At 61.4% G+C, this 112,397-nt stretch carries 107 protein-coding genes, 1 other RNA gene, 1 pseudogene and 1 riboswitch; of the genes and pseudogenes, 56 read left to right on the forward strand and 53 right to left on the reverse strand.

The genetic code is table 11. The features are described 5' to 3' along the window. Positions 1–231 precede the first annotated feature (231 nt). A complete protein-coding gene (xdhB, locus tag CQ041_RS13730; protein WP_105523006.1) occupies positions 232–2,631 on the reverse strand; it encodes a xanthine dehydrogenase molybdopterin binding subunit in 2,400 nt (799 codons plus the stop codon). Further along, positions 2,624–4,072, reverse strand: coding sequence for a xanthine dehydrogenase small subunit (xdhA, locus tag CQ041_RS13735; protein WP_105523007.1), 1,449 nt, complete (start codon positions 4,070–4,072; stop codon positions 2,624–2,626). Before xdhA ends, xdhB begins: the two co-directional genes overlap by 8 nt. Positions 4,073–4,352: 280 nt before the next feature. On the opposite strand from xdhA, the gene CQ041_RS13740 reads away from it, so the two are divergent. The 8 genes from CQ041_RS13740 to CQ041_RS13775 all read left to right on the forward strand — a co-directional run bounded on the left by CQ041_RS13740 (position 4,353) and on the right by CQ041_RS13775 (position 16,148). Continuing rightward, positions 4,353–5,012, forward strand: coding sequence for a GntR family transcriptional regulator (locus CQ041_RS13740; protein WP_105523008.1), 660 nt, complete (start codon positions 4,353–4,355; stop codon positions 5,010–5,012). 2 nt (positions 5,013–5,014) lie between these two features. Beyond that, entirely contained in the window at positions 5,015–8,503 is a 3,489-nt protein-coding gene (gene smc / locus CQ041_RS13745) for a chromosome segregation protein SMC (RefSeq protein WP_105523009.1), read from the forward strand. 259 nt (positions 8,504–8,762) lie between these two features. Next, positions 8,763–9,623, forward strand: coding sequence for a cell division protein ZipA (gene zipA / locus CQ041_RS13750; protein WP_105523010.1), 861 nt, complete (start codon positions 8,763–8,765; stop codon positions 9,621–9,623). Positions 9,624–9,687: 64 nt separating this feature from the next. Then, entirely contained in the window at positions 9,688–12,045 is a 2,358-nt protein-coding gene (gene ligA / locus CQ041_RS13755) for an NAD-dependent DNA ligase LigA (RefSeq protein ID WP_105523011.1), read from the forward strand. A 66-nt stretch (positions 12,046–12,111) separates the two neighbouring features. Then, entirely contained in the window at positions 12,112–13,278 is a 1,167-nt protein-coding gene (locus tag CQ041_RS13760; RefSeq protein ID WP_105523012.1) for a putative zinc-binding metallopeptidase, read from the forward strand. A 237-nt stretch (positions 13,279–13,515) separates the two neighbouring features. Further along, positions 13,516–13,612, forward strand: an RNA gene (gene ffs / locus CQ041_RS13765) — signal recognition particle sRNA small type. A 128-nt stretch (positions 13,613–13,740) separates the two neighbouring features. Next, complete coding sequence (locus CQ041_RS13770) at positions 13,741–14,160, forward strand: hypothetical protein (protein ID WP_105523013.1); 420 nt, start codon at positions 13,741–13,743, stop codon at positions 14,158–14,160. Between the two features lie 38 nt (positions 14,161–14,198). Next, on the forward strand, positions 14,199–16,148 hold the full coding sequence (locus CQ041_RS13775; protein ID WP_105523014.1) for a hypothetical protein: 1,950 nt from the start codon (positions 14,199–14,201) through the stop codon (positions 16,146–16,148). On the opposite strand, the gene CQ041_RS13780 is transcribed toward CQ041_RS13775, so the two are convergent. Further along, the gene (locus CQ041_RS13780) at positions 16,142–16,906 is read right to left on the reverse strand and encodes an ABC transporter substrate-binding protein (RefSeq protein ID WP_105523015.1); all 765 of its coding nucleotides are present in this window, start codon (positions 16,904–16,906) and stop codon (positions 16,142–16,144) included. The two genes, CQ041_RS13775 and CQ041_RS13780, sit on opposite strands and share 7 nt — an antisense overlap. A 133-nt stretch (positions 16,907–17,039) precedes the next feature. Here CQ041_RS13780 and dnaX point away from each other — a divergent pair, with 133 nt between their 5' ends. The 4 genes from dnaX to recR all read left to right on the forward strand — a co-directional run bounded on the left by dnaX (position 17,040) and on the right by recR (position 21,361). Then, the gene (gene dnaX / locus CQ041_RS13785; protein WP_105523016.1) at positions 17,040–19,085 is read left to right on the forward strand and encodes a DNA polymerase III subunit gamma/tau; all 2,046 of its coding nucleotides are present in this window, start codon (positions 17,040–17,042) and stop codon (positions 19,083–19,085) included. A 43-nt stretch (positions 19,086–19,128) separates the two neighbouring features. Further along, complete coding sequence (locus tag CQ041_RS13790; RefSeq protein WP_003175481.1) at positions 19,129–19,467, forward strand: YbaB/EbfC family nucleoid-associated protein; 339 nt, start codon at positions 19,129–19,131, stop codon at positions 19,465–19,467. A gap of 190 nt (positions 19,468–19,657) precedes the next feature. Next, positions 19,658–20,692, forward strand: coding sequence for an NADP-dependent oxidoreductase (locus tag CQ041_RS13795; RefSeq protein WP_105523017.1), 1,035 nt, complete (start codon positions 19,658–19,660; stop codon positions 20,690–20,692). Between the two features lie 66 nt (positions 20,693–20,758). Next, positions 20,759–21,361, forward strand: a complete 603-nt coding sequence (recR, locus tag CQ041_RS13800) for a recombination mediator RecR (RefSeq protein WP_065873846.1) — start codon at positions 20,759–20,761, stop codon at positions 21,359–21,361. A gap of 126 nt (positions 21,362–21,487) precedes the next feature. Here recR and CQ041_RS13805 read toward each other — a convergent pair whose 3' ends face one another. Both CQ041_RS13805 and fnr read right to left on the reverse strand, forming a co-directional pair. Continuing rightward, entirely contained in the window at positions 21,488–22,036 is a 549-nt protein-coding gene (locus tag CQ041_RS13805; protein WP_105523018.1) for an adenine phosphoribosyltransferase, read from the reverse strand. 80 nt (positions 22,037–22,116) lie between these two features. After that, positions 22,117–22,851 carry a fumarate/nitrate reduction transcriptional regulator Fnr gene (gene fnr, locus CQ041_RS13810; RefSeq protein ID WP_105523019.1) on the reverse strand — a complete coding sequence of 245 codons (735 nt, stop codon included), beginning with the start codon at positions 22,849–22,851 and terminating at the stop codon, positions 22,117–22,119. 154 nt (positions 22,852–23,005) lie between these two features. Here fnr and CQ041_RS13815 point away from each other — a divergent pair, with 154 nt between their 5' ends. Beyond that, positions 23,006–23,185: a hypothetical protein gene (locus CQ041_RS13815; protein WP_146116061.1), complete on the forward strand. Its 180-nt coding sequence runs from the start codon at positions 23,006–23,008 to the stop codon at positions 23,183–23,185. A gap of 6 nt (positions 23,186–23,191) precedes the next feature. Here CQ041_RS13815 and hemN read toward each other — a convergent pair whose 3' ends face one another. The 16 genes from hemN to ccoN (CQ041_RS13895) form a co-directional block, all read right to left on the reverse strand. After that, positions 23,192–24,574, reverse strand: coding sequence for an oxygen-independent coproporphyrinogen III oxidase (hemN, locus tag CQ041_RS13820; protein ID WP_105523021.1), 1,383 nt, complete (start codon positions 24,572–24,574; stop codon positions 23,192–23,194). A 103-nt stretch (positions 24,575–24,677) separates the two neighbouring features. Next, complete coding sequence (locus tag CQ041_RS13825) at positions 24,678–25,361, reverse strand: sulfite exporter TauE/SafE family protein (RefSeq protein WP_105523022.1); 684 nt, start codon at positions 25,359–25,361, stop codon at positions 24,678–24,680. Next, positions 25,354–25,566 (reverse strand): cbb3-type cytochrome oxidase assembly protein CcoS, encoded by a 213-nt coding sequence (ccoS, locus tag CQ041_RS13830; RefSeq protein WP_105523023.1) that lies wholly within the window; start codon positions 25,564–25,566, stop codon positions 25,354–25,356. Before ccoS ends, CQ041_RS13825 begins: the two co-directional genes overlap by 8 nt. A gap of 16 nt (positions 25,567–25,582) precedes the next feature. Then, positions 25,583–28,027, reverse strand: a complete 2,445-nt coding sequence (locus CQ041_RS13835; protein ID WP_105523024.1) for a heavy metal translocating P-type ATPase — start codon at positions 28,025–28,027, stop codon at positions 25,583–25,585. Positions 28,028–28,142: 115 nt separating this feature from the next. Beyond that, positions 28,143–28,682 carry a FixH family protein gene (locus CQ041_RS13840; protein ID WP_105523025.1) on the reverse strand — a complete coding sequence of 180 codons (540 nt, stop codon included), beginning with the start codon at positions 28,680–28,682 and terminating at the stop codon, positions 28,143–28,145. Positions 28,683–28,698: 16 nt separating this feature from the next. Then, entirely contained in the window at positions 28,699–30,102 is a 1,404-nt protein-coding gene (ccoG, locus tag CQ041_RS13845) for a cytochrome c oxidase accessory protein CcoG (protein WP_105523026.1), read from the reverse strand. A 257-nt stretch (positions 30,103–30,359) separates the two neighbouring features. After that, a complete protein-coding gene (gene ccoP, locus CQ041_RS13850; RefSeq protein ID WP_105523027.1) occupies positions 30,360–31,337 on the reverse strand; it encodes a cytochrome-c oxidase, cbb3-type subunit III in 978 nt (325 codons plus the stop codon). After that, the gene (locus tag CQ041_RS13855; protein WP_105523028.1) at positions 31,334–31,519 is read right to left on the reverse strand and encodes a cbb3-type cytochrome c oxidase subunit 3; all 186 of its coding nucleotides are present in this window, start codon (positions 31,517–31,519) and stop codon (positions 31,334–31,336) included. Before CQ041_RS13855 ends, ccoP (CQ041_RS13850) begins: the two co-directional genes overlap by 4 nt. Before the next feature lie 5 nt (positions 31,520–31,524). Beyond that, complete coding sequence (gene ccoO / locus CQ041_RS13860; RefSeq protein ID WP_105523029.1) at positions 31,525–32,133, reverse strand: cytochrome-c oxidase, cbb3-type subunit II; 609 nt, start codon at positions 32,131–32,133, stop codon at positions 31,525–31,527. Further along, positions 32,133–33,575, reverse strand: a complete 1,443-nt coding sequence (gene ccoN, locus CQ041_RS13865) for a cytochrome-c oxidase, cbb3-type subunit I (RefSeq protein WP_105523030.1) — start codon at positions 33,573–33,575, stop codon at positions 32,133–32,135. The genes ccoO (CQ041_RS13860) and ccoN (CQ041_RS13865) overlap by 1 nt, the downstream gene beginning before the upstream one ends. A gap of 328 nt (positions 33,576–33,903) precedes the next feature. Continuing rightward, a complete protein-coding gene (locus tag CQ041_RS13870) occupies positions 33,904–34,314 on the reverse strand; it encodes a type II toxin-antitoxin system VapC family toxin (protein WP_105523031.1) in 411 nt (136 codons plus the stop codon). Continuing rightward, positions 34,315–34,569 (reverse strand): type II toxin-antitoxin system Phd/YefM family antitoxin, encoded by a 255-nt coding sequence (locus tag CQ041_RS13875; RefSeq protein ID WP_105523032.1) that lies wholly within the window; start codon positions 34,567–34,569, stop codon positions 34,315–34,317. A 129-nt stretch (positions 34,570–34,698) separates the two neighbouring features. Further along, positions 34,699–35,631, reverse strand: coding sequence for a cytochrome-c oxidase, cbb3-type subunit III (gene ccoP / locus CQ041_RS13880; RefSeq protein ID WP_105523033.1), 933 nt, complete (start codon positions 35,629–35,631; stop codon positions 34,699–34,701). After that, on the reverse strand, positions 35,628–35,828 hold the full coding sequence (locus tag CQ041_RS13885; protein WP_105523034.1) for a cbb3-type cytochrome c oxidase subunit 3: 201 nt from the start codon (positions 35,826–35,828) through the stop codon (positions 35,628–35,630). The genes ccoP (CQ041_RS13880) and CQ041_RS13885 overlap by 4 nt, the downstream gene beginning before the upstream one ends. Positions 35,829–35,831: 3 nt before the next feature. Then, a complete protein-coding gene (ccoO, locus tag CQ041_RS13890) occupies positions 35,832–36,440 on the reverse strand; it encodes a cytochrome-c oxidase, cbb3-type subunit II (RefSeq protein ID WP_105523035.1) in 609 nt (202 codons plus the stop codon). A gap of 10 nt (positions 36,441–36,450) precedes the next feature. Next, positions 36,451–37,875 carry a cytochrome-c oxidase, cbb3-type subunit I gene (ccoN, locus tag CQ041_RS13895; RefSeq protein WP_105523036.1) on the reverse strand — a complete coding sequence of 475 codons (1,425 nt, stop codon included), beginning with the start codon at positions 37,873–37,875 and terminating at the stop codon, positions 36,451–36,453. A 79-nt stretch (positions 37,876–37,954) separates the two neighbouring features. Here ccoN (CQ041_RS13895) and CQ041_RS13900 point away from each other — a divergent pair, with 79 nt between their 5' ends. Continuing rightward, positions 37,955–38,641 (forward strand): alpha/beta family hydrolase, encoded by a 687-nt coding sequence (locus CQ041_RS13900; protein ID WP_105523037.1) that lies wholly within the window; start codon positions 37,955–37,957, stop codon positions 38,639–38,641. A gap of 112 nt (positions 38,642–38,753) precedes the next feature. On the opposite strand, the gene CQ041_RS13905 is transcribed toward CQ041_RS13900, so the two are convergent. From CQ041_RS13905 to CQ041_RS13915, 3 genes are all read right to left on the reverse strand, one after another. Further along, positions 38,754–40,319, reverse strand: coding sequence for a PAS domain-containing methyl-accepting chemotaxis protein (locus CQ041_RS13905; RefSeq protein WP_105523038.1), 1,566 nt, complete (start codon positions 40,317–40,319; stop codon positions 38,754–38,756). A 110-nt stretch (positions 40,320–40,429) separates the two neighbouring features. Next, the gene (locus tag CQ041_RS13910; RefSeq protein ID WP_105523039.1) at positions 40,430–41,221 is read right to left on the reverse strand and encodes a type II CAAX prenyl endopeptidase Rce1 family protein; all 792 of its coding nucleotides are present in this window, start codon (positions 41,219–41,221) and stop codon (positions 40,430–40,432) included. Positions 41,222–41,295: 74 nt separating this feature from the next. Beyond that, a complete protein-coding gene (locus CQ041_RS13915) occupies positions 41,296–42,180 on the reverse strand; it encodes a DMT family transporter (protein ID WP_105523040.1) in 885 nt (294 codons plus the stop codon). 139 nt (positions 42,181–42,319) lie between these two features. Here CQ041_RS13915 and aceK point away from each other — a divergent pair, with 139 nt between their 5' ends. Further along, positions 42,320–44,035: a bifunctional isocitrate dehydrogenase kinase/phosphatase gene (gene aceK, locus CQ041_RS13920; protein WP_105523041.1), complete on the forward strand. Its 1,716-nt coding sequence runs from the start codon at positions 42,320–42,322 to the stop codon at positions 44,033–44,035. A gap of 65 nt (positions 44,036–44,100) precedes the next feature. Here the strand turns inward: aceK and CQ041_RS13925 are convergent, their stop codons facing one another. Continuing rightward, on the reverse strand, positions 44,101–44,700 hold the full coding sequence (locus CQ041_RS13925) for a hypothetical protein (protein WP_105523042.1): 600 nt from the start codon (positions 44,698–44,700) through the stop codon (positions 44,101–44,103). A gap of 48 nt (positions 44,701–44,748) precedes the next feature. After that, the gene (locus tag CQ041_RS26185; RefSeq protein ID WP_146116062.1) at positions 44,749–45,012 is read right to left on the reverse strand and encodes a hypothetical protein; all 264 of its coding nucleotides are present in this window, start codon (positions 45,010–45,012) and stop codon (positions 44,749–44,751) included. A gap of 281 nt (positions 45,013–45,293) precedes the next feature. Here CQ041_RS26185 and hrpA point away from each other — a divergent pair, with 281 nt between their 5' ends. The 4 genes from hrpA (at position 45,294) to CQ041_RS13945 (ending at position 51,592) form a co-directional block, all read left to right on the forward strand. After that, positions 45,294–49,205 (forward strand): ATP-dependent RNA helicase HrpA, encoded by a 3,912-nt coding sequence (gene hrpA / locus CQ041_RS13930; RefSeq protein ID WP_105523241.1) that lies wholly within the window; start codon positions 45,294–45,296, stop codon positions 49,203–49,205. Between the two features lie 326 nt (positions 49,206–49,531). After that, positions 49,532–50,653 (forward strand): beta-ketoacyl-ACP synthase III, encoded by a 1,122-nt coding sequence (locus tag CQ041_RS13935; protein ID WP_105523043.1) that lies wholly within the window; start codon positions 49,532–49,534, stop codon positions 50,651–50,653. An 85-nt stretch (positions 50,654–50,738) separates the two neighbouring features. Next, positions 50,739–51,353, forward strand: a complete 615-nt coding sequence (locus CQ041_RS13940; RefSeq protein ID WP_105523044.1) for an RNA polymerase sigma factor — start codon at positions 50,739–50,741, stop codon at positions 51,351–51,353. Continuing rightward, positions 51,347–51,592 (forward strand): anti-sigma factor, encoded by a 246-nt coding sequence (locus CQ041_RS13945; RefSeq protein ID WP_105523045.1) that lies wholly within the window; start codon positions 51,347–51,349, stop codon positions 51,590–51,592. The genes CQ041_RS13940 and CQ041_RS13945 overlap by 7 nt, the downstream gene beginning before the upstream one ends. 106 nt (positions 51,593–51,698) lie before the next feature. Here the strand turns inward: CQ041_RS13945 and CQ041_RS13950 are convergent, their stop codons facing one another. After that, positions 51,699–53,030, reverse strand: coding sequence for a putative porin (locus tag CQ041_RS13950; protein WP_105523046.1), 1,332 nt, complete (start codon positions 53,028–53,030; stop codon positions 51,699–51,701). A gap of 283 nt (positions 53,031–53,313) precedes the next feature. Between CQ041_RS13950 and CQ041_RS13955 the strand changes: the two genes are divergently transcribed. Beyond that, positions 53,314–54,438, forward strand: a complete 1,125-nt coding sequence (locus CQ041_RS13955) for a GNAT family N-acetyltransferase (RefSeq protein WP_105523047.1) — start codon at positions 53,314–53,316, stop codon at positions 54,436–54,438. Positions 54,439–54,450: 12 nt separating this feature from the next. On the opposite strand, the gene aqpZ is transcribed toward CQ041_RS13955, so the two are convergent. From aqpZ to CQ041_RS13980, 5 genes are all read right to left on the reverse strand, one after another. Next, positions 54,451–55,152, reverse strand: coding sequence for an aquaporin Z (gene aqpZ / locus CQ041_RS13960; RefSeq protein WP_105523048.1), 702 nt, complete (start codon positions 55,150–55,152; stop codon positions 54,451–54,453). Between the two features lie 221 nt (positions 55,153–55,373). After that, positions 55,374–57,206 carry an ABC transporter ATP-binding protein gene (locus CQ041_RS13965; RefSeq protein WP_105523049.1) on the reverse strand — a complete coding sequence of 611 codons (1,833 nt, stop codon included), beginning with the start codon at positions 57,204–57,206 and terminating at the stop codon, positions 55,374–55,376. An 80-nt stretch (positions 57,207–57,286) separates the two neighbouring features. After that, complete coding sequence (locus tag CQ041_RS13970) at positions 57,287–57,850, reverse strand: peptidylprolyl isomerase (protein WP_105523050.1); 564 nt, start codon at positions 57,848–57,850, stop codon at positions 57,287–57,289. A gap of 3 nt (positions 57,851–57,853) precedes the next feature. Further along, a complete protein-coding gene (locus CQ041_RS13975; RefSeq protein ID WP_105523051.1) occupies positions 57,854–58,657 on the reverse strand; it encodes an alpha/beta fold hydrolase in 804 nt (267 codons plus the stop codon). 14 nt (positions 58,658–58,671) lie between these two features. Continuing rightward, a complete protein-coding gene (locus CQ041_RS13980) occupies positions 58,672–59,595 on the reverse strand; it encodes a LysR family transcriptional regulator (protein ID WP_105523052.1) in 924 nt (307 codons plus the stop codon). 49 nt (positions 59,596–59,644) lie between these two features. Between CQ041_RS13980 and CQ041_RS13985 the strand changes: the two genes are divergently transcribed. The 4 genes from CQ041_RS13985 to CQ041_RS14000 all read left to right on the forward strand — a co-directional run bounded on the left by CQ041_RS13985 (position 59,645) and on the right by CQ041_RS14000 (position 62,248). Continuing rightward, positions 59,645–59,959, forward strand: a complete 315-nt coding sequence (locus CQ041_RS13985) for a 3-phosphoglycerate kinase (RefSeq protein ID WP_105523053.1) — start codon at positions 59,645–59,647, stop codon at positions 59,957–59,959. 139 nt (positions 59,960–60,098) lie between these two features. Then, entirely contained in the window at positions 60,099–60,698 is a 600-nt protein-coding gene (locus CQ041_RS13990; RefSeq protein WP_105523054.1) for an FMN-dependent NADH-azoreductase, read from the forward strand. A gap of 202 nt (positions 60,699–60,900) precedes the next feature. Then, on the forward strand, positions 60,901–61,776 hold the full coding sequence (locus CQ041_RS13995) for a carboxylate/amino acid/amine transporter (RefSeq protein WP_105523055.1): 876 nt from the start codon (positions 60,901–60,903) through the stop codon (positions 61,774–61,776). A 55-nt stretch (positions 61,777–61,831) separates the two neighbouring features. Then, the gene (locus CQ041_RS14000; RefSeq protein ID WP_105523056.1) at positions 61,832–62,248 is read left to right on the forward strand and encodes an Lrp/AsnC family transcriptional regulator; all 417 of its coding nucleotides are present in this window, start codon (positions 61,832–61,834) and stop codon (positions 62,246–62,248) included. On the opposite strand, the gene CQ041_RS14005 is transcribed toward CQ041_RS14000, so the two are convergent. From CQ041_RS14005 to CQ041_RS14025, 5 genes are all read right to left on the reverse strand, one after another. Next, complete coding sequence (locus CQ041_RS14005; protein WP_105523242.1) at positions 62,232–63,461, reverse strand: ATP-grasp domain-containing protein; 1,230 nt, start codon at positions 63,459–63,461, stop codon at positions 62,232–62,234. The genes CQ041_RS14000 and CQ041_RS14005 overlap by 17 nt on opposite strands. Before the next feature lie 10 nt (positions 63,462–63,471). Further along, positions 63,472–64,653: a hypothetical protein gene (locus tag CQ041_RS14010; RefSeq protein WP_105523057.1), complete on the reverse strand. Its 1,182-nt coding sequence runs from the start codon at positions 64,651–64,653 to the stop codon at positions 63,472–63,474. Then, entirely contained in the window at positions 64,650–64,976 is a 327-nt protein-coding gene (locus CQ041_RS14015; RefSeq protein WP_105523058.1) for a Rieske 2Fe-2S domain-containing protein, read from the reverse strand. The genes CQ041_RS14010 and CQ041_RS14015 overlap by 4 nt, the downstream gene beginning before the upstream one ends. Positions 64,977–64,988: 12 nt before the next feature. After that, entirely contained in the window at positions 64,989–66,371 is a 1,383-nt protein-coding gene (locus CQ041_RS14020) for an iron-containing redox enzyme family protein (RefSeq protein WP_105523059.1), read from the reverse strand. Positions 66,372–66,602: 231 nt separating this feature from the next. After that, the gene (locus CQ041_RS14025; protein ID WP_105523060.1) at positions 66,603–67,499 is read right to left on the reverse strand and encodes a LysR family transcriptional regulator; all 897 of its coding nucleotides are present in this window, start codon (positions 67,497–67,499) and stop codon (positions 66,603–66,605) included. Positions 67,500–67,641: 142 nt separating this feature from the next. On the opposite strand from CQ041_RS14025, the gene CQ041_RS14030 reads away from it, so the two are divergent. Both CQ041_RS14030 and CQ041_RS14035 read left to right on the forward strand, forming a co-directional pair. Next, positions 67,642–68,286, forward strand: a complete 645-nt coding sequence (locus CQ041_RS14030; RefSeq protein WP_105523061.1) for a hydrolase — start codon at positions 67,642–67,644, stop codon at positions 68,284–68,286. Positions 68,287–68,352: 66 nt separating this feature from the next. Next, positions 68,353–69,933: an MFS transporter gene (locus tag CQ041_RS14035; protein WP_105523062.1), complete on the forward strand. Its 1,581-nt coding sequence runs from the start codon at positions 68,353–68,355 to the stop codon at positions 69,931–69,933. Here the strand turns inward: CQ041_RS14035 and CQ041_RS14040 are convergent. Next, a complete protein-coding gene (locus CQ041_RS14040; RefSeq protein ID WP_105523063.1) occupies positions 69,930–71,180 on the reverse strand; it encodes an OprD family porin in 1,251 nt (416 codons plus the stop codon). The two genes, CQ041_RS14035 and CQ041_RS14040, sit on opposite strands and share 4 nt — an antisense overlap. 83 nt (positions 71,181–71,263) lie before the next feature. Further along, positions 71,264–72,562: a mechanosensitive ion channel family protein gene (locus CQ041_RS14045; RefSeq protein WP_105523064.1), complete on the reverse strand. Its 1,299-nt coding sequence runs from the start codon at positions 72,560–72,562 to the stop codon at positions 71,264–71,266. Between the two features lie 193 nt (positions 72,563–72,755). On the opposite strand from CQ041_RS14045, the gene CQ041_RS14050 reads away from it, so the two are divergent. Then, on the forward strand, positions 72,756–74,102 hold the full coding sequence (locus CQ041_RS14050; protein ID WP_016979359.1) for a DEAD/DEAH box helicase: 1,347 nt from the start codon (positions 72,756–72,758) through the stop codon (positions 74,100–74,102). 49 nt (positions 74,103–74,151) lie between these two features. Here CQ041_RS14050 and CQ041_RS14055 read toward each other — a convergent pair whose 3' ends face one another. Beyond that, on the reverse strand, positions 74,152–74,427 hold the full coding sequence (locus CQ041_RS14055) for a hypothetical protein (protein WP_105523065.1): 276 nt from the start codon (positions 74,425–74,427) through the stop codon (positions 74,152–74,154). Positions 74,428–74,582: 155 nt separating this feature from the next. On the opposite strand from CQ041_RS14055, the gene CQ041_RS14060 reads away from it, so the two are divergent. Further along, a complete protein-coding gene (locus tag CQ041_RS14060; protein WP_105523066.1) occupies positions 74,583–74,972 on the forward strand; it encodes a transcriptional regulator in 390 nt (129 codons plus the stop codon). A 34-nt stretch (positions 74,973–75,006) separates the two neighbouring features. Here the strand turns inward: CQ041_RS14060 and CQ041_RS14065 are convergent, their stop codons facing one another. The 3 genes from CQ041_RS14065 to CQ041_RS14075 all read right to left on the reverse strand — a co-directional run bounded on the left by CQ041_RS14065 (position 75,007) and on the right by CQ041_RS14075 (position 77,048). Beyond that, positions 75,007–75,873: a DUF6279 family lipoprotein gene (locus CQ041_RS14065; RefSeq protein WP_105523067.1), complete on the reverse strand. Its 867-nt coding sequence runs from the start codon at positions 75,871–75,873 to the stop codon at positions 75,007–75,009. Positions 75,874–75,939: 66 nt separating this feature from the next. Continuing rightward, a complete protein-coding gene (locus CQ041_RS14070) occupies positions 75,940–76,662 on the reverse strand; it encodes a TorF family putative porin (RefSeq protein WP_105523068.1) in 723 nt (240 codons plus the stop codon). Positions 76,663–76,868: 206 nt separating this feature from the next. Continuing rightward, entirely contained in the window at positions 76,869–77,048 is a 180-nt protein-coding gene (locus CQ041_RS14075; RefSeq protein WP_003193095.1) for a hypothetical protein, read from the reverse strand. A gap of 322 nt (positions 77,049–77,370) precedes the next feature. Here CQ041_RS14075 and CQ041_RS14080 point away from each other — a divergent pair, with 322 nt between their 5' ends. Next, positions 77,371–78,207: a S1 RNA-binding domain-containing protein gene (locus tag CQ041_RS14080; protein WP_017845295.1), complete on the forward strand. Its 837-nt coding sequence runs from the start codon at positions 77,371–77,373 to the stop codon at positions 78,205–78,207. Positions 78,208–78,321: 114 nt separating this feature from the next. Beyond that, entirely contained in the window at positions 78,322–78,720 is a 399-nt protein-coding gene (locus CQ041_RS14085) for a DUF2177 family protein (RefSeq protein WP_105523069.1), read from the forward strand. An 85-nt stretch (positions 78,721–78,805) separates the two neighbouring features. On the opposite strand, the pseudogene CQ041_RS14090 reads toward CQ041_RS14085, so the two are convergent. Continuing rightward, a pseudogene (locus CQ041_RS14090) lies at positions 78,806–79,039 on the reverse strand (YbfB/YjiJ family MFS transporter); the annotation flags it as partial. 103 nt (positions 79,040–79,142) lie between these two features. Between CQ041_RS14090 and CQ041_RS14095 the strand changes: the two are divergent. Further along, entirely contained in the window at positions 79,143–80,036 is an 894-nt protein-coding gene (locus CQ041_RS14095; RefSeq protein ID WP_105523070.1) for a LysR family transcriptional regulator, read from the forward strand. 143 nt (positions 80,037–80,179) lie between these two features. Continuing rightward, a complete protein-coding gene (locus CQ041_RS26585; protein WP_256586791.1) occupies positions 80,180–80,302 on the forward strand; it encodes a PA1414 family protein in 123 nt (40 codons plus the stop codon). Between the two features lie 59 nt (positions 80,303–80,361). On the opposite strand, the gene CQ041_RS26190 is transcribed toward CQ041_RS26585, so the two are convergent. Genes CQ041_RS26190 through speB form a run of 5 tightly spaced genes read right to left on the reverse strand, consistent with a single transcriptional unit; the run spans position 80,362 to position 85,185 of the window. After that, a complete protein-coding gene (locus tag CQ041_RS26190) occupies positions 80,362–80,853 on the reverse strand; it encodes a hypothetical protein (protein ID WP_146116063.1) in 492 nt (163 codons plus the stop codon). A gap of 14 nt (positions 80,854–80,867) precedes the next feature. Next, complete coding sequence (locus CQ041_RS14100; protein WP_105523071.1) at positions 80,868–82,250, reverse strand: sodium:solute symporter; 1,383 nt, start codon at positions 82,248–82,250, stop codon at positions 80,868–80,870. Between the two features lie 23 nt (positions 82,251–82,273). Continuing rightward, a complete protein-coding gene (locus tag CQ041_RS14105; RefSeq protein WP_105523072.1) occupies positions 82,274–83,791 on the reverse strand; it encodes a cytosine permease in 1,518 nt (505 codons plus the stop codon). Between the two features lie 21 nt (positions 83,792–83,812). Next, entirely contained in the window at positions 83,813–84,235 is a 423-nt protein-coding gene (locus tag CQ041_RS14110; protein WP_105523073.1) for a nuclear transport factor 2 family protein, read from the reverse strand. Further along, positions 84,235–85,185, reverse strand: a complete 951-nt coding sequence (gene speB, locus CQ041_RS14115; RefSeq protein WP_105523074.1) for an agmatinase — start codon at positions 85,183–85,185, stop codon at positions 84,235–84,237. The genes CQ041_RS14110 and speB overlap by 1 nt, the downstream gene beginning before the upstream one ends. A gap of 190 nt (positions 85,186–85,375) precedes the next feature. On the opposite strand from speB, the gene CQ041_RS14120 reads away from it, so the two are divergent. From CQ041_RS14120 to CQ041_RS14150, 7 genes are all read left to right on the forward strand, one after another. Then, positions 85,376–86,269, forward strand: a complete 894-nt coding sequence (locus CQ041_RS14120) for a LysR family transcriptional regulator (RefSeq protein WP_017134867.1) — start codon at positions 85,376–85,378, stop codon at positions 86,267–86,269. An 8-nt stretch (positions 86,270–86,277) separates the two neighbouring features. Then, entirely contained in the window at positions 86,278–86,868 is a 591-nt protein-coding gene (locus CQ041_RS14125) for a tRNA-uridine aminocarboxypropyltransferase (protein WP_105523075.1), read from the forward strand. A 200-nt stretch (positions 86,869–87,068) separates the two neighbouring features. Continuing rightward, positions 87,069–87,971 (forward strand): cysteine synthase CysM, encoded by a 903-nt coding sequence (gene cysM / locus CQ041_RS14130; RefSeq protein WP_105523076.1) that lies wholly within the window; start codon positions 87,069–87,071, stop codon positions 87,969–87,971. Next, on the forward strand, positions 87,971–89,323 hold the full coding sequence (gene rlmD / locus CQ041_RS14135) for a 23S rRNA (uracil(1939)-C(5))-methyltransferase RlmD (protein WP_105523077.1): 1,353 nt from the start codon (positions 87,971–87,973) through the stop codon (positions 89,321–89,323). Before cysM ends, rlmD begins: the two co-directional genes overlap by 1 nt. Positions 89,324–89,445: 122 nt before the next feature. Beyond that, entirely contained in the window at positions 89,446–91,689 is a 2,244-nt protein-coding gene (relA, locus tag CQ041_RS14140) for a GTP diphosphokinase (RefSeq protein ID WP_105523078.1), read from the forward strand. Between the two features lie 78 nt (positions 91,690–91,767). After that, positions 91,768–92,601: a nucleoside triphosphate pyrophosphohydrolase gene (gene mazG, locus CQ041_RS14145; RefSeq protein ID WP_105523079.1), complete on the forward strand. Its 834-nt coding sequence runs from the start codon at positions 91,768–91,770 to the stop codon at positions 92,599–92,601. 25 nt (positions 92,602–92,626) lie between these two features. Continuing rightward, positions 92,627–93,172 carry a DUF2058 domain-containing protein gene (locus CQ041_RS14150; protein ID WP_105523080.1) on the forward strand — a complete coding sequence of 182 codons (546 nt, stop codon included), beginning with the start codon at positions 92,627–92,629 and terminating at the stop codon, positions 93,170–93,172. A 98-nt stretch (positions 93,173–93,270) separates the two neighbouring features. On the opposite strand, the gene CQ041_RS14155 is transcribed toward CQ041_RS14150, so the two are convergent. From CQ041_RS14155 to purM, 4 genes are all read right to left on the reverse strand, one after another. After that, positions 93,271–93,459, reverse strand: coding sequence for a hypothetical protein (locus tag CQ041_RS14155; RefSeq protein WP_010208657.1), 189 nt, complete (start codon positions 93,457–93,459; stop codon positions 93,271–93,273). A gap of 355 nt (positions 93,460–93,814) precedes the next feature. Beyond that, the gene (locus CQ041_RS14160) at positions 93,815–94,528 is read right to left on the reverse strand and encodes a DUF3108 domain-containing protein (RefSeq protein WP_105523081.1); all 714 of its coding nucleotides are present in this window, start codon (positions 94,526–94,528) and stop codon (positions 93,815–93,817) included. A gap of 8 nt (positions 94,529–94,536) precedes the next feature. Then, the gene (gene purN / locus CQ041_RS14165; RefSeq protein ID WP_105523082.1) at positions 94,537–95,187 is read right to left on the reverse strand and encodes a phosphoribosylglycinamide formyltransferase; all 651 of its coding nucleotides are present in this window, start codon (positions 95,185–95,187) and stop codon (positions 94,537–94,539) included. Then, positions 95,187–96,245 (reverse strand): phosphoribosylformylglycinamidine cyclo-ligase, encoded by a 1,059-nt coding sequence (purM, locus tag CQ041_RS14170; RefSeq protein WP_105523083.1) that lies wholly within the window; start codon positions 96,243–96,245, stop codon positions 95,187–95,189. The genes purN and purM overlap by 1 nt, the downstream gene beginning before the upstream one ends. A gap of 355 nt (positions 96,246–96,600) precedes the next feature. On the opposite strand from purM, the gene CQ041_RS14175 reads away from it, so the two are divergent. The 17 genes from CQ041_RS14175 (at position 96,601) to CQ041_RS14255 (ending at position 112,279) form a co-directional block, all read left to right on the forward strand. Next, positions 96,601–97,632, forward strand: a complete 1,032-nt coding sequence (locus CQ041_RS14175; RefSeq protein WP_105523084.1) for a DUF2066 domain-containing protein — start codon at positions 96,601–96,603, stop codon at positions 97,630–97,632. Between the two features lie 32 nt (positions 97,633–97,664). Continuing rightward, positions 97,665–98,738: an AI-2E family transporter gene (locus tag CQ041_RS14180; RefSeq protein ID WP_105523085.1), complete on the forward strand. Its 1,074-nt coding sequence runs from the start codon at positions 97,665–97,667 to the stop codon at positions 98,736–98,738. 203 nt (positions 98,739–98,941) lie between these two features. Beyond that, entirely contained in the window at positions 98,942–99,646 is a 705-nt protein-coding gene (gene hda, locus CQ041_RS14185) for a DnaA regulatory inactivator Hda (protein ID WP_058422138.1), read from the forward strand. A gap of 213 nt (positions 99,647–99,859) precedes the next feature. Further along, complete coding sequence (locus CQ041_RS14190) at positions 99,860–100,489, forward strand: C40 family peptidase (protein WP_105523086.1); 630 nt, start codon at positions 99,860–99,862, stop codon at positions 100,487–100,489. Positions 100,490–100,634: 145 nt separating this feature from the next. Continuing rightward, positions 100,635–101,174 (forward strand): C40 family peptidase, encoded by a 540-nt coding sequence (locus CQ041_RS14195; protein ID WP_105523087.1) that lies wholly within the window; start codon positions 100,635–100,637, stop codon positions 101,172–101,174. A gap of 115 nt (positions 101,175–101,289) precedes the next feature. Further along, positions 101,290–101,542: riboswitch (cobalamin riboswitch) on the forward strand. A 78-nt stretch (positions 101,543–101,620) separates the two neighbouring features. Further along, complete coding sequence (gene cobO, locus CQ041_RS14200; protein ID WP_105523088.1) at positions 101,621–102,232, forward strand: cob(I)yrinic acid a,c-diamide adenosyltransferase; 612 nt, start codon at positions 101,621–101,623, stop codon at positions 102,230–102,232. After that, on the forward strand, positions 102,229–103,638 hold the full coding sequence (locus tag CQ041_RS14205) for a cobyrinate a,c-diamide synthase (protein ID WP_105523089.1): 1,410 nt from the start codon (positions 102,229–102,231) through the stop codon (positions 103,636–103,638). Before cobO ends, CQ041_RS14205 begins: the two co-directional genes overlap by 4 nt. Further along, positions 103,635–104,285 carry a 5,6-dimethylbenzimidazole synthase gene (bluB, locus tag CQ041_RS14210; protein WP_105523090.1) on the forward strand — a complete coding sequence of 217 codons (651 nt, stop codon included), beginning with the start codon at positions 103,635–103,637 and terminating at the stop codon, positions 104,283–104,285. Before CQ041_RS14205 ends, bluB begins: the two co-directional genes overlap by 4 nt. Then, positions 104,282–105,190, forward strand: coding sequence for an adenosylcobinamide-phosphate synthase CbiB (cbiB, locus tag CQ041_RS14215; protein WP_105523091.1), 909 nt, complete (start codon positions 104,282–104,284; stop codon positions 105,188–105,190). Before bluB ends, cbiB begins: the two co-directional genes overlap by 4 nt. After that, entirely contained in the window at positions 105,183–106,172 is a 990-nt protein-coding gene (gene cobD / locus CQ041_RS14220; protein ID WP_105523092.1) for a threonine-phosphate decarboxylase CobD, read from the forward strand. Before cbiB ends, cobD begins: the two co-directional genes overlap by 8 nt. Beyond that, positions 106,169–107,620 (forward strand): cobyric acid synthase, encoded by a 1,452-nt coding sequence (locus CQ041_RS14225; protein WP_105523093.1) that lies wholly within the window; start codon positions 106,169–106,171, stop codon positions 107,618–107,620. Before cobD ends, CQ041_RS14225 begins: the two co-directional genes overlap by 4 nt. Positions 107,621–107,692: 72 nt before the next feature. Further along, positions 107,693–108,214, forward strand: coding sequence for a bifunctional adenosylcobinamide kinase/adenosylcobinamide-phosphate guanylyltransferase (gene cobU / locus CQ041_RS14230; protein ID WP_105523094.1), 522 nt, complete (start codon positions 107,693–107,695; stop codon positions 108,212–108,214). After that, a complete protein-coding gene (gene cobT / locus CQ041_RS14235; RefSeq protein WP_105523095.1) occupies positions 108,211–109,266 on the forward strand; it encodes a nicotinate-nucleotide--dimethylbenzimidazole phosphoribosyltransferase in 1,056 nt (351 codons plus the stop codon). Before cobU ends, cobT begins: the two co-directional genes overlap by 4 nt. Beyond that, positions 109,263–109,838, forward strand: coding sequence for an alpha-ribazole phosphatase family protein (gene cobC / locus CQ041_RS14240; RefSeq protein ID WP_105523096.1), 576 nt, complete (start codon positions 109,263–109,265; stop codon positions 109,836–109,838). Before cobT ends, cobC begins: the two co-directional genes overlap by 4 nt. 2 nt (positions 109,839–109,840) lie before the next feature. After that, positions 109,841–110,569, forward strand: coding sequence for an adenosylcobinamide-GDP ribazoletransferase (locus CQ041_RS14245; protein ID WP_105523243.1), 729 nt, complete (start codon positions 109,841–109,843; stop codon positions 110,567–110,569). A gap of 42 nt (positions 110,570–110,611) precedes the next feature. After that, positions 110,612–111,016 carry a MarR family winged helix-turn-helix transcriptional regulator gene (locus CQ041_RS14250; protein WP_105523097.1) on the forward strand — a complete coding sequence of 135 codons (405 nt, stop codon included), beginning with the start codon at positions 110,612–110,614 and terminating at the stop codon, positions 111,014–111,016. A gap of 54 nt (positions 111,017–111,070) precedes the next feature. Further along, entirely contained in the window at positions 111,071–112,279 is a 1,209-nt protein-coding gene (locus CQ041_RS14255; RefSeq protein ID WP_105523098.1) for an MFS transporter, read from the forward strand. Positions 112,280–112,397: the final 118 nt, after the last annotated feature.

Consider the following 112,397-nt stretch of genomic DNA (forward strand, 5'->3'; position numbering starts at 1 on the left):
GGCAGCGCCTCGGTCTAAAGCGAAGCCATCTCGGTTTCCCACATTTGAATGTATTCACAGATAGAAATATGTGAACCCAATCCAGTGTGGCAGGGGGCTTGCCCCCGATGGCAGCGCCTCGGTCTAAAGCGAAGCCATCTCGGTTTCCCACATTTGAATGTATTCACAGATAGAAATATGTGAACCCATCCAGTGTGGGAGGGGGCTTGCCCCCGATGGCAGCGCCTCGGTCTAAAGCGGAGCCATCTCGGTTTCAGTTTCCACGGGCGAAGCCGCCGTCAACTGCCGCATCTGCTCACACCCCCACAACACCCGCTCCGGCGTCGCCGGCGCGTCAATGTGGGGTTGATGGCGATAATCACCCAGGCTTGCCACCGCATCCTTGATCGCGCACCACGACGCAATCCCGAGCATGAACGGCGGCTCACCCACGGCCTTGGAATGGAACACCGTGTCCTCCGGGTTCTTGCGGTTTTCCACCAGCTTCACCCGCAGGTCCAGTGGCATGTCTGCCACCGCCGGAATCTTGTAGCTGGCCGGGCCGTTGGTCATCAGCTTGCCCTTGTTGTTCCACACCAACTCTTCCATGGTCAGCCAGCCCATGCCTTGGATAAACCCGCCTTCCACCTGGCCGATATCGATGGCCGGGTTCAGCGAGGCACCCACGTCGTGGAGGATGTCGGTGCGCAGCATCTTGTATTCGCCGGTGAGGGTGTCGACGATCACCTCACAGCAGGCCGCACCGAAGGCGAAGTAGTAGAACGGCCGACCTCGGGACTGGCTGCGGTCGTAGAAGATTTTCGGGGTCTTGTAGAAGCCCGTGCTGGAAAGCGAAACCTGGGCAAAATACGCCTGCTGGATCAACGCCTCGAACGTCAGGATCTGATCGCGCACGCGCACATGGCCGTTGTGGAATTCCACGTCCGCTTCACTCACGTCGTACTTGCGCGCGGCGAATTCCACCAGGCGCTGCTTGATGGTTTCGGCCGCATTCTGCGCGGCCTTGCCGTTCAAGTCCGCACCGCTGGAGGCAGCGGTGGGCGAGGTGTTGGGGACCTTGTCGGTGTTGGTGGCGGTGATCTGCACGCGGTCGATGTCCACCTGGAACACCTCGGCCACCACCTGCGCGACCTTGGTGTTCAGGCCCTGGCCCATCTCGGTGCCACCGTGGTTGAGGTGGATGCTGCCGTCGGTGTAGATGTGGATCAGCGCACCGGCCTGGTTGAGGAAACTCGCGGTGAACGAAATGCCGAACTTCACCGGGGTCAGCGCCAGGCCTTTCTTCAGGATCGGGCTGTGGGCGTTGTACAGGCGGATCGCTTCGCGGCGCTCGGCGTATTGGCTGCTGGCCTCCAGCTCGGCGGTCATCTCTTCGAGCATGTTGTGCTCGACGGTCTGGTAGTAGTGGGTGACGTTGCGCTCGGTCTTGCCGTAGTAGTTGGCCTTGCGCACCGCCAGCGGGTCGAGGGCCAGGTGGCGGGCGATGGCGTCCATCACTTCCTCGATGGCGACCATGCCTTGCGGGCCGCCGAAGCCGCGGTAAGCGGTGTTGGACGCGGTGTTGGTCTTGCAGCGATGGCCGTTGACCGTGGCATCGCCCAGGTAGTACGAGTTGTCAGCGTGGAACATCGCACGGTCGACGATCGAGTTCGACAAGTCCGGTGAGCAACCACAGTTCCCCGCCAATTCCAGGTTGATCCCGTGCAGGCGGCCACTGTCGTCAAAGCCCACGTCGTATTCGATATAGAAGGGGTGGCGCTTGCCGGTCATCAACATGTCTTCGACGCGCGGCAGGCGCATCTTGGTCGGCTGGCCGGTAAGGCGCGCGACCACCGCGCACAGGCACGCCGGGCTGGCGGCCTGGGTTTCCTTGCCGCCGAAACCACCGCCCATGCGACGCATGTCGACGACGATTTTGTTCATCGACACGTCCAGCACTTCGGCCACCAGTTTCTGCACCTCAGTGGGGTTCTGGGTGGAGCAGTAGACGATCATGCCGCCGTCTTCGGTGGGCATCACCGAGGAGATTTGCGTCTCCAGGTAAAAGTGTTCCTGGCCGCCGATGTGCAAGGTGCCCTGGATGCGGTTTTTCGCCGACGCCAGCGCAGTTGCCGAATCACCGCGCTGGTGAGTGTGACTGTCGAGCACGAAGTGTTTTTTGCGGAAGGCTTCGACCACGTCCAGAACGGGCTCGAGGTCTTCGTATTCAATCACCGCCGCCATCGCCGCCTTGCGCGCGGTATCCAGATCCCGCGCTGCCACTGCCAGCACGACTTGGCCAACGAACTGCACCGTGTCGATGGCCAGCAACGGGTCGCCGGGCATTAACGGGCCAATGTCCTTCAGACCCGGCACGTCTTCGTGGGTGATGGCGATGCGCACGCCTTCGAAGGCGTAGCATGGCGCGGTGTCGATGCTGATTATCCGGGCGTGGGCGCGGTCGGACATGCGCGCATACAGGTGCAACTGGTTGGGGAATTCCAGGCGGTCATCGATGTACTGCGCTTCGCCGCTGACGTGCTTGGCAGCGCTGTCATGCTTGACGCTGCGGCCCACACCGGAGGTGAGGTCCTGGGCGAACAGGTCGGCGAGTTCGGCCTGGGTTTTAACGACGGCGTGATGGTTAGACATAAGCGGTCACCCGAGTCTCGATGTGCGGCGTCTGCAGCTCGATGAAGTATTTGCGCAGCAGGTTCTGGGCGCTGAGCAGGCGGTATTCCTTGCTGGCACGGAAGTCCGACAGCGGGGTGAAATCCTCCGCCAGGGCGGCGCAGGCCTTCTCGACGGTGGCGGCATTCCAGGTGGCGCCGATCAGCACGGTCTCACAGTGTTGCGCGCGTTTTGGCGTAGCGGCCATGCCGCCGAAGGCCACGCGGGCTTCGCGGACCACACCGTTGTCGAGCGTGAGGTTGAACGCGGCGCAGACCGCGGAAATATCATCGTCGAGGCGCTTGGACACCTTGTACGCGCGGAACAGTGCGTGGCCCTTGGGTACGATGATTTTTTCGATGAATTCGCTGTCCTGGCGCGCGGTGACGCGGTAGTCGATGAAATAATCTTCCAGCGCCAGGGTGCGCCGGGTTTCGCCCTTGCACAGCACGATCTGCGCGCCGAGGGCGATCAGCAGCGGCGGCGAATCACCAATGGGCGAGGCGTTGCCGATGTTGCCGCCCAAGGTGCCCTGGTTGCGGATCTGCAGGGAGGCGAAGCGGTGCAGCAGGTCGCCGAAATCCGGGTATTCAGTGTGCAGCGCGGTGTAGCAGTCGGAGAGGGCGGTGGCGGCGCCGATTTCCAGGCGGTCGTCGAAGTCGTCGATGCGCTTCATCTCGGCGATGTTGCCCACGTAGATCATCACCGGCAGCGTGCGGTGGAACTGGGTGACTTCCAGCGCGAGGTCAGTGCCGCCGGCCAGCAGCCGCGCTTGGGGGTAGGCGTCGTAGAGGTCGGCCAGGTCGGCGACGGTGAGCGGCACCAGGCAGCGTTTGTCGCCGCTGTTGAGCTCGCCGGTCTGGGTCGGTGCGATGGCCTTGAGGCGCGCGATGGTCTGGGCTTCACGGCTGTCGAATTGATCCTGGGGTTTGTTGCAGCAGGCCTGCTCGGCGGCGGTGAGGATCGGACGATAACCGGTGCAGCGGCACAGATTGCCGGCCAGGGCTTCGTGGGCTTTCTGGCTGTCGGGCGCGTCGCTGTTCTTTTGCAGGGCGAACAGCGACATCACAAACCCGGGGGTGCAGAAACCGCACTGGGAACCGTGGCACTCGACCATGGCTTTCTGCACGCTGTGCAGGTGGCCCTGGTGCTTGAGGTCTTCGACACTGATCAATTGTTTGCCGTGCAATGACGACACAAAGGTCAGGCACGAATTGAGGCTGCGGTAACGAATCTGCTCGACGCCCTGCTCATCGCTGTGCAGCTCGCCAACCACCACGGTGCACGCACCGCAATCGCCGCTGGCGCAGCCTTCCTTGGTACCGGATTTGCCCAAATGCTCACGCAGGTAGTTGAGCACGGTGAGGTTGGGGTCCAGGGCGTGCTCGCTACGGAGTTCCTGGTTGAGTAAAAACTGGATCACGGAAGGCCTCGCAGATTCATTATTGTTGTTAACCGCTTTGCGCCGAATCTAGTCATGTCTGACTTTTCGGTCAACGATTTTCTGACCAGAAGGTCAAGAAAGTGTGGTCGCAACACTTTCAATTATGGTCCAGTCTTCCGAGACTGGCGTTTTTGCGGGCTTGTGCACTTCAATCGCTGCTTATTCCGTGCCAAATTCGCCACGGTGGGCGTAGCGCCATCAGCGGGCCAATGCGCTACACTGCCGCGCTTGTATCGATAGAAGATTTTGAAGGGAAAACATGACGTTCAAGGCGCCGGACAGTCTCGCCGAGCAAATCGCTCACCACCTCGCCGAACGCATCATCCGTGGCGAACTCAAGCCTGGGGAGCGGATCCAGGAGCAAAAGGTCACGCTGGCGCTCAATGTCAGCCGTGGTTCCGTGCGCGAAGCCTTGTTGATCCTTGAACGCCGCCACCTGATCGCGATCCTGCCGCGCCGGGGCGCCCACGTCACCGAACTCACCGCGCACAAGGTGCAGAGCCTGTGCACCCTGATGGGCGAGCTGTACATCCTGCTTGGCAATGCGGTTGCGCAGGGCTGGCAGACCCAGGCCGACATGGCGCCGTTCGTGCAGATCCAGCAGCGCCTGGTGAGCAATTTCGAGCGTCAGGACATCCGCGCCTTCGTCGAAGAAAGCTTCAATGTGATGCGCGCCGCGTACCCCTTCGCCAACAACCCCTATTTGCAAGAGACCGTCGAAAACCTGCAGCCGGCGATGAACCGCGCGTATTACCTGGCCCTGGACCAGCGCAAGGCGTCCATGAGTGAGTACCTGGCGCTGTTCGAGCAGTTGCTTGCCGCCGTGCTTGCCCGTGACCTGCCGCAAATTCGCCAGGTGCTGTCGGCCTATGGCGAGCGCAGCTGCTCGCTGGTCATCGCTGCGTTGGCGGACGCCTAAACGTGCGGCTCAAGTGCATCAAGTTGGCGGGGTTCAAATCCTTCGTCGACCCGACCACGGTGAACTTCCCCAGTAACATGGCGGCGGTGGTCGGGCCCAATGGTTGCGGCAAGTCGAACATCATCGACGCCGTCCGTTGGGTGATGGGCGAGAGCTCGGCCAAAAACCTGCGCGGCGAGTCGATGACCGACGTCATCTTCAACGGCTCCACCAGCCGCAAGCCGGTGAGCCAGGCCAGCATCGAGCTGGTGTTCGACAACTCCGATGGCACCTTGATCGGCGAGTACGCGGCCTACGCGGAAATTTCCATTCGCCGCAAAGTCACGCGCGACAGCCAGAACAGCTACTTCCTCAACGGCACCAAGTGCCGGCGTCGGGACATCACCGATATCTTCCTCGGCACCGGCCTGGGCCCGCGCAGCTACTCGATCATCGAGCAGGGCATGATCTCCAAGCTGATCGAAGCCAAGCCTGAAGACCTGCGTAACTTCATCGAGGAAGCGGCCGGCATCTCCAAGTACAAGGAACGCCGCCGCGAGACCGAAAACCGCATCCGCCGCACCCACGAAAACCTCGCCCGCCTGACTGACCTGCGCGAAGAGCTGGAGCGCCAGTTGGAGCGCCTGCACCGCCAGGCCCAGGCGGCCGAGAAGTATCAGGAATACAAGGGCGAAGAACGCCAGCTCAAGGCCCAACTGTCGGCCCTGCGCTGGCAGGCGCTGAACGAGCAGGTCGGCCAGCGCGAAGCGATCATCGGCACTCAGGAGATCAGTTTCGAAGCCCTGGTGGCCGAGCAGCGCAATGCCGACGCCAGTATCGAGCGCCTGCGCGACGGGCACCATGACCTGTCCGAACGCTTCAATCTGGTGCAGGGTCGCTTCTACTCGGTGGGGGGCGACATTGCCCGTGTCGAGCAGAGCATCCAGCACGGCCAGCAGCGCTTGCGCCAGTTGCAGGATGATTTGAAAGAAGCCGAACGCGCGCGCCTGGAGACTGAATCCCACCTGGGCCACGACCGCACCTTGCTGCTGACCCTCGGCGAAGAGCTGGACATGCTCACCCCCGAGCAGGAAATCACCAGCGCCGCTGCCGAAGAGGCCGCCGCCGCCCTCGAAGAATCCGAAACCACCATGCACGGCTGGCAGGAGCAGTGGGACACGTTCAACCTGCAATCCGCCGAACCGCGTCGTCAGGCGGAGGTGCAGCAATCGCGCATCCAGCAACTGGAAACCAGCATGGAGCGCCTGGCCGAGCGCCAGCGCCGGATGCAGGAGGAGCGTGCGTTGCTGGCCGCCGATCCGGAAGACGCGGCGATCATGGAACTCAGCGAGCAACTGGCCGAGAGCGAAATGACCCTGGAAGAGCTGGAGGCCAGCGAAGAACAACAAGTGGAGCGCCTGGAACAATTGCGTCAGCAGCTGCAACAGGCGACCCAGGCGCAGCAACAGGCTCAGGGTGATTTGCAGCGGCTCAACGGTCGTCTCGCATCTTTGGAGGCTTTGCAACAAGCCGCGTTGGATCCGGGCACCGGCACCGCTGAATGGCTGCGTGATCAGCATCTGGCCGAACGCCCGCGACTGGCCGAAGGCCTGAAAGTGGAGGCAGGCTGGGAGTTGGCGGTAGAGACCGTTTTAGGCGCCGACCTGCAAGCCGTATTGGTCGATGATTTTGGCGGCTTGGACCTGGCCGGGTTTGCCCAGGGCGATTTGCGTTTGCTCAGTCCGGCCGCCGACGGCCTGCGGGTGCCGGGCAGTCTGCTGGATAAAGTAGAGGCGGCGATTGATCTGTCGCCCTGGCTGGGCCAGGTCAAACCGGTTGAATCCCTTGAGCAGGCCTTGGCCCAGCGCGGCCTGCTCGGCGCCGGTGAAAGCCTGATCAGCCGTGATGGCTACTGGGTCGGGCGGCACTTCCTGCGGGTTCGTCGCGCCAGTGAAGCGGAAAGCGGCGTATTGGCCCGTGGCCAGGAAATCGTCAACCTGAGCGCCGAGCGTGAAGAGCGCGAAGCCACCTTGGAACGCCTGGAAACCGAACTGCAAACCCTGCGCGCCACCCAGCGCCAGCAAGAGACCGGCCGCGAACACTTGCGCCGGTTGTTGCAGGACGAAGCGCGCCAGCAAGGCGAACTGAAAGCCCAGCTCTCGGCGAGCAAGGCCAAGGTCGAGCAACTGAGCCTGCGCCGCACTCGCCTTGACGAAGAAGTTGCCGAGATGGGCGAGCAGCGGGCCCTGGAGCATGAACAGATCGGCGAAGCGCGCCTGCACTTGCAGGAAGCCCTCGACAGCATGGCCCTCGACACCGAGCAGCGTGAATTGCTGCTGGCCCAACGCGACAGCTTGCGCGAACGCCTCGACCGCGTGCGCCAAGAAGCCCGACAGCACAAGGATCACGCCCACCAGCTGGCCGTGCGCCTGGGTTCGCTCAAGGCCCAGCACGCGTCCACCGCCCAGGCCCTTGAGCGCCTGGAGATGCAGTCCGAGCGCCTGACTGAAAAGCGCGAGCAATTGAGCCTCAACCTGGAGGAGGGCGAAGCGCCGCTGGAAGAGCTTCGCCTCAAGCTCGAAGAATTGCTCGACAAGCGCATGACCGTCGACGAAGAACTCAAGACCGCACAGATCGCCCTGGAAGACGCCGACCGCGAATTGCGCGATGCGGAAAAACGCCGGACCCAGGCCGAGCAGCAGTCCCAATTGATCCGCAGCCAGCTCGAACAACAACGCATGGAATGGCAAGCCCTGACCGTGCGCCGCAAGACCCTGCAGGATCAATTGCTGGAAGACGGCTACGACTTGCATGGCGTGCTCAGTACCCTGACCGCCCAGGCCAACGAAAAAGACGCCGAAGAAGAACTCGAGCGCATTGCTGCACGTATCCAACGCCTTGGCGCGATCAACCTCGCGGCCATCGACGAATACCAGCAGCAGTCCGAGCGTAAACGGTACCTGGATGCTCAGGATGCCGACTTGGTCGAAGCCCTGGACACCCTGGAAAACGTGATCCGCAAGATCGACAAGGAAACCCGCAACCGCTTCAAAGATACCTTTGATCAGATTAATGGCGGATTACAGGCGTTATTCCCGAAAGTTTTCGGTGGTGGCAGCGCTTACTTGGAACTGACGGGCGAAGATCTACTCGATACAGGGGTAACGATCATGGCGCGGCCTCCGGGCAAGAAGAACAGCACCATCCATTTGTTGTCCGGTGGCGAAAAAGCGCTGACCGCATTGGCCTTGGTATTTGCCATCTTCAAATTGAACCCGGCACCGTTCTGCATGCTCGACGAAGTTGACGCCCCGCTGGATGACGCTAACGTTGGACGATACGCCCGACTGGTCAAGGAGATGTCCCAGACGGTGCAGTTCATCTACATCACCCACAACAAGATCGCCATGGAAATGGCCGATCAGCTGATGGGTGTGACGATGCATGAGCCGGGTTGTTCGCGACTGGTAGCGGTGGACGTGGAAGAAGCGATGGCGATGGTGGAATCCTGATCGGGCCTTGGAAAGAGAATTCTCGGCAGGACGTAAGGTGATTTACCCGGTCGGCAAACATGGCAAATGGACATATTTGTTCAAGGCATTTTGACAGACGGTGTAAAGTTATCTTTGGTCGTGCTAGTTTAATGTCAAATTTTCGTGTGCGTGGGCAAAACGTCAGTCAGAACATAGAGTTGGCGCCACGTTTTAAAGCGGTTTGCACAGTGCTAAACCCCTTATTTTTCAGCATTTTTTATTAGAGGCACGGGATTACATGGAAATCGGTCTGCGCGAGTGGCTGATCGTCATCGGCATTATTGTCATTGCCGGTATTCTTTTTGATGGCTGGCGCCGGATGCGCGGCGGCAAGGGCAAGCTCAAGTTCCGTCTGGACCGCAACCTGTCCAACTTGCCCGACGACGACGGCAGCGCCGAGCTGTTGGGGCCTCCCCGTGTGCTGGACACCCACAAAGAACCTCAGTTGGACGAGCACGATCTGCCGTCGATGAGCGCCCCCCTGCGTGAAGCCCGTGAGCCTTCGTCCAAGCGTGGCAAGCGTGCCGCCGCCGTGGCCGAGCCGCACCAGGGCGACCTCAACCTCGACGTCGACGATGGCCCGAGCTTCAGCAGCCGTGACGATGATTTCCCGGATGAAAACGTCGGCAAGAATGCACCGCGCCAGTCGGTTGCCGATCAGCCCGCAGCGGAAGAAGTGCTGGTGATCAGCGTGATCTGCCGCGACGCCGCCGGTTTTAAAGGCCCGGCATTGTTGCAAAATATTCTGGAAAGCGGCCTGCGGTTTGGCGAGATGGACATTTTCCACCGTCACGAAAGCATGGCCGGCAATGGCGAAGTGCTGTTCTCCATGGCCAACGCGGTCAAGCCCGGCACCTTCGACCTGGACGATATCGACCTGTTCAGCACCCCGGCGGTGAGCTTCTTCCTCGGCCTGCCAGGCCCGCGTCACCCCAAACAAGCGTTCGACGTGATGGTGGCCGCAGCCCGCAAGTTGTCCCAGGAGCTCAATGGCGAACTGAAGGACGACCAACGCAGTGTCCTGACCGCTCAGACCATCGAACACTACCGTCAGCGCATCGTCGAGTTCGAGCGTCGCGCCCTGACACAGAAACGCTAAGTAGAATAAGCGCACCAACATTTGAGCAGCTTCGGCTGCTCTTTTGCTTTATGAGAGAACACCCATGACCGCCGCCCACACCCGCATCCTCGAACTGCGCGCTGAACTGGATCAGCACAACTACCGTTACCACGTCCTCGACGAGCCGAGCATTCCGGACGCCGAGTACGACCGGTTGTTCCACGAGCTCAAGGCTCTGGAGGCCGAGCATCCGGACCTGGTGACGCGGGATTCGCCGACGCAGCGGGTCGGCAGTGCGGCGTTGTCGGCGTTTACCCAGGTCAAGCACGCGATTCCGATGCTCAGCCTCGGCAACGCGTTCGATGAAACCACCATGCTCGAGTTTGATCGCCGCGTGACCGAAGGCCTCGACCTGCCGGCGGGCGATCTGTTTGGCGGTGGCGCAGAAGTGGAATACAGCTGCGAACCCAAGCTCGACGGCCTGGCGGTCAGCCTCTTGTATCAGGACGGCGAACTGGTACGCGGCGCCACCCGTGGCGACGGGACTACCGGCGAAGACATCAGCGTCAACGTGCGCACCGTGCGCAATATCCCGCTGAAGCTGCAAGGCAGCGGCTGGCCGGCGACGCTCGAAGTGCGCGGCGAAGTGTTCATGTCCAAGGCCGGTTTCGAGCGCTTGAACGCCTCGCAGCTGGAAGTCGGCGGCAAGACCTTTGCCAATCCGCGCAACGCCGCCGCCGGCAGCCTGCGCCAGTTGGACTCGAAGATCACCGCCAGCCGCCCGCTGGAATTCTGCTGCTACGGCGTGACCACCGATATCAGCGACACCCACATCGGCAACCTGCAACAGCTGCAGAAGTGGGGCATGCCCATCAGCCACGAGCTGAAGTTGGCCAAGGGTATCCAGGATTGCCTGGACTACTACCGTGATATCGGCGAGCGGCGCAACAGCCTGCCGTACGAAATCGATGGCGTGGTGTTCAAGGTCAACAGCATTGCCTATCAACGCGAACTGGGCTTCCGCGCCCGCGAGCCGCGCTGGGCCATTGCGCATAAATTCCCGGCCCTGGAAGAACTGACCGAACTGCTCGACGTGGAGTTCCAGGTCGGCCGCACCGGCGCCGTCACCCCGGTGGCACGCCTGAAGCCGGTCAAGGTCGCGGGTGTGACCGTGTCCAACGCCACCTTGCATAACATGGACGAAGTGGCACGCCTGGGCGTGATGATCGGCGACACGGTGATCATCCGCCGCGCTGGGGATGTGATTCCGCAGGTCGTCTCGGTGGTGCTTGAGCGCCGACCGGAAGACGCTCGTGCGGTGCCGATTCCCGAGAGCTGTCCGGTGTGCGGCTCCCATGTAGAGCGCACCCAGCTGGTCAAGCGCAGCAAGGGCAAGGAGACCGTCAGCGAAGGCGCCGTGTACCGTTGCGTCGGGCGCCTGGCCTGCGGTGCGCAGCTCAAGCAGGCGATCATCCATTTCGTCTCGCGCCGTGCCATGGACATCGACGGTTTGGGTGACAAGACCATCGAGCAACTGGTGGACGAGAAGCTCATCGGCTCGCCAGCCGACCTCTACAAACTCAAGTACGAGCAGATCATCGACCTGGAAGGCTTTGCCGATATCTCCAGCAAGAAGCTGATCGCCGCCATCGAAAACAGCAAGACGCCGACCCTGGCACGCTTCATCTACGCCCTTGGCATTCCCGATGTGGGCGAGGAGACCGCCAAGGTACTGGCACGCTCGCTGGCCTCCCTTGAGCGCGTGCAAAAAGCCTTGCCGGAAGTGCTCACGTACCTGCCGGACGTGGGCCTGGAAGTGGCGCACGAGATTCACAGCTTCTTCGAGGACAGCCATAACCAGCAGGTGATTGGCGCGCTGTTGTCGCCGGACGAATGCGGCCTGCAGTTGCAGGATCAGGGCGAGCTGAGTGCCGAGTTCGCCGCCAGCGCCACCCTGGGCGGTTTGCTCGACAAGCTGCACGTGCCGAGTGTCGGCCCCGGCGCGGCGCAGAAACTGGCGGACAAGTTCGCCAGCCTGGACGGCGTGATCAAGGCCGATTGGCTGGACATGCGCCAGGCGCTGCCCGAGAAGCAGGCCAAGGCCGTGCGCGAGTTTTTCGACAATGCCGACAACGCCAGCCGTGCCTTGGCCATCGAGCAGCAGCTCAAGGATTTCGGCATGCATTGGGAGAGCGAGAAGAAGGTCGTCGAAGGCTTGCCCGAAGCCGGCCACACCTGGGTACTCACCGGCTCTCTGGAACTGATGAGCCGCGATGTGGCCAAGGACAAGCTCGAGAGCCTCGGTGCCAAAGTGGCGGGCTCCGTTTCGGCGAAGACTCACTGCGTAGTGGCTGGGCCTGGCGCGGGCTCCAAGCTGGCTAAAGCCAGCGAACTGGGCCTTGAAGTGTTGGATGAACAAGCCTTCATCGCCTTCCTGGCCAAGCACAACATCACCGTGTAGGCGGTTGCGTTGAACGATCTCTCATGGGAAATGATCTAGTCTCAGTCACCCCAGGGAGAGATCGCCATGTTCCGTTATTTCGAGCAACTCAGTTCGCGTATCGCCGCACCGTTCATGGCCGAAACCTCGCGTAACAGCAAGGTATGGCAGTGCCGTTGCGGCCAGTCGCTGTTTTTTCGCAACAGCCAATGCCTGGCCTGCCAGGCGCTGTTGGGCTATCAACCCCAACAAAGTCGACTTGCTTCCCTGCAACCCGGCCCCGTCGAAGGCACCTGGCTGCAAGACGGCAACCTCGACGCCGGCGCTTTCCGTCGCTGTGCCAACCTCGACACCCCGGCTGCCTGCAACTGGCTGATCCCAGCCCACAGCACCGCGCCGCTGTGCGTGGCGTGCAGCCTCAACCGCACCATCCCCGACCTGTCGATTGCAGAAAACCACGAACGCTGGCGCAAGGTGGAAACCGCCAAGCGCCGCCTGGTGGCGCAACTCATCAGCCTCGGCCTGCAAGTGGTGCCCAAGACGGTCGACGAGGACACCGGGCTGGCCTTCGATTTCGTCGGCATCGACCTGGAAGGCAACGCCCCCATGACCGGTCACGCCAACGGCCTGATCACCCTCGACATCAAGGAAGCCGACGACGCCCACCGCGAGAAAGTCCGCGTACAGATGCGTGAACCCTATCGCACCTTGCTCGGCCACTTTCGCCACGAGGTCGGCCATTACTACTGGGATCGCCTGGTCACATATACCCACTGGATCGAACCGTTTCGCGGCCTGTTCGGCGACGAACGCGCCAGCTACGCCGACGCCCTCGACCAGCACTACCAGAACGGCCCGCGCCCCGATTGGCAGCAAACCTGCGTCAGCGCCTACGCCACCATGCACCCTTGGGAAGACTGGGCCGAGACCTGGGCCCATTACCTGCACATGATGGACGCCGTCGACACCGCCCTGGGCTTCGGCATGAGCGCCCGCGAGATGGACCTGGACTACCAGCCGTTCCCCCTTACCACGCTCTACGATCCCGAACACCCCGGCGGCCCGGCGTTTCTGTCATTCGTCAACGCCTGGATCGAGCTGGCCGGCATGCTCAACGAGCTGTCACGCAGTATGGGCCAGCCGGATTTCTACCCCTTCGTACTGCCCCCGGCGGTGATTGCCAAACTGCACTTCGTCCACCTGGTCATTCAGGAGGAGGGCGGCAGGGCGGATGAGGTGGTACAGGCGCAGTAATCCGCCTTGGGTGGGAACTGACTTGCCTGCGATGGCATCACCTCGATAGCTCAGGCAGACCGAGTTGCCGGCATCGCGGGCAAGCGCGTCTCCCACAGGGTTCTATGGCGCTCCCACAGGCGCGGACAAGTGCTTGAGCCCCTTCATATTTTTTATCCGGCCCCAACGGTTGTAACTTCCGATGAGATCGGTACAATGGCCCCGCTTGCCGAGAGGCAGGCGTCGTTATGGTGACCCCATCGGTCCCCCCGCAACGATTACCCGTGAACCTGGTCAGAGCCGGAAGGCAGCAGCCACAGCGGGAACATTGTGTGCCGGGGTGTGGCTGGTGGGGTTGCCTCCATAACGCTATTCCTTGCAACACCTCTTCTCAAAATCAATTCAAAAAATGCTTTCAAGCCATCTGCCATCGGGCAGTCCATGGCGGCATACTCCAGTGCCTGGCATTCGGAGACAGTACACGTGGAAAAAGTCGACGACCTCACTCGCGAAAAGCTGCGGGAGTGGCAAATGCGCCGCCTGGAGATCAAGGACCGCATTCAATCGCACCCGGAACAGACCCTGGAGTTGGCGAGGGTGCTGGACCTGATGGACGACGAGCACGCAGAAATCCTCAGCCAGGCAGAAATGATCCGCGCCCAGGCCCCGGCCGCGCCTGTCGAACCGACGCCGGCCGCGCTGACCGGCGCGTACGCACTGCAGCTGCAGGTGGCCGCGCAGAGCATCGATGACTTGCGCCGTCTGTTCGACATGGCGGTCTTCGAGCTTCAGCAGCAAATCAACGCAGCGGCAAGCTCGGCTGAGCCACGCCGCTACCCCGGCGGCATGTCGGGTTCATTGGGTGAATATCGCTTTGAAGTGGGTGTCCATGGCGACGCCTGACGCCAACGACCCCGGCCAACCCCTGGCTGCGAGGACTTATGCAACCGGAACATTTTGACCTGGCCAGCCCGGTTTTCCTGCCGGTCACCGAAGACACCTGCACGGCGCTGCTGACTGCCGACGGCGCCCAGGCTCTGGCCGGCCTGACGGACCCCGAGCTGGCGGCGGTGCTGGTCATCCAGCACCTGGCCCAGGCTGCCGAACAGGACCTGACCTGCACGGCCGCCGAGCGCATCCTGGTCAAGCTGATCGGTTGGGCGGTCGACTCTCCCGCGGCGTTGCTGCCGGAAGCGCAGAGGCTGTTCGACCCACGCAAGTTGTACTTCGGCTTCAATGCGCTCAAGACCGTCAACCTGCGCCTGCTACGGGCTGAAGAAGTCGCGGCGCGGGATTACCTGCTGCCCACCGGCAAATGGGATATCGGCTACAAGGTTCGCCACCTGCGCAGCAACGACCCGTTCAGCCAGCAGATGATCACCCCACGGCACCGCGAGCGCTGGCTCAGCCCGGCGCAAGACAAGCTGCTGCGCACCTTTCGCGCCAACCTCAACGAAGACTTGCACGTCCAGGGCTATGCGGGCATTGGCAAGAGCCACTTGCTCGGCGCGCTGATGGAGTGCCTGCGCCCCGAAAAGACCTTGGTGCTCGCACGCACCGGCGCCAAGTTGGCAACGCTGCGCGAGCGCATGGGCCTGGCCCGGGATGGCAAGGCCGGTTCGACGTTCGCCGCATTCGCCAAGGCGTTGTTGCAGGGCCCCCGGCCACCGGTTGCGAACACCGCCGCGCGGTTGCCGGGCAAGCAGGCGGTGGCGCAGACCCTGGATATCCACGGTTGGCGCGGCCACGATGGCCCGGCGGCGCTGGAGGTGTGCCTCAAGGTGCTCGAACGTTATTGCCACTCCAGTCATACCAGCCTGTCTTCCCGGCATTTGCCGCATTTCAAGCAGGCCTTGTCGAGCCTGGATGCTCAGGTGTTACTGGAGTATTCAAGCCGGCTATGGACCTACCTCGAGCGCAACCCCCAATGGGCCGCGCAGACCGGCTTTGCCACGCTCTGGCTGATCAAGCAGGCGAGCCTTGCCGGATGTGTGGTGCCGCCCCGTTATACCCATGTGCTGATCGACGAAAGCCAGGATATTCCGGCCTCGCTGCTGCAGATCATTGAGCGCGGTCGCCAGGTGCTGATCACCCTGGGCGATGAGTACCAATTGGCCACGGGTGAAATGGTCAGGCGCAAGCGCGAAGTCCGGCAAAGCGATATCAGTTATTCAGTACGGTCCGGGCGCAATGTCGAGCGCCTGGTCAACCCGCTGATCAGCGTGCACTCGGAAAAGAGCAAGATCCCATTCGAAGGGGCGCGGGACGCCGACGTCGGCATTGAGCATTACCCACAAGGCTTCGTGCCGCCGGAAGGCTGCGTGGTGTTGACCGCGTCCCATTGGGACACCATGAAATGGGCCATCCAGTTGCAACAGGCCCATTGCCCGTTTGGCTTGGCGGATGCCGCTGCGCAGCAGGACCTGCAACGCTTCATGACCAGCGTGATCGCGCTGTTCAAGCCCGACTTCTACAGCAACGAGCACAACGACACAGGCCCGCACGCGTACTTCCGCGATTTGGACGACTGGCGGCAAGTACAAGAGGCCTGCCAGTTCGATGAATCGTTCTTGTGGGTAGAGAGTCAGCTGGAAAACGGCTTCAACGTCGCCGATATCACCCGTTTGAACCGCCTCAGCGGCGTGCCCGGCAAGCGCTGCGTGTTGATGCTGGCCGAAGAGGCGGGCGGCATGGAGTTCGATCGGGTGCTGTTGACCCCCGAATTGCTGAGCAACGTGCCGTTCAAAGACGCCTACGCCTTCGATCAGCGATTGTGTGCCGTGTACATCGCGATATCGCGGGCCACATTGCAGCTGTACCTGCCTTACGACGTGGTGGAGTGGATCGATTACCACACGTCCCGGGCATTCCGGGAATCCCATGGCTACTGATCGGCTTGCTCCACGACCCTAGACGCCTCGCCGGTGTACAACTGAATGAGGTCGTCGATTTCCCCGGACATTTTCATCCTCAGCAGCGTGCGCAGAATGCGCTGCACCGGCACATTCGGGTCGTTGCGTACGGTGCAGCCCAGGTTTTGCTCTTCGATGACGGCGACTTTATGCAGGCGCCGTCCGGGGGGCAGGTGGTGGTTGAAGCGGTCGAGGGTCCACTCATTGGTCACCGCATACTTGAAGCGCCCGGCCACGAGCTTTTGCAGCACCTGTTCTTCGCTGCGGGCATCGTCACGGGTCAGTTGGCCGCTGGCGAACAAGGGGTCGAGGGTGGCATAGCGATAATTGAGCACTGTGCCGATCGACTGGGGGGCGAGGGTGGTCACCTGGATCGCCTGCACCGGCACATGGGTGCTGACCAGCAGGTTGCGCTGCACCAGCAGCGGCACGCTCCAGGTGTAGTCGCCGGACAGGTTGTCGACCCAGGCCTGGGCGACATAACAGCGCACATCAATGTCGCCGTGTTCCATGGCCGCTGAGATACGGGCCCGGGCCAGTACATGAAATTCGGCGGGTAAGCCGACCTGGGTGGCCAGGCTTAACATCAAGTCATACAAAATGCCCTGAGTGGGACGACCGTCCTGCAGGTGCATCATGGGCATCGCCCAACTGTCGGAAACCGAGAAGCGCAGCGGTGCGGGCGCTGCGAGGCTTGCCGTGGTGATCATCCATAAAGCGCCCAGGACTACGCGCATATGCTCTCCGGGTTCAGGCCTTTTTGGGGCCAATCACAAGAGCTTAGTCAGATTAGGCGAGCATGCCGGATGCAATTTCCCCCTTGCTCCGCTAGCATTACCGGCTTCCGCTTCCCAGTTGCGACGGTTTTCGATGAGTTATCAGGTTCTTGCACGTAAATGGCGTCCGCGCTCGTTCCGCGAAATGGTCGGCCAGACCCATGTGCTCAAGGCTCTGATCAATGCCTTGGACAGCCAGCGGCTGCACCACGCCTACCTGTTCACCGGTACCCGTGGGGTGGGCAAGACCACCATTGCGCGCATCATCGCCAAATGCCTGAACTGTGAAACCGGTATCACTTCGACGCCCTGCGGCACCTGCTCGGTGTGCAAGGAAATCGACGAAGGGCGTTTCGTCGACCTGATCGAGATCGACGCCGCGAGCCGCACCAAGGTCGAAGACACCCGCGAGTTGCTGGACAACGTGCAGTACGCGCCGAGCCGTGGCCGCTTCAAGGTCTACCTGATCGACGAAGTGCACATGCTTTCCAGTCATTCCTTCAACGCACTGTTGAAAACCCTGGAAGAGCCGCCGCCCTACGTCAAATTCATCCTGGCCACCACCGACCCGCAGAAACTGCCTGCGACCATTCTGTCGCGATGCCTGCAGTTTTCCCTGAAAAACATGACCCCTGAGCGCGTGGTCGAGCATTTGACCCACGTGCTGGGCGTCGAGAACGTACCGTTCGAAGATGACGCGCTGTGGCTGCTCGGCCGCGCCGCCGATGGTTCGATGCGTGATGCCATGAGCCTCACCGACCAGGCCATCGCCTTCGGTGAAGGCAAGGTACTGGCTGCGGATGTGCGCGCCATGCTCGGCACCCTCGACCACGGCCAGGTGTTCGATGTGCTGCACGCGCTGATCGAAGGCGACGCCAAGGCGTTGCTCGAAGCCGTACGCCATCTGTCGGAGCAAGGGCCGGACTGGAACGGCGTGCTCTCGGAAATCCTCAATGTGCTGCACCGCGTTGCCATCGCCCAGGCCTTGCCGGAAGGCGTCGACAACGGCCATGGCGACCGCGACCGCGTGTTGGCCCTGGCCCAGGCACTGCCGGCCGAAGACGTGCAGTTCTATTACCAGATGGGTCTGATCGGTCGCCGCGACCTGCCACTGGCGCCGGACCCGCGTGGTGGCTTCGAAATGGTGCTGCTGCGGATGCTGGCGTTCCGGCCCGCCGATACGGCCGACGCGCCGAGACAGCCGCTAAAGCCAGTGGGGATCAGCCAGGCCACAGTTGATTCCGCCAAACCAGTGGCTGGCGCGACGGTCGTCGTGCCAGTGGTTGCTGCGCCTGCGCCGATTGCGCCGGTGCCCGAGCCTGTTGTCGCTGCACCCGTGGTCGAGCCGGAACCTGTTGTCGCGCCTGAGCCGGTCGTCGACCTGCCTTGGAATGATCCGGTAGAGGTTGAAGTCGACGCTGAGCAGGCGCCCGCCGTTGAGCCCGTGCTGGAAACCCTCGGTGAGCAACCCGAACTGACGCCCATGCCTACGCCGACGCCGGACAGCGTGGTACCGGATGCGCCCGAGTGGGTCTCGGCGCCGGTGCCTGAGCCGACCGTCGCCCAGGTGGAAGCAGCTGTTCCGGGTATCGATGACGATGAACCGCCGCTGGACGAAGACTACATCGAGCCGGACATGGATTCGGCTTACAGCTACCTGGACGACCTGGCCAGCGAACACGCTGCCGAGCCGGCCCCCGAGCCCGAGCCGGAACCCGCCGCAGCGCCGGCCACCGGCCTGGCCCTGCAGTGGCTGGAATTGTTCCCGAAACTGCCGATCTCCGGCATGACCGGCAGCATCGCCGCCAACTGCACGCTTATTTCCGTCGACGGCGACCACTGGCTGTTGCACCTGGACCCGGCCCACAGCGCCCTGTTCAACGCGACCCAGCAACGTCGCCTGAATGACGCACTGAACCAGTATCATGAGCGCACGCTGACCATCACCATCGAGCTGGTCAAGCCAGAGCAGGAAACCCCGGCCCAGGCCGCGACCCGCCGGCGTATCAACCGCCAGCGCGAGGCGGAGGATTCGATCCACGCCGATCCGCTCATCCAGCAAATGATGCAACAGTTCGGTGCGGTCGTCCGCCACGATACAATTGAACCTGTCGAAGCCCCGGTGCCCCAGGCGTCCTGACACCGGGCTACTCACTTGATCCACGTACTTTGAGGGAATTCCCATGATGAAAGGTGGCATGGCCGGCCTGATGAAGCAGGCACAGCAGATGCAGGAAAAGATGGCCAAGATGCAGGAAGAACTGGCCAACGCCGAAGTCACCGGTAAAGCCGGTGGCGATATGGTCAGCGTGGTGATGACCGGTCGTCACGACATCAAGCGCGTGAGCATCGACCCAAGCGTGCTGCCAGGCGTGGGTGAAGATGACCTGGAAATGCTCGAAGCGTTGTTCGCCGCCGCCGTCAACGACGCCGTGCGCAAGATCGAAGCCAACAGCCAGGAAAAAATGGGCGGCGTGACCGCTGGCATGCAATTGCCGCCGGGCATGAAGCTGCCGTTCTGATCGGCGAGCGTTAGCTAGACTCGAATGCCAGGCCTCAGTGCCTGGCATTTTTTTTGCGCGCGCCGCGACCCAAGTAGGATCTGGCTTGCCTGCGAGGCATTCACTTCGGTGCTGTCGATAAAACATCGAACCCCAACCGTTCTATCATGGTCTGCACCCTATACCGATGGATTTGTAAAAGGAGCCCCTGATGCCTCAAGAACCGATTCTCAACCAGCGCATTGTCCTGGTCTCACGCCCACAGGGTGCGCCCACCCCGGAAAACTTCCGCCTGGAGCGGGTAAACCTGCCAGAGCTGGCGGACGGCCAGGTGTTGCTGAAAACGTTGTACCTGTCCCTCGACCCCTACATGCGCGGGCGCATGAGCGACGCACCTTCCTACGCCGCACCCGTCGAAATCGACGAAGTGATGACCGGCGGGGCGGTCAGCCGTATCGAACAATCGCGTAATCCAAAGTACGCCGTGGGTGACCTGGTGGTCGGTGCCACCGGCTGGCAGAGCCACAGCATTTCCGATGGCACCAACCTGATCCCGGTGCCTAAAGGTCTGGCCAGCCCTTCCATGGCCCTGGGCGTGCTGGGCATGCCCGGCATGACGGCCTACATGGGCCTGATGGACATCGGCCAGCCGAAGGCCGGCGAAACGTTGGTAGTCGCGGCGGCATCCGGTGCCGTGGGCTCGGTGGTGGGGCAGGTGGCCAAGCTCAAGGGCCTGCGTGTGGTAGGCATCGCCGGCGGCGCGGACAAGTGTCGCTACGTGGTGGAGGAGCTGGGCTTCGACGCCTGTGTCGACCACAAGAGCGCCGATTTCGCCAATGAACTGGCCCTGGCCTGCTTCAAGGGCGTCGACATCTACTTCGAGAACGTCGGCGGCAAAGTGTTCGACGCGGTGGTACCGCTGCTCAACCCCAGGGCGCGCATTCCCTTGTGTGGGCTGATTGCCGGTTATAACGCCCATGAGGCGCCCAGTGGTCCTGACCGCCTGCCAGCGCTGCAACGTACCCTGCTGACCAAGCGCGTACGCATCCAGGGCTTTATCGTGTTCGACGACTACGGTGACCGCCAGCCTGAGTTCATCAGCGCCATGGCGCCGTGGGTGCGCGAGGGCAAGGTCAAATTCCGCGAAGACGTCGTGGATGGCCTGGAGCAGGCGCCCGAAGCGTTTATCGGTTTGCTCGAAGGGCGCAACTTCGGCAAGTTGGTGGTGCGCGTCGCACAGGATTGAGCATTTGACGCTTATCCGGGGCGCGGGTATAAACCGCGTCTCGTTGTTTTGTCGGACCCTTCGCCCATGAGCTTCAGCCCCCTGATTCGCCAACTGATCGACGCCCTGCGCACTTTGCCGGGCGTCGGCCAGAAAACCGCCCAGCGCATGGCGCTGCAATTGCTGGAGCGTGATCGCAGCGGCGGCACCCGATTGGCCCAGGCCCTGAGCCAGGCCATGACCGGTGTGGGCCACTGCCGCCAGTGCCGCACGCTGACCGAAGAAGAACTGTGCCCCCAATGCGCCGACCCACGCCGCGACGATACGCTGCTGTGCGTAGTGGAAGGGCCGATGGACGTGTACGCGGTGGAGCAGACCGGCTATCGCGGCCGCTATTTCGTGCTCAAGGGCCACCTGTCACCGCTCGACGGCCTAGGCCCGGAGGCCATTGGCATTCCGCAGTTGGTGGCACGTATTGAAGAGCAGGGCACGTTTACCGAAGTGATCCTGGCCACCAACCCGACAGTTGAAGGCGAGGCGACTGCCCATTACATCGCCCAACTGCTGAGCAACAAAGGCCTGATCACCTCACGCATCGCCCACGGCGTGCCGCTGGGTGGCGAGCTGGAATTGGTGGATGGCGGGACGCTGGCGCATTCCTTCGCGGGTCGCAAGCCCATCGCGTTGTAAAGTCAAAAGATTCAGTGGCTGACCCACCGCCATCGGGGGCAAGCTCCCTCCCACATTCCAAAAGATGTATTCGGTCAAGTGTGGGAGGGGGCTTGCCCCCGATGAGGCCAGTACAGGCAACAAAAATTATTGCTCAGTCAAACCAAATTGCGTCAGGCAGAAGGTGGGAATCCCCATATCTTCCAACCGCTGCGACCCACCCAACTCCGGCAAATCAATAATCGCCGCCGCTTCAAAGATCTTCGCGCCCATGCGTCGCACCAGGTTCGCCGCTGCGATCAACGTACCGCCGGTGGCGATCAGGTCATCGAACATCAGCACCGAGTCGCCTTCGCACAGGCTGTCGGCGTGCACTTCCAGGAAGGCTTCGCCGTACTCGGTCTGGTAACCCTCGGCCAGCACGTCAGCGGGCAGTTTGCCCTGTTTGCGGAACAGGATCAGCGGCTTGTTCAACTGATAGGCGATGATCGAACCAATCAGGAAGCCTCGCGCATCCATCGCGCCGATATGGCTGAAGTCAGCCTCGACATAGCGCTGGGCAAAGCTGTCGGCGACCAGGCGCAGGGCGCGGGGCGATTGGAACAGCGGTGTGATGTCGCGAAAGATGACCCCCGGCTTGGGGAAGTCGATGACGGGACGGATCAGGGATTTGATGTCGAACGAATCGAAGGTCATCGTCGAGGAGTCCTGGATTGGAAAACGGACTCGAAGTATACCTGCGACCTCGCCGATTGGCGCGGCCGCAGGTGTCTGGATCAGCTCTCCAGGGAGCCACCGGCCAGCGCGCACAGCTGGATGGGGTCGAGGATGTGCACTTCCTTGCCTTCGGCGGCGATCAGCTCGTTCTGCTGGAAACGGGTAAATACGCGGGACACGGTTTCCACCGCCAGGCCCAGGTAGTTGCCGATTTCATTGCGCGACATGCTCAGGCGGAACTGGTTGGCCGAGAAGCCCCGTGCGCGGAAGCGCGCCGACAGGTTGACCAGGAACGTGGCGATGCGCTCGTCGGCGGTCTTTTTCGAGAGCAGCAGCATCATCTGCTGGTCGTCACGAATTTCGCGGCTCATCACGCGCATCAATTGGCGGCGCAGTTGGGGCAGTTGCAGGGCCAGTTCGTCCAGGCGCTCGAAAGGAATTTCGCACACGGACGTCGTCTCCAGCGCCTGTGCCGACACCGGATGAATCTCGGTGTCCATGCCCGACAGCCCCACCAACTCGCTGGGCAGGTGGAACCCAGTGATCTGTTCTTCGCCACCATCGCTCAGGCTGAAGGTCTTCAACGCTCCCGAACGCACGGCGTAGACGGAGTCGAACTGGTCGCCCTGGCGAAACAGGAACTCACCTTTCTTCAGCGGCCGGCCGCGTTTAACGATGTCGTCCAGCGCATCCATGTCTTCCAGATTCAGCGAAAGTGGCAGGCAGAGGGGGGCCAGGCTGCAATCCTTGCAGTGAGCCTGGCTGTGAGCGCGCAGTTTGACTGGCTCGGACATTTCTTAAATCCTTGTGGGAAAACACACATAAGACGTAAGGGTAACGCACCGGGGGGTTGTGAGGCCAGCCTGTACAAAAAACCGGCAACGTATAAAGAATCCGCACTGTGAGCCGGTGGCCTGCTATCAACCCCAGAACCGGGACGTTCACAAGATGGCTTCCATTACCCTCGACCTGGCGTTACGCACCCAGATCCCTGCAACGCCCGAATCGCAAAAAAACACAGCCCAGGCGGTGCTTACCGACGCGCCCATTGCCGATGAAGCCACGCCTGCCGTTTCTGTTGTGATCTCTGGCGCGGCAATGAAGACGGCCAGCCTGGCGATGAAGTAACGACGCTCAGATCACCCGCGAGAAGCGCTGCCGGTTCTGATGTTCCAGGTAGGCGTCAAACACCATGCACACCGAACGCACCAGCAAGCGTCCGGCGGGCAACACGCGGATGCCCTGGGCATCAAGTTCGATCAGGCCATCAGCCGCCATGACGTCGAGCTGCGGCCAGATCTCGTCGAAATAGCCACGAAAATCAATGTTGAACGCCTGTTCGATCGGCGCATAGGCCAGGTTGAACGTGCAGATCAACTGCTGAATCACTTCGCGCCGCAACCGATCGTCCGTGGTGCACACCAGGCCACGGCTGGTGGCCAGCTGCGCGCTGGCGAGGGTGTTCTGGTAGGCGCCGAGGTCACTGCTGTTCTGGCAGTACAGGTCGCCAATCTGGCTGATGGCGGACACGCCCAGGCCGATCAGGTCGCAGTGGCCGTGGGTGGTATAGCCCTGGAAGTTGCGTTGCAGGGTGCCATCCTCCTGAGCGATGGCCAGTTCGTCATCGGGCAGGGCAAAGTGGTCCATGCCGATGTAGCGGTAGCCGGCCTGGGTCAGTTGCTCGATGGTGGTGTGCAGCATCAGCAGTTTTTCCGCCGGCGACGGCAGCTCGTCGCCGTTGATGCGCCGCTGCGGCATGAAGCGCTCCGGCAGGTGGGCGTAGTTGAACACTGACAGGCGGTCGGGCTGCAGGCGGATCACTTCTTCCACGGTGCGCGCGAAATTGATCGGGGTCTGCTTGGGCAGGCCATAGATCAGGTCGATATTGATCGAGCGAAACTGCAGGGTGCGCGCGGCATCAATCACGGCGCGGGTTTCTTCCAGGCTTTGCAGGCGGTTGACGGCGCGCTGCACCTCGGGGTCGAGGTCCTGCACGCCGATGCTCACGCGATTGAAGCCCAGCTCGCGCAACAGGCCCATGGTGGCCCAGTCGGCTTCGCGCGGGTCGATCTCGATGCCGTAGTCGCCGGAGTCGTCCTCCAGCAAGTTGAAGTGCTGGCGCAGGCGGCCCATGACCTGGCGCAACTCGTCGTGGCTGAGAAAGGTCGGGGTGCCGCCGCCGAAATGCAGCTGTTCCACCGGTTGTTTCGGGTCCAGGTGGCAAGCCACCAGCTGGATCTCCTGCTCCAGGCGTTGCAGGTAGGCGTGGGCGCGGCCACGGTCCTTGGTAATGACTTTGTTGCACGCGCAGTAATAGCAAATGTTGGCGCAGAACGGCACGTGCACATAGAGCGACAGTGGCCGCACGGCCTTACGGCTGTCGCGCAGGGCGTGGAGCAGGTCGAAGGTGCCGACCTGGCTGTCGAATTGCACGGCGGTGGGGTAGGACGTGTAGCGTGGTCCCGCCAGGTCGTAGCGGTGAATCAGGTCGGTGTCCCAACGAATGGCGTCGAGCATGCGGGCGGTCCCCCGGATAGGCTAGTGGGCCGAGTCTAGAGGCGTGGCAGGGGTGACATGTTGATTTGTATCAACGGGGAGCGGCGCTATGCCACATCCCCTATCAATGGCCCATCAGCCAGTGCTGGTGCGGGCCGGGCAAGGTCCAGATGCCGAACAGCATCACCAGCAAGCCACCCGCCATGCGCACGCTGCGTTTGCGCAACAGCGCGGTGATGCGCTCGGCCGCCAGCCCAGTAGCCAGCAACACCGGCCAGGTGCCCAGGCCGAACGCCAGCATCAGTAGACCACTGTCCAGCGCATTGCCCTGGCTCGCCGCCCACAACAAGGTGCTGTAGACCAACCCGCAGGGCAGCCAGCCCCACAGCGCGCCCAGCAGCAGGGCGCGCGGCAGGCTAGACACCGGCAGCAAACGGCTGGCAATCGGCTGGATATGCCGCCACAGGCCGCGTCCCAGGGCTTCGATACGGGTGAGGCCGCTCCACCAGCCGGCGAGGTAAAGCCCCATGCTGATCAACAGCAACCCGGCCACTGCCCGCATGAACATCGCCGCCGGACTGTTGGCCACGGCCCAGCCCGCGAGGCCGATCAACACGCCGGCGGTGGCGTAGCTGAGGATGCGCCCCAGGTTGTACGCCAGCAGCAGGCGAAAACGCCGGCTGCGTTGCTCCGCTGGAATGGCCAGCGTCAGCGCGCCCATCAGCCCGCCGCACATGCCCAGGCAATGGCCACCGCCGAGCAGGCCGAGGATCAGCGCGGAGACCAGCAGCGGCGCCAGATCAAGCATGGGGCGGGTCTTTGGGCGGTGGTTCGGGAGGGTTGGCTTCTTCGACGCCGGCCAGGTGGTTGGGGTCCTGATCGTCGAACAGCACGCTGTGGGCGGGGCCGTCGAGGTCGTCGTACTGGCCGCTGTCCACAGCCCAGAAGAACACGTAGATAGCCACGCCCACCAACAACAGCGCTGCGGGGATCATCACGTATAAAGCTGGCATTGGAACTCCAAAGGGATCAGGCCGGCAGCGGGCGGGTTGATGGGAGGGTATCGGCCAGCTGCGCACTCGGCAGGCGAGTCAGGCGCAGGGCGTTGAGTACCACGGTCAATGAGCTGAGGGACATGCCCACGGCGGCCCAGATCGGGGTCACCCAACCCAGCGCCGCAAACGGCAGCATAAGGCCATTGTACAGCCCGGCCCACAACAGGTTTTCGATGATGACCCGGCGCGTGCGGCGCGCGAGGGTAAAGGCCTGCACCAAGGCGTCGAGGCGATTGGACAGCAGCACGGCGTCCGCGCTGGTCTTGGCCAGGTCGGTGGCCGAGCCCATGGCCACGCTGATATCCGCTGCGGCGAGTACCGGCACATCATTGACCCCATCGCCGAGCATCAGCACCCTGCGGCCTTCCTGATGCAACTGTTGCAACACGAGCAGCTTGTCGTCCGGACGCAGGCCGCCTCGGGCGTCATCGATACCCAACTCGGCGGCCACACTGGCAACCATCGGCGAGCTGTCCCCGGACAACAGCAGCGTGCGCCAACCGCGTGCCTTGCACGCCGCCAGCAGGGCAGGCGCGTCGCTGCGCAGGCGGTCGTCCAGCACGAACCAGGCGAGGGCGCCGTCGCGGTCGCCCAGCAGCAGCCATTGGCCGGCTTCGTCGGGGGGCGCGGGCGTCGGGCAACCGCTGAGCGCACACACATAGCCCGGCTGGCCGATACGCAGCTGGCGCTCGCCGACACGGCCTTCCAGGCCGAGGCCGGGGGTGCTCAGTACTTCATCGGCGGCCAGGGGGGCACGGCCAAAGGCGCGGGCAATCGGGTGCTCGGAGCGGTTTTCGAGGGCGGCGGCGAGGCCCAGGCATTCATCGCTGCCCAGCGCGCCCAAGGGGCGAATCGCGCGCAGCGCCAGGCGGCCTTCGGTCAGGGTGCCGGTCTTGTCGAAAATCACCGTGTCGATCTGGTTCAAGCCTTCCAGCACATGGCCGCGGGTCAGCAACAGCCCGAGTTTGTGCAGGCTGCCGGTGGCGGCCGTGAGGGCGGTCGGTGTGGCCAGCGAAAGGGCGCACGGGCAGGTCGCGACCAGCATCGCCAGCACAATCCAGAACGCCCGCGCGGAATCCAGCTCCCACCACACCAGTCCGATCACGGCGGCGGCGATCAGGGAACACAACAGGAACCACTGGGCGGCGCGGTCGGCGATGCGGGCCAGTCGGGGTTTATCGGCCTGGGCCCGCTCCAGCAGGCGCACGATGGCGGACAAGCGGGTGTCGTGGCCCAAGGCGCGGACTTCGACGGTCAGTGCACTTTCGACGTTGAGGGTGCCGGCGGTGACCGCATCGCCGGCGTGGCGCGGTTGCGGCAGGTATTCGCCCGTGAGCAGGGACTCGTCGATGCTGGATTGGCCGTCGACAATCACCCCGTCCGCCGGCAACACCGCGCCCGGATGCACCAGCACACGGTCGCCCAGGGCGAGTTCGCTGAGCAAGATGCGTTCGCTCTGGCCTTCAGCATTCAAGCGCAGGCACGAGGCCGGCAGCAGGTTGACCAACTGCGCAGTGGCCGCTGCCGTACGCTCGCGGGCGCGGCGTTCCAGGTAACGCCCGGCCAGCAGGAACAACGCGAACATGCCGACGGCGTCGAAGTACAACTCACCCACGCCCGTGATCGCGGTCCAGATGCCGGCCAGGTACGCGCCGCCAATCGCCAGGGACACCGACACGTCCATGGTCAGGTGCCGCGTGCGCAGGTCACGCAGCGCGCCTTTGAAAAACGGCGCGCAGCTGTAGAACACGATGGGGGTGGTAAGAAACATCGCCACCCAGCGCAGGATCACATGCAGTTCCGGGCTGAGGTCGATATTGAACTCTGGCCAGGTGGCCATGGTTGCCATCATCGCCTGGAACCACAGCAGCCCGGCCACGCCGAGTTGGCGCAAGGCCCGGCGGTTTTCCGTGGCCAGTTGTTCGGCGGCGCGATCGGCCTGATAGGGGTGAGCCGCGTAACCGATATGGCGCAACTCGCTGAGCACGTGGCTAAGGGGCAACTGCGCGTCAGCCCAGCGCACGTGCAGGCGATGATTGGACAGGTTCAGCCGCGCCTCGGCCACCGCCGGCAGGCCGCGCAGGTGTTTTTCAATCAGCCAGCCGCAGGCCGCGCAACTGATGCCCTCCATCAGCAGGGTGGTTTCAGCGAGGTCGCCGTCGTGGCGCACGAAGGGCTTTTGCACGTCGGCGCGGTCGTAGAGCGCCAGTTCGTCCACCCATTGCACCGGCAGCGCCTCGGGGTTGGCGGAGGCTTCGCTGCGGTGTTGGTAATAGCTTTCCAGGCCACCGGCCACAATGGCTTCGGCCACGGCCTGGCAGCCGGGGCAGCAGAGCTCGCGGCGCTCACCGAGGATGACCGTGGTGAAGCGGCTGCCGGCGGGGACAGGGAGGGCGCAGTGGTAGCAGGCGGTGGTCATGGGTTGGAATCTGTAGTGGCTGGGAGGACCTCATCGGGGGCAAGCCCCCTCCCACATGGACACCGCGATCCTCTGTGGGAGGGGGCTTGCCCCCGATGCGCGAAGCGCAGGCTGTTTACTTTTTCAGGTCTTCAGCACCCTGCAGAGCCTCATCACCCAGCAGCAAATCCTTGTCATGGCTGACCTGTTCTTCCTCGAACAGGCGCCAGGTGCGGTCGCCTTCCACGCCGAGCAGCTCCACAAAGCGCCGGCCTTCGACCCTGTCGGTGACCTGCCCGATGTAGCGCCCCGGTTCGCTGTCGCTGCGGGCGAGGTTGATCTTGCGGTCTTTCTGCGGCTGGGTCGGGGAGATCAGGTTGAGCTCCAGGGTGGTCGGGTTGCTGTTGCCGCTCAGGTGCAATTCGACTTCACCGGTCAGTTCATCCAGGTGCACCTTGGCGCGCAGTTGTAGGGTCTGGGCCAGCAGTTCGCGGTCCAGGGAGCGGTTGATGCCCTTGCCGGCCTCGTAGTAATTGTCGTTGACCAAGTTGTCCGGGTTGTTCACCGCGATGGTCACCATGGACAAGGTCAGGGTCACCGAGCAGGCCAGGATCGCAATGATGATCCAGGGCCAGAGGTGCTTGTACCAAGGGCTTGCGGCAGTAGCGACAGACATCGTTCAGCTCTCTTCTTTAGCGGACTTGTGGGCCGATAAATCGGCTCTTGGCTTCGATACGGACACTGGCGTCGTCGGCATCGGTAAGGATGAATTTGACCTCGTTGGTGCTCGATGGCAACTGCTCCGGCGCACTCGACAACTCCACCGGCATGCTGACGATATCACCGGCGGCCACCTTGATTTCGCGCCGGCCCTGTAGCTTGAGATCGGGCAGGCCGGCGGCGTCGAGGACGTAGGTGTGGTCGCGCTGGTCCTTGTTCATGATCTTCAGGCTGTAGACGTTTTCGATGCGGCCTTCGGCGTTCTCGCGGTACAGCACCCGGTCCTTGCTCACGTCGAAACCCACCAGCGAGCGCATGAAGAACGCCGCTACCAGCAAGCCGATCATTGTCAGCAGCACCAGCGCGTAACCGATCAGGCGTGGGCGCAGCTTGTGGGTTTTCTGCCCCGACAGGTTGTGTTCGGTGGTGTAGCTGATCAGGCCGCGTGGGTACTCCATTTTGTCCATGATGGTGTCGCAGGCGTCGATGCACGCGGCACACCCGATGCACTCGATCTGCAGGCCGTCGCGGATGTCGATTCCGGTGGGGCAGACCTGCACGCACATGGTGCAGTCGATGCAGTCGCCCAGACCCTGGGCCTTGTAGTCGGTGCCTTTTTTACGCGGGCCACGCAATTCGCCACGGCGTGGGTCGTAGGAAACGATCAGGGTGTCCTTGTCGAACATCACGCTCTGGAAGCGCGCATACGGGCACATGTAGATGCACACTTGTTCACGCAGCCATCCCGCGTTGCCGTAGGTGGCGAGGGTGAAGAACCCGACCCAGAAATACGACCAGCCATCGGCCTGGCCGGTGAAGAAGTCGAACACCAGCTCGCGGATCGGTGAAAAGTAGCCGACAAAGGTCAGGCCGGTGACAAAGCCAATCAGCAGCCACAGCGTGTGCTTGCTGAATTTGCGCAGGAATTTGTTGGCGTCCATGGGCGCCTTGTCGAGCTTGATGCGCTGGTTGCGGTCGCCTTCGGTGACTTTTTCGCACCACATGAAGATCCACGTCCACACGCTCTGCGGGCAGGTATAGCCGCACCATACGCGCCCGGCGTACACGGTGATAAAGAACAGGCCGAACGCCGCGACGATAAGAATGCCCGAGAGCAGGATGAAGTCCTGAGGCCAGAACGTGGCGCCAAAGATGAAGAATTTGCGCTCCGGCAGGTTCCACCACACTGCCTGGTGGCCGCCCCAGTTCAGCCACACGGTGCCGAAGTAGAGCAGGAACAACAGCGCACCACCGAGCATGCGCAGATTGCGGAACAGGCCGGTGAAGGCACGGGTGTAGATTTTCTCTCTCGAGGCGTAGAGGTCGACGGTTTTGGCAGGGGGGGTAACGTCGTGTACCGGTATTTGGTCGCTCATCATTGCATCCCACGGCGGTGGAGATTTGCCTCGGCCAGTACGTGCCAGCCGGGGTCAAATGAAAGGTCTTGCAGTGGTGTAATGATACGCCCCCGATGATGTTGAACGGGTGCGACCTATATGATCTGGATCAATTGAACTGGCAAGTATGGTCGGTTTTGGCTGACCCGGTCGTCAAAACACTGAGTATCCAATGTGGGAGGGGGCAAGCCCCCTCCCACATTGATTTGTTGTAGTTTTAATGATCCACAACAGCCTTACTGCTCCTCAGCCTTCTTATCCCCATGGGACAGGCTATAAACATAAGCCGCCAGCAAGTGCACCTTGTCATTGCCCTGCAACTGTTCCTGCGCCGGCATCTGGCCCTGGCGGCCGAAGCGGATGGTCTGCTGCAGTTGGGCGAAGCTCGAACCGTAGATGAAGGCACCCGGGTGGGTCAGGTCGGGCGCGCCCAGGGCCGGGGTGCCCTTGCCTTGCGGGCCGTGGCAGGCGACGCAGTAGGTGCCGAAGATCTTCTCGCCGTTGGCCACGTCAGCCTTGACGCCTTCCGGCAGCTTGCGGCCGTCGAGGTTGGTCACGACAAACGCGGCAACGTCGCTGACGCCTTGCTCCTTCAGACTCTCCAGCCAGCCCGGCATGGCGGCGTGGCGGCCCTTCATGATGGTTTCCTTGATCATCGCCGGGTCACCGCCCCAACGCCAATCGGCATCGGTCAGGTTGGGAAAGCCATAGGCGCCCTTGGCGTCGGAACCGTGGCACACCGAGCAGTTGGAGGCGAACAGGCGACCGCCCATCTTCAAGGCTTGCGGGTCCTTGGCGACTTCCTCGATGGGCATCGAGGCGAACTTGGCGAAGATCGGCCCGAACTTGGCTTCCGAGCGTGCCATTTCCTTTTCCCATTCGTGCACGCCGGTCCAGCCGGTCTGGCCGTTGGCGAAGGGGGTTTGCTTGTCGTTGTCGAGGTAGTTGTAACCGGGCAACACGCCTTTCCAGTTGCCCAGGCCCGGGTACAGCACCAGGTAGCCGAGGGCAAAGATGATGGTGCCGACGAAGAGCATGAACCACCATTTTGGCAGCGGGTTGTCGTACTCCTCGATGCCGTCGAACGAATGCCCGACGGTCTCGTCGGTTTGCTCGGCGCGCTGGCCCTTGCGGGTCGACAGCAGCAGCCAGGTCAGGGCAAAAATGGTACCCAGACTGAGGACTGTGACGTACAGACTCCAGAACGTAGTCATTCTTTGTTACTCCTAGAAGCTTGCTCGACGTGCTTGATGGCTTCGGGATCATCCGCAAAGGGCAGCAAGGTCGCGTCGTCAAACTCCGACTTGCGCTTGGGGCTGAACACCCACAACGCCAGGCCGACAAAGGCCACCATCACCACGACGGTGCCCAGGCCACGAATCATCCCGATATCCATGAAGGTCACCGTTTGCTTTTGATGATGGTGCCAAGGCCTTGCAGGTAGGCCACCAATGCGTCCATTTCGGTCTTGCCCTTCACGGCTGCGGCTGCACCGGCGATGTCTTCATCGGTGTAGGGCACGCCCAGGGTGCGCAAGACTTCCATCTTCTTCGCGGTGTCCTTGCCGTCGAGCTTGTTTTCCACGAGGAACGGGTACGCCGGCATTTTCGACTCAGGCACCACGTTGCGCGGGTTGTACAGGTGCGCGCGTTGCCAGTCATCGGAGTAACGTCCGCCGACACGGGCCAGGTCCGGGCCGGTACGCTTGGAACCCCACAGGAACGGGTGGTCCCACACGCTTTCACCGGCGACCGAGTAGTGGCCGTAGCGTTCGGTTTCGGCGCGGAACGGGCGGATCATCTGCGAGTGGCAACCCACGCAGCCGTTGGCGATGTAGACGTCGCGGCCTTCCAGCTCAAGGGCGGTGCGTGGCTTCATGCCTTCGACCGGCTTGTTGGTCACGTCCTGGAAAAACAGCGGGACGATCTGGGTCAGGCCGCCGACGCTCACGGCGATGACCATGAAAAAGGCCAGCAGGCCGATGTTCTTCTCGACTACTTCATGCTTCATCAGTGGGCTCCCACAACGGCGATCTTGGCGGCGGCTTCGGCTTCTGCAGGGTCCGAGGCACGCACGGTGCGCCAGACGTTGTAGGCCATGAACAGCATGCCGGCGGCAAAGAACGCACCGCCCAGGGCGCGGACGATGTAGCCCGGGTGGCTGGCTTGCAGCGCTTCGACGAAGGAGTAGGTGAGGGTGCCGTCATCGTTGATCGCACGCCACATCAGGCCCTGGGTGATGCCGTTGACCCACATCGAGGCGATGTAGAGCACGGTGCCGATGGTGGCCAGCCAGAAGTGCGTGTTGATCAGCGCGACGCTGTGCATCTGCACGCGCCCGAACAGTCGGGGGATCATGTGGTAGATCGCGCCGATTGAGATCATCGCCACCCAGCCGAGCGCGCCGGCGTGGACGTGGCCGATGGTCCAGTCGGTGTAGTGGGACAGCGAGTTGACGGTCTTGATCGCCATCATCGGCCCTTCGAAGGTCGACATGCCGTAGAACGCCAGGGACACCACGAGGAAGCGCAGGATCGGGTCGGTGCGCAATTTATGCCAGGCGCCCGACAGGGTCATCATGCCGTTGATCATGCCGCCCCAGCTCGGGGCCAGCAGGATGATCGACATCGCCATGCCCAGCGATTGTGCCCAGTCCGGCAACGCGGTGTAGTGCAGGTGGTGCGGGCCGGCCCAGATGTACAGGGTGATCAGCGCCCAGAAGTGCACGATGGACAAACGGTACGAGTAAATAGGACGTTCGGCCTGTTTGGGCACGAAGTAGTACATCATCCCGAGAAAACCGGTGGTCAGGAAAAAACCTACCGCGTTGTGGCCGTACCACCACTGGATCATCGCATCCGTGGCCCCGGAGTAGGCCGAATACGACTTGAACAGGCTCACCGGCAGGGACGCGTGGTTGACGATGTGCAGCATCGCCGTCACCACGATAAAGGCGCCGTAGAACCAGTTGCCGACGTAGATGTGCTTGGTCTTGCGCTTGACGATGGTGCCGAAGAACACCGCGCCGTAGGACACCCACACGATGGCCAGCAAAATGGCGATGGGCCATTCCAGCTCGGCGTATTCCTTGGTGGTGGTGTAACCCAGGGGCAGGGTGACGATGGCGCCGACGATGACGGCTTGCCAGCCCCAGAAGGTGAAGGCGGCTAGGCCATCGGAGATCAGTCGCGTCTGGCAGGTTCGCTGCACGACATAGTAGGAGGTGGCAAACAGTGCACATCCGCCGAAGGCGAAGATTACCAGGTTGGTGTGCAGCGGGCGCAGGCGACCGAAGGTCGTCCAGGGCAGGTCGAAGTTCAATTCCGGCCAGACCAGTTGCGAGGCGATGAACACCCCGAGCCCCATGCCAAGGATCCCCCAGACCACCGTCATGATGGCGAACTGGCGGACTACCTTATAGTTATAAGCAGTCGGACTGATTGCTGTGCTCATTCTAAGGTTCCACGGTTTAGGTTTTTTTATAGTGAAAATCGGCCGCAAGTATGTAGAAAGCGAGAGGCCAATGCAACGCAACGCTGACCTGCGTCAAGGCGTGCCACGCCAGATTCTGCGCCCTTTCCCTGTTTAGCGTAAGGACAAAATCAGAAATCGAAAGCTGATCAAGTGGACAGGAATTTTTCGGCCCCGCAACGAACCCCGTTGCAAGCGCCGAAAGCCGCTTCGTCGTGGAGGAAAGCGTAGACCCGAATGGCAGGAGGGGAAAGGTGTGCTTTGGAGGGGGTGCGACAAAAAGTCGCGCCTTTTGCAGCGATAGGCCCGGTCATTGTTCCCAGGGATTGATCACGTCCACGCCACTGGATTTGAAGTCGCTGACATTGCGCGTGACGACAGTAAGCCCATGCACCAACGCCGTCGCCGCGATCAGGGCATCGCTTTCGTTGGCCTGGTCCGGTACATGCAAACGGGCGCAGCGCAACGCAACGGCGGCATCCACCGGCAGGATCCTGGCATCGAACGCCGGCATCACATGGCGCTTGAGCCAGGCGCGCAACACCTGGCCTTGCGCCGGGTCGCGCCGCTCGATGCGCAGTACCCCGGTTTCCAGTTCATTGAGGGTGATGACCGAAATGAACATGCGGGGCGCGATGACGCTCTTGGCCCAGGCGACGACGTTTTTATCCGCCTGGGGTTTGCGCAGTTCAGAAATGACGTGGGTGTCGAGCAGGTACATTCAAGAGAGGTCCACGGGGCGATGGGTGATCACGGCTCGTTCGGTGTCGAAGTCGATATCGGCGGCTTCCGGCATGACCAACAGGTCGACGATGTCGGCATTCAGGCCGGTGAGTGTCTGGTAATCCTCAATGCTTAGCAGTACATGGGCAGGTCTGCCACGATCGGTGATGAAAACCGGCCCTTGCCGCGTGGCTTTTTTGGCACCGCTTGTGTCTTGATTGAATTCGCGGCTGGTAATTGTCGTGATCGTCATGGGGTGACTCCCCTGGCCAGGGTGAATGTAGATGCGTTACTACTTAGGCGCTGCACACGGCAAGCCAGCCCCAGAAAAAAGCCCCGCCCAGTGTTGACCGGGCGGGGCTTCAAGCGTTGCGAAGAGCGCTTATTGCGCGTTCTTCGGCTCCCCATGGGACAGGCTGTACACATACGCCGCCAGCAGGTGCACTTTGTCATTGCCTTGCATGACGTCCTGAGCCGGCATCTGGCCCTGGCGACCGTGGCGGATGGTTTGCTGCAACTGCGCCAGGCTGGTGCCGTAGATGTAGCCGGCTGGCTGGGTCAGGTCTGGCGCGCCCATCATTTCCATGCCATGGCCCTCCGGACCGTGGCAGGCCACGCATGTGGACGTGTATGAAGCTTGGCCCTTGGCCAGATCGGCAGTGCTGTCGGCTGGCAACGGCAGCTTGGCCAGTTCGTGGCGCACGTAGGCCGCCACGTTCTTCACGCCTTCATCGCCGAGTATCCCGCCCCATGCCGGCATTGCCGCGTGGCGACCGTTGAGGATGGTGGTCTTGATGGCTTCCGCCGAACCGCCCCAGCGCCAGATGTCGTCTGCCAGGTTGGGAAAGCCGAAGGCGCCCTTGGCATCCGAGCCGTGGCACACCGCACAGTTGGAAGCAAACAGACGGCCGCCCATTTTCAGCGCCTGCGGGTCCTTGGCGACTTCTTCCACCGGCATGGCCGCGAACTTGGCGAAGATCGGCCCGAACTTGCTGTCGGCGCGGGTCATTTCCTTGTCCCACTCCTTGGCCGAGGTCCAGCCGTCCTCGTAACCCGGCAACACGCCTTTCCAGTTGCCCAGGCCCGGGTAGAGGATCAGGTAGCCGACCGCAAACACCAGGGTGCCGACGAACAGCATGAACCACCATTGGGGCAGTGGGTTGTCGTATTCCTCGATGCCGTCGAAGGCGTGGCCCATGGTCTGGTCGACGCTGCCCTTGGTTTCGCCCTTGCGGGTGCTGATCAGCAGCCAGGTCAGGCCGAACAGGCTGCCCAGGGTCAGTACGCAGATCCATGTACTCCAGAATAGGGTCATGGCCGATTGCTCCTTGTTGCAGGCTCTTCTTGAGCGTCGGAGGGTGAAGGTTCATCGGCGAACGGCAGCAGGCGTGCCTGCTCGAACTCCGCGTTGCGGCGGTTGTTGAACACCCACAGCGACAGGCCGATAAAGGCGATGGCGACCACCAGCGTGCCGAGGCCGCGGATGGTGCCCGCATCGAATTCAAATCCCATGGCTCACCTCTTGCTCTTGATGGCAGTGCCGAGCACTTGCAGGTAGGAAACCAGCGCGTCCATTTCGGTCTTGCCCTTCAGGCTGGCGACTGCGCCGCGGATGTCGTCGTCGGTGTAGGGCACGCCGAGGGTGCGCATCACGTTCAACTTGGTCTCGGTGTGGCGGCTGTCGACCTGGGCCGTGACCAGCCACGGATAGGCCGGCATTTTCGACTCGGGCACCACGTTGCGCGGGTTGTACAGGTGTGCGCGGTGCCAGTCGTCCGAGTAGCGCGCGCCGACGCGGGCCAGGTCCGGCCCGGTGCGCTTGGAGCCCCACAGGAACGGGTGGTCCCACACGCTCTCGCCGGCCACCGAGTAGTGACCGTAGCGCTCGGTTTCGGCGCGGAACGGGCGGATCATCTGCGAGTGGCACTGGACGCAGCCTTCGCGGATATAGATGTCGCGGCCTTCCAGTTGCAGCGCGGTGTAGGGCTTCATGCCTTCCACTGGCTTGTTGGTCACGTCCTGGAAGAACAGCGGGACGATCTGGGTCAGGCCGCCGATGCTCACGGCGAGCACCATGAGCAGCATCAGCAGGCCGACGTTCTTTTCAATCGTTTCGTGTTTCATCACAGACTCCTCAGGCCAGCTGCGCAGTGGTAGTGGCTACGACGGGCTGCGCCGAACGCACGGTGCGCCAGGTGTTGTAAGCCATCAGGAACATGCCGCTTAGGAACACTGCACCGCCCACCAGCCGCACGATGAAGCCGGGATGGCTGGCCACCAGGGTTTCGACGAAGGAGTAGGTCAAGGTGCCGTCTTCGTTGACCGCACGCCACATCAGGCCCTGGGCGATGCCGTTGACCCACATCGAGGCGATGTAGAGCACGGTGCCGATGGTGGCCAGCCAGAAATGCGCGTTGATCAGGCCGAGGCTGTACATCTGCTCGCGACCAAAGATTTTCGGGATCATGTGGTACAGCGCGCCGATGGAGATCATCGCCACCCAACCGAGGGCGCCGGCGTGTACGTGGCCGATGGTCCAGTCGGTGTAGTGGGAGAGGGCGTTGACGGTCTTGATCGCCATCATCGGGCCTTCGAACGTCGACATGCCGTAAAAGGCCAGGGAGACGACGAGGAAGCGCAGGATCGGGTCGCTGCGCAACTTATGCCAGGCGCCCGAGAGCGTCATCATGCCGTTGATCATGCCGCCCCAGCTCGGTGCCAGCAGCACCAGCGACATCACCATGCCCAACGATTGAGCCCAGTCCGGCAGTGCGGTGTAGTGCAGGTGATGAGGGCCTGCCCAGATGTACAGGGTGATCAATGCCCAGAAGTGCACGATGGACAAGCGATAGGAGTACACCGGGCGCTCGGCCTGTTTCGGCACGAAGTAATACATCATGCCCAGAAAGCCCGCGGTGAGGAAAAAGCCTACCGCGTTATGCCCATACCACCACTGCACCATGGCATCCGTCGCACCGCCGTAGAGGGAGTAGGACTTGGTCAGGCTGACCGGGATTTCCAGGTTGTTGACGATATGCAGGATCGCCACGGTGATGATGAACGCCCCGAAAAACCAGTTGCCGACATAGATGTGCTTGGTATTGCGCTTCATCACCGTGCCGAAGAACACGATGGCGTAGGCCACCCAGACGATGGTGATGAGGATGTCGATCGGCCATTCCAGCTCGGCGTATTCCTTGGAGCTGGTGTAGCCCAGCGGCAAGGTAATGGCGGCAAGGAGAATCACCAGCTGCCAGCCCCAGAAGCAGAACGCGGCGATTTTTGGCGCAAACAGTTGCGTCTGGCAGGTGCGTTGCACCGAGTAGAACGAGCTGGCAAACAGCGCGCAGCCCCCGAACGCGAAGATCACCGCGTTGGTGTGCAACGGACGCAGGCGGCCGAAGCTGGTCCACGGCAAATCGAAGTTCAGGGCAGGCCAGACCAATTGGGCGGCGAGAAAAACCCCGAGCCCCATGCCGACGATGCCCCACACCACCGTCATAATGGCGAATTGGCGGACCACCTTGTAGTTATAGGCGGTACTTAAAGTAGTGTTCATGGTTCCCCATCCACGGTTCAACCCAAGCGAATGCGGCACTTGGGCTGGAGTTATAGGCAGACTAAAAAGCGAGGCAAGCATGGGCAAAGAGCACAAGGCCAGTATTGACGGGGATCAATGGGCGCAGCGTGTGCAGGAACGCGGCTGGCTGTGGGATGTCGCGTCGAAGGTTGCAGGACGCACGCCGGTCACGCTGATCCTGGCCCACGGCGCTGGCGCACCGATGGACTCATCCTTCATGAACGACATGGCTGCACGCCTTGCCGGGCATGGCGTGAACGTCTTGCGCTTCGAGTTTCCCTACATGGCCCAGCGCCGGTTGGACGGCGGCAAACGCCCACCGAACCCGGCGCCGAAACTGCTGGAGGCCTGGCGTGAGGTGTATGCCGAGGTGCGACGTCATGTCACGGGCAAGCTGGCGATTGGCGGCAAGTCCATGGGCGGGCGCATGGCCAGTTTGCTGGCCGATGATTTGGGCGCCGATGGCCTGGTGTGCCTGGGGTATCCGTTCTACGCGGTGGGCAAGCCGGAGAAACCTCGGGTCGAGCATTTGGCGGGGTTAATCACGCCGACGTTGATCGTGCAGGGCGAGCGGGATGCGCTGGGTAATCGGGCGGCGGTGGAGGGGTATGACTTGTCGCCGAGCATCGAGGTGATGTGGCTGGTGGCGGGGGATCATGACTTGAAACCGCTGAAAGCTTCAGGGTTCAGTCATGAGCAGCATTTGGAGGCTGCGGCGGTGCGGGTGGCGGCATTTTTGAATTGACCTTGTAGGCGCGAGCTTGCTCGCGAAAAAACCGAGAACACTGCGGGCGTCCAGAATGCCCGCGTTAACGTTGGCGATTTTCGCGAGCAAGCTCGCTCCTACAGGGTAAGGTCTAGCGGTTAAAGCGTTCTACCAGCGAGTACTGGGTATTCGCTGTATGCGTCAGCTCCTCACTCAATTGTGCCGAATTCAACGCCTGCTCCGACGTCTGATCCGCCAATAGCGCAATGGTGCTGATATTGCGGCTGATCTCTTCGGCCACCGAGCTTTGCTCTTCGGTCGCCGCCGCGATTTGCGTGGTCATGTCGGTGATATGCGCCACCGCCTCACTGATCCCCACCAACGCCTGGTCTGCTTCCATCACCCGCGCCACGCCTTCCTCGGCCTGACGATGGCCCGCGTCCATGGTTTGCACGGCGGCGCTGGCGGTCTGTTGCAGCTTGGCGATCAGGGCGTGGATCTGGCCGGTGGATTCGGCGGTACGTTGCGCCAGTTGACGGACTTCGTCGGCCACCACCGCAAACCCACGGCCCATTTCGCCGGCGCGGGCGGCTTCAATGGCGGCGTTGAGGGCCAGCAGGTTGGTCTGGTCGGCAATGCCCTTGATCACATCGACCACGCCGCCAATCTCATCACTGTCCTTGGCCAGTTGGGTGACGGTCACCCCGGTTTCGCCCACTGCGACGGACAGGCGCTGGATCGCCTCGCGGGTTTCCCCGGCGATGTCGCGGCCACGACCGGTCAGGCGGTTGGCTTCCTGGGTCGCATCGGCGGTGCGCTGCACGTGGCTGGCGACTTCCTGAGTGGTGGCCGCCATCTGGTTGACCGCCGTGGCGACTTGCTCGGTTTCCACGCGCTGGCGCTCCAGGCCGCTGGAGCTGTTGTGCGCCAACGTGTTGGACTGCGCCGCCTGGTCGTTGAGGTGTTCGGCGGTGTCCTGCAGGCGTGTGAGGCACGTCTTCAGACGTGCTTCCTGGCTGAGGATCGACATCTCCAGGCGCGCCTGGGCGCCACGGCTGTCGGTGTACATCTGCGCGATCAGCGGGTCGGACGTGGTCTGCTCGGCCAGGCGCAGCAGGCGCTTGATGCCGCGCTGCTGCCAGCTCAGGCCCAGCAGGCCCAGTGGCACCGACAACAGCGCCGCCAGGGCAAAGCCCCATTGGGAGTTGAGCGTTGCGCCGATCATGAAGCCCAGTTGGCTCACCAGGATGAACGGCAGCCAGTCCTGCAACACGGGCAACCACTTGTCGCGCTGGGGCACGGCGGACTTGCCCTGGTTGATGCGCTGGTAGAGCGCTTCGGCACGGCGGATCTGCTCGGCGGTAGGCTTGATGCGTACCGATTCGTAGCCGACCACCTGGCTGCCTTCGAAAACCGGTGTCACGTAGGCATTGACCCAGTAGTGATCGCCCGACTTGCAGCGGTTCTTGACGATGCCCATCCATGGCAAGCCTTGCTTGAGCGTGGACCACATGTGCGCGAACACTGCCGGCGGCACGTCCGGGTGACGCACCAGGTTGTGTGGCGCACGCACCAGTTCGTCGCGGGTGAACCCACTGATCTCGACAAAGGCGTCGTTGCAGTAAGTGATCACACCCTTGGCGTCTGTGGTTGAGATCAACCGTTGCTGAGCGGGGAAGGTACGTTCGCGCTGGGTAACGGGTTGGTTATTACGCATGGTTGTTCAATCCGCAAGGCTTTGATGGGGTATCGGCCGTGGCGGGGGTTTATTTAACGTGTTTTTGCAACAATCAGCCGCCCGATGTTGTTCCCGGCAGGAGGGGGGGATCAACCGGCCAGCATCGGGTACGTAAACAGCCCAAAGTGCAGCAGATTCAACCCAAAGTGCGTGGCAATCGCCGCCCCTAGCCCGCCGAAGCGAAACGCCAGGCCATATCCCACCCCGGCGAGGCTTGCCAGCAACACCCAGTGCCAGCCTGCGCCCAGGTGCGCCAGGCCGAACAGCAGCGAGGCCAGCAGCAGCGCAAGGTTTTCGCCGTAGGGCAGGTGCTTGAAGCGCAGGCGCAGGCCGCCCTGGATATAGCCGCGGAACAGCGCTTCTTCCACCAGTGTCACCAGCAGCAGGTTGTTGAGCACCCACAGCCAGGCCTGGTCGGGCCATTTGGGCGCCCAACTGATCACACCCAGCAGGCTCGCGCCCCCCAGTGCAGCGATGGCGGTGAGGGCCAGGGCCAGGGCGGTGACGCAGATCGACAGGCGCAGGGAGCGCCGCGCGGCAATCCAGGGGCAGGCCAGCAGCAGCCAGAAACCGATCAGCGGCTTGTCCTGGTTCAGGTACATCGAGAAGGGCACGGCGTCGGGGGTCAAACGCTGCGGGTCGATGCCGCGGCCGTTATAGAAGCCTGGCAGCCAGTGCATCGCCAGGCTCAGGGCCAGCACGATAAACAGTCCGTGGCCCAGGTAGCGCGCCCACGGGTTGCGTTGTTGGCGCACGGCGAAACCGGCGATCAGCAGCAGGGCCACGGACACCGCCGCCAGCACGCCGAGTTGCCCATAGCTCAGCGCCAGGGCATAGCCGATGGATAGAAGCGCCAGGTACAGCCAGGGCAATGCGGTCACGGGAGATCCTTGGAGAAAAACTGGCCGGCATTATAGCGACCGGCTTCCAGCGCCCGCATGAAACCTTGCCGCTGCTACACGCGCTTGGGCCGCAGGACCAGCCAGAGTGCGCCGGCAATCAACACGCCGCCGTACAGGTGCGCCATCGACAGCGGCTCGTCCAGCAACAGCGCACCCCACAGCACGCCGAACGGCGGGATCAGGAACGTGGTGGTCATGGAGCGCACCGGCCCGATCGCGGACAGCAACCGGAAATACAGGACGTAGGCAAACGCCGTACACACCAACCCCAAGCCCAGCAGCGACAACCACACCTGCCAGCCGCCCCAACTGGCAGGCGGATGGCTGACGGCGCTGTAGGCGAACAGTGGCAGCAGGAACAAGGTGGCGCCGAGCATGCTGCCCAAGGCCGAAAGACGGCTGTCCAACCCGCCGCGCTGGTCGAGCCAGCGCCGTGCAAGGAAGCCGGCAAAGCCATAGCAGGTGGTGGCTGCGAGGCAGGCCAGCGAGCCCGTCAGCAGTTGCAGGTCAAACGCCACCGGCCCCGCACGGGTCAGCACGCCGACGCCAAACAGGCCCAGGCATACGCCGGCGAATTTTGACGCGGTCAGGCGCTCGCTGAAAAACAACCCGCCGATCAGCACGCCCATCAACGGCGTCGTGGCGTTGAAGATTGCCGAATAACCCGCGGGCAACACCTGGGCCGCCACCGAGTACAGGGTCGCCGGGATCCCGGAGTTGATCACCCCCAGCACCAGCACGGTCTTGAACTTGCCTTGGAAGTCCCAGCGCACCCGCATCACCGCCAGCATCACCAGCAAACCGACGGCGGCAATCGACACGCGGAAAAACGCGGTCGGCACCGTGCCGATTTCCGGGGCAATGATGCGCATGAACAGGAAGCTCGCGCCCCAGATGGCAGCGAGCCCCAACAGGTACAAGGTGTCGACAGGTCTCACGCGGCATTCCTCGCTCAATGGGGCGGCGAGTGTTGCCTAAACGCACAAAACTGTACAACCCTGCCAACAGATCATCCTTCTCCTGTCTCGCTACACTGGCTAAGCTCAGGGCTTCCAGATGCCCGTAGAGGTTTCCCGCATGCCGCAGTCTGCCCTCGCTATCGCCCGGATGATCCTCGATGGCTTCGACGATTACCGTGAGCATTTCCGCCAGATCACCGACGGCGCCCGTGAACGTTTCGAAAAGGCCCAGTGGCAGCAGGGCCAGGCAGCCTCGGCGGCGCGCATCAACCTGTACGAAGAAAAAGTCATTGAAGTCACCGACCGCCTGCGTAGCAGCTTCCAGGCCGCCAGGTTGGAGGACATCGACCTGTGGCCCCTGGTGAAAAGTGCCTATATCGGCTTGATCGACCTGCGTTTCGACGATGAGCTATCCGAGACCTGGTACAACTCGATCTTCTGTGGCCTGTTCAGCCATGACCTGATCAGCGACGGCTGCATGTTCATCCACACCACCCGCCCCAGCCTGCGCCGCGCACGGGCGGCGCAGACCCGCACCTACACGCCCGCCGGCCAGCTTGACGCGATGCTCGCGCAGGTCTTCACCGATTATGGCTTCAGCGAGCCCTACGCCGATCTCGCCGGCGACCTGCAGCGCCTTGAAGCCCAATTGCGGGAAAACCTGCCGGATTGGGTGTGCAAGGACCCGGACCTCAAGGTCGAACTGTTTTCCTCGGTGCTCTACCGCAACAAGGGCGCCTACCTGGTGGGGCGTCTCTATACCCGCGATGAACAGTGGCCTTTGGTGATCCCGCTGCTGCACCAGGAAGGGCAAGGCATCCAGATCGATGCGCTGATTACCGACGAAGCCGATGTGTCGATCATCTTTTCGTTCACGCGCTCCTACTTCATGGTCGACGTGCCGGTGCCAGCGGAGTTCGTGGGCTTCCTGCGACGCATTCTGCCGGGCAAGCACATCGCCGAGCTGTACACCTCCATCGGTTTCTACAAGCACGGCAAATCCGAGTTCTACCGCGCACTGATCAACCACCTGGCGACCACCGATGATCAGTTCATCATGGCTCCCGGCGTGCGTGGCATGGTCATGAGCGTATTCACGCTGCCGGGCTTCAACACCGTGTTCAAGATCATCAAGGACCGTTTTTCACCGTCGAAAAACGTCAACCGCGCCACGGTGATCGAAAAGTACCGTCTGGTGAAAAGCGTGGACCGGGTAGGGCGCATGGCCGACACCCAGGAGTTCGCGGACTTCCGTTTTCCCCTGAGCAAGTTCGAGCCCGATTGCCTCGCCGAACTGCTGGAAGTGGCCGCCGGCACCGTTGAGGTGGAAGGCGATACCGTGCTGATCCGTCACTGCTGGACCGAACGGCGCATGACCCCGCTCAATCTCTACCTCGATAACGCCAACCCCGCTCAAGTGCGTGAAGCCCTTGAGGACTACGGCCTGGCGATCAAGCAACTGGCAGCAGCGAACATCTTTCCTGGCGACATGCTGCTCAAGAACTTCGGTGTCACCCGACATGGTCGCGTGGTGTTCTACGACTACGATGAGATCTGCTTCCTTACCGAAGCCAACTTCCGCCACATCCCGCAGCCGCGTACCCCTGAAGACGAAATGGCCTCCGAGCCCTGGTACTCCATCGGCCCGCTTGACGTGTTTCCGGAAGAATTCCCGCCGTTCCTGTTTGCCGATGCCGGCCAGCGCAGGTTGTTTGATGAATTACACGGGGAGTTGTACAACGCGGATTACTGGAAGGGGCTGCAAGAGGCGATTCGCGCCGGGAAAGTGATCGATGTGTTCCCGTACCGACGCACTGGTCGAGCGGGCCACTGACGTGTGCCCATCGCCACGCCACAGGAAGGGTGCCGGCCGGGGCAGGCCCGACCGACGTGGCTGTATCAGCCGTCCTTTTTACTGTTCTCGTGACGCACTTCTTTGAGCCAGGACTGGCCTTTGCCGAGGGTCAACAGTGTGTCCGTGTGGTTGGACGCCCGGTTTTTGTCGGTCTGGTTGGTGCCGTTTTTCTGAACGTTTTCAGCTTGCCGGTAGACGTTTTTCATCTCCTTCCCCAGCTCTTTTTCAGTTTTCTTGACCTCCTGGCGGTGCTTGAACTGGGCCACTGGATTCCTGCCGGACGGACCAGCCTGTTCCTGGGTGATGCGTTTTTCCGTCAGGTTCACCGCTTTTGAGTAAGAGCCGTTGGGGATGGCGGCCGTTGGAAACTGTCCAGAAAGATTCTCCAGGGCTGTGCGCTGGTGGTTCAGCGCCTGGATATTGTTTTGCTGGGCCGCGCTCAACGATGAAGTGGGTGTTTGATTGAGCAGTGGTTGCGATGAGCTGGCGTTTGAATAGGTACTGGAGGACTGCGCGCGGGGTGCCGGGCTATGCCAGGAGCTGTGGGAGGCATTGGTTTCAGGCGCGACAGACTGATATTTGTTGGCGTAACTGTGTGAACCACCACTGTTGCCGTTGGCGTAGCTATTGGAATCAATGGGCATAAGGATCTCGTGTGCTGTATGCGTTGCAGAAGAAGGGGAATGGGCCCGTCAGCCGAAGAACCCGCCCATCATGTTCATGCCGCGCATGGCTTGAGCACTGGGCTGAGAGCTGACGCGGTTAGCTGTCAGGTTGGTGGTTTGCCTGGATGATGCCTGGCTGTTGGACGGCTCCGCCTGAGCCGTTGTGGCTTGCTCGTAGCTGGGCGGGAAATAGGGCGGCGGTGGTTGCGAGGCGGACGATCGAGGCTGTGCGCTCATTGCATCGCTGTAGCTCGGCGGATTGGATGAGGAAGTGGACGAATTGATTGGCATCGGAGCTCCGTTTGATTCGCTGTCAATGAACTGCCAGTCAGGACTGGCCCGTTCATTGGGCCTGTTCCGTTACGCGTCAAAAATCAGATTTATGTGAGACGGTTGTGGGAGTCAGTCTCGATTCGTCGTAGTAAATTTCGTCACGGAGTGAGTGAAAGTGTCGATGCTTTTGACTGGCCGTCTTCAGCGCTGTCGAAATCTGCGACAATCGCTCCACGTTTTTCCGTTCACACGCTGTGCAGGCCATGCCTGCCTCAATCCAGAAGACCTTTACCGCCCTGATGACTGACCAAGCGCCCACCATCGACCAACTGCTCAAGACCCTCGATCACGCCATGCTCGCCGACCGCCACCGCTTGCGCCGGCAGTTGCTTGAGCTGCGCAAGAAGCCCGACGAGGACAAGTTGGCCCAATGGGTGGCGCGCATGCAGGCGTCCTGCGCCCAGGTCACGGCGCGGCGCGCGAGCCTGCCGGTGATTCGCTACGACGACAGCCTGCCGATTGCCGCCAAGCGCGATGAAATCAAAGATGCCCTGAACAAGCACCAGGTGCTGATCATTGCCGGTGAGACGGGCTCGGGCAAGACCACCCAGTTGCCGAAGATCTGCCTGGAAATCGGTCGCGGCCAGTTCGGCCTGATCGGTCATACCCAGCCGCGCCGGATTGCTGCCCGCAGTGTGGCCAGCCGTGTCGCAGAAGAATTGGCAACGCCGTTGGGCGCGTTGGTCGGCTATCAGGTGCGCTTCGAAGACCAGAGCGACGCCAACACCCTGATCAAGCTGATGACCGACGGCATCCTGTTGGCGGAAACCCAGAACGACCGCTACCTGGAACGCTACGACACGATCATCGTCGACGAAGCCCACGAGCGCAGCCTGAACATCGACTTCCTGCTGGGCTACCTGAAAACCCTGCTGCCGCGGCGTCCGGACCTGAAAGTCATCATCACCTCGGCGACCATCGACCTTGAGCGTTTCTCCAAGCACTTCGACGATGCGCCGATTGTGGAGGTCTCGGGCCGCACCTTCCCGGTGGACACCTGGTACCGCCCGCTGACCCTTGAGCAGGACGAGGAAGGTAACCGCGTCGAGGACGACCTCACCGTCGATCAAGCGATCCTTGCCACCCTCGATGAAATCGCCGCCCATGAGCGCAGCGAGCGCCGCAGTCCCGGTGACGTGCTGGTGTTCCTGCCCGGCGAGCGCGAGATCCGCGACGCCGCCGACATGCTGCGCAAGGCCCAGCTCAAGCACACCGAAATTCTGCCGTTGTATGCGCGCCTGTCACCGGCCGAGCAGCAGCGGATTTTCCAGTCCCACCCGGGCCGTCGCGTGGTGCTGGCGACCAACGTCGCGGAAACCTCGTTGACCGTGCCGGGTATTCGCTACGTGATCGACAGCGGCACCGCGCGCATCAGCCGCTACAGCTACCGCGCGAAGGTGCAGCGCCTGCCGATCGAGGCGATTTCCCAGGCCAGTGCCAATCAGCGTAAAGGCCGCTGCGGCCGGGTCGAGCCGGGCATTTGCGTGCGGTTGTACAGTGAAGAAGATTTTATCGGCCGGCCGGAATTCACCGACCCCGAGATCCTGCGCACCAACCTCGCCGCCGTGATCCTGCAAATGCTGCACCTGCGCCTTGGCGAGATCACCGACTTCCCGTTTATCGAACCGCCGGACGGCAAGGCGATCAGCGACGGGTTCAACCTGTTGCAAGAACTCTCGGCCGTGGACCGCAACAGCCAGCTCACCCCGCTGGGCCGCCAACTGGCACGCCTGCCCGTGGACCCCCGCATGGGTCGCATGTTGCTGGAAGCGGCCAAGCTCGGCAGTTTGCAGGAAGTACTGATTGTCGCCAGTGCCATGTCGATCCAGGACCCGCGCGAGCGGCCGCCGGAGCGTCAACAGGCTGCCGACCAGGCTCACGCGCAATGGAAGGACCCGGATTCGGACTTCGCCGGCCTCGTGAACCTGTGGCGCGGCTTTGAAGAACAGCGCCAGGCACTGACAGCCAGCCCGTTGCGCAACTGGTGCCGCAAGCACTTCCTCAATTACCTGCGGCTGCGCGAATGGCGCGATTCCCATCGCCAGTTGAGCTTGATCTGTCGCGACATGCAGCTGACGGTCAATAAAGAGCCGGCGGATTTCCCCAAGCTGCACAAGGCAGTGCTGTCCGGGCTGCTCAGCCAGATCGGCCAGAAAACCGAAGACGGCGATTACCTCGGCGCGCGTCAACGCCGTTTCTGGATTCATCCGTCGTCGGGCATCGGCAAGAAGCGCCCGCAATGGTTGATGACCGCCGAACTGGTGGAAACCACCAAGCTGTATGCGCGGATGGTGGCAAAGATCGACGCGGATTGGATCGAGCCGCTGGCCGGGCACCTGATCAAGAAAAACCACTTTGAACCGCACTGGGAGAAGAAGCGCGGGCAAGTGGTGGCGTATGAGCAAATCACCCTGTTCGGGCTGATCGTGGTCGGTCGCCGTCCGGTGCACTACGGCCCGGTTGACCCGGTGGTGTCTCGCGAGTTGTTTATCCGTGAAGGCCTGGTGCGCGGGGAGATTCAGTCGCGCGCCAAATGCCTGACCGCCAACCAGCAACTGCTGGAGCAACTCGACGAGCTGGAAGCCAAGGCCCGCCGCCGCGATATCCTGGCCGACGAAGAGACCCTCTACGCCTTTTACGACGCGCGATTGCCGGCGGAAATCCACCAGACGGCGACGTTCGACAGCTGGTACAAGATCAACAGCCAGAAAGACCCGCAGCTGTTGATCATGCGCGAAGAGGACGTGCTGGCTCGCGAGGCCAGTGAAGTCACCGCGGCGCATTACCCGGACACCCTGCACCTGGGCGACCTGGCGCTGACCTTGAGTTACCACTTCGAGCCCAATCACCCCCGTGACGGCGTCACCCTGCGCGTGCCGGCGCCGCTGTTGCCGGCGTTGCCACCGGAGCGCCTGGAGTGGTTGGTGCCGGGGCTTATCGAAGCCAAATGCATTGCCCTGGTGCGCAACCTGCCCAAGGCCCTGCGCAAGAACTTCGTGCCGGTGCCGGACTTCGTCAAGGCGGCCTTGCAACGTATTGAATTCGCCCAAGGCTCGCTGCCCCAGGCACTGGGCCGTGAGTTGTTGCGCATGACCGGCGCCCGCGTCAGCGATGAAGCCTGGGCAGAAGCTGCGCAACAGGTGGAAAACCACCTGAAGATGAACCTGGAAGTGGTCGACGGCCAGGGCAAGTTCCTCGGCGAGGGCCGCGACCTGGCCGAGCTGACTGCCCGTTTCGCCGAAGCCAGCCAGGCCGCCCTGGCCGTGCCGCAAACGGCAAAAAGCCAGCAGCCGGTGGAGGCCAAGGTGTTTGCGGCGGTGGCCGAGAAGACCCAGCAGAACATCGCCGGGCTGTCGATGACGGTGTACCCGGCGCTGGTGGAAGAGAACGGCACGGTCAAGGAGGGGCGTTTCTCTACCGCCGCCGAGGCTGAATTCCAGCACCGCCGTGCGCTGCAGCGCCTGCTCATGCAGCAACTGGCGGAGCCGGCCAAGTTCCTGCGCGGCAAATTGCCCGGCCTGACCGAGCTGGGCCTGATGTACCGCGAGCTGGGCCGCATCGATGCGCTGGTGGAAGACATCCTGTTGGCCAGCCTCGACAGCTGCGTGCTGGAAGGTGAAACCAGCCTGCCGCGTGATGGTGCGGGTTTGGCCGCCCTGGCCGAGCGCAAGCGTGGCAGTTGGACCGACCACGCCGAACGCCTGGCACGCCTGACCCTGGAAATCCTCAAGCTCTGGCACGGCCTGCAAAAGCGCTTCAAGGGCAAGATCGACCTGGCCCAGGCGGTGGCCTTGAACGATATCAAGCAGCAACTGGGCAACCTCGTGTACCCGGGTTTCGTGCGCGAAACCCCGGCGCAGTGGTTCAAGGAGCTGCCTCGCTTCCTCAAGGCCATCGAGTTGCGCCTGGAAAAACTGCCCAGCCAGGTGCAGAAGGACCGGGTGTGGAGCGGCGAGCTGGCAGGCTTGTGGGCCCAGTACGAAAACCGCCTGAAAAAACATGCCCAGGAAGGCAAGCGCGATCCTCAGCTGGAGCTGTATCGCTGGTGGCTGGAGGAATATCGGGTGTCGTTGTTTGCCCAGCAACTGGGCACCAAGGTGCCGATTTCCGACAAGCGCTTGAGCAAACAATGGAGCCTAGTAGAAGCCTGAAGACCTGCCTCCCCTGTAGGAGCGAGCTTACTCGCGAAAAACGTCGACGATAGCGCGGGCAGTCTGGACGAACGCGGCGTCGTTGAATTCTTCGTGAGCAAGCTCACTCCTACAAGGGAAGCCGGAGGGTGTTTATCTGGCATATGGCGCCAAATCCCAGGGTTTGTGGCAAACTTCGCGCCTATAAATGCCGGGATCGTCGTGAAGGGCTGCGACGCGAAGGAATAAAGCGATGCCAGTTTGGTGTCCGCGGTGCGGAATCGGACTACTTACAGTTTGGTACGACGGTACCAATATCCCTGCCTGACAGATTTAGAGGAACGACCGTGCATAACGTCGTCATCAGCGGCACCGGCCTGTACACCCCGGCCAACAGCATCTCCAATGAAGAGCTGGTGCAGTCTTTCAATACCTATGTTCAGCAGTTCAATGCCGATAACGCCGCCGCCATCGAGCGCGGTGACGTGCAGGCGTTGACCGAATCCAGCGCAGCGTTCATCGAAAAGGCATCGGGTATCAAGAGCCGCTTCGTGATGGACAAGGACGGCATTCTCGACCCGCAACGCATGGCCCCACGCCTGCCCGAGCGCAGCAACGACGAATGGTCGGTGCTCTGTCAGATGGCTGTCGGCGCCGCCGAACAGGCCCTGCAACGTGCCGGCAAAACCGCCGCCGATATCGACGGCGTGATTGTCGCCTGCTCCAACCTGCAGCGCGCCTACCCGGCCATCGCCATCGAAGTCCAGGAAGCCCTGGGCATCGAAGGTTTCGGCTTTGACATGAATGTGGCGTGCTCCTCGGCGACCTTCGGCATCCAGAATGCCGCCAACAGCATCGCGCTGGGCCAGGCGCGGGCGATCCTGATGGTCAACCCGGAGGTCTGCACCGGCCATCTGAACTTCCGCGACCGCGACAGCCACTTCATCTTTGGCGATGCGGCGACGGCGGTGATTCTCGAACGCGCCGATCTTGCGACCTCCGAACATCAGTTCGACGTGGTCAGCACCAAGCTGCTGACCAAGTTTTCCAACAACATTCGCAACAACTTCGGCTTCCTCAACCGCACGGCGGAAGAGGGCGTTGGTGCGCCGGACAAGTTGTTCGTGCAGGAAGGCCGCAAGGTATTTCGCGACGTGTGCCCGATGGTCGCCGAGCTGATCGGCGTGCACCTGGGGGAAAATCAGCTGGACGTGGCCGATGTGAAGCGCTTCTGGCTGCACCAGGCCAACCTGAGCATGAACCACCTGATCGTGAAGAAATTGCTGGGCCGCGAGGCTACAGTGGAAGAAGCGCCGGTGATCCTCGACACCTACGCCAACACCAGTTCGGCCGGCTCGGTGATTGCCTTCCACAAGTACCAGGACGACCTGCCCAAGGGCGCCGTCGCCGTGCTCAGCTCGTTTGGCGCAGGGTACTCGATCGGTAGCGTGATCCTGCGCAAGCGCTGAAATATCGGTCGAGGCGGTCAAATGCGGGAGCGGGCTTGCTCGCTTCCACATTGATCGCATTCTCAACGTGACATTGAGGTAGACAATGGCAGCAGCGGACGACGCGCACCTGCTTGAACGCCTGCTCAAGGGCGAGCAGCGGGCCTACCGGGAACTGGTCAGCACCTACCAGAGCGCCATGCGTGCCGTGGCCTATGCCATCGTCGGTCAGCGCCATGCCGATGAAATCGTCCAGGATGCCTGGCTGTCGGTAGTGCGCAACCTGGGCAAGTTCGAAGGCCGTTCCAGCCTCAAGACCTGGCTGCTGACCATTACCGCCAACGCTGCCAAGGGCCGCTACAAACAGAATCGCCGCGAAGTGCTGCTCGATGACCTGCCTTCCCCCCACGGCACCATCGGTGATGACCGCTTCACCCCCGATGACGGTCACTGGGCCGTCGCCCCGTATGCCTGGCATCAGGACACCCCAGAAGCCCTGCTCACCGAGGATGAGCTGCGTGACTGTCTGGAACATACGTTGCTGAGCCTGTCGGAATTGCAAAGCGGGGTGCTGGTGCTGCGTGAACGCCAGGGCCTGGAGCTGGAAGAAATCTGTAATCTTCTGAGCCTCTCTCTCTCCAATGTGCGTGTGCTGTTGCACCGTGCCAGGTTGAAAGTCTTCGCCACGGTGGAACATTTTGAGGAGACGGGCGAATGTTGACCTGTAAAGAACAAGTGGCGCGTTCCAGTGACTATCTCGATGGCCAATTGACCTTTCGCGAGCGTCTGATGGTGCGTCATCACCTGATGTTTTGCCCGAACTGCCGACGCTTCATTCGCCAGATGCGCCTGATGCAGGCGACGCTGAAGCAGATGCCGGATGAGCCGGTGGAGGGTGTCGATGCCTTGGCGCAGCGTCTGGCTGACGAGCGGAACAAGGATCACAAAGGCGGGGAGTAAGCAGGCTCGCGGAGCAGGATCGACCGGATGATGGGGAGTCGATCCGCCCCTCGAGGCTGGTGCAGCGACCTCGGGCCGTCCTGGCCCAAGGCTTTTACTCAAACATTTAGAACTTGGCTTCGGCATCCAGCTGGAAGGTATTGGCCTTGGCGCTGTCGTTGATGCGGGTACGGCTGTAGGTGTCGGTCTTGGCCAGGAAGTACGTGGCACCGACCGAGAAGTTCTTGTCGATGTCGTAGCCAACCTTGAACTTGTGACCACGGGAACCGGTGTAGCCGCCACCGAAGTCGGAGTCGGTGAAGGCACCCACCACGGCGTTTTTCTGCACGTCGCGGTAGTTGTAGTCCAGGTTGAAACCGAACACCTTGGACTTGGCACCCAGCAACCAGGCAGTGTCCTGATCGTTGATAGCGTCGTTGTTCTTCACGTACTGGCCGTAGAAGGACAGCGGTACTGCCAGGCCGCCGATGTCGGCTTGACCGAAGCCTTCGTACAGGCGGAACTCACCGTTAGGCGTGTTGCCGTTGATCGCCAGCGGAGTCGCGAGTTCGGTGGAGCGTTTTTCGTCATCGTTCTGGAAGGCGTAGACGCTGCCGCCCAGGGTCAGTTTCAGGTTGTCAGTCAGCGTCAAGCGCGTACCCAACTGGCCGGCGTTCATGCGCAGGTCGTGGCGGTATTGCACGCCGTCGCCGTCGACGTTGTCCTTGAGATTGTAGTTACCCAGGCTGCCGAACAGTTCGGCGCTGCTGCCCAGTGGGTATTTGTAGGTGACGGCCAGGCCTTCCGGGTTGATGTCGCTATCCCAGATCACGTCGCCCATGCTGACCCACGGTTGCATCATCTTGCCGCCAATGATATGCAGGTTCTTGATCTGGTCAGGGTGGTAGTCGATGTAGCCGAGGTCCAGCCAGATCGATTTCTTCTCGAAAGCGCCGTCCAGGTCCTGGTTGGTGGAGCGGGCATCGGCGCTGCTGCCGGTGGCGATACGGATACCGGTGTCCACCTGTGGGTTGATCTCGGTGTAGGCGCCGAGGCGTGCACGGATACGTTCACGATCCTTGTCACGACCGCTGCCAACGGCCCGGCCGTTTTCACCTTCGATCTTGATGGTTTCATGACGCATGCGCACGTCACCCTTGAACTGAGTCTTGGCCGCCCAAGCCAGCTTCTGGTCGAAGCTGCTCAGCTCGTTGGTTTTCTTCGCGGTGGCGGCGATCTGTTCGTTGGTTTCCTGCTGAGCCTGGCGAGCGATCTGCTGCTCTTTCTGGTCCTTGGCCAACTCGTTTTGCAGTTCGGTGTACTGCGCCGTGGTGATCTGGCCGTTGGCCTTGAGCATGTCGAGCAATTTAGCGTCGACTGCAGCGCTGGCCGGAACGCTCAGGGCCAGGAGCAAGCCGCCGCACAGGACCGCCGCAGTTTTGGTGGAAGCAAGACGCATATCAATCTCCGAAAGTGAGGAGGGATGGCAAACCATCCAGGACACAACCGACCGAAGGCGGACGGCAAAATAGCCGCCTGGTAGAACCAGACGCTCTAAAAACAGGCGTCAGTATCGCGATGGTTTATGACGGAGTAGTGGCTAAGTGATTTCATCTATATGACAATTTATGGATTCCTGGAACTATCGGTCCAGAGCCTTGTCGGGCGATTTGAGGGTGTGCGAAGCCCGGCGATAGGCGATACTCGCCGGGCTCCCAAGCCCTTGAACAAAGAGGATGCCGATGCCGTTGCAACGCCTGATCAGCCTGTCCGAAATTGCCCCGCAGACCTGGGATGCACTGGTTCCTCACACGCAGCCCTTCGTGCGGCACGCCTTTCTGAGCGCGTTGGAAGACAGCGCCAGCGTCGGCCCGCATTCAGGTTGGCAGCCCGAGCATCTGTTGCATTGGGAGGGTGAGCGGCTGGTGGCGGCATTGCCGTGCTACCGCAAATGGCATTCTTATGGCGAGTATGTGTTCGACCATGGATGGGCCGATGCCTGTGAGCGCGCCGGCATTGATTACTATCCCAAGCTGTTGACGGCCGTGCCTTTCAGCCCGGTAAGCGGGCCGCGCCTGCTGGCGGCGAACGCCGAGGAGGGTTTCGAACTGCTCAACAGCCTGCCGGGCTATCTGGAAATCGAAGGGCTCTCCAGTGCCCATGTCAATTTTACCGATGGCTTGGCCGACGACGCCCTGGCGCAACAACCGGGCTGGTTGCAGCGCCTGGGCTGTCAGTTTCACTGGCAGAACCGTGGCTATCGCGATTTTCAGGACTTCCTCGACGCCCTGAGTTCACGCAAGCGCAAGCAGATGCGCAAGGAACGTGAGCAAGTGGCGGGGCAGGGCATCGACTTCGAGTGGCTGCAGGGTCATGAATTGAGCGAAGCGCAGTGGGACTTCGTCTACGCCTGCTATGCCAACACCTATGCCGTCCGTCGCCAATCGCCCTATTTGACCCGGGAATTCTTCAGCCTGCTGGCCGAGCGTATGCCCGAAGCCATCCGCTTGGTGCTCGCCAAGCAAGGCCCCCGCCCGGTGGCCATGGCCTTCAGCCTGATCGGCGGCGACAGCTTCTACGGCCGCTATTGGGGCTGCCTGGCAGAATTCGACCGCCTGCATTTTGAAACCTGCTTTTACCAGGGTATGGACTACTCCATTGCCCACGGCCTGCAACGCTTCGACGCCGGGGCCCAGGGTGAACACAAGTTGATTCGCGGTTTTGAACCGGTGATAACGCGGTCGTGGCACTACCTGCGCCATCCGGGGCTGAAGAGTGCCGTGGAGGATTTTCTCGAGCGTGAACGGGTGGGAATCCTGGCGTATGCCGAGGAGGCAAGGGCAGCCCTGCCGTATCGGCAAGGCTGAACCCCTGTTGTCTCAGCCCGGGTCCTCCTTCCCCAGCCATCGGTAGGTAACGCCGCCGATGACCGCGCCCAGGATCGGCGCGAGCCAGAACATCCACAACTGCTGGACTGCCCACCCGCCAACCATCAAGGCCGGGCCGGTACTGCGGGCCGGGTTGACCGAGGTGTTGGTGACGGGGATGGAAACCAGGTGGATCAGGGTCAGCGCCAGGCCGATGGCGATGGGCGCCAGGCCCTTGGGAGCACGTGGGTCGGTGGCACCGAGGATGATCACCACGAACATCATCGTCATGACCACCTCACTGACAAACCCGGCCGCCAGTGAATAACCTCCCGGCGAATGCTCGCCATAGCCGTTGGACGCCAGGCCCGACGCCAGTTCGAAGCCCGGTTTGCCGCTGGCAATAAAATACAGCAATGCCGCTGCAAGGGTAGCGCCAATGACTTGGGCGACGATGTAAGCCGGTAACTCCCTGGCCGGAAACCTGCCGCTCACCACCAGCCCCACCGATACCGCCGGGTTGAGGTGACATCCGCTGATATGCCCGATGGCCACCGCCATGGTCAGCACGGTGAGCCCGAACGCCAGGGCCACCCCCAACAGACCAATTCCGACTGCCGGGAACGCTGCGGCCAGCACCGCACTCCCGCAACCGCCCAACACCAGCCAAAACGTTCCAAGCCCCTCTGTGAGTGAACGCTTGAACAAAGACATGCCGCCCGTCCTTGATAGATCGCTCTACCGAATCCGTAAATCAGTGATGCTCCCTGCAGATTTACTTCAGCGCCCGTCTGGGCACTGCACTGAATTACAGCACGGTTGTGGCACAAATCCAGGCCGGCTGGGTGTTGCAAAATGCTCGGTTGAAATGCAGTCAAAGGTGGGAGGGGGCAAGCCCTCTCCCACATTTTGAACTGTGCATGGGCTTTGATTTATCAGTCGATACCGACAAAGCCCCCGGTCTGGTGCTGCCACAACCTGGCATACAAGCCGCGGTGGGCCAGCAATTCGGCATGACTGCCGCTTTCGGCAATCCGGCCTTTTTCCAGCACCACCAGGCGGTCCATCCGCGCGATGGTCGAGAGTCGGTGGGCAATCGCGATCACGGTCTTGCCTTGCATCAGGGTTTCCAGGCTTTCCTGGATCGCGGCTTCCACTTCCGAGTCCAGGGCCGAGGTGGCTTCGTCCATGATCAGGATCGGCGCATCCTTGAGCAGCACGCGTGCAATCGCAATGCGCTGACGTTGCCCGCCAGAGAGTTTCACGCCGCGCTCGCCGACATGGGCGTCCAGCCCGGTGCGGCCTTCGGCGTCCGACAGCAAGGGGATGAACTCGTCGGCGCGCGCCTTGTGCACGGCGGACCAGAGTTCCTCATCGGTGGCGTCCGGCTTGCCGTACAGCAGGTTGTCGCGGATCGAACGGTGCAGCAGCGAAGTGTCCTGGGTGATCATGCCAATCTGCGCGCGCAATGACTCTTGCGCAACGTCGGCAATGTCCTGGCCATCGATCAGGATGCGTCCTCCCTGCAGGTCGTACAGGCGCAGCAGCAGGTTGACCAGCGTGGACTTGCCCGCGCCGGACGGGCCGATCAGGCCGATTTTCTCGCCGGCTTTGATCTGCAGGTTCAGCCCGCCAATGATCCCGCTCTGCTTGCCGTAGTGAAAGTCCACCTGCTCGAAGCGTACTTCGCCTTGGGGCACCTTCAGGCGCGGGGCGTTCTCGCGGTCGATCACCGCCAGGGGTTGGGCGATAGTCTTGAGGCCGTCCTGCACCATGCCGATGTTTTCGAAAATACCGTTGACCACCCACATGATCCAGCCGGACATGTTGACGATACGGATCACCAGGCCGGTGGCCAGCGCGATGGCGCCCACGGAAATCAGCGACTGCGTCCACAACCACAGGGCCAGGCCGGTGGTGGTAACGATCAGCAGGCCGTTCATGGTGGTGATCACGATGTCCATGCTGGTCACGACGCGGCTGGCCAGCTGGGTTTTTTCGGTCTGTTCGATGATCGCTTCCTTGGCGTACTGCTGCTCGTACTGGGTATGGGCGAACAGTTTCAAGGTGGTGATGTTGGTGTAGCCGTCGACGATACGGCCCATCAGCTTGGAACGCGCTTCGGAGGAAATCACCGAGCGTTCTTTGACGCGTGGTACGAAGTAACCCAAGGCCAGGCTGTAGCAGATGATCCAGGTCACCAGCGGGATCATCAGGCGCCAGTCCGCCTCGGCAAACAGCACCAGGGAACTGATGGCATAAATCGCTACGTGCCAGATTGCATCCACGGCCGCCACGGCAGAGTCGCGCAGGGAATTGCCGGTTTGCATGATGCGCTGGGCAATGCGCCCGGCGAAGTCATTCTGGAAGAAATTCAGGCTTTGCTTGAGCACATAGCTGTGGTTCTGCCAGCGGATCAGGCTGGTCATGCCGGGGCTGATGGTCTGGTGCACCAGCAGGTCATGCAGGGCGCCGAAGATCGGGCGCAGCAGCAGGGCGACCACGGCCATCCAGATCAACTCGGTGCTGTGCACCTGGAAGAAATCGGCCGGGGGCGTGCCTTGGGCCAGGTCGATGATGCGGCTCAGGTAGCTGAACAGCGCGACTTCGATCAACGCACCGATCAGGCCTACCACCAGCAGCGCGGCAAAATGTGGCCACACCTGGCGCAGGTAATAGAGGTAGAAGGGCAGAACTTTATCGGGAGGGGACGCGGTAGGAGCGTCGCGGAAGATATCGATCAGTTGTTCAAAACGACGATAGAGCATTAAGTATGACGCCCCGTGCAGGGCTCTCCTTTCAAATGCGCGCGCGGCCTTGTGGGCTGCGCGCGGAGCTACCTGCTACCTCAGTCGATGCGCTTGGCCGACTTGATGTACACAGGATCGATTGGCACGTTCTGCATGCCCTGCTTGTTGGTGGTCTGGGAGTTGACGATGATGTCGACCACGTCCATGCCCTTGACCACTTTGGCGAACACCGCGTAACCGGCATCACGGCCCGGGTCGAGGAAGGCATTGTCAGCCACGTTGATGAAGAACTGGCTGGTGGCCGAATCCGGGTTCGAGGTGCGGGCCATCGACAGTGTGCCCCGGACGTTGTGCAGGCCGTTGCTGGCTTCGTTCTTGATCGGCGCGTCGGTCGGCTTCTGCGACATCTGTGCGGTGAAGCCGCCGCCCTGGACCATGAAGCCCGGGATCACACGGTGGAAAATCGTGTTGCTGTAGAAACCCTTGTCGACATAGGCCAGGAAGTTCTTGGAGCTGATGGGCGCCTTGACCGGGTCCAGTTCGATAACGATATCACCGTTGGTGGTGCTGATCAGGACTTGCGGCGCCTTGGCAGGCGTGGCCGCCAGCAGGTTGGCAGCGAACAGCACGGAGCCGGCAAAGAGGGCGATTTTTTTCAGCATGGGTCAGTGATCCTGGGTAGTGGTTTCGACTGTGCTCAGAAAGTCGAGCAGGGTAGCGTTGAAGCGTTCGGGTTGGTCCAGCGGCGTGGCATGGCGGGAATCCTCGATCACCACCAGCCGCGCATCGGGCAGCAGTTTTACATAGTTTTCTTTCTGCGCCACGGGGGTGTAGTCGCGGTCGGCGCTGATGACCAGGGTTGGACAGGTGATGCGCGACAGTCGTTCCTGCACGCCCCAGCCCACAATTGCATCGAAGCTGGCGAGATAAGCACGTTTGTCGTTTTTTGCCCAGCGCTCGGCCATCTTGCGGCGCAGGTCGGCGTGTTCCGGTTTCGGGAACAACCGGTCGCCCAAGGCCTTGCCAATGGTGCCTGGGCTGAGCACGCGTGCCAGGCTCCAGCGCTTGGCCCATTGCCAATAATCGTCGACGCTGCGCACCTTCACTTGCGGTGCGCTGTTGACGATGCACAGGCTGCGGACCAGGGCCGGTTCGTCCACCGCCAACTGGAAGGCAATCATGCCGCCCATGGACAAGCCCACCACATGGGCGGGGGGCAACGCCAGGTGTTCGATCAATGCGACGAGGTCATGGGTGAACCCTGGGATGCTGTAGCGCTCGCGGGGTTTGTCGGAACGACCATGGCCGCGCACGTCCACGACGATCAGACGATAGTGCCGGGCCAGCACCGGGATCTGCAGTTCCCAATCCAGGCTGCTGGAGCCCAGGCCGTGGATCAGGATCAGCGGGTTGCCGTGGCCATATTCCTCGTAGTGCAGGCTGCATCCTTCGTGATCGAACCAGGCCATGCTTGAACTCCGTTTCAGGCTTGCTGGGGGGCGGCGAAAGCCGCGTCCAATGGGGCGGTGTCGAAGGTGCGCAGCAGCTCGACGAGGATCTGCGTGGCGGGCCCCAAAGGTTTGTCCTTGTTTGAGTACAGATAGAACGTGGGGTGGCGGCTGCCGCCCTGTTCCAAGGGTAGCTGCTTGAGCACGCCTTCGGCGAGTTCGCGTTCGATTATGTGCCGGGGCAGCCAGGCAAAGCCCAGGCCGCTGCCGACAAAGGATGCGGCGGTGGCCAGGCTGCCGACGGTCCAGCGCTGTTCGGCGCCGAGCCAGCCCACGTCGCGCGGTTGCTGGCGGCCGGAGTCGCGGATCACCACCTGCATCTGGCTTTCCAGGTCCTGGAAGCTCAGCTCGCGGTTCATGCGATGCAGGGCGTGTTCGGGGTGGGCGACGGCGACAAACTCCACGTCGCTCATTTCGGTGCCCAGGTAACCGGGGATGCTGAAGCCGCAGATCGCCAGGTCGGCCACGCCTTCCATCAGCAACTCTTCAACCCCGGATAGCACCTCCTCACGCAGGCGCACGCGACAACCCCGGCTCTGCGGCATGAATGCGGTGAGCGCACGCACCAGGCGCGCGTTGGGGTAGGCGGCGTCCACCACCAGGCGCACTTCGGCTTCCCAGCCTTGCTCCATGTGGTGGGCCAGGTCTTCCAGCTGGCTGGCGTTCTTCACCAGTTGCCGCGAACGGCGCAACAGCACTTCACCGGCGTCGGTGAGTACGGCTTTGCGCCCGTCGATGCGCAACAGCGGCACGCCGAGCTGGTCCTGCATGCGGGCCACGGTGTAGCTCACCGAAGACTGCGAACGGTGCAGCGCTTCGGCGGCCTGGGCGAAGCCGCCATGGTCGACCACGGCTTGCAGCGTGCGCCATTGATCGAGGGTAACGCGGGGCGCTTTCAAGATGGGTTCCTCTTGTCCTAAGCTGGCGGTCCTTATTGGAGACTGCCGAATGAGAAAATTCTGTTATCTGTTGCTGGCGCTGCTGCCGATGAGCGCGTTTGCCTATCCCATCGACGTGACGAAAAAGATCGACGGCGTGAGCATCGATTACACCGCGTCCGACGTGGACGGCGACATCAGCTCGATCCAACTCAATAACTATGGCAACCAGGACGCAGTGTGCTCGGTCACCTTCACCAACGGCCCGGAATCGCCGCGCCGTCGCACCGTCACCGTGCCAGCCGGTAAAAGCACCAACACCACGGTCAAGTTCAACCGCGCGATTATCAAGATGCGCATTGCCCTGGCCTGCGGGCCGAAGTGATGCATCGGCGCAGCATGCCGTGCATATAAACAAATTTATAGATTGTTTATAGCAGTTTTTTGCGCTTTTTAATCGAATTGGCGTTGTTTAATCTTCACTCCATCGACTTACAGCATTTACAGATGGAGCCTACAACGCCATGTCCAACGTTCTGATCATCGAAAGCAGTGCTCGCCAGCAGGACTCGATCTCCCGTCAGCTGACCCAGCAGTTCATCAGCCAATGGCAGGTCGCCCACCCGGCGGACCAGATCACCGTGCGTGACGTGGCCCTCAACCCGGTTCCGCACCTGGACGCCGACTTGCTCGGCGGCTGGATGAAGCCGGTGGATCAGCGCAATGCCAACGAGCAGGCCTCCCTGGACCGCTCCAACCTATTGACCGACGAAGTGCTGGCCGCCGACGTGCTGGTGATGGCCGCGCCCATGTACAACTTCGCCATTCCCAGCACCCTCAAGGCCTGGCTGGACCACGTGCTGCGTGCCGGTGTGACCTTCAAGTACACCGCCACCGGACCGCAGGGCCTGCTCACCGGCAAGCGCGCCATCGTGCTCACCGCTCGCGGCGGGATTCACACCGGTGCCAGCTCTGATCACCAGGAACCCTACCTGCGCCAGGTCATGGGCTTTATCGGGATTCATGACGTCACCTTCATCCACGCCGAAGGCGTGAACCTGAGCGGTGATTTCCAGGAAAAGGGCATCAACCATGCCAAGGCGTTGCTGGCCCAGGTCGCGTGATCCTTTAATCGCCAGATAATCCCCCCATGTTTATCTAGCCCCACGCAAACCCTTCAAGTACTCGTAACGAACCTCCCTTTGCACTTTTGCTCCTGAGTGCTCCTGCCCGACTGACGCTGTAGCGAGGTCGGGTTTTTTTTGCCCCGAGTTTCTTCAACCGTCGAAAACCTTTAATGTCCCGCCCATTCGAAAAGAGGCGCACATGGGCTATCTACTGGTTGTCACCCTGATTCAGGCATTTTCCTTCAGCTTGATCGGCGAATACCTCGCCGGTCACGTCGACAGTTATTTCGCCGTGCTGGTGCGCGTGCTGCTGGCCGGCCTGGTGTTTATCCCGCTGACCCGCTGGCGTTCGGTGGAGCCGGGCTTCATGCGCGGCATGCTGGTGATCGGTGCACTGCAGTTCGGTGTGACCTACGTGTGCCTGTACCTGAGCTTTCGGGTGCTCACGGTGCCGGAAGTGCTGCTGTTCACCATCCTCACGCCGCTCCACGTGACCCTGATCGAAGACGCCCTCAACCGCCGCTTCAACCCCTGGGCCCTGGTCGCCGCGTTGGTGGCCGTGGCGGGCGCAGCGGTGATTCGCTTCGACCAGATCACCCCGCACTTCCTCGCAGGTTTCCTGCTGCTGCAACTGGCCAACTTCACCTACGCCGCCGGCCAGGTGATGTACAAGCACCTGGTGAAGCGTTACCCGAGCGACCTGCCGCATTACCGCCGCTTCGGTTTCTTCTACGTGGGCGCGTTGCTGGTGGTACTGCCGGCATTCCTGTTGTTCGGCAAGGCCAACTACCTCCCCGATGCGCCGCTGCAATGGTACGTGCTGGTCTTCCTCGGCCTGGTCAGCACGGCGCTGGGCATGTACTGGTGGAACAAGGGCGCGTGCCTGGTGCAAGGCGGCACGCTGGCGGTAATGAACAACCTGCACGTGCCGGTAGGGTTGTTGTTGAACCTGCTGATCTGGAACCAGCATGAGCCGCTGGGGCGCCTGGCGCTGGGCGGGTTGGTGATTCTGGGGGCGGTGTGGATCAGTCGGTTGGGTGCTAAGCGCGGGGCTGCGGGCGCACCGGCCCACTAGTGGGCCTTGGCATTGGGGGGTGGCAGTGAAGAAAGATGCCTGCGGAGGCGCCAGCATGGACAAAATTGATGAGCTGATCATTGCGGCTTTGAAAGATGACTCCCGAATGAGTCTGGCGCAGTTGGCGCGGCATGTTCACAAGTCGCGGACGGCCGTTGAGTCGCGCGTCAAGAAAATGGTCGAGAAGGGCATCATTCTGGGTTTCACCATAAACGTGGCAGCGGAGGACGAAGGGCTGCAGTCGGCATTTTTAATGCTCAAGCTCACCGGTAACAGCTGCCACCTGCTGTTTCCAATACTCAAGCAGCTCAGTGAAGTTACTCATGTGTACTCGCTGTTTGGTGAGGTGGACATGATGCTCGAAGTGAAATATAGAACGTTCGAAGACCTGACGGCCTTCAAGGACAACCTGCTGAAGAACGAATATGTGAAGGATGTGGTCGTGAATCCTGTCCTTAAGGTCTGGCGCTAGGCCACAACCGTTTGCGTAGGCTTTTGCTGCTGACTTCCAATTGCTGTTTGGATGCGTGATGTATCCAGAACAAACCCGGGCAGGTGGCGAAGTCGATAGTCACTGATGTGATTGTTCCGGGCTCGATGAAATAGCGATGCCCGCAATACGCTGGATCTGTCATAACACTTTGAATGACGTGTGCAGAAGGCACGTCGAAGGTGCGCTGTTCGTCAGCACTGAAAAAACCGATTCGGCCATGGCTGAACTGGCTGACAGCATCGTTCCTGGGCCTTGGGCTCCCCAAGTAGCTGTCCATCGCAAGTGAGAGCAGGTCAGGCGTGTAGACCTGCTGGAAAAGCAGGGGCGCCACGCCTCCATGCAGCCGGCCGCCCGCTTCAATCATCACAGGCCCGTCTTCAGCCCAGATGATCTCCATGTGAATTGGGCCGACCCGTATGTGCAGTGCAGCGGCGGCTCGGCGTGCGTAGTCGAGCAAAGGTTTCAGATGCTCGGCCTGTGGATCGAGAGTGTCCAGGCTCTCATAAACAAATGTGCTGCCGTTTTTCGCAGTTTTGGTGTATCTGCATACCGAAGCGACGACATAGGCGCCTTCAAATGCAACCATATCTACGACGTACTCCGGGCCTGCAATGAACGGCTGCACGATGAAGCCGAGATTGATCTCACCAAGATCGTTAGCCTGCTGCCACGCCGCATTCTTCAGTGCAGACTCGACTTCGTTGCGCCCTCTGGCGAAGACCACGCCTTCGGTGGCTGCAGAATTCAGTGGTTTGACTACGTAGCTGGTTGATTCATCCAGTGAGGCCACGACGTCGCCAATACGCGCTCGTGAATCCAGAAGCTGTGAAGCGATGTTCGCCAATCCGCGCTGTTCAAGTGCCAACTGCATGCACAACTTATTGCGTCGCAAGTCGCTGGTGCTTCGCGTGTTTCCCCGCGTGCCAAGCTTTTCAGTCAGATAGTCCGTTAGGTAAATCGCCGTTTCGCATCCAGCGATCACGGCGTTTGGGGCGATTGTTTTAAAGGTATTCAGTAGAGCTTCGTGCCATACGTAGACGGTTTTGAAGTTTTCGGTAATCAGGTCATTGGTAAAGTGCTTGGGCAGGTGTGGCGTGGAGATCACCGCAATACACTCCACCCCCCGGGCGTTGAGCAAGGGTGCGTAGAGTTTGCCTGTCGAGAATGGGTCTACGATCAGCACGGTTTTCACGGTGGACTCCTTACTCATTGAGGGGGGCTGCGACCGTTGCAGGTATCAGGTTCCATACCACGACTGCGATGCTCAGCAGGATGGCGGAGGCAATCATCAAATAACGTGCACCTTCGAGCCCGAGGAATGCGGACGTGGTGAAGAGCGTCAATACCATCGGCGCGGATCCACTGACCAGGAGGTAAAAGAACGCGCTTTTTGCTGCAATTATGTCGGCGCCCCTTGGGTCAGGCGCTGACTCGATCAGGGTCTTGCGCAGTTGGATCCGCAGGCTGTTGATACAGAATCCCAACAGAAAGGCAGCAGCCATCATCACGTATGTATGCTGGAGGAAGACGATTGCAACGTCCGCCATTATCACCAGCGCAACTGCGCCGTAGCTGTTGAGCCTGATCCTGCGAACCACTGCCGCGCTGAACGCCCCCAGCCCCGCAAGCCCACTGGCGACACCGAACACAGTCGCACTCCAGGCATTGAGCTTTTGAAAAACGATGGGTACCAAGCTGTTGAAAGCGCCTATGTGGAACCCGATCATGCTCAACACAATGATCAGAATGTAGAGAGTGCGTGGCAGAGAGGTGGGGCTCTGACTGTGAGGGCCGGCGGTACGCTCGACGGTAGCGGCAGCAGGGGTTGGCGCTACGAGAAAAATGCCTGCCAGTGAGAGGATTGCCACCAGGCTGATGATTTGCAGCGTTTGACCGACCGAAAACATATCGACGACGATTCCGCCAATAAGGGCTCCGCCAAAGGCTCCAATCTGAATGGCGGTTTGCATCAAGCGCGCCGAGGTATCGCTATTGGTCAGCCCTGCTAGTACCAGCTTGGTATTGTTCGATTCGAGGGTGCTGATGGTGAAGTAGTCGGTCACTCCCACGACGAAGGCAATGGCCAGAAAACCCACAGGTAGAAGCGCAGCGTTGGTAAATGACAGGCCTAATACAGCGGTAAATGCAATCAGTCGAATGTGCAACAGCCGCTTCAAACTCATCTCAAAGGTGATGAACTTGCCGATCAACTGTTCGCACAAGTAAGGCACTACCGTTGCTACGCACAAGGTAGTGCCTACGAGGAATGTCGAGCCTGTGGTTTCCAGCCCGAACCAGACCATGGCAATCACGATTGCCATGTCCAGGCCAGTGAAGAGGGTGACGACGGAATAAAACGCAGCCAGCGTTGATTGGGGGTTCATGAAAGTCCTGCGCCATATGGGGTAAGTTTTAGTGAAGGCGTGCAACATTCGGTGTCACCGATAACGATGCTGATTTGATCTCTGACACGCACAGAGGGCAGTGACTTTTTTTCCAGATCGCAAACTTTGTAGGCATTGGTGTGCCACGGGCATATCAGTCTTTGACCGTCGTCTGCTATTTCACCCAGGTACAGCGGGCCTCCACGATGGGGGCATGTGGTGGGCAGTAATTGCGTCGAGTTCGCCAGGTATTTGAGAAAATAAGTTTTTTGCTCAACTGTCACGTAGCTGGCCTGGTTGAGGTTCAGTGCAATGGATTTCATTCGAGTGCCCACTCAAATGGCTGTAACGTTGTAGGTGCAGGAGGGGCTCACGATGCGAGTGCCATGCAGCATTCCTTTTGGAATCACGATGCCCTCTCCGGCCACCAGGCGCACTGTCAAGTCCGGGCTGGTGACAAAATCAAGTTCACCCGATTCAACCCAAAAAAGTTCATCGTTGGAATGAGTATGTACAACGGAAAGCTCATGTTCGTGCTCGGTAATTGTCAAGTCGACTGGCCGCTTTCCGTGGAGGGAGTTTGCGCGTGTACGGAACTCGCCCAGCTCGTCATGCCACTTGATATGCGCGTACAGTTCTTCGTCGGCAATTTCTTGAAGCAGCCTGAACTCTTCAAAACCTCTAATCAGGTCGGGAATTATCGTGTTTCCAAAGCTTTCGATCATCGGGAGAATCAGACGCTCTAGCGCCATTTTTCCGTGATACTTGTCGATGTGTGAATGCTCGTCGAAATACTCCGTTGATACCGTGCCGTTGAAGATAGTTTTGAACGCCTCCGATTGATCGTGGGTTGTCAGGGCTAATGTTGCTTCTGTGTAGTACAGTGCACCTATATACCGGAAGAACTCACTGTGGTTCGCCGATACGTAGTGGAAGTAGTTCGTCAGGGAAAGGGCGCCGGCGGTATAGAACTGCCAGTAATGGTGTGCGTGATGCGACATGCCCATATCTTTAAGCATTTTTTCGAACAGGGTGCTGTGCTTTTTTTTATCGACACCGTAGCCGTACTCATCTATCAATATCTTGAATAGTTCACTGGTGTGTGGACCGCAGTTACCCAACACGTTACGGGCCATCGCGGAAGCTTCGCTGAGAAAGTCGCCGGCACATTGGACCATGAAAAACTTGGCGGCTCGCTCTGGATAGCGACTGTTTGTGAGTACCTTAGGCAGTTTCGAGTCAGATTGAGCGACAGCGTCTAATACCTCATTCGTATGAGCAATAAAGGACTCTGCGCACCAGGGGCCACTGATATGCACCTCGTGCCTGAGCCAGTCGTACAAATACTGCTCCAGTAACGGGCGTATTGTTTTACCCTTGGCAACATGAGCTGAATCATAAAACGCCTTTAGTTCTTTCAAATCAAAGGGCGTTGGAGGGTGCGGCAGAAACAGCATGTCTTGTTCGTAAATATTGAATAACAAACGTTGGGCGAACAGGGCGTGAGTGTTTGAAAGTTGATCGCTTGTCAAGCGTGTGTTGAAAATAGAATCTGTCGTATCCTGTGGTCGTAACGGGCGTTGGTAGGGTGTACAGGTAAAAAAGCTACCAGGCTGGGCAAAAGCTTTTCCTTTAGCGTAGTCGGCCAGCGCTTGCGATTCTGAATGTGATAATGAAAAGCGTGTGGTTTTATCTGAGTTACTCGTTTTCAATAGCATCAGAAATACCCGTCACTGAATTTATGTGATGAGCCGATGCTATAGACTTGTTTTTTTTCGCAACAGATTGAAAATGATGCGTCTCATTAGTAAGTTCAACTAAATTCGTAGTGAAAATTTCTTAAGTCGACTGGGTAGATGGATTTTGAAACGTGGACTGACTACACCTGATCGTCGATTTTTTGATATCAGGTGTACATCCGACTGATAGGGCGCAAGGTGCGGGGGCCGTCAGCGCATCGCTTTGACCGCCAACTCCTTCACCAGAAAATCCACAAACGCCCGCGTCTTCTGCGGCACCCGCCGCGCCGATGAATACACCGCATTCACCGTAATGGCCGGCGCCTGCCATTCGCAGAGCACCGGTACCAGGCGGCCGGCGGCCAGTGCTTGTTCGACGATGAAGTCCGGCAGTAGCGCAATGCCCATTCCCGCTTCGGCCGCCTGGGCCAGCAAGTCACCGTTGTTGGCGTGCAGGGGGCCGGTGACGTTGACGCGCTGGGTGTCTTTGCCGTTGCTCAGTTGCAGGCTCACGCCGCTTTGCAGGTAGCCGTAGTTCAGGCATTGATGCTCGCGCAAGTCTTGTGGGGTCTTGGGTAGACCAGCGCGATCCAGGTAGGCCGGTGAGGCCACCATGATGCGTGGCGCGGGCGCCAGTTGGCGGGCGATCATGGTGGAGTCGGGCAGGCTGGCGATGCGGATGGTCACGTCGAAACCGCCACGCACCGGGTCCACTTGCTGGTCACTGAGCACCAGTTGCAGCTCGATGTTCGGGTGCTGTTCGTGGAACAGCGGAATTAGCCGCCCCAGCCGGTGCAGGCCGAACGACATCGGCGCATTCACCCGCAGCACGCCGCGCAGTTCACCAATGCCGTCCCGTGCACGTTGCTCGGCCTCGTCCAGGGCGGCGATGACTTCCCGTGCCGCTTCGAAGTACTCGGCGCCCGCTTCCGTCAGATGCAGGCTGCGAGTGGTGCGCTGCAGCAGTTGAACGCCGATGGCTTCTTCCAGCGCCTGGATCTGTTTACTCACTTTTGAACGCGGCACGTCCATGGCACGGGCCGCTGCAGCAAAGCCGTTTTCGCCGACGGTGACGACGAACGCACGCATGCACTCGATGCGGTCCATGATTGTCCCTTTTTTGGAATCAATGAATCCGTATTTTAGGTAATTGTCTCGATATTGGCTAGCCCGTAAAGTTACTTCCAAGCCGCCAGCAACGCTGGAAGCACTTAAAAAACCAACTACAGACCATTAAAGGGAAGCCACCATGTCCATTCGCGAATTGCTCAACCCGTCCAACTCCACCCTGATCCTGATCGACCACCAGCCACAGATGGCCTTCGGTGTGCAGTCCATCGACCGCCAGACCCTGAAGAACAACACCGTGGCCCTGGCCAAAGCCGCCAAGATCTTCAACGTACCGACCATTTTCACCTCGGTGGAAACCAAGAGCTTCAGCGGCTATATCTGGCCGGAACTGCTCAGCGTATTCCCGGACCAGCAGCCCATCGAGCGCACCTCGATGAACTCCTGGGAAGACCAGGCACTGGTCGCCGCAGTGAAAGCGACCGGCCGCAAAAAATTGATCATGGCTGCGCTGTGGACCGAGGTCTGCCTGAACTTCCCGGCCCTGGAAGCCTTGGCTGAAGGCTACGAGGTGTACATCGTCACGGACGCGTCCGGCGGCACCACCAAGGAAGCCCACGACATGTCGATCCAGCGCATGATCCAGGCGGGTGCGGTGCCGGTGACCTGGCAGCAAGTGTTGCTCGAATACCAGCGCGACTGGGCGCACAAAGAGACCTACGACGAAGTGATGGACCTGGTGCGCGAGCACAGCGGCGCCTACGGCATGGGCGTGGATTACGCCTACACGATGGTGCACGGCGCGCCGCAGCGTCAGGTCAAGTAACTTGGTTGGGAGCCACGGCCCTTGGGCCGTGGCTTTTTTTGCGCATTTTTCGATCAGGGTTGCCCCATGACCACCACCACCGCCCGCTCCCCGTGGAGCCCGTTGAAACACTCGATCTTCCGTGGGCTCTGGCTCGCCAGCATCGCCTCGAACATCGGCACCTGGATGCACGAGGTCGGTGCCGGCTGGCTGATGACCTCGCTGTCGGCCAACCCGATGACCGTCGCCCTGGTGCAAGTCGCCAGCGCCGCGCCGATGTTCCTGCTGGCACTGCCGGCGGGTGCCCTGGCGGATATCGTCGACAAGCGCCGGTACCTGTTGATGGTGCAAGCCTGGATGGCCACGGTTGCGTTGCTGCTGGCGGTGTTGACCCTGAGCGGCCTGATGACCGTGCCGCTGTTGCTGCTGTTGACCCTGGGCATGGGCGTTGGCACGGCGCTGATGATGCCGGCGTGGTCGTCGCTGACCCCGGAATTGGTGCCGTCTGACGAGGTGCCCTCGGCGATTGCCCTCAGTAGTGTCGGCACCAACCTGGCCCGCGCGGTGGGCCCTGCAATTGCCGGCGTGCTGGTGAGCCTGGTGGGGCCGTGGGCCACGTTTGCGGTGAACGCACTGTCGTTTTTTGCGGTGATTTCGGTGCTGCTGCTCTGGAAGCGTGAAGCGCAAGTGGCCGTGTTGCCGGCCGAGCGGCTGTTCAGCGCCGTGCGTGTGGGCTGGCGTTATGCACGCAGTTCGCGGCCACTGCAGCGGGTGCTGGTGCGTACATTGGCGTTCTTCTTCGGTGCGAGCGCCGGCATGTCGTTGTTGCCTTTGATCGTGCGCGGCGAATTGCACGGCAGTGCGGCGCAGTTCGGGGTGTTGCTGGGCAGCGTCGGCGTGGGTGCGGTGCTGGGGGCGATGCTGTTGCCTCGTTTGCGCCAGGCACTGGCGGTGGACAAACTCGTGGCGATTGCCAGCCTGGTGTATGCCTTGGTGTTGTTTGCGCTGGCCTGGGTGCGCGAATTCTATGTGCTGATCCCGGTGATGCTGGTCAGCGGCGCGGCGTGGATCGCGGTGCTGTCCAGTTTCCAGGTGGCGGCCCAGACCTCGGTACCGGCCTGGGTGCGGGCCCGTGCGCTGGCGGTGTATATCCTGATGTTCTTTGGCTCGATGGCCCTTGGCGGTTTGCTCTGGGGCTGGGTCGCCAGCCATAGCTCCATGAGCCTGGCCCTGAGCGTTGCCGGTTCGGTGCTGGTCTTGGGCGTGCTGCTGACCTGGCGCGTGGCGCTGCCGCAACGCAAGGCCGAAGACCTGGCGCCTTCACTGCATTGGCCTCAGCCGTTGCTGGCAGAGGGTCAGGACGTCGAGCGCGGTCCGGTGATGGTGACGCTGGAATATGACATCGACCCGCAACATATCCAGGACTTCACCCAGGCCATGCACGCCCTACGCCGCATGCGCCAGCGCAATGGTTCGTTTTCATGGGGCCTGCTGCAAGACAGCCAGAACCCCCGCCGCTGGTGTGAAGTGTTCTACGACGAATCCTGGGTTGGGCACCTGCGCCACCACCAGCGCGTGACCCGCGCCGAATTGAAGATTGAAGCGGCGGCGCGGCGGTATCAGAGCGAAGGGGTGGAGATCGGAATTCGTCACTTTCTCCAGGGTTAACGCAACTTCAATGGATATTCGACCACCACATAGACCCGGTCGATATCATTCCCCGCCTGGGCCGTATTGGCGCGGTGGCTGACGTGGGACAACTGCACCGACAGGTCTTTGGCCGGGCCGGATTGAACCACGTAATGCAGGTCGATATCGCGCTCCCAGTGACGGCCCCCGCGGCCTTGCTGGAGTGCGTATGCGCCGTCTTGAGGGGCGTGGGTGCCGTCGATGCCACGGCCAGTGACGTAGCGGGTCATGAACTTCAAGCCGGGTATGCCGAAGGTGGCGAGGTTGAGGTCATAGCGCAGTTGCCAGGAGGCCTCCTCCGGGCCGTTGAAGTCGGCGTACTTGATGGAGTTGGCGAGGTAGATGGAGTCGCCGCCGACAAAGTCGAACGGGGTATTGCCGTTGATCTTCTGATACGCCAGGGTCACGGACTGCGCGGCAAAGCTGTATTTGCCCGCCAGGCTGTAGGCGGTGTTGTCGATGGCGCCCGCAACGGCGCGGCCTTGGTCTTGGGTGCGGTAGATATTGCTGTCCAGCATCCAGTTGGCCGGTGACCAGTGCAGGTTGGCGTAGTACTGGCGCCAGGTGTCGGTCAGTTGCGAGGCGTAGAGTGCGCCGCCCACGGGCTGGCCTTCGAAGAGTTGGCCTCCCAGAAAGTCGATGGCGCCGCTGCGGGTGCTCGCGCCGTAGCCACTGAAGTCGCCACGGCCCGTCGACGCATCCTGATTCTTGAACGCGGTGAAGTGCCCGGCTTGCCAGTGCAGGGCGTCGATTTCGCGACTGTCCAGCAACAAGCCCGTGGCGTATTCGGGTTGCAGGCGTTTGTCGGAGGTGTCGAACACGGGGGTTTCGACGGTCATTTCGCCCACCGACAGGGTGGTTTTCGACGCACGCAACTTGAGCGCGCCGCCTGCGCTGGAGTACTCGCTTTCACTGCGGCCGTCGCTGTCCAATGGCAGCAGACCGGTGCCGGCATGGCCTCTGCCACCGTCGAGTTTCAGGCCGACAAAGGCGTGGGCGTCCACTCCCACGCCAAGCGTGCCTGGCGTGAAGCCGGACGCGAAATTGGCGATGAACCCTTGGGCCCACTCTTGCTTGTGCGGCTTGCCTTCGGAGGACCGGTCTTTGTTGTCCAGGTAGAAATTGCGGCTGAGTACATCCAGGGTTGAATCGTCGATCAGTCCCGCCGCCAGCACGCTATTGCAAGTGCCGGCCAGCAGGAAGGAAAGCAGGGTTGGCGCGCGCATCGGTGTTGCCTCAAAGGATTTCCAATGAGGCCAAGGGTCGCGGAATGTTCAGCACAGTGATTGAACGGCTGTGCTGAATCGCTCTAGCTCAGGGCTTTTTCCGGCGCAGTCACGTGACTGGCGCCGAGCACAGCGGGCAATACCCCGGCGCGCAGGTCATTGCCACTGGGTTGCTGATACAGGCTCAGGCCAAATTCCGGCAGCACCGCCAGCAAGTAATCGAAGATATCGCCCTGGATACGCTCGTAATCCGCCCACGCGGTGGTGCGGGTGAAACAGTAGATTTCCAGCGGCACGCCCTGGGCGGTGGTCTGCATCTGGCGCACCATGCAGGTCATGTTCGGCTGGATATCCGGGTGGCTCTTCAAGTACGCCAGGGCATAGGCGCGGAAGGTGCCGAGGTTGGTCATGCGGCGGCGGTTGGCCGACAGCTGCGCGCTGTGGCCCTGGGCCTCGTTCCAGGCCTTGAGTTCGGACTGTTTGCGCCCGATGTAGTCGGTGAGCAGGTGCACCTGGGTCATGCGTACTTCTTCATCGTCGCGCAGGAAGCGCACGCCGCTGGCATCGATGAACAGGCTGCGCTTGATCCGCCGCCCGCCGGAGGCCTGCATGCCGCGCCAGTTCTTGAACGACTCGGACATCAGCCTCCAGGTAGGAATGGAGACGATGGTCTTGTCGAAGTTCTGCACTTTCACCGTGTGCAGGGTGATGTCCACCACATCGCCATCGGCGCCGACCTGGGGCATCTCGATCCAGTCGCCGACCCGCAGCATGTCGTTGCTGGTCAACTGCACGCTGGCGACGAACGACAGCAGCGTGTCCTTGTACACCAACAGGATGACCGCCGACATGGCACCCAGGCCCGACAGCAGCAACAGCGGCGACCGGTCGATCAGGGTGGCGACAATGATGATCGCGCCAAACACAAACAGCACCATTTTCGCTAGCTGCACGTAGCCTTTGATCGAGCGCGTGCGTGCGTGTTCGGTGCGTGCGTAGATATCCAGCAGGGCGTTGAGCAGGGCACTGATGGCCAGCACCAGGAACAGAATGGTGATTGCCAGCGCCACGTTGCCGATAAAGAGGATCGCGGTCTTGCTCAGGTCCGGCACCAGGTACAGGCCGAACTGGATCACCAGCGAGGGCGTCATCTGCGCCAGGCGGTGGAAAACCTTGTTGTGCCGCAGGTCGTTGAGCCAATGCAGCGCCGGTTGCCGGCCCAGCAGTTTGGCGGCGTGGAGGATGAGGTAGCGCGCAACCCGTCCAAGTAACAGTGCCACCACGAGCAACACCAGGAAGCCGAGGCTCGCATGCAACAGCGGGTGTTCATCGAGGGTGCCCCAGAGGTCTTGGACCTTGAGCCAGAGTTGTTTGATATCCATGGGTGAAACCAATTCTTCTATAAGACAAGACGGGGCAATTAGAGCATTGAAGTGCTACAAAGTTGGCTCTACAGACAAAAGTACTCACAAAAAACCAGCTGATTGCTACCGTTCGCGTAAAGAAACTCGGTTTGGACGGCCGAAACCGGTACCCTATGCCGCTGATATTTTGCATTTCTTCGAGGTAGCACCCGTGTTTTCCCAATTCGCCCTGCACGAACGCCTGCTCAAAGCCGTGGCCGAGCTTAAATTTGTCGAGCCTACGCCTGTGCAAGCAGCGGCCATCCCGCTCGCGCTCGAAGGGCGTGACCTGCGGGTGACAGCTCAAACCGGTAGTGGCAAGACCGCCGCTTTTGTCCTGCCTGTCCTGAACCGGCTGATCGGCCCGGCCAAGGTCCGCGTGAGCATCAAGACCCTGATCCTGCTGCCGACCCGCGAGCTGGCCCAGCAGACCTTGAAGGAGGTCGAGCGTTTCTCGCAGTTCACCTTCATCAAGTCCGGCATCATTACCGGCGGTGAAGACTTCAAGGTCCAGGCCGCCATGCTGCGCAAGGTCCCGGACATCCTGATCGGTACGCCGGGGCGCATGATCGAGCAACTCAATGCTGGCAACCTCGACCTCAAGGAGGTCGAAGTGCTGGTGCTGGACGAGGCCGACCGTATGCTCGACATGGGCTTTGCCGATGACGTGCAGCGTCTGGTCGGCGAGTGCGTCAACCGCCAGCAGACCATGCTGTTCTCCGCGACCACCGGCGGTTCGACCCTGCGCGACATGGTCGCCAAGGTGCTGAACAACCCTGAGCACTTGCAGGTCAACAACGTCAGCGACCTGAACGCCACCACGCGCCAGCAGATCGTCACCGCCGACCACAACGTGCACAAAGAGCAGATTCTCAACTGGCTGTTGGCCAACGAGACCTATCAGAAGGCCATCGTGTTCACCAACACCCGCGCGGCCGCCGATCGCATCTACGGCCGCCTGGTGGCCCAGGAATACAAGGCGTTCGTGCTGCACGGCGAGAAGGACCAGAAGGACCGCAAGCTGGCCATCGACCGCCTGAAGGCTGGCGGCGTGAAAATCCTGGTGGCCACCGATGTTGCCGCCCGAGGCCTCGATGTGGACGGCCTGGACCTGGTGATCAACTTCGACATGCCGCGCAGCGGCGACGAATACGTGCACCGTATCGGCCGTACCGGGCGTGCTGGTAACGATGGCTTGGCCATCTCGCTGATCTGCCACGGCGACTGGAACCTGATGTCGAGCATCGAGCGCTACCTGAAGCAGTCGTTCGAGCGCCGCACCATCAAGGAAGTCAAAGGCACCTACACCGGGCCGAAGAAGGTCAAGGCGTCGGGCAAGGCTGTTGGCGTGAAGAAGAAAAAGACCGACGCCAAGGGCGACAAGAAGAAAACCGGCGCCAAGTCGCCGACCAAGCGCAAGATCGCCAACCGTCCGAAGACCGACAACCTGTCGCTCGTCAGCAAGGATGGCATGGCCCCGCTCAAGCGCCGCAAGCCAGAAGCACCGGCCGCCGAGTAACGCGGGCAGGTGTGAAAAAACCGGACGATTGTCCGGTTTTTTTATGCCTTCAACTGTTGGCCTTGGCCGCCGCTTCGTCCAGATCCTTGAGGCGTTGTTCGATCAACTGGCATTTATCGGGCAAGTCGGCGGCCGCCGTGTCCACGTCCATTTTACGCAACGCTTCATTGATCTCCTTGGCTTTGGCCGGGTTGTGTTCAGTGACGCTCCTGACCTTTTCGGCGAGCTGTTCACGCTTCTGCGTGGCCTCTTCCGGCGTGCAGGCCCACGCGGGCACGGCACTCAACAACGCGACGGCAATGGCCAGGTTTTTCAGGGTTTTCATGGTCGGACCTCCTTGGCGGTTATGTGCAGTTGAGGGGGCGAACGTCTGGAAAGTTCAGAGAACTGACGCCCGTCAGTCAGGCTGAACGGCGGCTGACCCCGCGTGTCACACCTCAAGACGGGCTAACTTTTCTGTGGCCTGAAGGAGGAATCAGGATGACGACTTACAACTGGGATCTGATCGAACGTTTGCTGCATGAAGTGCAGAACGGTGAAGGCAGCTTTGCTCCGCGCAAGTACGCCGAAGAGGAAGCGGCTGAAAAAGCGACGGCGGGGGAGAGCACCGGCAATCTGGATACGTTGAAAAAGACCGCTGCGGACTATGAAGCGCTGTTGTTCAAGCGGGGCTTCATTGAGTCACGTCCTGAGGAAGAGGGCGGCAATGGCGAGAACTTCATCCTCACCCCACTCGGTGCGCAGTTGCTGGCGCTGATCGACAGCTCGATCCCGGGCAACGATCACCCGCGTCAGGTGCTGGATGAACAGCCGGATGCGCTGGACCCTGCAACCTTTGCCGAGGTGGCCTCAAAGGCTCAGATCGCCTGACACCTGTAGGCGCGGGCAAGCTCGCGCCTTCGATTCAGGCCTGTGCAGCCTTGAGGCATTTGAGGGCCTTGAAATCGTTGCGCACGCCGTCGATCTTTTGCGTCAGCTTCAAGCGTTGTTGCGGGGTGCTCTCGGCCATCAGGTCCACCAGCAAGCTGCGCGCTGCGGCTTCCGTCTGGGCATAGGCGGAACGGTAGGCAGGCGTCCACAGGCTTTCCCTGTCCACCAATAGCTGCTGCATCTTCTGCGAGAAATCGGCGCTGTGGCGTTGATCGACGGCGGCGATAAACTGTGTCTGCCAATGCGCGCGGTTGCCGATCCACGCCTCATTCTGATTGCCCAGGCCGGTAGACCAGGCCATGACCCGTTCCTGCTGGCGGGCACTGAGCGGACCAATCCACGCATCCAGGCGTTTGCTCATGCGGTCGGCGCGGTCTTTGATCTGCTGTGGCAGCGGCGGCTTGAGGTAATCGTCCTGGCGTTTACGCAAGTCCTTGGCCAGGGCCGCTTTCATCTCCTTGACCTGTTGGTCATCCAGACCCTTGAGCAGTTGGATGGCAGACGGTGTGATTTCCCGGGCGACCTCGGCGATGGCCTGCTTGGCCTCGACGGTACGGTTTTGCAACGCGGCATCGGTGACCTGGTTGTCGTCGACCATTTGCTGCAAGCGGTCCAGCCAGTCCAGGTAACCCGGCAGCTGCGTAGTGCAGTGCCAGGCCAGATGTTCCTTGAGTGTGTCGTTGAACCAGCTTTTCTGCCCGGCGTTCATGTCCAGGTAGTCGTTGAGGGTCCAGGGGATGATCACATCCAGGTTGCGGTAGGCCAGGCCCACACGATTGCAGGCGGTGAGCGCCAGGCTCAGGGTCAACAGTACTATCAGGAGTTTGAGCCGACGCAGCATGGGCAGGTCCTTGCGCAGAGGGAGTCAATGCATGTGAACCCGCGCTGGGGGCGACAGTTCAGCCTGTCAATAAAACGCGTGTGCGGCCTTCAAGGTCAACAGGCCATCGCATTGCGAATTGTGTCCTGAGTACGCTGAGCAATCGCCGCCGCTGAGGCTTGAGTCGCTGTAGATGAGGTTGAGGTCGACACCTCTCCATTGCCGCGACAACTGCACTGACCAGTCGCTGAAGGTGCGGATGGAACCGCCTTCTACCGAGACCGGGCTACCCAGTTGATGCGTGGTGTACTTCATGCTCACGCCGATGCCGAACGGCTGGGTACCGCTGAGGTCGGCGAACAAGGTGCTGTCCTGGCGGTCGGGGTCGTTGCTGAAGGAAGCGCCGAAGCGGTTGCCCAACAGGTTGAGGCCGCCGTAGAACTCCTGGCTGTCGAGGGGGCTGAGTCGGGGGTAGCTGTAATGGATCAGCCCGACTTCGTAACCCAGGGTCTGGTCGAAAGGGTGCTTGAACCCCATGTAGGAGTCGACTTCAAGGTTGCTGTCGGGTGACAGGCCCATGCTCGGTGAAAACTGGCCGATGTACAGGCCGCTGTCGTGGCTAAGGTCCAGCCCGCCATGAAATGAGTCACTGCCGGGGGACGTGGGCTTGACCAGCCCTTGGGCCATGCTGCGGCTGGGCGTGGTGCCCAATTTCAGGTCGAAGTCGCCCAGTTCGCGCTGAAAGATCTGCGCTTCGGCAAGGGGGCAGGCTGCCAGGGCACCGACCAGGAATATGCAGGATTTGACCATGCTTCACTCCATGAAAAGCGAGGAGCAGTAACGAGGATGTCGAGCAGATGCCCGAGCTAGACGTGTGCAAGCATACCGGCGAATGTCAGGTGATGAGGCCCGTTCGTCGATTAGCGTTGTTTTTGAGTGCAGGAGGAGGGGATTTCTAGCTCTAGTCCTAGCGCCTTGATGGCAAGGCGCTTAGGGACCAGGTGTACTGCGCAGTGTTACTTCTTGCCCAGGCTGATCTGCTTGGACGGGCCGAAAGTCTGGCCGCTCACGCCCTTGGCAATCTGCTGGATTTCGCCGCCGGACTTGAGGAATGCAGCGATCTGGCTGTTGATCGATTCGCTGGTTTCAACGGCGGGAGCTGGCTTTGCTTTGCTGTTGGATGCTTTTACGCGCATGGCGGCCACTAACCTGTAGAAAATTAACTTGGCCAGGCATCGTACAGGAAATACTTGACAATTGCTTGGCAAATATCTCCCGGGAATACAGGCTGCGCGTGTGAATGATCAAAGTCTATCGATGAAATAAGGCCCTAACTTACTGTTTTAACTGAGATCCCTCGGGAAGGTCGTGGCAGGGATTGCCGCACCATTCTGTCGAGTGACCTGACGAGCGGGGCGGTGCCACTGGTGCGCCACTCCAGCCCGCGATTTTTCAGGCGTGCGCGCGTGATGAGCGCAAAACGGGTAGAATGCCGCCCACGTAATGAGGGTGATGAACATGGCTCTAGTCGGGCGCTACAACAGCTTGCAAGTGGTAAAGCATACTAACTTTGGTTTGTACCTGGACGGTGCGCAAGACGGTGAAATCCTCTTGCCTAACCGGTATATCCCAAAAGATATTCCCAGTGAAGATGAAGACTGGCTAAACGTGTTCATTTACTTGGACAGCGATGACAAACTTATCGCCACGACTGAAAAGCCGAAAGTTCAAGTCGGCGAATTCGCCAGTTTGAAAGTGGTCGAAGTCAACAGCATTGGTGTCTTCCTCGATTGGGGTTTACCCAAGGATCTGTTGCTGCCGTATTCGGAAGAAAAGCGCCAGATGACGGCCGGCGAATATTGCGTGGTGCACGTCTACCTCGACAAGCACACCAAGCGCATTACCGCTACCGCGCGCCTTGACCGTTACTTGGACAAGACGCCGGCCAACTATCAAGTGGGCCAGGAGGTCGACCTGCTGGTGGCCGAAGCCACTGACATGGGCTTCAAGGCGATCATCAATAACAAGCACTGGGGCCTGATTCACAAAAACGAAGTGTTCAAGTTCCTGCGGCCGGGCAAGGAAGAGAAGGGCTTTATCAAAGAGATCCGGGCCGATGGCAATATCAGCCTGAGTTTGCAGCCAGTGGGTCAGGAAGCGGCGTCGAGCCTGAACTCCAAGATCCTCGCCAAGTTGCGCGAAAACAACGGCAGCCTGCCTGTCAGCGACAAGAGCGACCCGGCCGTGATCAGCAACTTGTTCGGCGTGAGCAAGGGCAACTTCAAGAAGGCCATTGGTGCCCTCTACAAGCAAGGCCAGATCGTGATTCATGCGGATCGCATTGAACTAAGCTGAGTGCCGTTTGCTCTGCTGTAGGAGCGAGCTTGCTCGCGAAAGTATTCCAGACGCATCGCGGCGTTGGACGTGCATTTTTCGCGAGCAAGCTCGCTCCTACAGTGGGTCTTCCCAATGTTCAAAAAAAAGCTGTTCGCTTACCTCGCAACCTTACTCGCCTTTCTAATACTGGATGGCCTCTGGCTTGGCGTCCTCATGGGCCCGACCTACAAATTTCTGCTGGGCCCGCTGATGCTTGATCAGCCCCGCCTGTTGCCCGCTGTCGTTTTTTATCTCCTGTACGTCTTCGGTTGCGTGGTGTTCGTGGTCTTGCCCAGTCTCAGCTGGCAACGCGCCGCGCGCCTGGGGGCGTTGCTAGGACTGGTGGCCTACGGCACGTATGACCTGAGCAACTGGGCCACGCTGACGGGCTGGTCTGCCCAATTGGCGGTGATGGACATGGCCTGGGGGACCTTCCTGACGGCGGCGTGCTGCACGGTCGGCTGGTTGTGTGCACATCGAGTGCGTCAGTGATTGTGTCCAGGATGAGTGTGCGCCGCTTCTGAGGCTGGCCTCATTCTCTGAGCCTTCGTCGAACCCATTGGCATGTATTCTGCTGAAGTCTGCCGTACAGGCGACCAGGCACGTGGTGATGGCTGCGCGCGAAGGTCGAATCCACTGCCCCCACGAAGTAACCCAGGTAGTTGGCGGCGGCGATCAGGCTGGCACTGGTCAGGTCAATTTGACCCTCATTGAGCAAATGAGGCATCTGCGGGGTGAGAGCAAAACGGCCGATGCCCATGGCCATCATCAGCGCGACAAAACTGGCGAGTAAGCGAACACAGGGTGACATGGTGTGTATTCCTGCTGGAAAACGAATGTCATCAGGCTGAAGCGCTTTGTTTTTCAATAAAATTGAATAATAGTGAGTAACTTGTTCAGTTTTGGAGAAAGGTATGGAGTTCAGTCAATTGCGCATTTTCCAGGCGGTGGCGGAAGAGGGCTCCATCACGCGGGCGGCCGAGCGCCTGCACCGCGTGCCGTCAAACCTGTCGACCCGGCTCAAGCAAATGGAGGAGCAGCTGGGCGTAGAGCTGTTCGTGCGCGAACGTCAGCGTTTGCAGCTTTCTCCTGCGGGCAAGGTGCTGCTGGACTACAGCGCCCGTCTACTTGCCCTGCATGATGAGGCGCACGGCGCGGTGCAAGGCGGGCAACCGGCTGGCGACTTTGTACTCGGCAGCATGTACAGCACCGCCGCGATTCACTTGCCGAAACTGTTGGCGCAGTACCACAAGGCTTACCCCATGGTGAACCTGCAGGTGCAGTCGGCGCCCAGCGGCGAGTTGCTTGAAGGCCTGATTACCGGACGGCTGGACGCAGCCCTGGTGGATGGGCCGCTGACCATCGCCACGCTGGACGGCGTGCCGCTGTGTGAGGAGCGTCTGGTGCTGATCTGTGAAGCCGACCACCCGCCGGTGCACGGGCCCCAGGATGTGGCCGGCCGCGCCGTGTTCACGTTCCGGCGCAGTTGCTCGTACCGCGCACGGCTGGAGACCTGGTTTTCCCATGAGCGCGTGGCCATGGGCCGGGCGATCGAGATCGAGTCATACCAAGGCATGCTCGCTTGCGTGATCGCCGGTTCCGGGGTGGCGCTGATGTCCGAATCCATGCTCGACAGCCTGCCCGGCAAGGACAGCGTGTCCGTTCATCCGTTGACCGGGCCTTTTGCCACTGCCACCACTTGGCTGATGTGGCGAAAGGGCATGCTCGGCGCTAATCTCAATGCATGGATCGACGTGCAGCAACAGGGCAGCGCCGGCCTCGGGCAAGACATGCGCGCCATCGCTTGAACGAACCGTCAGGATTCAGATCAATTCAGTAATAGTTCGTTGTGGTTTTGTCCAAGCATTGCGTAGGACTTAGGGCTACTATCGATGTAGGAAGAGGCGAAAAAGCTTGCGCCAATCAGCATTACCCTCAAAGGGGGCAAACCATGAAAGAGAAAATTCAAAACTGGCTTCACGACCTCGGTATTGCGCTGGGCATCATTGAACCACCGCTGCAACCGATCCCTATTCGTACTGACGATGAGCACCGCCGTTCGCGTCGCCGTTAGGACGTGTGAAACGCTCACATCAATACAAGCGTTGGCGTGAGCGATTCAACGTCGTTTTATCAAGATGGTGATATCTGGGTTTCCCCAAAACTGCGCTGGTGTTCAGGGATTGGGCTGTCCTTGTCAAAATCGCCTACGACCTCGTATCTTCCATCAAGTGGTGGGGGCACTTGAAAGAAGATTTGGTCTTTACTGTTTCTTTGAAGGGCGATATAGAATCCTTCAGCACCCTCGAGTCCTTTGAATTGCACCCTCACGACGCCTGAGTAGAGGCCTACGTTTGGTCCGTTCAGGAATACCCAATCTTTGAGTATCAGCACCTTCGGTACCAGAGCGCCTGGAGGGTGCGGTTGTTTCGAAGTTGTCATTTTTTTCTCCTCATTTTTCATACCGGTGGGATCGAGTAATGAGCCCAGGGATTCAAGAATAGGAAAAGTTTCATTCGGGTTTCTACTGTCGGAAATAACAGTCTCGACCAGCGGTGAATACGAATTTCCCGCAAAAAAACGGGTGCGACATCCGACGTCGCACCCGCTGAAGAAACCACTCACAATCAAGCCGCGATTTACACCGTGCTTGCCACCTGCACCTGCGGTTTGCGCGACAGCACACTCACCAGCACAAAACTCACCAGCCCGATCGCCAGGCTGTAGTAGATCGGTGTGTTCGCATCCAGCCCATCCTTGAACATGAACACCAGCGCGGTCACGAAGCCCAGTGTCATCGAGGTGATGGCCCCTGAGGTGGTCGCGCGCTTCCAGAAAATCGCGCCGATCAGCGGGATCAGCATGCCACCCACCAACAGGTTGTAGGCCAGGGTCAGGGCGCTGATCACATCGTTGACCACCAGCGCGATGCCCAGCACGGCGATGCCCGTCAGCATCGTGAACAGGCGGTTGATCGTCAGACTCGATTGTTTGCCACCCCGCAGGCGTGGCAGCAGGTCTTCGGTCAGCACGGTGGAGGCGGCGAGCAAGCCGGCGCTGGCGGTCGACATCATTGCCGCCAGTGCTGCGGCGATCACCAGGCCGCGGATGCCGTCGGGCAGCGAGGCTTTGACGATTGCTGCGAACGCATTGTTGACATTGTCCAGGTCCGGGATCAGCACATGGGCGGCCATGCCGATCAACGCGCAGGCCAGCCCGTAGAGAATGCAGTAGAAGCCGGCGAAGGTCCCTGCGTACCGGGCGACCTTTTCGTCGCGGGCGGTGAACACCCGTTGCCAGATGTCCTGGCCGATCAGGATGCCGAAGAAGTAAATCATGAAGTAAGTGATGATGGTGTCCCAGCCAATCGCGGTGAAGCTGAAGCTCGACGCCGGCAGCTTGGCCACCAGCTCATCCCAGCCGCCGACGCGGTACAGGCAGATGGGCAGCAGGATGAACATCAGGCCGACGGTCTTGATCACGAACTGCACGATATCGGTGAGGGTCAGCGACCACATGCCGCCGATGGTCGAGTACACCACCACCACGCCACCGCCCAGCAGCACCGAGATCCAGAACGGCAGGCCAAACAGCACCTGCAGCACGGTGCCGATGGCCAGGATCGAGGTCACACCGATCATCAATGCGTAGGCCAGCATGATCACTGCACTGGCTTGGCGGGCCATGGGGTTGTAGCGCTTTTCCAGCACCTGGGTGACGGTGAAGATTTTCAGCTTGAGCAGGGGCTTGGCCAGGAACAGGTTCAGCGCAATGATCCCGGCACCCAGCGCAGCGCATAGCCAGAAACCCGAAATACCATGCACATAGCCCAGGCGCACGGTGCCGACGGTGGATGCACCGCCCAATACCGTGGCGGCCATGGTGCCCATGTACAGCGACGGGCCCAGGTTGCGCCCGGCCACCAGGTAGTCCTCGTGAGTCTTGGCGCGGCGCATGCCGTAGTAGCCGAGCACGAGCATGCCGGCGGCGTAGATGAGTACGACGAATAGATCCAAAGCCATGACGGCGGTTCTCCGATTATTTCTTATTGTGGTGAAGAGACTTGCTGTGTCGAGGGCGCGTGCTCCCTGGCACGTTCCCTCACCAAAACGGCGGGCCCATACACCGCAGCCGGCTCCGGAAACAGACGAAGCAATGTCAGGTACATCACTGACGCCAACCCCAGCGTTACCGGCAAGCTGATATCAATGCCCTGCGCCAGATTGCCCAGCGGCCCGACAAACTGCCCCGGCAAGTTGACGAAGCACAGCCCCACCAGCGCACTCGGAATCCAGGCCCCCAGGCCGCGCCAGTTCCAGCCATGGTTGAACCAGTAGCGGCCACCGGTTTCGCCACGGGTGAACACCTGCAGATCATCCGGGCAGTAGAAGCCGCGACGCACGATAAGGCCGATGATCATCATCACCATCCACGGTGTGGTGCAGGTGATGATCAGCACGGCGAAGGTCGACACGCTCTGCACCAGGTTGGCGGCGAAACGTCCGATGAAGATGAAGGCAATCGACATCACCCCGATCAGCAACGTGGCCTTGACCCGTGACAACAGGCGCGGAAACACGCTGGACATGTCCAGCCCCGTGCCATACAGCGACGTGGTGCCGGTGGACATCCCGCCGATCACGGCGATAAGGCACACCGGCAGGAAGAACCAGCCCGGCGCCACCGCCAACAGGCCGCCGACGTAGTTGTTGGCTGCGATGTAGTCCGGTGCCTTGACCGCCACGATGGTCGCAGTGGCCAGGCCGAACAGGAACGGGATCAAGGTGGCTATCTGTGCCAAAACCACCGCGAACATGATGCGAATCTTCGGCGTTTCCCGTGGGATGTAGCGCGACCAGTCACCCAGGAACGCGCCAAAGGAAATCGGGTTGCTCATGGCCACCAGCGCAGCGCCGATAAACGCAGCCCAGAACCCGGTCTGGCCCATGGCGACGGTGCCGGCAAAGTGACTGTCGAAAGCCGGTGCAAACGCGAAGATCCCCAGCAAAAACAGGAGGCTCGCCGCCCATACCGCAATGCGGTTGACCCACAGCATGAAGCGAAAGCCGTAGATGCATACCGTCAGCACCAGCAAGGCAAACAGACCGTAGGCCAAGCCCAGGGTGAGGTCGGTTTCCGGCAGGCCGATCAGTCGTTTCGCACCGCCCACCAGCGCATCGCCCGAGCTCCACACCGACAGTGAGAAGAACGCAATGGCCGTCAGCAGTGACAGGAACGAGCCGACGATCCGTCCGTGCACGCCAAAGTGCGCGCCGGAAGACACGGCGTTGTTGGTGCCATTGATCGGCCCGAACAGGCCCATGGGCGCCAGGATCAGCGCACCCACCAGCACGCCCAGCACAATCGCCCAGACACCGGCCTGGAACGACAGGCCGAACAGCACGGGAAACGAACCCAGCACGGCGGTGGCGAAGGTATTGGCACCGCCGAAGATCAGCCGGAACAGATCCTTGGGGCCGGCGGTACGTTCCTGGTCCGGGATCTGCTCGACCCCGTTGGTTTCTATCTTGCGAATACGTTTATCGTTGTTTTTATTATTCATGATCAGCTCCGATCACATTGGCTAAGGGGGCGGCAGCCCTTCCGGCATGGCGGACAAATGTTCGTGACAGGCCAGCCACAGGCCTTCTTGTTGTTCTGCGCCAAACCCTTGCCGTTTGAAGACAATGGTCTCGCGTTCCTGGCTGAAAAATTGCTCCCCGTTCATGCGCAGCTCGGTGGCCACGTCATGAATGAAAATCGCCACGTCGCCTTGCAGGCTGACAGTGGCGTTGCTCGACGTGCAGGACAGCACTTCGAACCCCTCGTCCCGGCGCCAGCTGTCCCACAACGCCTGGTAGGCATCGCGACTGAGCAGTGGCTGGGGGAGGGTGTAGAACACAAAGGTCGCGTCACTGCTGAACGCGCCGAAGTAGGCGGCGCGATCATTGCGGGCGAAGGCCGCCACCAGGTCGGCGGCGGCGTGCAGCACGGCTTGCGCGCTCATCAGCGGTGCGCCACGCCAGGCAGTACGCAGAGCATTTCGTACAGCAGGTTGGCGCCCAGCAGCGAGGTGTTGCCGGTGGTGTCGTAGGGTGGTGAAACTTCTACCAAGTCGCAACCAATCAGGTCGAGGCCCTGGCAGCCACGGATGATCTCGATCGCCTGGATGGTGGTCAACCCGCCGATTTCCGGGGTGCCGGTGCCCGGTGCCCAGGCTGGGTCGATGCCGTCGATATCAAAGCTCAGGTACACCGGGCCACCGCCGACTTTTTCCCGTACTTCCGCCATCAGGGGGGCGAGGGAGTGGTGCCAGCATTCTTCGGCCTGGACGACGCGAAAGCCTTGTTTGCGGCTCCAGTTGAAGTCTTCGGCGGTATAGCCCTGGGCGCGCAGCCCGATCTGCACCACGCGGTCACAATCGAGCAGGCCTTCCTCCACCGCACGGCGGAACGTGGTGCCATGGGCGATCTTCTCGCCGAACATATGGTCGTTGACGTCGGCGTGGGCATCGATGTGCACCAGCCCGACCTTGCCGTGTTTCGTGTGGATGGCCCGCAGGATCGGCAGGGTGATAGTGTGGTCGCCGCCCAGGGTCAGGGGGATCACATCGTGCTCGAGGATCTCGTCGTAGGCTTCTTCGATGATGCGCACGGCGTCGAGCAGGTTGAAGGTGTTGATCGCCACGTCGCCGATGTCGGCCACTGACAGCGAGTCGAACGGCGCAGCGCCGGTGGCCATGTTGTAAGGGCGGATCATCACGGATTCGGCGCGGATTTCACGCGGCCCGAAGCGGGTGCCGGCGCGCAGCGAGGTGCCGATATCCAGGGGCACGCCGACAAAGGCGGCGTCCAGGCCCTTGGCCGATTGCAGGTGGGGAAGACGCATCATGGTGGCGATGCCGGCGAAGCGCGGCATTTCGTTGCCGCCCAGTGGTTGGTGAAAGATCTTGTCCACGGGAGTGCCTCATCGTTGTTGTGTTTATCAGGGGCCGATTCTGCGAAATCCCCCTCGACGAAAGAATCGGCAGGGGCAAATAGTTAGTTCAGATTTTTCTAAACTAAAGCCTGGGGTAAACTGCGTTCAAATGTGGGAGGGGGCTTGCTTGCCCCCTCCCACAGGTTTTCGTGTGCCTCCGGAGCTGACCATGGCCAACGCCTTGCCCGACCTGAAACTCCTGCGCATCTTCGTCAGCGTCGTGCGCCACCAGGGGTTCGCCAACGCACAGCACGAACTCAACCTGTCCACGTCGGCCATCAGCACTTATATGAGCCAACTGGAATCAGCCTTGGGCCTGGTGCTGTGTCATCGCGGCCGGGGCGGTTTCAGCCTGACCAGCAAGGGCGAGCTGTTCCACCAGGAAACCCTGCGCCTGCTCGGCGAACTGGAAGGCTTCGAACAATACGCCGCCGCGTTGAAAGGCGAGTTGCGCGGCACCCTCAAGCTCGGCGTGCTGGATTCCACCGTCAGTGACAAGGCCTTGCCGTTCGCCGAGGTCATCGGCGCCTACAGCCTGGAGCACCCGGCGGTGCACCTGCATTTGTCGGTGATGAGCCCTTATGAATTGCAACTCGGTGTACAGGACAACCGCCTTGACCTGGCCATCGGCGCCTTCTCCAACCGCATGAGCGGGCTGATCTACATGCCGCTGTATCGCGAGCAGCACTGGCTGTATTGCAGCACCCGGCACCCGCTGTTCAACGAGCGGCGCATCCCCGAACAAGTCATCACCCAGCAACGCATGGTCGGTCGCGGCTACTGGAGCCAGGCCGAGCTGGCGCGCCACGGTTTCAAACACAGCGCTGCAACGGTGGAAAGCATGGAAGCGCAGTTGATCCTGGTGCTCTCTGGCGCCTACATCGGCTACCTGCCCGAACACTACGCCCAGGCGTGGGCGGACAAAGGCGATCTGCGCGTGCTGCTGCCGGCCACCTTTGGCTACCAGGCGCCATTCTCGATGATCATGCGCCGTGGTCGCAGCCGCGAACCACTGATCCAGACCTTCCGCGATCTACTCAAAGCCCAGCTCAACCAGGCCTGAAAAAAACCATGTCCAGACCCCAATGCTCCCGCTGCCTGCGGCCCGCCACCCACTGCCTGTGCGAGCTGATCCCCAGCCTCGACAGCCGCACCCGCGTGTTGCTGTTGCAGCACCCGAGCGAGGTCAACCATGCGCTCAATACTGCGCGGCTGGCCGCGCTGGGCTTGAACAATGCGCAGTTGGTGGTGGGCGAGGTGTTTGATGACTTGGCGACTGTATTGAACGTGCCCGGTTACCAGGCGCGGCTGCTGTTTCCGGCGGACGATGCGCAGACGTTGCAGGCCTATTCGCCGAGCGATGAGCCGCTGTTGCTGGTAGTCCCCGACGGCACCTGGCGCAAGGCGCGCAAGATGCTGCATCTCAATCCGTTGTTGGCGGCGTTGCCGAGGGTGACGTTGACAGCGGGCGCGGTCTCTCGTTATCGACTTCGCAAGGCGCCAGCGCCGGGGGCATTGTCGACGATCGAAGCCATTGTTCAGGCGTTGCAGGTGTTGGAGGCACCGGTATCTTTCGAACCGTTGCTCAAGCCATTTGAAGCGTTGATTGAAGGCCAGATCGCAGCGATGGGAGATGATGTGTTTCAGAGAAACCATGGCTAGCAGGTTCACCGAGTCGCGGCCATCGGGGGCAAGCTCCTTCCCACATTTTGATCGGTGAACACAATCAGGGGAGGGGGCTTGAGGGCCCCCCAAATTTTTACTTATGCCCTTAAGTAATAAGCACCGCACTTTGCGTGATATGGCCTGCCGGCCTTTCCCGGTATGATGTCCGCCCCCGCAGTCTGGATTGCGAATACGCCATGACCTTGCAGTACCCTACAATCGCCGATTGCGTCGGCAACACGCCCCTGGTCCGCTTGCAACGCATGGCGGGAGAAACCAGCAACACCCTGTTGCTCAAGCTTGAAGGCAACAACCCGGCCGGTTCCGTGAAGGACCGCCCAGCGTTGTCGATGATCACCCGCGCCGAGTTGCGCGGGCAGATCAAGCCCGGAGACACCCTGATCGAAGCCACCTCGGGTAACACCGGGATCGCCCTGGCCATGGCCGCCGCGATCAAGGGTTACAAGATGGTGCTGATCATGCCCGACAACGGCAGCGCCGAGCGCAAGGCGGCAATGACCGCCTATGGCGCCGAGCTGGTGCTGGTGACGCAGGAGGAGGGCATGGAAGGTGCCCGCGACCTCGCCGAGCGCATGGCCGCCGAAGGCCGTGGCCAGGTGCTGGACCAGTTCGCCAACGGCGACAACCCCGAAGCGCACTACACCTCCACCGGCCCGGAAATCTGGCGCCAGACCGGGGGCACCATCACCCATTTCGTCAGCTCCATGGGCACCACCGGTACCATCATGGGCAACTCGCGCTACCTCAAGGAGCAGAACCCGGCGATCCAGATCGTCGGTCTGCAGCCGATGGAAGGCGCGGCGATTCCCGGTATCCGCCGCTGGCCGGAAGAGTACCTGCCGAAAATCTACAACTCGACCCGCGTGGACCGCATCATCGACATGGCCCAGCGTGAAGCCGAAGACACCACCCGTCGCCTGGCCCGTGAAGAAGGCATATTCTGCGGCGTGTCCTCCGGCGGCGCCGTGGCCGGTATGTTGCGTCTGTCTGCGGAGCTGGAAAACGCCGTGATCGTCGCGATCATCTGTGACCGAGGCGACCGTTACTTGTCGACCGGCATTTTCGACGAACCCAACTGATGGCCAAGCACGAGAAAGGCCTGCGCTTCCAACCGACGGGTGGCAGCCGCGCCCCGCAGATTCCGGTGGGCAAGAAGCAGCGCCTGACCATCGAGCGCCTGGCCAATGACGGCCGGGGCATTGTGTTCTTTGAAGGCCGTACCTGGTTTGTCAACGGCGCGCTGGCCGGCGAAGAAGTCGAGGCGCGGGTGCTGGGCGCCCATGGCAAGATCGTCGAGGCTCGCACCGAGCGGGTGTTCAAGGCCAGCGAACTGCGCCGCCCGGCGCCGTGTGCGCACGTTGGCCGCTGCGGTGGTTGCAGCGTGCAACACCTGTCCCATGACGAACAACTCGCCCTGAAACAGCGCATGCTCGCCGAGCAATTGTCCCGCGTGGCCGGTGTCGAACCGCAAGCGTGGGCAGCGCCTTTGAGCGGCCCGGAATTCGGCTACCGCCGTCGCGCCCGTGTGGCCGTGCGTTGGGATGCCAAGGCGAAATATCTTGAAGTGGGTTTTCGTGCCGTTGCCAGCCAGGACATCGTCGCCATCGACGATTGCCCGGTGCTGGTACAGGCCTTGCAACCGATCATGCAGCGCCTGCCAAACATGTTGCGCCGGCTGAGCAAGCCGCAGGCCCTGGGGCATGTGGAATTGTTCAGCGGCACCTCCGTGGCAGTATTGCTGCGCCATATGGCGCCGTTGTCGGATGCCGACTTGCAGGTCCTGAAAGAATTTTGTGCCTTCCATGAAGCCCAGTTGTGGCTGCATGGCGAGGGCCAGCCGGAACCGCTGGAAATCGACGCCGTATTGGGTTTTCGATTGGAACAGTGGGGCCTGGAACTGGCCTACCGTCCGGGTGACTTCGTGCAGGTCAATGCCGAGGTCAACGCCGCGATGGTCGCCCAGGCCCTCGAGTGGCTCGCGCCGCAGCCCGACGAACGGGTGCTGGACCTGTTTTGCGGCCTGGGCAATTTCGCCTTGCCGCTCGCCAGACAAGTGCGTGAAGTGGTGGCGGTAGAAGGCGTGCAGACCATGGTGGACCGCGCGGCCGTCAATGCCGTCAGCAACAATTTGCATAATGCGCAGTTTTTTCAGGCCGATTTGTCCCAGCCTTTGACTGACGCAGAATGGGCCAAGCAGGGCTTTTCTGCGGTACTCTTGGACCCACCTCGTGATGGTGCCCTGGAGGTTGTGCGCAAGCTCGCGACACTGGGGGCCAAGCGCCTGGTGTATGTGTCCTGCAACCCGGCGACGCTGGCGCGGGACACGGTGGAGTTGGTCAAGCAAGGCTACCGGCTAAAACGTGCCGGGATCCTCGACATGTTTCCGCAGACAGCGCATGTCGAGGCCATGGCGTTATTTGAAGCGGGCTAGGATGCCCGTTTAATCCGACTGGCCTGCATACTTCGTGGCCTGTGAGCTGCCAGGAAGTTTGCGGTAAAAGGTTGGCGATGAATTTGGCGCATCCAAGGTGCGTCGTAGGGAAGGTAAGCAAGATGGTACAGGTGAGAGCACACCAGCCGATCAACACCGACGGCAGTATCAATCTCGAGGCATGGCTGGATCATGCCATCAGTGTCGACCCGGCACTCGATCGTGAAGCCTTGAAAGCGGCCTGCGAGTTCGCTCGTGAGTCTGAGCAGCAAGATAATGCTTCCAAGAACCTGTGGGCCGAAGGCACTTCCAGCTTCCGCACCGGGTTGGAGATCGCCGAGATCCTCGCCGATCTCAAGCTGGACCAGGATTCGCTGATCGCCGCCGTGCTCTATCGCGGCGTGCGTGAAGGGCATATCCCGTTGCCTACCGTCAGCCAGCGTTTCGGCGCCGTGGTGGCCAAGTTGATCGACGGCGTGCTGCGCATGGCCGCCATCAGCGCCAGCCTCAGCCCGCGCCAGTCGATGGTGCTGGGCACCCAGGGCCAGGTGGAAAACCTGCGCAAGATGCTGGTGGCGATGGTCGACGACGTCCGTGTCGCCCTGATCAAGCTGGCCGAGCGCACCTGCGCGATCCGTGCGGTAAAGACCGCCGACGACGAGAAGCGCAACCGTGTTGCCCGTGAGGTCTTCGATATCTACGCGCCACTGGCGCACCGCCTGGGCATCGGCCATATCAAGTGGGAGCTGGAGGATTTGTCCTTCCGCTACCTTGAACCCGATCAATACAAACAGATTGCCACCCTGCTGCACGAGCGGCGGCTCGACCGCGAGCGCTTCATCACCGACGTGATGAACCAACTGCGCTCCGAGCTGCAAGCCACCGGCGTCGAGGCCGACATCAGTGGCCGCGCCAAACACATCTATTCCATCTGGCGCAAAATGCAGCGCAAGGGCCTGGCGTTCAGCCAGATCTACGACGTGCGTGCCGTGCGCGTGCTGGTGCCGGAGATGCGCGACTGCTACACCGCGCTGGGCATCGTCCATACCTTGTGGCGACACATTCCCAAAGAGTTCGACGACTACATCGCCAACCCCAAGGAAAACGGCTACCGCTCGCTGCATACCGCCGTGATCGGCCCCGAAGGCAAGGTGCTGGAAGTGCAGATCCGCACCCATGCCATGCATGAAGAGGCGGAGCTGGGCGTGTGCGCGCACTGGCGCTACAAGGGCACCGACGTCAAGGCCGGGTCCAGCCAGTACGAAGAGAAAATCTCCTGGCTGCGCCAAGTGCTGGAATGGCACGAAGAACTCGGCGACATCGGCGGCCTGGCCGAACAGCTGCGTGTGGATATCGAGCCGGACCGCGTATACATCTTCACCCCGGACGGTCACGCGATCGACTTGCCCAAGGGCGCGACACCGCTGGATTTTGCCTACCGCGTGCACACCGAGATCGGTCACAACTGCCGGGGCGCCAAGATCAACGGGCGCATTGTGCCGCTCAACTACAGCCTGCAAACCGGTGAGCAGGTCGAGATCATTACCAGCAAACATGGCACGCCGAGCCGCGACTGGCTGAACCCGAACCTGGGCTACATCACCACGTCGCGGGCGCGGGCGAAGATCGTCCACTGGTTCAAGTTGCAGGCACGGGACCAGAACGTCGCCGCCGGCAAGACCCTGCTCGAACGCGAACTCGCGCGCCTGGGCCTGCCGCAGGTGGACTTCGACAAACTGGCCGAAAAGGCCAACATGAAGATCGCCGAAGACATGTTCGCGGCACTGGGTGCGGGCGACTTGCGCTTGGCGCAGTTGGTCAACCTGGCGCAGCAACTGGTCGAGCCGGAGCGCGGCAGCGAACAGCTGGAACTGATCCCGCGCAAGGCCACGGGCTACAAGCCTGGCAAGCGCGGCGATATCCAGATCCAGGGCGTGGGCAACCTGATGACGCAAATGGCCGGCTGCTGCCAGCCATTGCCGGGCGACGCCATCGTCGGCTACATCACCCAGGGCCGTGGGGTGAGCATTCACCGCCAGGACTGCGCCTCGGTGCTGCAACTGGGCGGGCGCGAGCCGGAGCGGATCATCCAGGTCAGTTGGGGCCCGGTGCCGGTGCTCACCTACCCGGTGGACATCGTCATTCGTGCCTACGACCGTTCCGGCTTGCTGCGGGACGTGTCGCAGGTGCTGCTCAATGAGCGGATCAACGTGCTGGCGGTCAACACCCGCTCGAACAAAGAGGACAACACCGCGTTGATGTCCCTGACCATCGAGATTCCGGGGCTGGACGCGCTGGGGCGGTTACTGGGACGCATTTCGCAGTTGCCGAACATCATTGAGACGCGGCGTAACCGTACCCCTTGATGCGATCAAAACGGTGGGAGGGGCAAGTCCCCTCCCACCGTTGATTGGCGGTGCTCACACCTGATTGGAAACACAATGATGTATTCACTAGACGACCTGCTACACCTGATGAACCGTCTGCGTGACCCGCAATACGGTTGTCCGTGGGACATCAAGCAAACCTACGCCACCATCGTGCCGCACACCCTCGAAGAAGCCTACGAAGTCGCCGACGCCATCGAGCGTGGCGACTTCGATCACCTGCAAGGCGAGTTGGGCGACCTGTTGTTCCAAGTGGTGTATTACAGCCAGTTGGCTCGGGAAGAGGGGCGTTTCGAGTTCGCCGGCGTGATCGACAGCATCACGCGCAAGCTGATTCGTCGCCATCCCCATGTGTTTTCCACTGGCGATCTGTACGCGCCGCTGGATACCCCACAGTTGAGCGAAGAACAGGTCAAGGAACGCTGGGAGCAGATCAAGGCCGAGGAGCGCGCGGAAAAGTCCGACGCGCCGGAGCAATTGTCCCTGCTCGATGACGTACCCACCGCGCTGCCGTCCCTGTCCCGTGCTGCCAAGTTGCAAAAGCGTGCCAGCCAGGTCGGTTTCGACTGGCCGTCTGCCTTGCCGGTGGTGGACAACGTGCGCGAAGAGCTGGATGAAGTGCTTGAAGCCATGGCCGACAACGATTCAGTCGCCATCGCCGATGAGGTCGGGGACCTGCTGTTTGCCGCGGTCAACCTGGCCCGGCACCTCAAGGTTGACCCGGAATCTGCGCTGCGCGGCGCCAATGCCAAGTTCGAACGACGTTTCCGATTTATCGAACAGGCATTGCGCGACACGCACCAACCCATAGAAGATTGCACCCTCGAAACCTTGGACGCTCTGTGGGGCGAAGCCAAGCGTCAGGAAAAGAATGTGTCCAGCTGCGGTTGAGCGGCTGCCTAAGTGAGTAAGCACCATGAGCATTTCCCTTCGCGACCAGTTGCTTAAAGCAGGCCTGGTCAATCAAAAGCAGGCCAAGCAGGTCGGCAAAGAGAAACAGAAGCAGCAGCGCCTGGTCCACAAGGGCCAGATCGAGGCTGACGACACCCAGGCGCGCCTGGCTGCCGAAGCGAAGGCCGAGAAGGTCAAGCGCGACCAGGAGCTGAACCGCCAGCAGCAGGAGAAAGTCGAGGCCAAGGCCCGCACGGCCCAGGTCAAGCAATTGATCGAGACCTCGCGCCTGCCCAAGCTGACCACTGAGGATTACTACAACTTCGTGGATGACAAGAAGGTCAAGCGCCTGTCGGTCAACACGCTGATGCGCAACAAGCTGAGCAATGGCTCCCTGGCCATCGTGCACCATGGCGGCGGTTATGAAGTGATCCCGCGTGAAGCGGCGCTGAAGATCCAGGAGCGTGCCCCCGAGCGTATCGTGCAGCTCAATATCCTGACGGAAAGCCAGGTGCCGGATGAGGATGATCCGTACGCCGCCTACCAGATCCCGGATGATCTCATGTGGTAAGGCTGTAGAAACAACAAACCCCGCTCAAAAGGCGGGGTTTTTGTGTGCAGGCCATCCAACTGCTGTGTGGGGCTGGACGCCTGCAGAATTTCAGCGTCTCAGGAGCCTTGCGCCTGGCGTCTCATCTCTAGGGCTTCGAGCTCGTTTTTATAATTATGAGCGTCGCTCTCGTTGTGAAACATGCCGACCAACAGGTCTTGTTGGTGTACATCCCAGATATGAATCCCATGGCCCAGGGCTTCGTGGGACATATGTTCGTCGTCGCGTTCAGTTACTTTTACAGTCATCTGCTTGCTCCAATCTCTGGTAGGTCTGCGGCAAGTCGTCGCAGGCCTTTGTTATATTATTTGTTAGCTTGCTAAGTAAACCGACTTTTCGCGCAACAAATATTTACGGTAACTGCAACAGTGCTGCAGGCCTTGAGAATTGGGGGTTTGTGGTGTGTGGGCTGCAGTTTTATGACAAAAGTTTCATGTTGTGAGTCCACGATCGCCATCGCAGGCAAGCCAGCTCCCATAGGGAAATGCATTCCAAATGTGGGAAGGGGCTTGCCCCTGATAGCGGTACGCACTTCACATCAAAACCGGCAGGCGAAAAAAAGCCCCGCATTCAGCGGGGCTCCTTTTTTGACTCACCCGCGCATCAGCTACCTTTGACAGCCTTGCCGTCAACCGTACCGTCTTGCAGCATGATGTTGTATTCCTTGCCGTCAGTTTCGACCTGGCGCAGGGCAACCAGGATGCCGCCCTGGTCCTTGGCAAACCACATCTGGGTGATGCGCTTGCTTTGCGACGGGTCGCGTACACGCTCGACCTTGATCGCGTCGATGGAGCCGACCTTGGTCTGGACCTTTTCCGGGCCGATCACGCGGAAATCGTAGGTATCGACGTCGGTACCTTCCGCCACGCGGTAGCTCATGCTTTTCTTGCCGGCGGCCACGTCGCGCTGCAGGGCGAGTTGGTAGGTCGACTTGTCGAGCATGCCACTTTCGAGGGTGACGTTGACCGGGTCCTTGTTCTCAAAGCCGGTGACCTTCTTGGCCGCCTGGTCGAAGTCCAGGTTGATCTTCTTGGCCTTGCCCAGGCCGCCGCGCTCGAAGGTGTAGCTCTTGGGCTGCAGAGTGTCCTTGTCAAACAGGATCACGCTGGTTTCGGTCAGGCTGGCGATCATCATGGACGCCTTGAAATTCAAGGTCCAGGTGCCGTCGCCGTTCTTGGTCAGGCTGCGTTCTGCCGAACCACTCATGGGCAACTGTTTCCAGTCGGCGGTGTAGCTGGCGGAGAAAGGGTGAAGGTCTGCCGCTTGCACGGCAGGCAAGGCAAACAGCGCGAAAGCGAAGAGCAGGGCGCGACGCATAAAATCTCCTAGGTTCGAATCAAGTGGCCGCTGGCCGCAAGTAACTGACCGTCCAATAATGCACCCTGGTCACCAAGAATCAACCGCCCCTCGGCAAACCAGCGTACCGCCAGCGGGTAAATCCTGTGTTCCTGGGTGTGAACCCGTTGCGCAAGGCTCTGCGCCGAGTCGCCAGACTCTACCGGAACCACTGCCTGTACGACCAGAGGTCCGCCATCGAGTTCCTCGGTCACGAAGTGCACGCTGCAGCCATGCTCACTGTCACCGGCGTCAAGCGCCCGCTGGTGCGTGTGTAACCCTTTGTATTTGGGCAGCAGGGAAGGGTGGATATTCAGCAGGCGCCCTTGGTAATGCCGGACGAATTCAGCGCTGAGAATGCGCATGAAGCCAGCCAGGACCACCAGTTTGGGGGTGAAGGCGTCGATCAGCTCGACGAGGGCGCTGTCGAAGGCCTCGCGACCGTCGAAAGCCTTGTGATCCAGGGTGCGGGTTTCGATACCCGCATCCCTGGCGCGTTGCAGGCCGTAGGCGTCGCTGCGGTTGGAGATCACCGCAGCGATGCGCACCGGGCTGTCGCCGGTGCGCGTGCTGTCGATCAGGGCCTGTAAGTTACTGCCAGTGCCGGAGAGCAGCACCACGACATCACAGGTCTGGGACATCAATGAGCCTTGAGGTTCTTCAGTTCAACCTGGGCTGCGCCTTCGGCGGCCGTGGCGATCTGGCCGATGACCCAAGGCTGCTCGCCGGCTTCACGCAGGACGTTCAGCGCGGTTTCGACGTGCTCTTGAGCCACGCAGATGACCATGCCGACGCCGCAGTTGAGGACGCGGTGCATCTCGGTTTCGTCAACGTTGCCTTTCTCTTGCAGCCAGTCGAAGACTGCAGGACGCTGCCAGCTGGCCACGTCGACAATGGCCTGGGCGCCTTTTGGCAGGACGCGCGGGATGTTGTCCAGCAGGCCGCCGCCGGTGATGTGGGCCATGGCCTTGACTGCGCCAGTGTCCTTGATCAGCTTGAGCAGTGGCTTGACGTAGATGCGGGTCGGGGCCATCAGCAGGTCGGTCAGCGGCTTGCCGTCGAGCTGGGTGTTCTCGATGTCGGCACCCGACACTTCGATGATCTTGCGGATCAGCGAGTAGCCGTTGGAGTGCGGGCCGGAAGACGGCAGGGCCAGCAGGGCGTCACCGGCAGCCACCTTGGAGCCGTCGATGATTTCGGCTTTTTCCACAACGCCGACGCAGAAACCGGCCAGGTCGTAGTCTTCGCCTTCGTACATGCCTGGCATTTCAGCGGTTTCGCCGCCGACCAGGGAGCAACCCGACAGTTCGCAGCCAGCGCCGATACCGGTCACCACTTGTGCAGCGGTGTCCACGTTCAGCTTGCCGGTGGCGTAGTAGTCGAGGAAGAACAACGGCTCGGCGCCGCACACCACCAGGTCATTGACGCACATGGCGACCAGGTCGATGCCGATGCTGTCGTGCTTGTTCAGGTTCAGTGCCAGGCGCAGCTTGGTGCCCACGCCGTCGGTGCCGGAGACCAGCACGGGCTGCTTGTAGCCGGCCGGGATCTCGCAGAGGGCGCCGAAACCGCCCAGGCCGCCCATGACTTCGGGGCGCGCAGTGCGCTTGGCGACGCTCTTGATGCGTTCGACCAATGCTTCACCGGCGTCGATGTCTACACCGGCGTCCTTGTAGCTCAGGGAGGGTTGCTTGCTCATGATCCAGGCCTTTAGGGGGGATTCAGGGGTAACGACCGAGTTGGCAGGGGCTTTTGTAAAGACCCAGCCGTTGACGGTCTGCGAAGGCGCGCGATTTTATCAGGCTTGAGGGGCAGCGGCCATCCTCGGGCCGACGGGCAGGGCCATATAGGCCAAAAAAAGCCGGTTAAAAAAATGCCAAGGAGCGCCGCCTTGGCGCGTATTAAGGTATAGCCTTTATAAAGCTGTCGTTATGACAGTAGGAAAACTTACCAATACCCTGTGAATGTTTTACCGGTGCCTGTGGTCACAGCCCTGGCAAACCAAGTTCACGTGGTCTGTTCCAGCCGCTAAATTTGTCGTTCGGGAATCTTTCATGCGTCTGTGTAATGTCTTTTTTGTAGGCTGTTTGTCATTGGTCAGCCTGGCGAGTCATGCCGAAACCCTCAATGGCCTCTATCAAGTGCTTGAGCCTGTGAGCAGTCAGTCGCCGCAGGAGCGTGACCAGGCCACCCAGCGGGCGGTGCAGACGCTGGTGATTCGCCTGACCGGCGACGCCAAGGCCGCAGACGGTCCGGGCCTGGCCGCGATACGCAAGGACCCGCAGCAGATCATCAGCCAGTACGGTTACGACGCTGGCCCGCCCGAAAGCCTGCAAGTGGATTTCGACCCGGTGAGTGCCGACCGTGCCCTGCGTGACGCGGGCCTGTCGATCTGGGGCAGCAATCGGCCGTCGATTCTCGGCTGGTGGTTGAACGACTCCACTGAAGGCAGCAGCCTGGTGGGCGATGGGCAGTCGGTCGCTCAAGCGCTGCGCCGTGCCGCACAACACCGGGGTTTGCCGCTGCGCCTGCCGCTGGGGGATTTGGAAGAGCAGGTGGTTGCCACCGCACCGAACCTGGAAAGTGCCGACGCCACACCGCTGCGTGCTGCATCCGAGCGTTATGGTGCCGATGCGTTGCTGGCCGTGCATGCGCGTCAGGAAGGCAGCCAATGGCAGGCCAAGTGGCGCTTGTGGTTGGGTGACAAGAGCGATCAGGGCACCGTCCAGGGCGCTGATACGGGCGCGGTGGCCGATGCCGTGATGCTGGCCGTCAGCCAGAAGCTCGCACCGCGTTTTGCGGTCAAACCGGGCGTGAGCACCGAACAATTGTTGGAAGTGCAAGGCATGACCCTTGAGCGCTATGCCGCACTGGGGCGTTTGCTCGAGCCTTTTGGTGGCCAACCCTTGCGGGTCGATGGCAGCCGGATTCTGTATCGCGTGCACGGCAGTGCCGATCAGTTACGTACCCAGTTGAGCCTGGCCAAGCTGCAGGAGGTGCCGGCGGGTGAATCGCCGGTGGTGGTGGAAGGTGCACAGCCTGACGCCGCACCTGAGCCTCAGGCGCAACTGCGGTTCAGTTGGTAAATGTTCTTCCTTATATAGAGACGGAGTGGTTTATGGCGGATACGCGTCGTTGGGTGTGGATTGGCGGGATTGTCCTGCTGTGCGGTTTTGTGTTCCTGCTGCATTCGATCCTGACGCCGTTCCTGGTCGCGTTGCTGTTGGCTTATCTGTTCGATCCGGTCGTGGATCGTCTGGAGAAGCTTGGCCTGTCGCGTACCTGGGGTGTGGTGGCGGTGTTCGCCTTGTTCACATTGATCATCACGGCGCTGGTGCTGGTGTTGGTGCCGATGTTGGCCAAGCAGTTGTTCCGCCTGTATGAGCTGGCGCCGCAGATGCTCGACTGGCTGCAGCACACGGCGATGCCGTGGGCCCAGGCCAAGCTGGGGTTGTCGGAGGGGTTCTGGAAGTTCGACAAGGTCAAGGCGGCCATCAGTGAGCACATGGGCCAGACCACCGACATCGTCGGCGTGGTGCTGAGCCAGGCGACGGCGTCGAGCCTGGCGCTGATCGGCTGGCTGACCAACCTCGTGCTGATCCCGGTGGTGGCGTTCTACCTGCTGCGCGACTGGGACATCATGATGGCCAAGATCCGCAGCCTGCTGCCGCGCGATCGCGAGGAGCGCATTGTGTCGCTGGCTGAAGAGTGCCACGAGGTGCTGGGTGCGTTCGTGCGCGGTCAGTTGCTGGTGATGCTGGCGCTGGGCATCATCTACGCCGCCGGACTGATGGCGATTGGCCTGGAGCTGGGCCTGTTGATCGGCCTGATCGCCGGCCTGGCGGCCATCGTGCCGTACATGGGCTTTGTGATCGGTATCGGCGCGGCGCTGGTGGCGGGGCTGTTTCAGTTCGGCGGCGACCTTTACCCGATGCTGGGGATTGTTGCCGTGTTCATGGTTGGTCAGGCCCTGGAGGGCATGGTGCTGACGCCGTTGCTCGTGGGTGACCGGATTGGCCTGCACCCGGTGGCGGTGATCTTCGCGATCCTGGCGGGCGGTGAGTTGTTCGGCTTTACTGGCATCTTGCTGGCCTTGCCGGTGGCGGCAGTGATCATGGTGCTGGTGCGTCACGTGCACGACCTGTACAAGGATTCGGACGTGTACACGGGGGTTGAAGACCCGGACCTGTAACCCTGGTGTCACAAACCCGGCCATGGCCGGGTTTGTTGTTTCTGGAGGGGCTGCGTCAAACAATCCGCGCAAAACCGGCAAGTTAACGCAAACCTTTGATTTTGCTTGTGGTCTGCTGCATTGTGCGCCCGGCGTCACGGGTATAAACTTTGCAAACTTTTCACAGAGGCCACTAGCGGTTCGTTTGGAGCCGTTCAGTCAGCATGAAACCGATTCAGCTGCCCTTGGGTGTGCGTCTGCGTGACGACGCCACCTTTATCAACTACTACCCAGGCGCCAATGCCGCTGCACTCGGCTATGTCGAGCGGCTTTGCGAAGCCGACGCCGGCTGGACCGAAAGCCTGATCTACCTGTGGGGTAAGCACGGGGTAGGGCGCACACACCTGCTGCAGGCCGCGTGCCTGCGTTTCGAGCAGATGGGCGAGCCGGCGGTTTACCTGCCGTTGGCTGAGTTGATGGATCGCGGTATCGGCATCTTCGACCACCTTGAGCAATACGAACTGGTCTGCCTGGATGACTTGCAAGCGATTGCCGGCAAGGCGGAGTGGGAAGAGGCGCTGTTTCACCTGTTCAACCGCCTGCGTGACAGTGGCCGACGCTTGTTGATTGCTGCGTCCACCTCGCCACGCGAGCTGCCGGTCAAGCTGGCGGACCTCAAGTCGCGCCTGACCCTGGCGCTGATCTTCCAGATGCGCCCGCTCTCCGACGAAGACAAGCTGCGCGCCCTGCAACTTCGCGCGTCCCGTCGCGGCCTGCACCTCACCGACGAGGTCGGGCACTTCATTCTCACCCGTGGTACACGCAGCATGAGCGCGTTGTTCGATTTGCTCGAGCAGCTCGATCAGGCCTCCTTGCAGGCGCAGCGCAAGCTGACAATCCCCTTCCTCAAGGAAACCCTCGGCTGGTAGCCAGGCCTCTGTTTTCAAGGCTTTCGGCATATTTCAGGCGCCAGAAAACCCGCGTTATGGCTGTTTTGGCCACGCAAAAGGCAGGTAAAGGGTGTTAAGGGCTTAGATGTCATAGTCCAAACAAGAAGTCACATAGACCGCGATTGAATTTGCAAATCGATCCGATAGTGGGCATAGTCTCGACTTCTTTACATACCCGCCACGGTCGTGCCCATGCTAAATCGCTTCGCACCCCTCGTGCCCCTCGCACTCGTTACCCTGTTGTTTGGTTGCGCCTCCCACCCTCAACAGGTGGTTGAGCAGCAAAAACCTCAACAACAGTCCCAGGCAAAATTCGTCGCTGCGCAGTCTGCTTCTGTTTATGAAGAAGAGCTGGCGACAGAAAAAGAACTGGCCGACTTTTCCGGCAGCAAGCCTTATCAGCTTCCCGTTCTGGCCGACAGCATCCTTGAGCGCGGCATGTCCCTGATCGGTACCCGTTACCGTTTTGGCGGCACCTCTGAAGCCGGTTTCGACTGCAGCGGTTTCATCGGCTACCTGTTTCGCGAAGAGGCGGGCATGAACCTGCCACGTTCCACTCGCGAAATGATCAACGTGAATGCACCGTTGGTCGCGCGCAACAACCTCAAGCCCGGTGATCTGCTTTTCTTCAGTACCAATGGTCGCGGTCGTGTCAGCCACGCCGGTATCTATCTGGGCGATAACCAGTTTATCCACTCCAGCAGCCGTCGCAGTGGCGGTGTCCGCGTCGATAACCTGGGCGACAGCTACTGGAGCAAAACCTTCATCGAAGCCAAGCGCGCACTGGCGATGGCCCCGACCACGGTTACCGCCAGCAAGTAAACTTAAAGTGATACTTGAAGTTTGACGTGTAAGCGCTAGAATCCCTGGACATTGTTGTATTCCGTTCGCGCGAGCCATGCTTGCGCGTTCTGGTTTTCAGCGTTCGGCAGCGAAAAGCCGCATCCAGACCAGGATTGTTCTGCACATGTCGACCTCAGCCCGCCTGATTCTTCTTGTTTGCGCCGCGCTTCTCAGCGCCTGCGCAAGCCGTCCACCGCCGCCCGCGCCCGTAGCGGTCAAGCCCAAGCCGGTGTTCAACTACTCCACCCAGAATTTCTCGCCGGCGGCCGAAGATGTGCTGTTTCGCGCCTTGGGCCTGGTCGGCACGCCTTATCGCTGGGGCGGCAACACCCCCGACTCGGGGTTTGATTGCAGTGGCCTGATCGGCTTTGTCTTTCGCGACGCTGCCGGCATTGCCCTGCCGCGCACCACCCGCGAGCTGATCGTGATGCGTGCGCAGGATGTCAGCGAGCAGAACCTGCAAACCGGCGACTTGCTGTTCTTCGCCACGGGCGGAGGTTCGCAGGTGAGTCACGCCGGCATCTACGTGGGCGAGGGCCGTTTTGTGCACGCGCCGCAAACCGGTGGCACGGTGAAGCTGGACACCTTGTCCAAGGCTTATTGGCAGAATGCATACTTGAGTGCCAAGCGCGTGTTGCCGGGGAATCTGGCGCGCAATCCTTAATTAAACACAGATCCCAATGTGGGAGGGGGCCAGCCCCCTCCCATATTCATTTTGGGGTGGTCTTTGGGCAAGTGCGGCAGCGGCTTTAATTGACGCTCTCCCCCCAACCCACTACCCTTCGCCGCTTGTTCCGGGTGCTCTGTGACCCGTGGGTCGACCGAGTGAAACAGGGAAGCCGGTGAGTGAGCGCACTTGTACACAGTGCTGCCGCGATCCCGGCGCTGCCCCCGCAACGGTAAATGAGTCAAGACGCTGCTGTGTGCCACTGTATCGCCAAGCGATATGGGAAGGCGCAGCGTTGGCTTGCTTTCTAGAGTAGAGAGCGCCACTCATGAGCCCGGAGACCGGCCTGTGACATCCAACAGCATCACGGTGGGCGATGCTTGGCTGTCTGTTTTTGTCTTTTCCTGCCCGCCGTTTTTGTCCAGCCCCAACGGAGAGCTGCCATGACCGATTCCCCTGAACGCGACGAACGCCACCTGGCGCGGATGTTGCGCAAAAAAGCCGTGATCGACGAGCGTATCGCCAATTCTCCCAACGAATGCGGTTTGCTGCTGGTGTTGACCGGCAACGGCAAAGGCAAGAGCAGCTCGGCGTTCGGCATGCTCGCGCGCGCCATGGGCCATGGCATGCAGTGCGGCGTGGTGCAGTTCATCAAGGGGCGTAACAGCACGGGCGAAGAGTTGTTCTTCCGCCGTTTCCCCGAGCAAGTGCGCTTCCACGTGATGGGCGAGGGCTTCACCTGGGAAACCCAGGACCGTCAGCGCGACATCGCTGCCGCCGAAGCCGCCTGGGCGGTTTCCCGCGAACTGCTGCAAGACCCTTCCATCGGCCTGGTCGTCCTCGATGAGCTGAACATTGCCCTCAAGCACGGCTACCTCGACCTGGACGCGGTGCTCAGCGACCTGCAAGCCCGTCCGCTGATGCAGCACGTCGTGGTCACTGGCCGTGGCGCCAAGCCCGAGCTGATCGAGATGGGCGACACCGTCACCGAAATGGGCATGCTCAAGCACGCGTTCCAGGCCGGTATCAAGGCACAGAAGGGCGTCGAACTTTGAATCAGCCCCGTCATTGCCCGGCCGTACTGATCGCCGCACCGGCGTCCGGCCAAGGCAAAACCACCGTCACCGCTGCGCTCGCCCGTTTGCACCGCAACCTGGGGCGCAAGGTGCGCGTGTTCAAATGCGGGCCGGACTTTCTCGACCCGATGATTCACGAGCGCGCCAGCGGTGCGCCGGTGTATCAACTGGACATGTGGATGGTGGGCGAGCAGGAAAGTCGCCGCCTGTTGTGGGAAGCCGCCGGGGAGGCCGACCTGATCCTGATCGAAGGCGTGATGGGCCTGTTTGACGGCACGCCGTCCAGCGCCGACCTGGCGCGGCACTTCGGTGTGCCGGTGCTGGGCGTGATCGACGGCACCGCCATGGCCCAGACCTTCGGCGCGCTGGCCTTGGGCCTGGCGCGTTACCAGCCAGATTTGCCGTTCGCTGGCGTGCTGGCCAATCGCGTTGGCACCCTGCGTCACGCGCAATTGCTCGAAGGCAGCTTGACTGAAGGCCTGCGCTGGTACGGCGCGCTCTCCCGCGAAACCGGGATCGAACTGCCCAGCCGCCATTTGGGCCTGGTGCAAGCCAGCGAGCTGAATGACCTCGACGTGCGCCTCGACGCAGCCGCCCAAGCCTTGGGCAGCAGTTGCGAAGTGGCCTTGCCGCCGCCGGTGACGTTCGCCGCGCCGCACATCATTGAAGCCGAACCCTTGCTCAAAGGTGTGCGGATCGCCGTGGCCCGTGACGAAGCGTTCGCCTTCACCTATGGCGCCAGCCTTGACCTGCTGCGGGCGATGGGCGCTGAGTTGTGCTTCTTTTCGCCGATCCATGATCGCCTATTGCCCGACGCCGACAGCCTCTACCTGCCCGGCGGTTATCCGGAACTGCACCACCAGGCGCTGTCGGAAAATACCCCGATGCTCGATGCGATCCGCTCACACCACGCGGCGGGTAAACCGCTGCTGGCCGAATGTGGCGGCATGCTGTATCTGCTGGACTCGCTCACCGATGTCGACGGCACCCGCGCCGAACTGCTCGGCCTGTTGCAGGGCGATGCGGTGATGCAGAAGAAGCTCGCGGCCCTGGCCCTGCAAAACGTCGACCTGCCTGAAGGCACGTTGCGTGGCCATACCTATCACCATTCCCTGACCAGCACCGACTGTGAGCCGATTGCCCGTGGCGTGAGCCCCAATGGCGGGCGCGGCGCGGAGGCGGTTTATCGACAGGGGCGGATGACCGCTTCCTACGTGCACTTTTACTTTCCATCGAATCCATCGGCGGTGGCTGCACTGTTCGCGCCAGACCTTGCGGCCGCTTTCGCGGGCAAGCCCGCTGCCACGGGGGATCGAGTCGAACCTCATACTGATGGATGCCTCCAATCCAATCTGGGAGCGGGCTTGCCCGCGATGAGGCCATGACTGACAACGCCTTCCCCGAGGCCGACCGCCAAGCCGTCTACCGCGCCATCGCCGAACGCCGAGACATGCGCCACTTCAGCGGCGGCACAGTGGCCCCCGAGTTGCTGCATCGTCTGCTGCAGGCGGCCCATCAGGCACCGAGTGTTGGCTTGATGCAGCCTTGGCGCTTCATCCGCATCAGCGACCGCGCACTGCGCGGGCAGATCCAGCAGTTGGTGGAGGAGGAGCGCATACGCACCGCCGAGGCGTTGGGCGAACGCTCCGACGAATTCATGAAACTCAAGGTCGAAGGCATTCACGATTGCGCCGAAGTACTGGTGGCCGCGCTGATGGATGATCGTGAACGGCACATCTTCGGCCGTCGCACCTTGCCGGAAATGGACATGGCGTCGTTGTCCTGTGCGATCCAGAACCTGTGGCTGGCGGCGCGCGTCGAAGGGCTCGGGATGGGTTGGGTCTCGCTGTTCGAGCCCCAGGCCCTGGCCGACCTGCTGGGTTTACCGCCTGGCGCCAAGCCCCTGGCCGTGTTGTGCCTGGGGCCGGTGGCTGAGTTCTATCCGGCACCGATGTTGCAACTCGAAGGCTGGACCGAACCACGGCCGCTGAGTGACATGCTGTATGAGAATGGGTGGGGAGTGAGTCAATGAGTGTGGCCTTGCTGTGTGTCGCCGCCGTGGCGCTGGATGCGCTGCTGGGCGAGCCCAGGCGCTGGCATCCGCTGGTGGCGTTCGGCAATTTCGCCGGGCGCATCGAGCAACGCTTCAACACCGGCGGTCGCGGTTGGCGCAGCCACGGGGTGACCGCCTGGTTTATCGCCGTGGTGCCGCTGACCCTGCTGGCCACGGCCTTGTCGTGGGCGCCGTATATCGGTTGGGTCCTGGAGATCCTGGCGTTGTACTGCGCCCTCGGCATGCGCAGCCTCGGCGAGCACGTAATCCCGGTGGCCCAGGCCCTGCGCAGCGATGACCTCGACGAAGCGCGTAAACGCGTGAGTTACCTGGTGAGCCGCCAGACCAGCGAGCTGGACAATACCGAAGTCGCCCGTGCCGCCACCGAATCGGTACTGGAGAACGGCAGCGATGCGGTATTCGCCGCGATATTCTGGTTTGTGGTTGCCGGTGTACCAGGCGTCGTGCTCTATCGCCTGAGCAATACCCTCGACGCGATGTGGGGCTATCGCAACGAACGCTTCGAGCGTTTCGGCTGGGCGGCGGCAAAAATCGACGACGTGTTGAACTACATACCTGCCCGCCTGGTGGCGTTGACCTATGCGCTACTGGGCAAGACGCGTCTGGCGTTCAAATGCTGGCGCACCCAGGGGCCGACCTGGGACAGTCCCAACGCCGGCCCGGTGATGGCTGCTGGCGCAGGCGCGCTGGGTGTGGCGCTCGGCGGCGCGGCGATCTATCACGGCGAAGTGCACCAGCGCCCGCCATTGGGCGAAGGCCCGGAAGCCGATGCGGATTCCATCGATCGGGGCTGGCAACTGGTGCAGCGCGGCGTATGGTTGTGGCTGCTGATCCTGTGCGCGGGGGCGCAATTCTATGCTTGAACACGGAGGCCGTCTGCGCAAGGCGGCAATTCAATACGGCATCCCGGCGCCAGACTGGCTGGACCTGTCCAGTGGCCTCGCGCCGTGGCCCTGGCCCATCCCGCAGATCCCGCTGCAGGCCTGGGCGCGTCTGCCGGAAACCGACGACGGCCTGGAGCAGGCCGCCAGCGAGTACTACGGCGCCGCGCACCTGCTGCCGGTAGCGGGTTCCCAGGCCGCGATCCAGTTGCTGCCGCGCCTGCGCCGTGCTGGCAAGGTCGGCGTATTGTCGCCGTGCTATGCCGAACACGCCGAAGCCTGGCGCCGCGCCGGTTACGTGGTGCGTGAAGTGCAGGAACAGGAAGTGGATTTCTTCCTCGACAGCCTCGACGTGTTGGTGGTGGTCAATCCGAACAACCCTACGGGGTTGAGCCTGACCCCGCAGCGCCTGCTGGACTGGCACACGCGCCTGGCCCAGCGCGGTGGCTGGCTGGTGGTGGACGAGGCCTTCATGGACGTGACCCCGCAATTGAGCTTGGCGAGCCACGCTCATCAGGTCGGCTTGATCGTGCTGCGTTCGTTCGGCAAATTCTTTGGCCTGGCCGGTGTACGCCTGGGCTTTGTATTGGCCGAACGCAAACTGCTCAAGCTGCTCGCCGAGCAGGTCGGGCCGTGGGCCGTCAGCGGGCCGACGCGTGTCCTCGGCCAGGTGTGCCTGCGCGACACCGAAGGGCAGGCCCGCCAGCGTGCGCGGTGCATCGAGGCGGGCCAGCGCCTGTTTGCCATGCTGCAGCACCATGGGTTCCAGCCTCAGGGTGGCTGCGCATTGTTCCAGTGGTTGATCACGCCGCACGCCGAGCGAATGCACGAATTCATGGCCCAGCGCGGGATCCTGTTGCGCCTCTTCGTGCACGACAGCAGCCTGCGGTTCGGCTTGCCCGATACCGAAGCCGACTGGCTGCGTGTCGACGCAGCGCTGACGGCCTACAGGGACGCTTCATGAGTACGCTGATGGTGCAAGGCACCACCTCCGACGCCGGTAAAAGTACCCTGGTGACTGCGCTGTGCCGCTGGCTGATCCGCCAGGGCGTCGGCGTGGTGCCGTTCAAGCCGCAGAACATGGCCCTCAACAGCGCCGTGACCGCCGAAGGCGGCGAGATCGGTCGCGCCCAGGCGGTGCAGGCGCAGGCCGCCCACCTCGCGCCCCACACCGACATGAACCCGGTGCTGCTCAAACCCAACAGCGACACGGGCTCCCAAGTGATCATCCATGGTCGCGCCGTGACCAGCATGAACGCCGTGGCGTATCACGACTACAAAGCCATTGCGATGCAAGCGGTGCTGGCCTCTCACGCGCGGTTGAGCGAAACCTACCCGGTGGTGATGGTGGAAGGTGCCGGCTCGCCGGCAGAGATCAACCTGCGTGCCAATGACATCGCGAACATGGGCTTTGCCGAAGCGGTGGACTGCCCGGTGTTGTTGATCGCCGATATCAACCGAGGCGGCGTGTTCGCCCATCTGGTCGGTACCCTCGAACTGCTTTCGCCGAGTGAGCAGGCGCGGGTCAAAGGCTTCATCATCAACCGTTTTCGCGGCGATATCGCGCTGCTGCAACCGGGCCTGGACTGGCTGGAAGCGCGCACCGGCAAACCGGTGGTAGGCGTGCTGCCCTACGTGATGGACCTGCACCTGGAGGCCGAGGACGGCATCGACAGGCGCCAGATCGACAAAGCCGCGCAGGTGCTCAAAGTGGTGGTTCCGGTGCTGCCGCGCATCAGCAACCACACCGATTTCGACCCGTTGCGCCTGCACCCCCAGGTGGATCTGCAGTTCGTCGGCCCGGGCCAGGCAATTCCGGCCGCCGACCTGATCATCCTTCCTGGCTCCAAGAGCGTGCGCAGCGACCTGGCGTATCTGCGTGCCAGTGGCTGGGACACGGCGGTGGCAAGGCACCTGCGCTATGGCGGCAAGGTGCTGGGTATTTGCGGTGGTTTGCAGATGCTCGGCGAGCAAGTGCATGACCCGCTGGGCCTTGAAGGACCTGCCGGCTCCAGCGATGGCTTGGGGTTGCTGGCCTTCAGCACCATGCTGGAAGAAGAGAAACAACTGCGCAATGTGCGCGGGCGCTTGCGGCTCGAAGACGCTGAAGTGAGTGGATACGAGATCCACGCGGGCGTGACCACTGGCGATGCCCTGACGCGTGCCGCCGTGGTGCTGGACGATGGCCGCAGCGACGGAGCACAGAGTGCAGATGGGCAGATACTCGGCACATACCTGCATGGCCTGTTCGAAACGCCGGCGGCATGCAGCGCCTTGCTGCGCTGGGCCGGGTTGCAGGATGTGCAGGCAGTGGATTATCACGCGCTGCGCGAGCGCGACATCGAGCGTTTGGCGGACCTGGTGGAACATCACCTCGACACCGATTTGCTGCGTAACCTATGCGGGCTTTGACGATGTTCACGCGATCCCGAGGTGGGAGCGCGCGAGGTTCATCTTTCGAAGCGGCAAAACAAGGGTAAACCCATGCTCCAACTGATCCTCGGCGGTGCGCGCTCCGGCAAAAGCCGCCTCGCTGAACAACTTGCGAGCGACAGCACGCTGCCCGTCATCTACATCGCCACCAGCCAACCCCTGGACGGTGAGATGAACGCGCGTGTCGCCCTGCATCGCCAGCGTCGCCCCGACCACTGGGGCCTGGTCGAAGAGCCTGTCGAACTGGCCCGCGTGTTGCGGGAAAACGCCGCGGCCGACCGGTGCCTGCTGGTGGATTGCCTGACCCTGTGGCTCACCAACCTGCTGATGCTCGAAGACCCGCAACGGCTGGCCATCGAGCGCGATCGCCTGCTCGACACCCTGGCCACGCTGCCGGGTGAAATCATTTTTGTCAGCAACGAGACCGGACTGGGTGTCGTGCCGCTGGGCGAATTGACTCGCCGCTATGTGGATGAAGCCGGTTGGCTGCATCAAGCCTTGGCCGAGCGGTGTCAGCGTGTTGTCCTGACGGTCGCCGGCCTGCCCCTGACGTTGAAAGGTATTGCGTTATGAATGACACCTGGTGGCTCAACCCCTGTAAGGCAATCGACGCGCATGCATACGAACAAGCCCTGACGCGCCAGCAGCAACTGACCAAGCCCGCCGGCTCCCTCGGCCACCTGGAAGCCCTGGCCGTGCAATTGGCCGGCTTGCAGGGGCAGGTTAAACCGTCGGTGGACGCACTGTGGATCGCGATCTTTGCCGGTGACCACGGCGTGGTCGCGGAGGGCGTGTCGGCCTATCCGCAGGAAGTCACCGGGCAGATGCTGCATAACTTTGTCAGCGGCGGCGCGGCCATCAGCGTGTTGGCGCGGCAACTGGATGCACAGTTGGAAGTGGTCGACCTCGGCACCGTTACGCCGTCACTGGATTTGCCCGGCGTGCGTCACCTGAACATCGGCGCCGGCACCGCCAATTTCGTCAACGGCCCGGCGATGACCCCGGTCCAGGGGCGACTGGCCCTGCAAGCGGGTCGCGACAGTGCACAGCGCGCGCGGGAGAAGGGTGCGCAGTTGTTCATCGGCGGCGAAATGGGCATCGGCAACACCACGGCCGCCAGTGCGCTGGCCTGTGCCTTGCTCGACTGCCGTGTCACCGACCTGACCGGCCCAGGCACTGGCTTGGACGCCCAGGGCGTCAGTCACAAGGTCACAGTGATTGAACGTGCCATAGCGTTGCACGCCGCGCAGCGCGGTGACACCTTGCAGACCCTGTTCAATCTTGGCGGGTTTGAAATCGCGGCGCTGGTCGGTGCTTACCTGGCCTGTGCCCAGGCCGGCATCGTCGTGCTGGTGGACGGGTTTATCTGCACCGTGGCGGCGCTGGTCGCCACGCGCTTGAACCCGGCGTGCCGCGAGTGGCTGGTGTTCGGCCATCGTGGCGCCGAGCCCGGTCACCGCCACGTACTGCAGAGCCTCGACGCGCAGCCGTTGCTGGACCTGGGCCTGCGCCTGGGCGAAGGCAGTGGCGCGGCGCTGGCGGTGCCGGTGCTGCGCCTGGCCTGTGCGCTGCACGGGCAGATGGCGACATTCGCTGAAGCCGCCGTGGCAGACCGCCCGGCATGACCCTGCACCTGGACCTGCTGCGCCACGGCGAAACCGAGCTGGGTGGTGGCCTGCGCGGCAGCCTGGACGACGCGCTGACCGCCAAGGGCTGGGAGCAGATGCGCGCCGCGGTGGCGGAGCAGGGGCCGTGGGATCGGCTGATCAGTTCGCCGCTGCAACGCTGCGCGCGCTTTGCCGAAGAGCTGGGCGCGCGGCTGAACCTGCCGGTGAGCCTGGAGAAGGGTCTGCAAGAGCTGCACTTCGGCGCTTGGGAAGGGCGGAGCGCCGCCGCGCTGATGGACACCGACGCTGAAGCGTTGGGCCGGTTTTGGGCGGATCCCTACAGCTTCACACCGCCGGAGGGGGAGCCGGTCAGCGATTTTTCCCACCGGGTATTTGCTGCCGTCTCACGCTTGCATCAAGCGTATGCGGGGGAGCGCGTGTTGTTGATCTGCCATGGCGGGGTGATGAAATTGTTGCTGGCCCACGCGCGGGGTTTGCCGCGTGAGCAGCTGTTGAATGTCGAAGTCGGCCACGGTGGGTTGTTTAGCCTGCAGGTAGTGGCTGGCGGCGTCGTGAAGGAAGTGGGGTGACTGTGCTGCCATTCTGGATCGCCCTGCAATTTCTCAGCAGCTTGCCCATTCGCCTGCCGGGCATGCCGCAACCGCAGGAATTGGGCCGTTCGCTGCTGTTTTACCCAGTTGTCGGCCTGCTGTTCGGCCTGTTGTTGTGGGGTTTGAACGCGTCGTTGGTAGGGGCGCCCGTGTTGCTGCACGCAGCCTTGTTGCTGACCGCCTGGGTATTGCTCAGTGGTGGGCTGCACCTGGATGGCCTGGCGGACAGCGCAGACGCCTGGCTCGGCGGCTTCGGCGACCGTGAACGCACCCTCACCATCATGAAGGACCCGCGCAGCGGGCCGATCGCGGTGGTCACCCTGGGGCTGGTGCTGTTGCTCAAGTTCACTGCGCTGGTGGCGTTGATCGAGCAGCACAACGGCACGGCACTGATTCTGGCGCCGCTGATCGGGCGCGCTTCGATGCTGGCGTTGTTCCTCACCACGCGTTATGTGCGCGCAGGTGGATTGGGTCAGGCGCTGTCGGACCATTTACCGAGGGTTGTCGGTCAACAGGTGCTGATCCTCAGCGGTCTGGCGTGTGTGCTCATCGGTGGTATCAACGGCGGGATCGCGGTATTACTCGCGGCACTGTGTTTCATGGGGCTGCGCCACTTGATGATCAAGCGGTTGGGCGGCACTACCGGCGACACGGCGGGCGCGCTGTTGGAGCTGCTGGAAGTCGCGGTGTTGGTTGCGCTGGTTCTGTAACACTTTCTTGCATTTCCTTAGACGCGGGTATATACACGTTCCATGCTTGCCTCCCAATGTTTATGCACCAATCTGCGACGTGCCGCCCGTGGCGTCAGCAGGCACTACGACGGCGCCCTCGATGGCTTCGGGATCAATGTTGCCCAGTATTCCTTGCTCTGCAATTTGCAGCGCCTGGACCAACCGAGCATCTCCAGCCTGGCCGAAGCCATGGGCCTGGATCGCAGCACCCTGGGGCGCAACCTGCGGGTGCTGGAAGGCGAAGGCCTGGTGCAGATGGTTGAAGGCGACGACCTGCGCAATCGCCTGGTGCTATTGACCGAGGCGGGCGATGCACGATTGGCCGCGGCATTACCCGCATGGGAGGCGGCGCAGCAAAAGTTGATCAATCAACTCGGCGCGGAAAAACGCGAAACCTTGTTGGCCTTGCTGGACGAACTCGCCTGAGCGCGGTTTTGTCCGAACACAAGCGGGTATATACCCGCGAGCGGAGAATAAGAAATGACCTCGATGTGGCGCACCAGTGGCTGGGTTCTTGTGGGGAGTGCGCTGATCCTGGCGTTGTCGTTGGGCGTGCGCCACGGTTTCGGTTTGTTTCTGTCGCCGATGAGTACGGAGTTCGGCTGGGGCCGTGAGACCTTCGCCTTCGCCATTGCCCTGCAAAACTTGATCTGGGGCCTGGCGCAGCCCTTTACCGGCGCGCTGGCTGATCGTTTTGGCGCCACCAAGGCGGTGTTCGTCGGCGGCGTGTTGTACGCCGCAGGCCTGGTGTTGATGGGGATGTCGGATTCGGCTCTGACGCTGTCGCTGAGTGCCGGCTTGCTGATAGGTATCGGACTGTCCGGCACCTCGTTCTCGGTGATTCTGGGGGTGGTCGGCCGCGCGGTCGCGCCGGAAAAACGCAGCATGGCCATGGGTATTGCCAGTGCTGCCGGGTCCTTTGGCCAGTTCGCCATGGTGCCGGGTACCCTTGGTTTGATCGGCTGGCTGGGCTGGTCGGCGGCGTTGTTGGCGCTGGGCCTGATGGTGGCGCTGATCCTGCCGCTGGTGAGCATGCTCAAGGACCGGCCATTGCCGGTGATGGCGGGGCAGCAGACCCTGCGCGAAGCGTTGAAGGAAGCCTGCTCCCATTCCGGTTTCTGGTTGCTGGCGTTCGGTTTTTTTGTCTGCGGCTTTCAGGTGGTGTTTATTGGCGTGCACCTGCCAGCCTATCTGGTCGACCAGCACTTGCCAGCCACCGTCGGTACCACGGTGCTGGCGCTGATTGGCCTGTTCAACATCTTCGGCACCTACACCGCCGGCTGGCTCGGCGGGCGCATGTCCAAGCCGCGCTTGCTCACCGGGTTGTACCTGCTGCGGGCGGTGGTGATCCTGCTGTTCTTGTGGGCGCCGGTCACGGAAATCACCGCCTACCTGTTTGGCATGGCGATGGGTTTCCTGTGGCTGTCCACGGTGCCGCTGACCAACGGCACGGTCGCAACGCTGTTTGGTGTGCGAAACCTCTCCATGCTCGGTGGGATCGTGTTCCTGTTCCACCAATTGGGCTCGTTTCTCGGCGGCTGGTTGGGCGGGGTGGTCTATGATCGAACCGGTAACTACGATTTGATCTGGCAGGTCGCGATTCTGCTGAGCCTGCTCGCGGCGGCCCTGAACTGGCCCGTGCGTGAGCGGCCGGTGGCGCGCTTGCAGGCGCAGATGGAGGCAGCATGAGTGTGAGGGTGCGCGCTTTGATTCTCACCGCAGGGGTCGTCCTGACCCTGTTGGCCTGGTGGGGTTGGCAACAGGGTGGACTGGCGTTGATGCAACTGGGTATGTCGATCTGTTAAGT

Source organism: Pseudomonas sp. MYb60 (genome assembly GCF_002979555.1).
Lineage (GTDB): Bacteria > Pseudomonadota > Gammaproteobacteria > Pseudomonadales > Pseudomonadaceae > Aquipseudomonas.

What these genes read in the sequence shown, in the direction of transcription:
- xdhB (WP_105523006.1), bottom strand. Translation starts at nt 2,631, where the DNA reads ATGTCTAACCATCACGCCGTCGTTAAAACCCAGGCCGAACTCGCCGAC.
- CQ041_RS13740 (WP_105523008.1), top strand. Translation starts at nt 4,353, where the DNA reads ATGACGTTCAAGGCGCCGGACAGTCTCGCCGAGCAAATCGCTCACCAC.
- zipA (WP_105523010.1), top strand. Translation starts at nt 8,763, where the DNA reads ATGGAAATCGGTCTGCGCGAGTGGCTGATCGTCATCGGCATTATTGTC.
- ligA (WP_105523011.1), top strand. Translation starts at nt 9,688, where the DNA reads ATGACCGCCGCCCACACCCGCATCCTCGAACTGCGCGCTGAACTGGAT.
- CQ041_RS13760 (WP_105523012.1), top strand. Translation starts at nt 12,112, where the DNA reads ATGTTCCGTTATTTCGAGCAACTCAGTTCGCGTATCGCCGCACCGTTC.
- CQ041_RS13775 (WP_105523014.1), top strand. Translation starts at nt 14,199, where the DNA reads ATGCAACCGGAACATTTTGACCTGGCCAGCCCGGTTTTCCTGCCGGTC.
- CQ041_RS13780 (WP_105523015.1), bottom strand. Translation starts at nt 16,906, where the DNA reads ATGCGCGTAGTCCTGGGCGCTTTATGGATGATCACCACGGCAAGCCTC.
- dnaX (WP_105523016.1), top strand. Translation starts at nt 17,040, where the DNA reads ATGAGTTATCAGGTTCTTGCACGTAAATGGCGTCCGCGCTCGTTCCGC.
- CQ041_RS13790 (WP_003175481.1), top strand. Translation starts at nt 19,129, where the DNA reads ATGATGAAAGGTGGCATGGCCGGCCTGATGAAGCAGGCACAGCAGATG.
- CQ041_RS13795 (WP_105523017.1), top strand. Translation starts at nt 19,658, where the DNA reads ATGCCTCAAGAACCGATTCTCAACCAGCGCATTGTCCTGGTCTCACGC.
- recR (WP_065873846.1), top strand. Translation starts at nt 20,759, where the DNA reads ATGAGCTTCAGCCCCCTGATTCGCCAACTGATCGACGCCCTGCGCACT.
- CQ041_RS13805 (WP_105523018.1), bottom strand. Translation starts at nt 22,036, where the DNA reads ATGACCTTCGATTCGTTCGACATCAAATCCCTGATCCGTCCCGTCATC.
- fnr (WP_105523019.1), bottom strand. Translation starts at nt 22,851, where the DNA reads ATGTCCGAGCCAGTCAAACTGCGCGCTCACAGCCAGGCTCACTGCAAG.
- CQ041_RS13815 (WP_146116061.1), top strand. Translation starts at nt 23,006, where the DNA reads ATGGCTTCCATTACCCTCGACCTGGCGTTACGCACCCAGATCCCTGCA.
- hemN (WP_105523021.1), bottom strand. Translation starts at nt 24,574, where the DNA reads ATGCTCGACGCCATTCGTTGGGACACCGACCTGATTCACCGCTACGAC.
- CQ041_RS13825 (WP_105523022.1), bottom strand. Translation starts at nt 25,361, where the DNA reads ATGCTTGATCTGGCGCCGCTGCTGGTCTCCGCGCTGATCCTCGGCCTG.
- ccoS (WP_105523023.1), bottom strand. Translation starts at nt 25,566, where the DNA reads ATGCCAGCTTTATACGTGATGATCCCCGCAGCGCTGTTGTTGGTGGGC.
- CQ041_RS13835 (WP_105523024.1), bottom strand. Translation starts at nt 28,027, where the DNA reads ATGACCACCGCCTGCTACCACTGCGCCCTCCCTGTCCCCGCCGGCAGC.
- CQ041_RS13840 (WP_105523025.1), bottom strand. Translation starts at nt 28,682, where the DNA reads ATGTCTGTCGCTACTGCCGCAAGCCCTTGGTACAAGCACCTCTGGCCC.
- ccoG (WP_105523026.1), bottom strand. Translation starts at nt 30,102, where the DNA reads ATGAGCGACCAAATACCGGTACACGACGTTACCCCCCCTGCCAAAACC.
- ccoP (WP_105523027.1), bottom strand. Translation starts at nt 31,337, where the DNA reads ATGACTACGTTCTGGAGTCTGTACGTCACAGTCCTCAGTCTGGGTACC.
- CQ041_RS13855 (WP_105523028.1), bottom strand. Translation starts at nt 31,519, where the DNA reads ATGGATATCGGGATGATTCGTGGCCTGGGCACCGTCGTGGTGATGGTG.
- ccoO (WP_105523029.1), bottom strand. Translation starts at nt 32,133, where the DNA reads ATGAAGCATGAAGTAGTCGAGAAGAACATCGGCCTGCTGGCCTTTTTC.
- ccoN (WP_105523030.1), bottom strand. Translation starts at nt 33,575, where the DNA reads ATGAGCACAGCAATCAGTCCGACTGCTTATAACTATAAGGTAGTCCGC.
- CQ041_RS13870 (WP_105523031.1), bottom strand. Translation starts at nt 34,314, where the DNA reads ATGTACCTGCTCGACACCCACGTCATTTCTGAACTGCGCAAACCCCAG.
- CQ041_RS13875 (WP_105523032.1), bottom strand. Translation starts at nt 34,569, where the DNA reads ATGACGATCACGACAATTACCAGCCGCGAATTCAATCAAGACACAAGC.
- ccoP (WP_105523033.1), bottom strand. Translation starts at nt 35,631, where the DNA reads ATGACCCTATTCTGGAGTACATGGATCTGCGTACTGACCCTGGGCAGC.
- CQ041_RS13885 (WP_105523034.1), bottom strand. Translation starts at nt 35,828, where the DNA reads ATGGGATTTGAATTCGATGCGGGCACCATCCGCGGCCTCGGCACGCTG.
- ccoO (WP_105523035.1), bottom strand. Translation starts at nt 36,440, where the DNA reads ATGAAACACGAAACGATTGAAAAGAACGTCGGCCTGCTGATGCTGCTC.
- ccoN (WP_105523036.1), bottom strand. Translation starts at nt 37,875, where the DNA reads ATGAACACTACTTTAAGTACCGCCTATAACTACAAGGTGGTCCGCCAA.
- CQ041_RS13900 (WP_105523037.1), top strand. Translation starts at nt 37,955, where the DNA reads ATGGGCAAAGAGCACAAGGCCAGTATTGACGGGGATCAATGGGCGCAG.
- CQ041_RS13905 (WP_105523038.1), bottom strand. Translation starts at nt 40,319, where the DNA reads ATGCGTAATAACCAACCCGTTACCCAGCGCGAACGTACCTTCCCCGCT.
- aceK (WP_105523041.1), top strand. Translation starts at nt 42,320, where the DNA reads ATGCCGCAGTCTGCCCTCGCTATCGCCCGGATGATCCTCGATGGCTTC.
- CQ041_RS13925 (WP_105523042.1), bottom strand. Translation starts at nt 44,700, where the DNA reads ATGCCCATTGATTCCAATAGCTACGCCAACGGCAACAGTGGTGGTTCA.
- CQ041_RS26185 (WP_146116062.1), bottom strand. Translation starts at nt 45,012, where the DNA reads ATGCCAATCAATTCGTCCACTTCCTCATCCAATCCGCCGAGCTACAGC.
- hrpA (WP_105523241.1), top strand. Translation starts at nt 45,294, where the DNA reads ATGACTGACCAAGCGCCCACCATCGACCAACTGCTCAAGACCCTCGAT.
- CQ041_RS13940 (WP_105523044.1), top strand. Translation starts at nt 50,739, where the DNA reads ATGGCAGCAGCGGACGACGCGCACCTGCTTGAACGCCTGCTCAAGGGC.
- CQ041_RS13945 (WP_105523045.1), top strand. Translation starts at nt 51,347, where the DNA reads ATGTTGACCTGTAAAGAACAAGTGGCGCGTTCCAGTGACTATCTCGAT.
- CQ041_RS13950 (WP_105523046.1), bottom strand. Translation starts at nt 53,030, where the DNA reads ATGCGTCTTGCTTCCACCAAAACTGCGGCGGTCCTGTGCGGCGGCTTG.
- CQ041_RS13955 (WP_105523047.1), top strand. Translation starts at nt 53,314, where the DNA reads ATGCCGTTGCAACGCCTGATCAGCCTGTCCGAAATTGCCCCGCAGACC.
- aqpZ (WP_105523048.1), bottom strand. Translation starts at nt 55,152, where the DNA reads ATGTCTTTGTTCAAGCGTTCACTCACAGAGGGGCTTGGAACGTTTTGG.
- CQ041_RS13965 (WP_105523049.1), bottom strand. Translation starts at nt 57,206, where the DNA reads ATGCTCTATCGTCGTTTTGAACAACTGATCGATATCTTCCGCGACGCT.
- CQ041_RS13970 (WP_105523050.1), bottom strand. Translation starts at nt 57,850, where the DNA reads ATGCTGAAAAAAATCGCCCTCTTTGCCGGCTCCGTGCTGTTCGCTGCC.
- CQ041_RS13975 (WP_105523051.1), bottom strand. Translation starts at nt 58,657, where the DNA reads ATGGCCTGGTTCGATCACGAAGGATGCAGCCTGCACTACGAGGAATAT.
- CQ041_RS13985 (WP_105523053.1), top strand. Translation starts at nt 59,645, where the DNA reads ATGAGAAAATTCTGTTATCTGTTGCTGGCGCTGCTGCCGATGAGCGCG.
- CQ041_RS13990 (WP_105523054.1), top strand. Translation starts at nt 60,099, where the DNA reads ATGTCCAACGTTCTGATCATCGAAAGCAGTGCTCGCCAGCAGGACTCG.
- CQ041_RS13995 (WP_105523055.1), top strand. Translation starts at nt 60,901, where the DNA reads ATGGGCTATCTACTGGTTGTCACCCTGATTCAGGCATTTTCCTTCAGC.
- CQ041_RS14000 (WP_105523056.1), top strand. Translation starts at nt 61,832, where the DNA reads ATGGACAAAATTGATGAGCTGATCATTGCGGCTTTGAAAGATGACTCC.
- CQ041_RS14010 (WP_105523057.1), bottom strand. Translation starts at nt 64,653, where the DNA reads ATGAACCCCCAATCAACGCTGGCTGCGTTTTATTCCGTCGTCACCCTC.
- CQ041_RS14015 (WP_105523058.1), bottom strand. Translation starts at nt 64,976, where the DNA reads ATGAAATCCATTGCACTGAACCTCAACCAGGCCAGCTACGTGACAGTT.
- CQ041_RS14020 (WP_105523059.1), bottom strand. Translation starts at nt 66,371, where the DNA reads ATGCTATTGAAAACGAGTAACTCAGATAAAACCACACGCTTTTCATTA.
- CQ041_RS14025 (WP_105523060.1), bottom strand. Translation starts at nt 67,499, where the DNA reads ATGGACCGCATCGAGTGCATGCGTGCGTTCGTCGTCACCGTCGGCGAA.
- CQ041_RS14030 (WP_105523061.1), top strand. Translation starts at nt 67,642, where the DNA reads ATGTCCATTCGCGAATTGCTCAACCCGTCCAACTCCACCCTGATCCTG.
- CQ041_RS14035 (WP_105523062.1), top strand. Translation starts at nt 68,353, where the DNA reads ATGACCACCACCACCGCCCGCTCCCCGTGGAGCCCGTTGAAACACTCG.
- CQ041_RS14040 (WP_105523063.1), bottom strand. Translation starts at nt 71,180, where the DNA reads ATGCGCGCGCCAACCCTGCTTTCCTTCCTGCTGGCCGGCACTTGCAAT.
- CQ041_RS14045 (WP_105523064.1), bottom strand. Translation starts at nt 72,562, where the DNA reads ATGGATATCAAACAACTCTGGCTCAAGGTCCAAGACCTCTGGGGCACC.
- CQ041_RS14055 (WP_105523065.1), bottom strand. Translation starts at nt 74,427, where the DNA reads ATGAAAACCCTGAAAAACCTGGCCATTGCCGTCGCGTTGTTGAGTGCC.
- CQ041_RS14060 (WP_105523066.1), top strand. Translation starts at nt 74,583, where the DNA reads ATGACGACTTACAACTGGGATCTGATCGAACGTTTGCTGCATGAAGTG.
- CQ041_RS14065 (WP_105523067.1), bottom strand. Translation starts at nt 75,873, where the DNA reads ATGCTGCGTCGGCTCAAACTCCTGATAGTACTGTTGACCCTGAGCCTG.
- CQ041_RS14070 (WP_105523068.1), bottom strand. Translation starts at nt 76,662, where the DNA reads ATGGTCAAATCCTGCATATTCCTGGTCGGTGCCCTGGCAGCCTGCCCC.
- CQ041_RS14075 (WP_003193095.1), bottom strand. Translation starts at nt 77,048, where the DNA reads ATGCGCGTAAAAGCATCCAACAGCAAAGCAAAGCCAGCTCCCGCCGTT.
- CQ041_RS14080 (WP_017845295.1), top strand. Translation starts at nt 77,371, where the DNA reads ATGGCTCTAGTCGGGCGCTACAACAGCTTGCAAGTGGTAAAGCATACT.
- CQ041_RS14085 (WP_105523069.1), top strand. Translation starts at nt 78,322, where the DNA reads ATGTTCAAAAAAAAGCTGTTCGCTTACCTCGCAACCTTACTCGCCTTT.
- CQ041_RS14095 (WP_105523070.1), top strand. Translation starts at nt 79,143, where the DNA reads ATGGAGTTCAGTCAATTGCGCATTTTCCAGGCGGTGGCGGAAGAGGGC.
- CQ041_RS26585 (WP_256586791.1), top strand. Translation starts at nt 80,180, where the DNA reads ATGAAAGAGAAAATTCAAAACTGGCTTCACGACCTCGGTATTGCGCTG.
- CQ041_RS14100 (WP_105523071.1), bottom strand. Translation starts at nt 82,250, where the DNA reads ATGGCTTTGGATCTATTCGTCGTACTCATCTACGCCGCCGGCATGCTC.
- CQ041_RS14105 (WP_105523072.1), bottom strand. Translation starts at nt 83,791, where the DNA reads ATGAATAATAAAAACAACGATAAACGTATTCGCAAGATAGAAACCAAC.
- CQ041_RS14110 (WP_105523073.1), bottom strand. Translation starts at nt 84,235, where the DNA reads ATGAGCGCGCAAGCCGTGCTGCACGCCGCCGCCGACCTGGTGGCGGCC.
- CQ041_RS14120 (WP_017134867.1), top strand. Translation starts at nt 85,376, where the DNA reads ATGGCCAACGCCTTGCCCGACCTGAAACTCCTGCGCATCTTCGTCAGC.
- CQ041_RS14125 (WP_105523075.1), top strand. Translation starts at nt 86,278, where the DNA reads ATGTCCAGACCCCAATGCTCCCGCTGCCTGCGGCCCGCCACCCACTGC.
- cysM (WP_105523076.1), top strand. Translation starts at nt 87,069, where the DNA reads ATGACCTTGCAGTACCCTACAATCGCCGATTGCGTCGGCAACACGCCC.
- rlmD (WP_105523077.1), top strand. Translation starts at nt 87,971, where the DNA reads ATGGCCAAGCACGAGAAAGGCCTGCGCTTCCAACCGACGGGTGGCAGC.
- relA (WP_105523078.1), top strand. Translation starts at nt 89,446, where the DNA reads ATGGTACAGGTGAGAGCACACCAGCCGATCAACACCGACGGCAGTATC.
- mazG (WP_105523079.1), top strand. Translation starts at nt 91,768, where the DNA reads ATGTATTCACTAGACGACCTGCTACACCTGATGAACCGTCTGCGTGAC.
- CQ041_RS14150 (WP_105523080.1), top strand. Translation starts at nt 92,627, where the DNA reads ATGAGCATTTCCCTTCGCGACCAGTTGCTTAAAGCAGGCCTGGTCAAT.
- CQ041_RS14155 (WP_010208657.1), bottom strand. Translation starts at nt 93,459, where the DNA reads ATGACTGTAAAAGTAACTGAACGCGACGACGAACATATGTCCCACGAA.
- CQ041_RS14160 (WP_105523081.1), bottom strand. Translation starts at nt 94,528, where the DNA reads ATGCGTCGCGCCCTGCTCTTCGCTTTCGCGCTGTTTGCCTTGCCTGCC.
- purN (WP_105523082.1), bottom strand. Translation starts at nt 95,187, where the DNA reads ATGTCCCAGACCTGTGATGTCGTGGTGCTGCTCTCCGGCACTGGCAGT.
- purM (WP_105523083.1), bottom strand. Translation starts at nt 96,245, where the DNA reads ATGAGCAAGCAACCCTCCCTGAGCTACAAGGACGCCGGTGTAGACATC.
- CQ041_RS14175 (WP_105523084.1), top strand. Translation starts at nt 96,601, where the DNA reads ATGCGTCTGTGTAATGTCTTTTTTGTAGGCTGTTTGTCATTGGTCAGC.
- CQ041_RS14180 (WP_105523085.1), top strand. Translation starts at nt 97,665, where the DNA reads ATGGCGGATACGCGTCGTTGGGTGTGGATTGGCGGGATTGTCCTGCTG.
- hda (WP_058422138.1), top strand. Translation starts at nt 98,942, where the DNA reads ATGAAACCGATTCAGCTGCCCTTGGGTGTGCGTCTGCGTGACGACGCC.
- CQ041_RS14190 (WP_105523086.1), top strand. Translation starts at nt 99,860, where the DNA reads ATGCTAAATCGCTTCGCACCCCTCGTGCCCCTCGCACTCGTTACCCTG.
- CQ041_RS14195 (WP_105523087.1), top strand. Translation starts at nt 100,635, where the DNA reads ATGTCGACCTCAGCCCGCCTGATTCTTCTTGTTTGCGCCGCGCTTCTC.
- cobO (WP_105523088.1), top strand. Translation starts at nt 101,621, where the DNA reads ATGACCGATTCCCCTGAACGCGACGAACGCCACCTGGCGCGGATGTTG.
- bluB (WP_105523090.1), top strand. Translation starts at nt 103,635, where the DNA reads ATGACTGACAACGCCTTCCCCGAGGCCGACCGCCAAGCCGTCTACCGC.
- cbiB (WP_105523091.1), top strand. Translation starts at nt 104,282, where the DNA reads ATGAGTGTGGCCTTGCTGTGTGTCGCCGCCGTGGCGCTGGATGCGCTG.
- cobD (WP_105523092.1), top strand. Translation starts at nt 105,183, where the DNA reads ATGCTTGAACACGGAGGCCGTCTGCGCAAGGCGGCAATTCAATACGGC.
- CQ041_RS14225 (WP_105523093.1), top strand. Translation starts at nt 106,169, where the DNA reads ATGAGTACGCTGATGGTGCAAGGCACCACCTCCGACGCCGGTAAAAGT.
- cobU (WP_105523094.1), top strand. Translation starts at nt 107,693, where the DNA reads ATGCTCCAACTGATCCTCGGCGGTGCGCGCTCCGGCAAAAGCCGCCTC.
- cobT (WP_105523095.1), top strand. Translation starts at nt 108,211, where the DNA reads ATGAATGACACCTGGTGGCTCAACCCCTGTAAGGCAATCGACGCGCAT.
- cobC (WP_105523096.1), top strand. Translation starts at nt 109,263, where the DNA reads ATGACCCTGCACCTGGACCTGCTGCGCCACGGCGAAACCGAGCTGGGT.
- CQ041_RS14250 (WP_105523097.1), top strand. Translation starts at nt 110,612, where the DNA reads ATGCTTGCCTCCCAATGTTTATGCACCAATCTGCGACGTGCCGCCCGT.
- CQ041_RS14255 (WP_105523098.1), top strand. Translation starts at nt 111,071, where the DNA reads ATGACCTCGATGTGGCGCACCAGTGGCTGGGTTCTTGTGGGGAGTGCG.